This window comes from Lysobacter sp. Root494, from assembly GCF_001427225.1.
GTDB lineage: Bacteria > Pseudomonadota > Gammaproteobacteria > Xanthomonadales > Xanthomonadaceae > Agrilutibacter.
Genome location: NZ_LMFH01000005.1, coordinates 166681 through 280005, shown reverse-complemented (window position 1 = coordinate 280005; position 113325 = coordinate 166681). Strand labels below are relative to the sequence as shown.

The 113325-nt window shown below is 63.4% G+C and carries 110 protein-coding genes and 1 tRNA gene (1 of these 111 only partly in view); 75 read left to right on the top strand and 36 right to left on the bottom strand.

Annotation, left to right across the window (positions count from 1 at the left end; genetic code table 11):
* Positions 1–102: 102 nt before the first annotated feature.
* Both ASD14_RS04625 and ASD14_RS04620 read left to right on the top strand, forming a co-directional pair.
* Entirely contained in the window at positions 103–1410 is a 1308-nt protein-coding gene (locus tag ASD14_RS04625) for an amidohydrolase family protein (protein ID WP_056129730.1), read from the top strand.
* Entirely contained in the window at positions 1407–1658 is a 252-nt protein-coding gene (locus ASD14_RS04620; protein ID WP_056129727.1) for a SemiSWEET transporter, read from the top strand. The genes ASD14_RS04625 and ASD14_RS04620 overlap by 4 nt, the downstream gene beginning before the upstream one ends.
* Here the strand turns inward: ASD14_RS04620 and ASD14_RS04615 are convergent.
* Positions 1649–2275 (bottom strand): DUF998 domain-containing protein, encoded by a 627-nt coding sequence (locus ASD14_RS04615; protein ID WP_056129725.1) that lies wholly within the window; start codon positions 2273–2275, stop codon positions 1649–1651. The two genes, ASD14_RS04620 and ASD14_RS04615, sit on opposite strands and share 10 nt — an antisense overlap.
* Before the next feature lie 90 nt (positions 2276–2365).
* On the opposite strand from ASD14_RS04615, the gene trxA reads away from it, so the two are divergent.
* The 6 genes from trxA to ASD14_RS04585 all read left to right on the top strand — a co-directional run bounded on the left by trxA (position 2366) and on the right by ASD14_RS04585 (position 9877).
* Positions 2366–3241: a thioredoxin gene (gene trxA / locus ASD14_RS04610; RefSeq protein ID WP_056129723.1), complete on the top strand. Its 876-nt coding sequence runs from the start codon at positions 2366–2368 to the stop codon at positions 3239–3241.
* 83 nt (positions 3242–3324) lie between these two features.
* Positions 3325–3846, top strand: a complete 522-nt coding sequence (locus ASD14_RS04605; protein ID WP_082538744.1) for a DUF4442 domain-containing protein — start codon at positions 3325–3327, stop codon at positions 3844–3846.
* A 206-nt stretch (positions 3847–4052) separates the two neighbouring features.
* On the top strand, positions 4053–6059 hold the full coding sequence (locus tag ASD14_RS04600) for a bifunctional serine/threonine-protein kinase/formylglycine-generating enzyme family protein (RefSeq protein WP_056129720.1): 2007 nt from the start codon (positions 4053–4055) through the stop codon (positions 6057–6059).
* Between the two features lie 41 nt (positions 6060–6100).
* A complete protein-coding gene (locus ASD14_RS04595) occupies positions 6101–6778 on the top strand; it encodes a DUF502 domain-containing protein (RefSeq protein WP_056129717.1) in 678 nt (225 codons plus the stop codon).
* 125 nt (positions 6779–6903) lie between these two features.
* Complete coding sequence (locus ASD14_RS04590) at positions 6904–7677, top strand: queuosine precursor transporter (RefSeq protein WP_200947039.1); 774 nt, start codon at positions 6904–6906, stop codon at positions 7675–7677.
* Between the two features lie 385 nt (positions 7678–8062).
* Positions 8063–9877 (top strand): DUF885 family protein, encoded by a 1815-nt coding sequence (locus tag ASD14_RS04585; RefSeq protein WP_056129711.1) that lies wholly within the window; start codon positions 8063–8065, stop codon positions 9875–9877.
* Positions 9878–9960: 83 nt separating this feature from the next.
* On the opposite strand, the gene ASD14_RS04580 is transcribed toward ASD14_RS04585, so the two are convergent.
* Positions 9961–10905 carry an integron integrase gene (locus tag ASD14_RS04580; protein ID WP_056129708.1) on the bottom strand — a complete coding sequence of 315 codons (945 nt, stop codon included), beginning with the start codon at positions 10903–10905 and terminating at the stop codon, positions 9961–9963.
* A gap of 281 nt (positions 10906–11186) precedes the next feature.
* On the opposite strand from ASD14_RS04580, the gene ASD14_RS15955 reads away from it, so the two are divergent.
* The 32 genes from ASD14_RS15955 to ASD14_RS04415 all read left to right on the top strand — a co-directional run bounded on the left by ASD14_RS15955 (position 11187) and on the right by ASD14_RS04415 (position 37497).
* The gene (locus ASD14_RS15955) at positions 11187–11540 is read left to right on the top strand and encodes a hypothetical protein (RefSeq protein ID WP_157475087.1); all 354 of its coding nucleotides are present in this window, start codon (positions 11187–11189) and stop codon (positions 11538–11540) included.
* 1020 nt (positions 11541–12560) lie between these two features.
* Positions 12561–12893 (top strand): hypothetical protein, encoded by a 333-nt coding sequence (locus ASD14_RS04570; protein WP_056129702.1) that lies wholly within the window; start codon positions 12561–12563, stop codon positions 12891–12893.
* Between the two features lie 91 nt (positions 12894–12984).
* Complete coding sequence (locus ASD14_RS04565; protein ID WP_157475085.1) at positions 12985–13431, top strand: DoxX family protein; 447 nt, start codon at positions 12985–12987, stop codon at positions 13429–13431.
* 18 nt (positions 13432–13449) lie between these two features.
* Positions 13450–13791: a hypothetical protein gene (locus ASD14_RS04560; protein ID WP_056129695.1), complete on the top strand. Its 342-nt coding sequence runs from the start codon at positions 13450–13452 to the stop codon at positions 13789–13791.
* Positions 13792–13855: 64 nt separating this feature from the next.
* Positions 13856–14245: a hypothetical protein gene (locus tag ASD14_RS04555; RefSeq protein WP_056129692.1), complete on the top strand. Its 390-nt coding sequence runs from the start codon at positions 13856–13858 to the stop codon at positions 14243–14245.
* A gap of 929 nt (positions 14246–15174) precedes the next feature.
* Positions 15175–15693 (top strand): hypothetical protein (locus ASD14_RS04550; RefSeq protein ID WP_235565310.1); only part of this gene is annotated, 519 nt, incomplete at its 5' end.
* Between the two features lie 475 nt (positions 15694–16168).
* Positions 16169–16597, top strand: coding sequence for a VOC family protein (locus ASD14_RS04540; RefSeq protein ID WP_056129680.1), 429 nt, complete (start codon positions 16169–16171; stop codon positions 16595–16597).
* Positions 16598–17079: 482 nt separating this feature from the next.
* Positions 17080–17334, top strand: coding sequence for a hypothetical protein (locus ASD14_RS04535; RefSeq protein ID WP_056129672.1), 255 nt, complete (start codon positions 17080–17082; stop codon positions 17332–17334).
* 98 nt (positions 17335–17432) lie between these two features.
* Positions 17433–17915, top strand: coding sequence for a hypothetical protein (locus ASD14_RS04530; RefSeq protein ID WP_056129671.1), 483 nt, complete (start codon positions 17433–17435; stop codon positions 17913–17915).
* A 793-nt stretch (positions 17916–18708) separates the two neighbouring features.
* On the top strand, positions 18709–19251 hold the full coding sequence (locus ASD14_RS04520; protein WP_157475083.1) for a hypothetical protein: 543 nt from the start codon (positions 18709–18711) through the stop codon (positions 19249–19251).
* A gap of 60 nt (positions 19252–19311) precedes the next feature.
* Positions 19312–19659, top strand: coding sequence for a hypothetical protein (locus ASD14_RS04515; protein WP_056129665.1), 348 nt, complete (start codon positions 19312–19314; stop codon positions 19657–19659).
* A gap of 61 nt (positions 19660–19720) precedes the next feature.
* Positions 19721–20164 (top strand): hypothetical protein, encoded by a 444-nt coding sequence (locus ASD14_RS15950; protein ID WP_157475081.1) that lies wholly within the window; start codon positions 19721–19723, stop codon positions 20162–20164.
* Between the two features lie 2098 nt (positions 20165–22262).
* On the top strand, positions 22263–22595 hold the full coding sequence (locus ASD14_RS04505; RefSeq protein ID WP_056129662.1) for a low molecular weight protein tyrosine phosphatase family protein: 333 nt from the start codon (positions 22263–22265) through the stop codon (positions 22593–22595).
* Positions 22596–23040: 445 nt separating this feature from the next.
* Positions 23041–23556, top strand: a complete 516-nt coding sequence (locus ASD14_RS15660) for an ankyrin repeat domain-containing protein (protein WP_162247672.1) — start codon at positions 23041–23043, stop codon at positions 23554–23556.
* A 521-nt stretch (positions 23557–24077) separates the two neighbouring features.
* Positions 24078–24536, top strand: coding sequence for a hypothetical protein (locus ASD14_RS04490; protein ID WP_056129655.1), 459 nt, complete (start codon positions 24078–24080; stop codon positions 24534–24536).
* Between the two features lie 820 nt (positions 24537–25356).
* Positions 25357–25761, top strand: coding sequence for a hypothetical protein (locus tag ASD14_RS04480; protein ID WP_056129640.1), 405 nt, complete (start codon positions 25357–25359; stop codon positions 25759–25761).
* A gap of 1209 nt (positions 25762–26970) precedes the next feature.
* The gene (locus ASD14_RS04475) at positions 26971–27381 is read left to right on the top strand and encodes a VOC family protein (RefSeq protein WP_157475077.1); all 411 of its coding nucleotides are present in this window, start codon (positions 26971–26973) and stop codon (positions 27379–27381) included.
* A gap of 553 nt (positions 27382–27934) precedes the next feature.
* Positions 27935–28219 (top strand): hypothetical protein, encoded by a 285-nt coding sequence (locus ASD14_RS04470; RefSeq protein WP_235565309.1) that lies wholly within the window; start codon positions 27935–27937, stop codon positions 28217–28219.
* A 442-nt stretch (positions 28220–28661) separates the two neighbouring features.
* Positions 28662–29105, top strand: a complete 444-nt coding sequence (locus ASD14_RS04465) for a hypothetical protein (protein ID WP_056129631.1) — start codon at positions 28662–28664, stop codon at positions 29103–29105.
* Positions 29106–29162: 57 nt separating this feature from the next.
* A complete protein-coding gene (locus ASD14_RS04460) occupies positions 29163–29618 on the top strand; it encodes a hypothetical protein (RefSeq protein ID WP_056129629.1) in 456 nt (151 codons plus the stop codon).
* A 481-nt stretch (positions 29619–30099) separates the two neighbouring features.
* Positions 30100–30357: a hypothetical protein gene (locus ASD14_RS16450; RefSeq protein WP_056129626.1), complete on the top strand. Its 258-nt coding sequence runs from the start codon at positions 30100–30102 to the stop codon at positions 30355–30357.
* 67 nt (positions 30358–30424) lie between these two features.
* Positions 30425–30781, top strand: a complete 357-nt coding sequence (locus ASD14_RS04450; protein ID WP_056129623.1) for a hypothetical protein — start codon at positions 30425–30427, stop codon at positions 30779–30781.
* A gap of 71 nt (positions 30782–30852) precedes the next feature.
* Positions 30853–31071 (top strand): GDCCVxC domain-containing (seleno)protein, encoded by a 219-nt coding sequence (locus tag ASD14_RS16445; protein WP_082538739.1) that lies wholly within the window; start codon positions 30853–30855, stop codon positions 31069–31071.
* Between the two features lie 149 nt (positions 31072–31220).
* Complete coding sequence (locus tag ASD14_RS04445; RefSeq protein WP_056129619.1) at positions 31221–31547, top strand: nucleotide pyrophosphohydrolase; 327 nt, start codon at positions 31221–31223, stop codon at positions 31545–31547.
* A 70-nt stretch (positions 31548–31617) separates the two neighbouring features.
* Positions 31618–31962: a hypothetical protein gene (locus tag ASD14_RS16440; protein ID WP_157475075.1), complete on the top strand. Its 345-nt coding sequence runs from the start codon at positions 31618–31620 to the stop codon at positions 31960–31962.
* 74 nt (positions 31963–32036) lie between these two features.
* Entirely contained in the window at positions 32037–32510 is a 474-nt protein-coding gene (locus ASD14_RS15940) for a hypothetical protein (protein ID WP_157475073.1), read from the top strand.
* 57 nt (positions 32511–32567) lie between these two features.
* Positions 32568–32825, top strand: a complete 258-nt coding sequence (locus tag ASD14_RS04440; protein ID WP_056129615.1) for a hypothetical protein — start codon at positions 32568–32570, stop codon at positions 32823–32825.
* Positions 32826–32882: 57 nt separating this feature from the next.
* Positions 32883–33068 (top strand): hypothetical protein, encoded by a 186-nt coding sequence (locus ASD14_RS04435; protein ID WP_056129613.1) that lies wholly within the window; start codon positions 32883–32885, stop codon positions 33066–33068.
* Positions 33069–33490: 422 nt separating this feature from the next.
* Entirely contained in the window at positions 33491–33865 is a 375-nt protein-coding gene (locus ASD14_RS04425; protein ID WP_056129606.1) for a hypothetical protein, read from the top strand.
* A gap of 601 nt (positions 33866–34466) precedes the next feature.
* The gene (locus ASD14_RS15935; RefSeq protein ID WP_157475071.1) at positions 34467–34820 is read left to right on the top strand and encodes a hypothetical protein; all 354 of its coding nucleotides are present in this window, start codon (positions 34467–34469) and stop codon (positions 34818–34820) included.
* Between the two features lie 846 nt (positions 34821–35666).
* A complete protein-coding gene (locus ASD14_RS15650) occupies positions 35667–36254 on the top strand; it encodes a mobilome CxxCx(11)CxxC protein (RefSeq protein ID WP_082538737.1) in 588 nt (195 codons plus the stop codon).
* A gap of 715 nt (positions 36255–36969) precedes the next feature.
* Positions 36970–37497, top strand: coding sequence for a GNAT family N-acetyltransferase (locus ASD14_RS04415; RefSeq protein ID WP_056129603.1), 528 nt, complete (start codon positions 36970–36972; stop codon positions 37495–37497).
* Between the two features lie 417 nt (positions 37498–37914).
* On the opposite strand, the gene ASD14_RS04410 is transcribed toward ASD14_RS04415, so the two are convergent.
* Positions 37915–39288: an MBL fold metallo-hydrolase gene (locus ASD14_RS04410; RefSeq protein WP_056129601.1), complete on the bottom strand. Its 1374-nt coding sequence runs from the start codon at positions 39286–39288 to the stop codon at positions 37915–37917.
* A gap of 205 nt (positions 39289–39493) precedes the next feature.
* Between ASD14_RS04410 and ASD14_RS04405 the strand changes: the two genes are divergently transcribed.
* Both ASD14_RS04405 and ASD14_RS04400 read left to right on the top strand, forming a co-directional pair.
* The gene (locus tag ASD14_RS04405) at positions 39494–41596 is read left to right on the top strand and encodes a M13-type metalloendopeptidase (protein WP_157475069.1); all 2103 of its coding nucleotides are present in this window, start codon (positions 39494–39496) and stop codon (positions 41594–41596) included.
* 192 nt (positions 41597–41788) lie between these two features.
* Complete coding sequence (locus ASD14_RS04400; protein WP_056129598.1) at positions 41789–43861, top strand: M13 family metallopeptidase; 2073 nt, start codon at positions 41789–41791, stop codon at positions 43859–43861.
* Between the two features lie 44 nt (positions 43862–43905).
* Here ASD14_RS04400 and ASD14_RS04395 read toward each other — a convergent pair whose 3' ends face one another.
* Together ASD14_RS04395 and ASD14_RS04390 are read right to left on the bottom strand one after the other, a co-directional pair.
* On the bottom strand, positions 43906–44565 hold the full coding sequence (locus ASD14_RS04395) for a rhomboid family intramembrane serine protease (protein WP_056129589.1): 660 nt from the start codon (positions 44563–44565) through the stop codon (positions 43906–43908).
* Between the two features lie 84 nt (positions 44566–44649).
* Entirely contained in the window at positions 44650–45090 is a 441-nt protein-coding gene (locus tag ASD14_RS04390) for an MGMT family protein (protein WP_082538736.1), read from the bottom strand.
* 70 nt (positions 45091–45160) lie between these two features.
* Between ASD14_RS04390 and ASD14_RS04385 the strand changes: the two genes are divergently transcribed.
* A complete protein-coding gene (locus ASD14_RS04385; RefSeq protein ID WP_056129587.1) occupies positions 45161–45571 on the top strand; it encodes a hypothetical protein in 411 nt (136 codons plus the stop codon).
* Between the two features lie 73 nt (positions 45572–45644).
* Here ASD14_RS04385 and ASD14_RS04380 read toward each other — a convergent pair whose 3' ends face one another.
* Together ASD14_RS04380 and ASD14_RS04375 are read right to left on the bottom strand one after the other, a co-directional pair.
* Complete coding sequence (locus ASD14_RS04380; protein WP_056129584.1) at positions 45645–46772, bottom strand: inorganic phosphate transporter; 1128 nt, start codon at positions 46770–46772, stop codon at positions 45645–45647.
* Positions 46773–46798: 26 nt separating this feature from the next.
* Positions 46799–47425: a DUF47 family protein gene (locus ASD14_RS04375; protein ID WP_056129569.1), complete on the bottom strand. Its 627-nt coding sequence runs from the start codon at positions 47423–47425 to the stop codon at positions 46799–46801.
* 236 nt (positions 47426–47661) lie between these two features.
* On the opposite strand from ASD14_RS04375, the gene ASD14_RS04370 reads away from it, so the two are divergent.
* Positions 47662–48996 (top strand): hemolysin family protein, encoded by a 1335-nt coding sequence (locus tag ASD14_RS04370; RefSeq protein WP_056129554.1) that lies wholly within the window; start codon positions 47662–47664, stop codon positions 48994–48996.
* Positions 48980–49618: an exopolysaccharide biosynthesis protein gene (locus ASD14_RS04365; protein ID WP_056129550.1), complete on the top strand. Its 639-nt coding sequence runs from the start codon at positions 48980–48982 to the stop codon at positions 49616–49618. The genes ASD14_RS04370 and ASD14_RS04365 overlap by 17 nt, the downstream gene beginning before the upstream one ends.
* Positions 49619–49711: 93 nt before the next feature.
* Here the strand turns inward: ASD14_RS04365 and ASD14_RS04360 are convergent, their stop codons facing one another.
* The 3 genes from ASD14_RS04360 to ASD14_RS04350 form a co-directional block, all read right to left on the bottom strand.
* Positions 49712–51847 carry a GGDEF domain-containing phosphodiesterase gene (locus ASD14_RS04360; protein WP_056129542.1) on the bottom strand — a complete coding sequence of 712 codons (2136 nt, stop codon included), beginning with the start codon at positions 51845–51847 and terminating at the stop codon, positions 49712–49714.
* Between the two features lie 40 nt (positions 51848–51887).
* A complete protein-coding gene (locus ASD14_RS04355; protein ID WP_235565351.1) occupies positions 51888–52778 on the bottom strand; it encodes a phosphate/phosphite/phosphonate ABC transporter substrate-binding protein in 891 nt (296 codons plus the stop codon).
* 139 nt (positions 52779–52917) lie between these two features.
* Positions 52918–53673, bottom strand: a complete 756-nt coding sequence (locus ASD14_RS04350; RefSeq protein WP_056132079.1) for an RNA methyltransferase — start codon at positions 53671–53673, stop codon at positions 52918–52920.
* Positions 53674–53830: 157 nt separating this feature from the next.
* On the opposite strand from ASD14_RS04350, the gene ASD14_RS04345 reads away from it, so the two are divergent.
* Together ASD14_RS04345 and ASD14_RS15930 are read left to right on the top strand one after the other, a co-directional pair.
* Positions 53831–54649, top strand: coding sequence for an inositol monophosphatase family protein (locus ASD14_RS04345; protein WP_056129539.1), 819 nt, complete (start codon positions 53831–53833; stop codon positions 54647–54649).
* Between the two features lie 19 nt (positions 54650–54668).
* Positions 54669–54863, top strand: coding sequence for a hypothetical protein (locus tag ASD14_RS15930; protein ID WP_157475067.1), 195 nt, complete (start codon positions 54669–54671; stop codon positions 54861–54863).
* 57 nt (positions 54864–54920) lie between these two features.
* On the opposite strand, the gene secF is transcribed toward ASD14_RS15930, so the two are convergent.
* The 6 genes from secF to ASD14_RS04315 all read right to left on the bottom strand — a co-directional run bounded on the left by secF (position 54921) and on the right by ASD14_RS04315 (position 61062).
* A complete protein-coding gene (gene secF, locus ASD14_RS04340) occupies positions 54921–55877 on the bottom strand; it encodes a protein translocase subunit SecF (RefSeq protein WP_056129538.1) in 957 nt (318 codons plus the stop codon).
* 13 nt (positions 55878–55890) lie between these two features.
* Entirely contained in the window at positions 55891–57759 is a 1869-nt protein-coding gene (gene secD / locus ASD14_RS04335) for a protein translocase subunit SecD (protein ID WP_056129536.1), read from the bottom strand.
* A 57-nt stretch (positions 57760–57816) separates the two neighbouring features.
* Positions 57817–58155 carry a preprotein translocase subunit YajC gene (gene yajC / locus ASD14_RS04330; RefSeq protein WP_056129530.1) on the bottom strand — a complete coding sequence of 113 codons (339 nt, stop codon included), beginning with the start codon at positions 58153–58155 and terminating at the stop codon, positions 57817–57819.
* A gap of 62 nt (positions 58156–58217) precedes the next feature.
* Positions 58218–59360, bottom strand: a complete 1143-nt coding sequence (gene tgt, locus ASD14_RS04325) for a tRNA guanosine(34) transglycosylase Tgt (RefSeq protein ID WP_056129527.1) — start codon at positions 59358–59360, stop codon at positions 58218–58220.
* A 147-nt stretch (positions 59361–59507) separates the two neighbouring features.
* A complete protein-coding gene (gene queA, locus ASD14_RS04320) occupies positions 59508–60566 on the bottom strand; it encodes a tRNA preQ1(34) S-adenosylmethionine ribosyltransferase-isomerase QueA (RefSeq protein ID WP_056129525.1) in 1059 nt (352 codons plus the stop codon).
* A 64-nt stretch (positions 60567–60630) separates the two neighbouring features.
* On the bottom strand, positions 60631–61062 hold the full coding sequence (locus tag ASD14_RS04315; protein ID WP_056129522.1) for an Lrp/AsnC family transcriptional regulator: 432 nt from the start codon (positions 61060–61062) through the stop codon (positions 60631–60633).
* Between the two features lie 122 nt (positions 61063–61184).
* Between ASD14_RS04315 and ASD14_RS04310 the strand changes: the two genes are divergently transcribed.
* Positions 61185–62681 (top strand): aminotransferase class III-fold pyridoxal phosphate-dependent enzyme, encoded by a 1497-nt coding sequence (locus tag ASD14_RS04310; RefSeq protein WP_056129519.1) that lies wholly within the window; start codon positions 61185–61187, stop codon positions 62679–62681.
* Positions 62682–62868: 187 nt separating this feature from the next.
* Complete coding sequence (gene upp, locus ASD14_RS04305) at positions 62869–63501, top strand: uracil phosphoribosyltransferase (RefSeq protein WP_056129510.1); 633 nt, start codon at positions 62869–62871, stop codon at positions 63499–63501.
* 20 nt (positions 63502–63521) lie between these two features.
* On the opposite strand, the gene ASD14_RS04300 is transcribed toward upp, so the two are convergent.
* The 7 genes from ASD14_RS04300 to rsmD all read right to left on the bottom strand — a co-directional run bounded on the left by ASD14_RS04300 (position 63522) and on the right by rsmD (position 69069).
* On the bottom strand, positions 63522–64214 hold the full coding sequence (locus ASD14_RS04300) for a TMEM43 family protein (RefSeq protein WP_056129509.1): 693 nt from the start codon (positions 64212–64214) through the stop codon (positions 63522–63524).
* An 86-nt stretch (positions 64215–64300) separates the two neighbouring features.
* Entirely contained in the window at positions 64301–65191 is an 891-nt protein-coding gene (locus ASD14_RS04295; protein WP_056129507.1) for an MBL fold metallo-hydrolase, read from the bottom strand.
* 84 nt (positions 65192–65275) lie between these two features.
* Entirely contained in the window at positions 65276–67003 is a 1728-nt protein-coding gene (gene ggt, locus ASD14_RS04290) for a gamma-glutamyltransferase (protein ID WP_235565308.1), read from the bottom strand.
* Between the two features lie 42 nt (positions 67004–67045).
* Positions 67046–67297 carry a YfhL family 4Fe-4S dicluster ferredoxin gene (locus tag ASD14_RS04285; RefSeq protein WP_056129506.1) on the bottom strand — a complete coding sequence of 84 codons (252 nt, stop codon included), beginning with the start codon at positions 67295–67297 and terminating at the stop codon, positions 67046–67048.
* Between the two features lie 63 nt (positions 67298–67360).
* Complete coding sequence (locus ASD14_RS04280) at positions 67361–67852, bottom strand: hypothetical protein (RefSeq protein WP_056129503.1); 492 nt, start codon at positions 67850–67852, stop codon at positions 67361–67363.
* Between the two features lie 56 nt (positions 67853–67908).
* Positions 67909–68415, bottom strand: a complete 507-nt coding sequence (gene coaD / locus ASD14_RS04275; RefSeq protein WP_056129501.1) for a pantetheine-phosphate adenylyltransferase — start codon at positions 68413–68415, stop codon at positions 67909–67911.
* 27 nt (positions 68416–68442) lie between these two features.
* The gene (gene rsmD / locus ASD14_RS04270; protein WP_056129499.1) at positions 68443–69069 is read right to left on the bottom strand and encodes a 16S rRNA (guanine(966)-N(2))-methyltransferase RsmD; all 627 of its coding nucleotides are present in this window, start codon (positions 69067–69069) and stop codon (positions 68443–68445) included.
* Between the two features lie 65 nt (positions 69070–69134).
* On the opposite strand from rsmD, the gene ftsY reads away from it, so the two are divergent.
* Genes ftsY through ASD14_RS04255 form a run of 3 tightly spaced genes read left to right on the top strand, consistent with a single transcriptional unit; the run spans position 69135 to position 71640 of the window.
* Positions 69135–70310: a signal recognition particle-docking protein FtsY gene (gene ftsY / locus ASD14_RS04265; protein ID WP_056129494.1), complete on the top strand. Its 1176-nt coding sequence runs from the start codon at positions 69135–69137 to the stop codon at positions 70308–70310.
* On the top strand, positions 70307–71365 hold the full coding sequence (gene mutY, locus ASD14_RS04260; RefSeq protein WP_056129492.1) for an A/G-specific adenine glycosylase: 1059 nt from the start codon (positions 70307–70309) through the stop codon (positions 71363–71365). The genes ftsY and mutY overlap by 4 nt, the downstream gene beginning before the upstream one ends.
* A gap of 2 nt (positions 71366–71367) precedes the next feature.
* On the top strand, positions 71368–71640 hold the full coding sequence (locus ASD14_RS04255; protein WP_056129491.1) for an oxidative damage protection protein: 273 nt from the start codon (positions 71368–71370) through the stop codon (positions 71638–71640).
* Positions 71641–71646: 6 nt separating this feature from the next.
* Here ASD14_RS04255 and ASD14_RS04250 read toward each other — a convergent pair whose 3' ends face one another.
* Complete coding sequence (locus ASD14_RS04250) at positions 71647–72096, bottom strand: DUF6491 family protein (protein ID WP_056129488.1); 450 nt, start codon at positions 72094–72096, stop codon at positions 71647–71649.
* A gap of 166 nt (positions 72097–72262) precedes the next feature.
* Here ASD14_RS04250 and ASD14_RS04245 point away from each other — a divergent pair.
* Positions 72263–72338, top strand: a tRNA-Phe gene (locus ASD14_RS04245).
* Between the two features lie 101 nt (positions 72339–72439).
* On the opposite strand, the gene ASD14_RS04240 is transcribed toward ASD14_RS04245, so the two are convergent.
* Positions 72440–74911 carry a S8 family serine peptidase gene (locus tag ASD14_RS04240; RefSeq protein ID WP_235565307.1) on the bottom strand — a complete coding sequence of 824 codons (2472 nt, stop codon included), beginning with the start codon at positions 74909–74911 and terminating at the stop codon, positions 72440–72442.
* 408 nt (positions 74912–75319) lie between these two features.
* On the opposite strand from ASD14_RS04240, the gene ASD14_RS04235 reads away from it, so the two are divergent.
* From ASD14_RS04235 to ASD14_RS04180, 12 genes are all read left to right on the top strand, one after another.
* Positions 75320–76192, top strand: coding sequence for a DUF6689 family protein (locus ASD14_RS04235; RefSeq protein ID WP_056129486.1), 873 nt, complete (start codon positions 75320–75322; stop codon positions 76190–76192).
* A gap of 109 nt (positions 76193–76301) precedes the next feature.
* Positions 76302–77210, top strand: a complete 909-nt coding sequence (locus ASD14_RS04230) for an FHA domain-containing protein (protein ID WP_056129473.1) — start codon at positions 76302–76304, stop codon at positions 77208–77210.
* Complete coding sequence (locus tag ASD14_RS04225; protein ID WP_056129471.1) at positions 77207–80536, top strand: serine/threonine-protein kinase; 3330 nt, start codon at positions 77207–77209, stop codon at positions 80534–80536. The genes ASD14_RS04230 and ASD14_RS04225 overlap by 4 nt, the downstream gene beginning before the upstream one ends.
* The gene (locus ASD14_RS04220; protein ID WP_056129469.1) at positions 80533–81243 is read left to right on the top strand and encodes a sensor histidine kinase; all 711 of its coding nucleotides are present in this window, start codon (positions 80533–80535) and stop codon (positions 81241–81243) included. The genes ASD14_RS04225 and ASD14_RS04220 overlap by 4 nt, the downstream gene beginning before the upstream one ends.
* A gap of 64 nt (positions 81244–81307) precedes the next feature.
* Positions 81308–81961: a response regulator transcription factor gene (locus ASD14_RS04215; RefSeq protein ID WP_056129468.1), complete on the top strand. Its 654-nt coding sequence runs from the start codon at positions 81308–81310 to the stop codon at positions 81959–81961.
* Positions 81962–82334: 373 nt separating this feature from the next.
* Positions 82335–82793 carry an LEA type 2 family protein gene (locus ASD14_RS04210; RefSeq protein ID WP_056129466.1) on the top strand — a complete coding sequence of 153 codons (459 nt, stop codon included), beginning with the start codon at positions 82335–82337 and terminating at the stop codon, positions 82791–82793.
* 206 nt (positions 82794–82999) lie between these two features.
* Positions 83000–84805, top strand: a complete 1806-nt coding sequence (locus ASD14_RS04205; RefSeq protein WP_056129465.1) for an acyl-CoA dehydrogenase C-terminal domain-containing protein — start codon at positions 83000–83002, stop codon at positions 84803–84805.
* 345 nt (positions 84806–85150) lie between these two features.
* Positions 85151–85738, top strand: a complete 588-nt coding sequence (locus ASD14_RS04200; RefSeq protein ID WP_235565306.1) for an HNH endonuclease — start codon at positions 85151–85153, stop codon at positions 85736–85738.
* A gap of 171 nt (positions 85739–85909) precedes the next feature.
* Entirely contained in the window at positions 85910–87037 is a 1128-nt protein-coding gene (locus tag ASD14_RS04195; protein ID WP_056129460.1) for a hypothetical protein, read from the top strand.
* A 158-nt stretch (positions 87038–87195) separates the two neighbouring features.
* A complete protein-coding gene (gene dxs / locus ASD14_RS04190) occupies positions 87196–89100 on the top strand; it encodes a 1-deoxy-D-xylulose-5-phosphate synthase (protein WP_056129456.1) in 1905 nt (634 codons plus the stop codon).
* A 187-nt stretch (positions 89101–89287) separates the two neighbouring features.
* Positions 89288–90469, top strand: coding sequence for a glycosyltransferase family 1 protein (locus ASD14_RS04185; protein ID WP_056129455.1), 1182 nt, complete (start codon positions 89288–89290; stop codon positions 90467–90469).
* Positions 90466–91014 (top strand): phosphatase PAP2 family protein, encoded by a 549-nt coding sequence (locus tag ASD14_RS04180; protein WP_056129452.1) that lies wholly within the window; start codon positions 90466–90468, stop codon positions 91012–91014. Before ASD14_RS04185 ends, ASD14_RS04180 begins: the two co-directional genes overlap by 4 nt.
* Positions 91015–91258: 244 nt before the next feature.
* Here ASD14_RS04180 and creD read toward each other — a convergent pair whose 3' ends face one another.
* From creD to creB, 3 genes are all read right to left on the bottom strand, one after another.
* Positions 91259–92653, bottom strand: a complete 1395-nt coding sequence (creD, locus tag ASD14_RS04175) for a cell envelope integrity protein CreD (protein WP_056132069.1) — start codon at positions 92651–92653, stop codon at positions 91259–91261.
* A 215-nt stretch (positions 92654–92868) separates the two neighbouring features.
* Positions 92869–94323 (bottom strand): two-component system sensor histidine kinase CreC, encoded by a 1455-nt coding sequence (gene creC / locus ASD14_RS04170; protein WP_056129449.1) that lies wholly within the window; start codon positions 94321–94323, stop codon positions 92869–92871.
* Positions 94324–94510: 187 nt separating this feature from the next.
* A complete protein-coding gene (gene creB / locus ASD14_RS04165) occupies positions 94511–95194 on the bottom strand; it encodes a two-component system response regulator CreB (protein ID WP_056129446.1) in 684 nt (227 codons plus the stop codon).
* Positions 95195–95277: 83 nt separating this feature from the next.
* On the opposite strand from creB, the gene rlmJ reads away from it, so the two are divergent.
* The gene (gene rlmJ / locus ASD14_RS04160) at positions 95278–96135 is read left to right on the top strand and encodes a 23S rRNA (adenine(2030)-N(6))-methyltransferase RlmJ (protein WP_056129444.1); all 858 of its coding nucleotides are present in this window, start codon (positions 95278–95280) and stop codon (positions 96133–96135) included.
* Positions 96136–96395: 260 nt separating this feature from the next.
* Here rlmJ and ASD14_RS04155 read toward each other — a convergent pair whose 3' ends face one another.
* The 3 genes from ASD14_RS04155 to ASD14_RS04145 form a co-directional block, all read right to left on the bottom strand.
* Complete coding sequence (locus ASD14_RS04155) at positions 96396–97316, bottom strand: cation diffusion facilitator family transporter (RefSeq protein WP_056129442.1); 921 nt, start codon at positions 97314–97316, stop codon at positions 96396–96398.
* An 80-nt stretch (positions 97317–97396) separates the two neighbouring features.
* A complete protein-coding gene (gene chrA, locus ASD14_RS04150) occupies positions 97397–98707 on the bottom strand; it encodes a chromate efflux transporter (RefSeq protein WP_200947016.1) in 1311 nt (436 codons plus the stop codon).
* Positions 98691–99041 (bottom strand): MmcQ/YjbR family DNA-binding protein, encoded by a 351-nt coding sequence (locus tag ASD14_RS04145; protein WP_056129424.1) that lies wholly within the window; start codon positions 99039–99041, stop codon positions 98691–98693. The genes chrA and ASD14_RS04145 overlap by 17 nt, the downstream gene beginning before the upstream one ends.
* Before the next feature lie 63 nt (positions 99042–99104).
* Between ASD14_RS04145 and ASD14_RS04140 the strand changes: the two genes are divergently transcribed.
* From ASD14_RS04140 to ASD14_RS04110, 7 genes are all read left to right on the top strand, one after another.
* Positions 99105–99728: a GNAT family N-acetyltransferase gene (locus ASD14_RS04140; RefSeq protein ID WP_082538733.1), complete on the top strand. Its 624-nt coding sequence runs from the start codon at positions 99105–99107 to the stop codon at positions 99726–99728.
* A gap of 272 nt (positions 99729–100000) precedes the next feature.
* Entirely contained in the window at positions 100001–103597 is a 3597-nt protein-coding gene (mfd, locus tag ASD14_RS04135; RefSeq protein WP_056129419.1) for a transcription-repair coupling factor, read from the top strand.
* 57 nt (positions 103598–103654) lie between these two features.
* Entirely contained in the window at positions 103655–104176 is a 522-nt protein-coding gene (locus ASD14_RS04130; protein ID WP_162247671.1) for a phosphoglycerate mutase family protein, read from the top strand.
* A complete protein-coding gene (gene nfi, locus ASD14_RS04125; protein WP_056129415.1) occupies positions 104176–104850 on the top strand; it encodes a deoxyribonuclease V in 675 nt (224 codons plus the stop codon). The genes ASD14_RS04130 and nfi overlap by 1 nt, the downstream gene beginning before the upstream one ends.
* A 76-nt stretch (positions 104851–104926) precedes the next feature.
* On the top strand, positions 104927–105310 hold the full coding sequence (locus tag ASD14_RS04120) for a hypothetical protein (protein ID WP_157475065.1): 384 nt from the start codon (positions 104927–104929) through the stop codon (positions 105308–105310).
* Complete coding sequence (locus ASD14_RS04115) at positions 105307–106167, top strand: pirin family protein (protein ID WP_056129410.1); 861 nt, start codon at positions 105307–105309, stop codon at positions 106165–106167. Before ASD14_RS04120 ends, ASD14_RS04115 begins: the two co-directional genes overlap by 4 nt.
* 209 nt (positions 106168–106376) lie before the next feature.
* Positions 106377–106817, top strand: a complete 441-nt coding sequence (locus ASD14_RS04110; protein ID WP_056129408.1) for a hypothetical protein — start codon at positions 106377–106379, stop codon at positions 106815–106817.
* 79 nt (positions 106818–106896) lie between these two features.
* On the opposite strand, the gene ASD14_RS04105 is transcribed toward ASD14_RS04110, so the two are convergent.
* From ASD14_RS04105 to ASD14_RS04085, 5 genes are all read right to left on the bottom strand, one after another.
* Entirely contained in the window at positions 106897–107754 is an 858-nt protein-coding gene (locus ASD14_RS04105; RefSeq protein ID WP_056129405.1) for a pirin family protein, read from the bottom strand.
* A 99-nt stretch (positions 107755–107853) separates the two neighbouring features.
* Complete coding sequence (locus tag ASD14_RS04100; RefSeq protein ID WP_056129402.1) at positions 107854–108468, bottom strand: methyltransferase domain-containing protein; 615 nt, start codon at positions 108466–108468, stop codon at positions 107854–107856.
* 3 nt (positions 108469–108471) lie between these two features.
* On the bottom strand, positions 108472–110769 hold the full coding sequence (gene rlmKL / locus ASD14_RS04095) for a bifunctional 23S rRNA (guanine(2069)-N(7))-methyltransferase RlmK/23S rRNA (guanine(2445)-N(2))-methyltransferase RlmL (RefSeq protein WP_056129401.1): 2298 nt from the start codon (positions 110767–110769) through the stop codon (positions 108472–108474).
* A gap of 74 nt (positions 110770–110843) precedes the next feature.
* Positions 110844–111368, bottom strand: a complete 525-nt coding sequence (locus ASD14_RS04090; RefSeq protein WP_056132065.1) for an alpha/beta family hydrolase — start codon at positions 111366–111368, stop codon at positions 110844–110846.
* A gap of 63 nt (positions 111369–111431) precedes the next feature.
* Positions 111432–111929, bottom strand: a complete 498-nt coding sequence (locus ASD14_RS04085) for an MOSC domain-containing protein (RefSeq protein WP_056129400.1) — start codon at positions 111927–111929, stop codon at positions 111432–111434.
* A gap of 53 nt (positions 111930–111982) precedes the next feature.
* Here ASD14_RS04085 and ASD14_RS04080 point away from each other — a divergent pair, with 53 nt between their 5' ends.
* Together ASD14_RS04080 and ASD14_RS04075 are read left to right on the top strand one after the other, a co-directional pair.
* Positions 111983–112555 (top strand): N-acetylmuramoyl-L-alanine amidase, encoded by a 573-nt coding sequence (locus ASD14_RS04080; RefSeq protein WP_056129398.1) that lies wholly within the window; start codon positions 111983–111985, stop codon positions 112553–112555.
* Between the two features lie 62 nt (positions 112556–112617).
* Positions 112618–113325 carry the 5' portion of an acyl-CoA thioesterase II gene (locus ASD14_RS04075; protein ID WP_056129396.1) on the top strand. 210 nt of this gene lie beyond the right edge of the window, so only the first 708 of its 918 coding nucleotides appear in the window; its start codon is at positions 112618–112620; its stop codon lies beyond the right edge, outside the window.

The window sequence follows — 113325 nt, the reverse complement described above, 5'->3', positions numbered from 1 at the left end:
CTTTGCCGGATTTCGCCCGGACGGCGCTTCCGTGCACCCGCGCGCTACGGGCGGGCGGCGGACCGTGCTAAGAATCGCGCCTTCGCCGCCCGGACCGTACCCATGAACCGTCTCGCCTTCGCTGCGCTGTCCATCCTCTGCTTCCCGCTGCAGGCACATGCAGCCAGCCCCGTGGCGCTGCACTGCGGGAAACTCTTCGATTCGCGCGCCGGCCACGTGATCGACGACCGCACCGTGATCGTGCGCGATGGCAAGGTCGCCGAAGTGCTCGCCGGCCACGCGGCGGTTCCCGGCGCGCAGTCCATCGACCTCGCTGGCCATACCTGCACGCCCGGCTGGACCGACCTGCATGTGCACCTCGCGGGGGAAAGCAGCCCGAAGTCGTACGAAGAGGAATTCCGCCTCGACGCCACCGATTTCGCCTTCCGCTCCGTGGGCTATGCGAAGAAGACACTGCTCGCCGGCTTCACCAGCGTGCGCGACCTCGGCGGCGAAGTAACGCTGCATCTGCGCGACGCGATCAACCAGGGGCTGGTGGACGGACCGCGCATCTGGGCTGCGGGCACCGCGATCGGCACCACCGGCGGCCACGCCGATCCCACCAACGGCTACAACGCCGAACTGTCGCACCTGATCGGCCCGCCCGGCCCCACCGAGGGCGTGGTGAATTCCGTCGACGACGCGCGCCAGGCCGTACGCCAGCGCTACAAGGACGGCAGCGACGTCATCAAGATCACCGCGACCGGCGGCGTGCTGTCGTACGCGAAATCCGCGGACGCGCCGCAATTCACCGTGGACGAGATCAAGGCGGTCGTCGATACCGCGAAGGACTACGGCTACAAGGTCGCCGCGCACGCGCACGGTACCGAAGGCATGAAGCGCGCCGTGCTCGGCGGCGTGACTTCGATCGAACACGGCACCTACATGAGCGACGAAGTGATGTCGCTGATGAAGCAGAAAGGCACCTGGTACGTGCCGACCATCTACGCGGGCCGCTTCGTCGCGGACAAGGCGAAGATCGACGGCTACTTCCCCGACATCATCCGCCCGAAGGCCGCGCGCGTCGGCGCGCAGATCCAGGACACCGCCGGCAAGGCCTACCGCAACGGCGTGAAGATCGCCTTCGGCACCGACATGGGCGTCGGGCCGCACGGCGACAACGCGCGCGAATTCGTCTACATGGTCGAAGCCGGAATGCCGGCGTCCTTCGCCCTGCAGGCCGCGACCATCAACGCCGCGCAGGTGCTCGGCGCCGACGACCAGGGCGTGATCGAACCCGGCAAGCGCGCGGACATCGTCGCCGTGCCGGGCAATCCGCTCGAGGACATCAACGCGGTGCTCAAGGTCGATTTCGTGATGAAGGACGGCACGGTTTACAGGTCGCCCGCGCAGCCGGACGGCGCGCGATGAATGGCGAATGGGCCGGCTTCGTCGCGGCGGCGCTGACCACGTTCTCGTTCATCCCGCAGGCGGTCAGGACCATCCGCACGAAGGAGACGCACAGCATCTCGCTCGGGATGTACGTGATGTTCACCGTGGGCGTCGCGTTCTGGCTCGTCTATGGCCTGGTACTGATGTCGTGGCCGATGATCCTGTCGAACATCGTCACGCTCGCGCTGTCGTCGACGATCCTGGCACTGAAGATCCGCTACGGCTGAAGGACGCGGTTCACGACGCGGGCCGTCTGCAACGCCCAGAGAAACCAGAGGGCGAACGCCAGTCTTTGCGCGCTGCCAGCCGGAACCAGCATCGGCAGCAACAGCGCCAGCACGGGCAACAGGAGCGCCGCCAACAGCGAACTGGCGGCGATCCCGCGCCACCGCAGGACGTGGCCGCGCAGTCCCAGCGCGAGCAACAACCCACCGGCGGCAAAGGCGATCCACCACACCATCCACGCCGCGGCATGGCGTGCGCTGCGGACGCCTTCGAGGTCGCCGGCATCGAGCGGCAACACGCCCTGCGCCGCGAACGCCAACGCGGAAACCAGCATTAGCTGTGCTCCGACCCGGCCGCTCCAGGGCGTCGTTCCATCCGCGCCCGCAGGCAAGGCTTCGCGCAAACGCAAGGCACCCCATGCGAGCAGCAGGCCGGGCACCACGAACGCCAGCAGGTTGAAGATCCACGCGTGGGGCAATGGACTCGCGCCCAGCAGCGCCAACGGATGCTGCGCATGCGAGTAGCCGTCGATACGGCCCGCGAACACGGCCGTTCCGGCGAAGAGCAGCATCGCGGCCAGCGCCGCATGCCGGGAAAGCAGGGAAACCAGGCTTTTCATGCCCACATGCTAGCGTGCCGCCCGTGCCGAGCTTGCGTCCCGCGGCTTCCGCCCCCATCTCGCCGCCATCGTTCACGAGCCGACCTGAAGATGACCACCGACACCGCCAAACCGCACGTCTTCGATGCCACTACGGCCAACTTCGAAGCCGATGTCCTGCAGAAGTCGCTGGAAACGCCGGTGCTCGTGGACTTCTGGGCCGAGTGGTGCGGGCCGTGCAAGACCCTTGGGCCGATCCTCGAAAAACTCGCGGGCGAATACAACGGTGCCTTCGTGCTGGCCAAGGTCGACGTCGACAAGGAGCAGGAGCTCGGCGCCGCGTTCCAGGTGCGCTCGATTCCGACCGTGTTCCTGGTCAAGGGCGGGCAGCTCGTCGATGGATTCCCCGGCGCGCTGCCGGAAGGCCAGCTGCGCGAATTCCTCAAGCACCATGGCATCGAACCGGCCGCCGCCGCTCCGGCACAGGAAGCGCCGGAAACCGAAGCGCCGGTCATCGATCCGCACGCCGAAGTGGTGCGCCTGCGCAGCGAAGTCGCGACTCATCCCGACGACGACAACCTGAAGCTGGATCTCGCGGTCGCGCTGTTGAAGACCGGCGCCGCGCACGAGGCCGAGCAACTGCTCGATGCCCTCCCTGCCAACCTCGCGCACGACGACCGTGCCGTGCGCGCGCGTTCGCGCCTGGGCTTCGCGGCTCTGCTCGACAATGCGCCGCCGGTGGAAGTGCTCGAAGCCGCGATCGCCAGCAATCCCGACGACCTGCGCGCACGCCACCTGCTGGGCGTGCAGCGCATCGTCGCCGGCGAGTCGCAGGCCGGGCTGGAGCAGTTCATCGAGATGCTGCGTCGCGACCGCGGCTTCGAGGACGGGCTGCCGCGCAAGTCGTTGATCGATGCCTTCCGCATCGTCGAGGACGAGGATCTGGTCGGCACCTACCGCCGCAGGATGTCGTCGCTGCTGTTCTGAGTCGTCGCTGCCGGCAACCGCCCAGCGCTTGACTGTACGCAAGCGTATGGGAAGCTGTGCCCGCTTTCCCCACGGCGTACGCGATGAAGAACCAAATCAGTGCCGGCACGCTGCGCCGGATCCTCAATCTATGGCCGCCGTTCCTGTGCAACGGCATCCGCGTCACCGACATCGCATCCGACTGGCGCAGCGCACGGGTCGAATTGCGCTCCCGTCCGTGGAATCGCAACTACGTCGGCGTGCACTTCGGCGGCAGCCTGTTTGCGATGACCGATCCGTTCTGGATGCTGCTGACCCTGCATGCGCTGGGCAGCGATTACATTGTCTGGGACCAGGCGGGCACGATCGAATTCCTGACACCGGGCCGGGGCACCGTCCATGCGGGCTTCAGGCTGGACGACACCATCCTCGATGAACTGCGCGAGGCGACGGCGGGGGGCGCCAAGCACCTGCGCTGGTTCGAAACGGACGTTGTCGATGCCTCCGGCGAGGTTGTCGCGCGCGTCCGCAAGCAGCTCTACGTGCGGCGAAAACGCAGTCGTATCGAGAACGCGAACACACCAACACGCGCGATGCCGGACGCCAGTGCGCCGCTCGACGCCTGAGTGCCCCGCTCGCGGCACTCCACGCTGCCGCAACGACTGCTGCACCACCATTACGCGTCGGCGCCCAAAAGCGCCCCCAGGTGAATTCGTGGACGGTGATCACATTCCGCTCGCCATCGTTCCGGAACGGAATGCGGAAGGCGCGACAACGAACGCAATGATTGCAGGTGCACGGTATGCTTGCTGCGCCACAGGGGGCGCGGAACATGGCTGAAGAGCCGAGACACGACGACGGCATTCCATTGCCGGACATTGCCGGTTATCGATTGCTGCGCATGATCAACCACGGCGGCATGTCGACCGTGTATCTCGCGCGCCAGCACACGCTGGGCCGCGATGTCGCGGTCAAGGTGATGTCGCCGCAGGCGCTCGCCGACGAGGTCAGCCGCCGCCGCTTCGAGAACGAGGTGCGCACGATCGCTCGCCTCGAGCACCCGCACGTCGTGCGCATCTACGAAGTCGGGCGCACGGTCGAAGGCCTGCCCTACTACGCGATGCCGTACATGGCGCGCGGACACCTGGGCCAGCGCGACTACAGCAAGAGCGAACGGCGCGTCGTCGAGATCGCCAACACCTTGCTGTCGGTGCTGGGCTACGCGCATTCGCGCAACATCGTCCATCGCGACGTGAAGGCCGAGAACGTCCTCTTCGACGACGCCGACCGTCCGCTGCTCGCCGACTTCGGCATCGCGCTGCGCAAGGACTGGGGCGGCGCGCGGATGACCGCGACGGGCCTTGCGGTGGGCAGCACGGCGTACATGGCACCGGAACAGGCGCGCGGCGAAGTCGTCGACGGCCGCGCCGACCTGTACGCGCTGGGCGTGCTGATCTGGGAAATGCTGACCGGCCGGTTGCCGTTCGAGGCGCAGGACGCGCTGTCGATGGCGGTCATGCACGCACAGGACCCGATTCCGAAGCTGCCGGCGCACCTCGCGCACTGGCAGCATTTCATGAATCGCGCGCTGGCGAAGCAGCCGTCGCAGCGCTTCGAGGATGCCGCGCAGATGCGAGCGGGCATCGAGTCGGTCATGCAGCGCAGCCTGCTGCCCGCGCTGCGCGATCGCCTGCATCGGCTCGCACCATTGCAGCAGTATGCAAAACCCATCTGGGCGGTTTGCGCCCTGCTCGCCTTCATCGGGATCGGTGTGCTGGGCGCGGAGTACCTTTCCCGCCGCAACACTCCCGATGCCACGCCGGAAAGCGCCGCCGACGCCGCGACGATCTCCGCGCACAACGAAGTCACCACGGCGATGCTCAAGCCGCTAGCGGATTCGCCCGCGCGCGCAGCGATCACTACCGCGCGCAGCCGCATTGCCGCGGGACAGCTCACCGCGCCGATCGGCGCCAACGCCTACACCAGCGTGCTGGAAGCCTGGAATGCCGACGCGACGAACGCGGAAGTGCTCACGGTCGTCGAAGATCTCACCGACGCATTCGCGGGCACGATCGCCACGCAGATCCGCGACGGCAATGACGCGCGTGCCCGCGAGGTGTACGCGATGGCGACTTCGTTGGCGCAGCAGACCGGCACCGCGGCTTCTCCCGCCTGGCTGCGCCTGCGCGGGAAGGTCGAAACCGCGGTGAAATCCCGCTTCGACAGTGCTGCGAAGCGCTACGACCACGATACCGCGCAGCGCACCGTGCAGCTGGTCACCGACTTCGGCCTGGCGCCGCAACTGGGCGCGGACTTCGCCAGCCGTGTGCAGAAGATGCCGCGCATGGGTGCCGTCCTTCCCGAAGGCGGAGTCCTCCGCGCGGGCAGCGAAGGCGCCGTCGCGGTGAATCGCGTGGCGGTATCGCGCTCCGACTACGCGCGCTTCGTCGAAGCAACGCGGCGTACGCCATCGCTGTGCCGCGAACGCGCGTCGTTCCTGCGCGTGATCGCGCCGCGCGACTGGCGTTCGCCAGGCTTCTTCCAGAAGGAAGACGAACCCGTCGTCTGCGTGTCGCTCCAGGACGCCGAGGCCTATGCGAGCTGGTACAGCCGTCGCACCGGCCAGCAATGGCGCCTGCCCACCAGCGCAGAGGCGAGCGGCACGCCCGCGCAATCAGGCAACCGCGCCGTCTCGCTGTGGTCACGCGACTGCGCATCGGGCTGCACGCGCCGGGTAGCGAGTGGCAAGTCGTGGCGGAATTCGACCGCGCAACGCCCACTGCTGGCGAACCGGGGCTATGACGACGTGGGCTTCCGGCTCGTTCGCGATCTGCAATAACGCGTCATTCCCGGCCTGGGTGAGTCGCTGCAACGCCTACAATGCGCCGCATGACCGCCCCTGCCCGCCCCAGCTTCCAGCGCCTCTTCGTTACCGGGCTGCTCACCCTGCTGCCGATCTGGTTGACCTGGGTGGTGATCAAGTTCGTCTTCGTCCTGCTGTCGGACATCAGCCGCCCGCTGATCGGTCCGCTGCTGAGCAATCTCGCCAGGGTGTCGCCGCAGGCGCTCGGCTGGGTTGCGCAGCCGTGGGTGCAGACGGCGCTCGCCCTGCTGGCAACCCTGGCGGTCATCCTGTTTTCCGGCGTCATGGCCCGAATCGTGATCGGGCAACGTGTGCTGCGCTGGTTCGAGTCGCTGATTCGCCGCATTCCGCTGGCGAGCACCATCTACGGCAGCGCACGCCAGTTGCTGGACATCCTGCAGACCAAGCCGGACGGCACCCAGCGCGTGGTACTGATCGACTTCCCGCATACCGAGATGAAAACGCTCGGTTTCGTCACCAAGGTGATGCATGAAAACGGCACCGGTCGCGAACTCGCCGCCGTCTACGTGCCGACCACGCCGAATCCGACATCGGGATATCTCGAAATCGTGCCGGTGGAAAAGATCACTCCGACCGACTGGACGGTGGACCAGGCGATGAGCTTCATCATCTCCGGCGGGGCGGTATCGCCGGATTCGATCCCGTTCTCGCCGCCGCGCCCGCCCGCGAATTGAATCCGTGCGTGGATGCAGATGCCGCGGGGGCGGCCGACGATGACAAACTACCGCCTGAAGGCGACGACGTCCCTGCAGGAAGGAAGCCACGCATGAACGACACCACCCACATTCCGCTCCCTTCCATCCCCACCTCGCGCCTCCTCGACGATCGCGCCCTGCGCCTCTTCGTCATCCTCGCCGCGTTCTTCTGCGTGAACGCGGTGCTGGCCGAATTCATTGGCGTCAAGATCTTCGCGCTCGAAGACACGCTCGGCATCGCCCCGTTGCAATGGAATCTCTTCGGCCAGAGCGGATCATTGTCCTTCACCGCCGGCACGCTGCTGTGGCCGGTGGTGTTCCTGATGACCGACGTCGTCAACGAGTTCTACGGTCGCCGCGGCGTGCGCCTGATCTCCTGGCTCGCAGCCGGACTGATCGTCTACGGATTCCTTTTCGCCTTCGCGGCGATCTCGCTCGCCCCGGCGGGTTGGTGGATCAAGGCCGCCGAGTCGCAGGGCGTCGCCGATTACCAGGCCGCCTTCGCCGCCGTGTTCGGGCAAGGCCTGTGGACCATCGGTGGCTCGCTGGTCGCCTTCATCGTCGGACAGCTGATCGACGTGGCCGTCTTCCATCGCATCCGCGACGTCACTGGCGAAAAGCATGTGTGGTTGCGGGCAACCGGGTCGACCGCCGTGTCGCAGCTCGTCGACAGCTTCGTCGTCCTCTACATCGCATTCGTGCTCGGGCCGCAGCACTGGCCAACATCGCTGTTCCTTGCGGTCAGCACGGTCAACTACGGCTACAAGATGCTGGCCGCCGTGCTGATGATTCCGCTGCTGTACCTGGTACGGCGCTCGATCACGCGGTATCTCGGCGAACGCCGTGCGGAGCAGTTGCGGCTGGAAGCGGCGCAGTAGGATCCGGTACGTGAAAACGCGAAGCCGGGTGCCATCGCACGGCGGCGTGTTCGACAACTTCCGGGACGCAAAAGTCCGAAGCCCGTTGCCCTCGCGCGCGGTGCCGCGTTCGGCGATTCCCGGCACAAGCCTGAAGCCACTGCCCTCGCGCGGCGGCGGCCCGTTCGGCAATTCCCGGCACGCAAAAGTCTGAAGCCCACTGCCCTCGCGCGCGGCGGCCAATTCCCCGCACGCAAAAGCCTGAAGCCCACTGTCCTCGCGCGCGGCGGCGCGTTCGGCTGTGTGGCAAGCGTGTGTTGTCGTGGCGCCCCATGACTTTTGGCCAGCGCCAACCGAGCGCGTGTGGGTATGCTTCGGTTCCCCTCTGTCAGTGATAGGACCCGTCATGACCCTGCGTCCGCTCGTGTTATCCGTCGCCCTCCTCACCGCGCTGGCAGGCTGCACCGGCGCACCCGCTGGCGATACCGCCACCACGCCGGCTTCGCAGCCCGCAACGCAGAACAAGGCCGCCCAGCTCGAGAAGCTCTACGCTCAGTACTGGGAAGAAACCCTCAAGCTCAACCCGATCCAGGCCACGTTCCAGGGCGACCCGCGCTACAACGACCAGCTGCCCGATTTCCTCTCGGCGCAATACCGCCAGCAGACGCACGACTTCAATACGCGCTGGCTCAAGACCGTGAAGGACATCGGTCCCGAAGGACTCGATGGCCAGGCGCTGATCAGCTACGAAATATTCGTCCGTAACGCCGAACAGGCGTTGGAGTCCGAGCAGTTCCCCGGCTGGATGCTGCCGATGGACCAGTTCAACAACATCGCCGGCTTCATCGCACAGCTGGGTTCCGGCACCAGTGCGCAACCGTTCAAGACGGTGAAGGACTACGACAACTGGCTGGCCCGCGGCGCGCGGATCCCGGGCATCTTCGACACCGCTGTCGCGAACATGCGCGAAGGCATGAAGACGGGCGTCGTCCAGCCCAAGGCGCTGATGGTGAAAGTGCTGCCGCAGTTCGACGCGCTCATCAAGGACAAGCCCGAGGACACGCTGTTCTGGGGTCCCATCACCAACATGCCGAAGGATTTCTCCGCGGAGGACAAGGAGCGGCTGACCGCGGCTTACCGCGACATGATCGGCCAGCAGCTCATGCCGGCTTTCCGCAAGATGCGCGGCTTCATCGCCGACGAATACATGGCGAAGACGCGCTCGACTCCAGGCATGGACGCATTGCCCAACGGCAAGGCGTGGTACGCCTTCAACGCGCGCAATTCCACCACGACCGACAAGTCGCCGGAGGAAATCCACCAGATCGGCCTGAACGAAGTCGCGCGTATCCATGGCGAAATCGGCAAGGTCATGCAGGAAGTCGGCTTCAAGGGATCGCTGCAGGACTTCTTCAAGTTCATGCAGACCGACAAGCGCTTCAGCTTCAAGAGCGAGGAAGACCTGCTGAAGTACTACCGTTCGCTCGAGGCGAAGATCAACCAGAAGATTCCCGAGCAGTTCTCGCTTATTCCGAAGTCGCCGTTCGAGATCCGTCCGGTCGAGGCTTTCCGCGCGCAGTCCATGGCCGGTGGGCAATACTACCCGCCCAGCGAAGACGGTTCGCGTCCCGGCATCTTCTACGTCAACACCTACGACCTGCCGACTCGCAAGACGTGGGACGCCGAGGACCTCTACCTGCATGAAGCCATCCCCGGCCATCACTTCCAGATCGCACTGCAACAGGAACTCACCAACCTCCCCGCCTTCCGTCGTTTCGGCGGCGAAACGGCCTTCGCGGAAGGCTGGGGCCTGTACGCGGAATCGCTCGGCAAGGATCTGGGTGTCTACACCGATCCGTACAGCTACTTCGGCTACCTGCAGAACGAACTGTGGCGGGCGATCCGCCTCGTCGTCGACACCGGCTTGCACAGCAAGGGCTGGTCGCGCGAGCAGGTGATCAAGTACATGCTCGACAACTCGGCCGAATCCGAAACCCAGTCGACCGCCGAGGCCGAGCGCTACATGGCCATCCCCGGCCAGGCGCTGGCGTACAAGATCGGCGAACTGAAGATCCAGGAACTGCGCGATCGCGCGCAGAAGGCGCTCGGCGACAAGTTCGACGTGCGCGAATTCCATGCGGAAGTGCTGAAGGACGGTGCGGTGCCGCTGTCGGTGCTGGAAGGCAAGATCGACCGGTGGATTGCGGCGAAGAAGGGCTGAGCCTTGCGACCATGAGGGCCACCGGACGTGGTGGCCATTCCTTCCTCGAAGAGCCGGCTCGCCGCCGGCTCTTCTGCTTTCGCTCAACGATCCAGCGGACTGACCACGCCGCCAGCGCCCCGGTTGAGTACATGCGTGTAGATCTGCGTCGTCGCGACGTCCTTGTGACCCAGCAGTTCCTGCACCGTCCGGATGTCGTACCCCGCCTCGATCATGTGCGTCGCGAAGGAATGACGCAGCGTATGCGCGGACACCGGCTTCACGATGCCGGCGCGCTTGCACGCCGACTTCAATGCGCGCGACAAGGCGCCATCATCGAAGTGATGGCGACGCTCTGCCCCGTCCCGCGGATCGATGGAACGTCGCGACGACGGAAACACGTACTGCCAGCCGAAGTCGCGTTCCGCATTCGGATATTTTCTTGCCAGTGCATGCGGCAGATGCACCGCACCGAAGCCGACCTGCAGATCCGTCACATGCAACGCCCGCGCCCGCTCCACTTCCCGCTGCAGCGGCTCGACCAATGATTTCGGCAGCACCGTGCGCCGATCCTTGCCGCCCTTGCCATCCCGCACCGTGATCTCGTTACGCGAGAAGTCCGTGTCCTTCACGCGCAAGCGCAGGCATTCCATCAACCTCAGTCCCGTGCCATACAAAAGGCTGCACAGCAGCCAGGGACGACCATCCAGATGCGCCAGCAGATCCTGCACCTCGCCCCGCGACAGCACCGTCGGCAAGCGCCGCGGCCGCTTCGCACGCGTCACGTCTTCCATCCAGGGCAATTCAATCCCCAGCACTTCCTTGTAAAGAAAGAGCAGTGCGGAGAGCGCCTGGTTCTGCGTACTCGCCGCGACCTGGCCAGCCACCGCCAGCGACGACAGGAAGCGCTCCACCTCCGCCACCCCCATGAGCCGCGGATGCCGTCGCTCGTTGGCGATGATGAAGCGGCGAATCCATCCCAGGTATACGACCTCGGTGCGCATGCTGTAATGCTTCAATCGAAGCACCCGACGGACTTCCTCGAACAAACGCAGGCCTTCCGGCCTGCCCTGCTCTCGATTAGTGCCCGACGGCTCCCGTATCTGCAACCCGACGCGCATTACCGCGGATCTGGCCGAATAAAACATATGTCCCCATCCTGTCAGATATGCACGGGCACTCTGCGCCGTGCTCCTGAGCACATCCATCGGATAAGTGATTGATTGTGGGTAGGAACTTTCCTTGACACCGGAGTTTGCGGCGCATGAATATCCCGTCCGTATCCCCGCTTTTGGGGTCTACTAAGCGTTAGCCCTCTTATGGAGTTGCGATGAATCTGCAAGATTTCATTACTGAAACTCTCGCTCAGATTGTTCAGGGTGTGAAAGCAGCCCAAGAGCTCGCGCTTCAAGAAGGAGCTGAGGTCAATCCTCGGCTTACCGGCGGACCGTCAATAAATTCCGCGCACGGCTTCATCGCGAGCGCCGGAGGCAACACGGCGCAAGTCGTGAGTTTTGATGTTGCTCTGACCGTCAAAGAAGGTTCCGGCACCAAAGGCGGTATTGGCGTCTTTGCTGGAGCCGTTAGTCTGGGAACGTCTGGCCAATCCAGCGCCGAGAACTCCTCAATCAGTCACGTCAAATTTAGTGTTCCTCTAGCGCTGCCTACCAGGTCAGAGGGCTAACAATTCATTCAAGCCGAAGCCGCTTCGCGGCTCGGCTTAATTCAGGCGTTAGGTGCCATGAAACCTTCATCTCGTATGACGATCTCCCTTGCCATGTTCCTCTTAGCCGGCTGCAGCGATCAGGAGGATTGGCCAGAGTCCGTGCAACTTCTTGTATCGGAGTGCTCCATGTCTTTCCGTGAGGTCTCCGATAGCGGAAAAGTATCTAGTAGGCCGTTTATCCGGCCAGAGCATGTGGTCCGGCTAGACCTTGCCCCGAAGCTCCCGGCTGAAGATTCCCCGTCTGTACTAGTTACCCTCACGCCCCAGGGGGAAAAGCGAATGCTTAGTTACACCCAAGATGACACTGGTCGAGAGCTCTCTGCGTTTTGCGGAGACACAGAAGTGTCTCGATCCACAGTTCTGGAGCCGTTCGGCAACCATTTCATGGTGGTCTTGCACACACCGAGTGGCACCTAACAATTCATTCAAGCCGAAGCCGCTTCGCGGCTCGGCTTAATTCAGGCGTTAGGGCTCACATGGAAGGTTCGTTCATCATCCCAACCAAAACGGATCGAGCAATCGCGCTCCTAAAGCTTGCGGTACCGCTTCTGTGTGTCGGTCTGATCGTGGCCTGGGCTCACGCGTACCGCGCATTTGTGGCGCCGTTGTGTGGTTGCGATACGCTTCCTGGCATTCGCGCGAACGTGCTGACGGCAAGCCTTCTGTTGTTGGCCCTCGCTTTTGGTCCGTACCGGAATGGCATACGCATTTTGCGCTCCGGCCAATACCCTCCCCCCGGCACATCTGTACTCTTCACGCGCCAAGTTCAAACCGGCTGGCGTGCCACTATCCAGGCCATTTCAGCCTTTGCGATCTCACTCGGAGTCCTTGTTTTACTTGGCTTTCTGCTCCGGTACGCAGTCTTCTCGGAGTTCGGCCTGTACCTCGTGGGCATCCGTGGCTGTGAGCCCTAACAATTCATTCAAGCCGAAGCCGCTTCGCGGCTCGGCTTAATTCAGGCGTTAGGCCACTCGCCATATGTCCCGCAACTTGAAAGTTCTCATAAGCGGCGTCGTTCTTGCGCTTCACGTTGAGCCAGCCCTTGCCAGTGGCGACATGACGGTCCTTTTGATTCCGGCCGGCTGGACGCTGCTCAGTTTGGCATTCCTGTCTTTCCTTCATCGATGGCCAACTTGGCGTCAAAAGCTGGGCCTGTCCGCCTGCTTCTTCGGTGTCATGGCCGTTGACTTGCTTGCAACTGCTCAAGTTCCCTACGCAGCCAATCGCTTTTGGGTCGTGCCAGTGTCGCTGGCATTGCCGCTCTTAGCGTGGGCGGCCGGTTCTTTGCTCCTCAAGTCCAGGTTCCGCTAGAGTGGCCTAACAATTCATTCAAGCCGAAGCCGCTTCGCGGCTCGGCTTAATTCAGGCGTTAGGCCGCAGTGAGAGATAAGGGGAAACTGTGATGCCAAAAGTCCAGCTAGTCCGTCGCGGCCACGTTCCCATTGACGTCGTAAAACTCGTCGTTTGCGCAATCATGTTCACCCACGGAATCCATCGCTATCTGTACGGCGAACTCCCTGGGCTCGCCGACGCATTGCAGCACTTCGGGTTTCCGATACCGTTGGTGCTGGCGCACCTCATCAACTTGGCCGAGACTGGCGGCGTTTTGCTCATCGCACTCGGCCTGTTCGTCCGCATCATGTGCGCCGTTATGGTGATCATCTTTGCCACCGGCATTGCGCTCATACACTGGCAGCTCGGCTTTTTTATCCTTGGCCCCGGCGAAGGTGGTTGGGAGTTCAGCGCTCTACTGATCACGTGCTTCACAGCCGTGGCAATGGATTACGGGCTGAGCAGCCTGCGGCCTAACAATTCATTCAAGCCGAAGCCGCTTCGCGGCTCGGCTTAATTCTGGCGTTAGGCTGCTATGCAAGATTCGTTCTTTTTGATGGTTTACGCTTTTGGCTTTGTGGGGCTGGCAGCCATTTCGCTAATCCCTCTTCGCTCCTGGATGCTTCTGCGCCGCTTCCTCGGCCACCGCTCATGGGCACTTTCTTTGCTCATCGGCGTTCTAGTGGGTCTGACGCTTGTCTTTGAGGCAAAGATCGTATTTCGCGTATTCCACTGCCTTATAGGTGAGTATTGCGGCCCAAGCATCGCGCACGGCTGGATTTTGCTGGCCATGCTCGGTGCCGCGTATTTTGCATTTGAGGCTGCAGTTGGCCTTGTATCCATGGCTGTGCGTTTTGCTTCTCGGCGCGCAGCCTAACAATTCATTCAAGCCGAAGCCGCTTCGCGGCTCGGCTTAATTCAGGCGTTAGGTGCCTTACCGAATGTCCGCGCCCATCATCAAGCATGACGTTCCAAAGCATCCGGACGATGATCCGGATCACCCAATTCCGTCCCTCGCGGTTCTGGATGTGGCGGCAATTCTTAAGAGTGGCGGCGCAGACCTCACCATTGTCATCGCCTCCCCGCTGGCTGCAGATGAGCGTTCTCTGACACGGTTGCTAGACAAGATCCAAGGCTACTTGGGTCACATTCAATCGCCGGAGTTTCAACAGGAGGCTGGCGCCCCAAATCCTGGCAACACCACCATCAAGGTTTTGATTCACCCAGATTCATCTTCGGAGGCATTTGACCTCCTTGAGCGCTCCAAAGACTGGGTGCTTGTCAATCAGGCAACTCTCAAGATCGAGCTCCTTGATCTTGCAGTTCACTGACGCGGCACCTAACAATTCATTCAAGCCGAAGCCGCTTCGCGGCTCGGCTTAATTCAGGCGTTATGCGGCACCGGGTTGAGCATCTTCGCGGCGTGTTCCTTCGGCCGCTCCGCGGCAGCGTGCAGCATCGGCTCCGGACAGCGCTCCCGATTGTTTTTTCGATCGGACAGTCCACCACTTCGCCCTCGACGTTGGGCTCCAGGTGCTCTGGCTTGCGGCGGCTTCGGTTACACCACGCACCAAGGCTTCTCGCCAAAAGCCACTGGGACAAGTGATAGTGTTTGGCAATCGGGCGGTTCGCGGTCGCTTCGGCATCAGGTTTGGCAACCTGCTGTCACGGCCGGTCCCGCATAACAAGTCATTCAAGCCGAAGTTGCTTCGCAACTCGGCTTAATTCCGGCGTTAGGCCGCTAAGATCAAAAGCGTCAAAGTGGTTTCCCGCGAGTGCCAGCACTGCGACCTTCGTCCAGGATTCCTTCGTTTGGCTTTCCGGCGACGCGCGTTGAGTTCCTCGCGGCCTGCGTCGTCAACATTGGGTATCACGCGGCAGCGTCGGGCGCGTCCCTGTTATCGCGGAGGCGTTAGGCCGCTAAGATCAAAAGCGTCAAAGTGGTTTCCCGCGAGTGCCAGCACTGCGACCTTCGTCCAGGATTCCTTCGTTTGGCTTTCCGGCGACGCGCGTTGAGTTCCTCGCGGCCTGCGTCGTCAACATTGGGYATCACGCGGCAGCRTCGGGCGCGTCCCTGTTATCGCGGCTTCGGTTCTAAAAGCGGGTCTGTCGGCCGTTGTTTTCCTCAGCTAGAGTGGCGGCCTAACAATTCGTTCAAGCCGAACCCGCTTCGCGGCTTCGTCTTGAACTCCTCGCAAACTGTTGCCGCCTCGCACACCGGTTCTTCCCGCAGCGGGTCGGCTTAACTCAGGCGTTAGGNGAACCCGCTTCGCGGCTTCGTCTTGAACTCCTCGCAAACTGTTGCCGCCTCGCACACCGGTTCTTCCCGCAGCGGGTCGGCTTAACTCAGGCGTTAGGGCTCAATGGGGAGAGCTTCGTGACCGTCCACATCACCTGCAAGACTGATCGCTTTAATCTGTCGGTTGTCGGGCCTGATTTCATCAACGATTGTTGCTTCGGCGAGGACTTTTCAAATTGGCTTGTATCAGCGCTGTCGGACGGCGGCGTCAAAGCGGACGTAATCTGCATGGAGGATTACGGCTGGGCCAATCACGCCGAGTACGCTGGCAACTCGTACCTCATGAGCGTGGCCTCAACCCCCGATGAAGATCCGGCCAGGCCAAACTTTGGTGAGTGGCATGTCTTACTTGAGCGCAATCGCACCTTTATGCAAAAGCTCCTTGGTCAGAACAAGGGCTCCTCCTCCGACCCAATAGTTGGCAAGGTCGTTGGAGCGCTGCAGGGCGCCGGCTTTGCTGACGTCCGGGTTGAGCCCTAACAATTCATTCAAGCCGAAGCCGCTTCGCGGCTCGGCTTAATTCAGGCGTTAGGCCTCATGAGCAGACATTACGAGAAGTCCAAGCCGCTATCGGACACGTTGCTAGTGGCTGGTAGGATTCTTTTTGGCTGCCTTGCCGTTGTGTTCTTCTTGCTTTGCGCGCTCTCGATAACCAGCCAGGTTCTGCGACCAGACGATGATTCATGGTTCTTTCTGGCCATCTCCGCCATCCCACTTCTTGTGCTGGGTCTCATTTGCCTCACTGCTTATAGGTCCGCTGTTCGCGGGTCGCTAAGCTTCTACTGGCTTGCGGCCGGAGCTGTTAGCTTCGCGCTCGCCGCTTGTGGCTTCATTGGGTGGTTGTTCATTGGCTTTACCCCCGGATGAGGCCTAACAATTCATTCAAGCCGAAGCCGCTTCGCGGCTCGGCTTAATTCAGGCGTTAGCTACCACTGGAAAGTCTGCTGGCACTCACATGATCAACGCACACGAGCAATCTGAAGGCCGCCTATTCCTGCAGCTTTACTGCCATGACCAAGAGCAGATGGCTCAGTTCTATGAAAGCGTCCTTCCCTTCGCTCGCGTATCTGATTACATCCATGGCACGGGCGGTGGTGGTGAGGGGTACCGTCACCTAGTCTTGGCTAGAAAAGATAACGGTGGCGCTCAAATTCATCTGATTCATGCCAAGAGCTGGGAGGAAAAGGCCTTGATTGGCAATCTGCACTTCTGCGTCAGCGTCCGCAGGCCTCTGCAAATCAGAGAGTTCATTGAGTGGCGTGGGCTCAACGTGGTCGCCTATCATGAGGCGCCATGGCAGGAGACTCTGGTATTTCAAGACCCTGCGGGCAACACCGTCAGCGCTGTGGCTTTCGCCCCTGAGGTAGTTGGCTGTGGTAGCTAACAATTCATTCAAGCCGAAGCCGCTTCGCGGCTCGACTTAATTCAGGCGTTATGCGCGGTGGGGACAGGCTGGTTTGTGTTCTCGCAAACCCGTTCGCATCGCAAACGGCAAAAGCCCACGTCGGCAACTACTCGCTGCGCCGCCGCATCCACATAGCCTTTCGTCCTCCGGCTGCGGCGCCTCGCCTTCGGCTGGTCGAGCTCGCCCGATCCCTGCCMTGGCTTACGTGGGGTGATTCCCGTGTACCGATTCTTCCGCGCTAAGATCGCTTCAGCGGCAGCGCTTCACCGGCTCTCCGGGCTGCATAACAATTCATTCAAGCCGAAGCCGCTTCGCGGCTCGGCTTAATTCAGGCGTTAGGCCGCNAGATCGCTTCAGCGGCAGCGCTTCACCGGCTCTCCGGGCTGCATAACAATTCATTCAAGCCGAAGCCGCTTCGCGGCTCGGCTTAATTCAGGCGTTAGGCCGCTAAGGGAGTGTGCGTGAGCTACAGAATCGAGCATGACGATTCAAAGCGGGAATCTTTTGCCGAGTACAAGTACCGGATCTACCGGGGTGATCGTCTCATTGCCTGCTATTGGCATGACTACCGCGGCGACGAGCACGGCATCGAGTTTCTCAATGGCCGCAAAGAACCTTGGCCAGTTGGGCGCATGATTGACTTCCTTGAGGGTGACGGCCGGCATCCGTTGCTGAGCCAGAGAGCAGTCGCCTATCTTGAGAGTAACCAGGGTTAGCGCATGCACTTCACTGGCGCGCGGCCTAACAATTCATTCAAGCCGAAGCCGCTTCGCGGCTCGGCTTAACTCAGGCGTTAGGCCGCAATGGAGAGGTCATGATGCTGTCCGACAAGACCATCAAGAACATCGCTGTTTGGTTTCTAGTACTGATTGGCGGCGGCCTGCTGACCGGGTGGGCCTATGCAGTTAAGACGTCCTGGCAAAATGAGGAACGCCTTGCCGAGGTTTCCAGCGATCTCAAGAGCATCAAGCGTTCGCTTATACGCATCTCAATCAAGACAAATCCCAACGACCCAACCGTTGCCACTGACCTTCTGTCCGGCACGGCTGTAGAACAGGGCATCGGCCATTTCAAAGCGGGGGAGTTCCCCGCAGCGTATGCCGCCTGGTCCAGTGCCGCAAAGAGCGGCGATGGAGACGCTGCGTTTGCAATCTTCACCGCGACGGCCGCACTTCAGGAAAAAGCAAGGGATCCTAGCGTCCCGGCGGCAGAGAGAAAAACCGCCGCCGCAGCCATCCTAACGGCGCCTCAGGTTGTAGAGCGGAACGGCAAGTTCGTCCTTAAAGGCGGCAACTAGTGTTGCGGCCTAACAATTCATTCAAGCCGAAGCCGCTTCGCGGCTCGGCTTAATTCTGGCGTTAGGCCCCCTATGAGCGACTCCAACAGGCCGATTGAAAACCTAGACCGCTTTGACGTTGTGGGTGTCCGAAAAGATGGCGGAATTGATGTCGTCCTCTCTTGCTCTGGCCCATTGGACGATTCCGCGGAAACCCTCTGGCTCCTCTGGCAAAAGGTAAGGAACTACCTAGGCGAGATCTCCAGTGAGACTTTTCGCACCACGTATGGTGCAGGGTTAGTTCGCATCCTGATATCGTGCGAGCACGATGTTTCTAGCCCGGCACAGGCGCTGATTGCATCACTAAAGGATGAGGCCGCTAGTCAAGGCGTCGGATTGCAACTGTCTCGGCAGGTGGCCTAACAATTCATTCAAGCCGAAGCCGCTTCGCGGCTCGGCTTAATTCAGGCGTTAGGCTCCAGCCGCCAAGTCTCTAGGTCAAAGAGCAATGCCCTCGCACGTGTTCTTGCTCCGTTTGACACCAATGGCGCGTCTCCAATGATCTCGGGTTGGCCTCGTGTCCCAACGCGGCCCTAACGCGGCTTGCGGTTTCTCGCGTCAGTAAAGAGGGCCTCGCAGGCAATCGCGCCGCGCCCGATTCTCCTGGCACTGGCACCAAAAGCCCGCAGTTGCAGTCACTCGCCCGGTCGGGCATCGTCGCGCCTAACAATTCGTTCAAGCCGAAGCCGCTTCGCGGCTCGGCTTAACTCAAGCGTTAGACCGCCATCATGCTGAGTGGCGACCGAGGGATGCAATGAAACCATCTGAGATTCAAGCGAGCTTTCTTGCCAGCCGAATGCTGATCCTCGCCACTAACCGTGTTAGCGCTTCACTTGACGCATTCTCGGGTTGGCTCGCCGCCGGATTTGCCGCAGCCTTGGCTCTTTTCATAGCCAACCTAGACACTGTTTCAAAGTTTGTCCTGCTCGGAAACATCAAATGTGCCTCAGTCCTGTTTCTTGCTTCCGCGCTTCTCGCCATTGCAGATAAGCTTCTCGCCGCATTCATAGCTGCGGGAACAACGGCAGCGACAGAGGGCGCAGCTCTAGGGAAAGAGATTGCTGCGAGCGGAGTTGAGCTTGATGTCCCCGCATTCTTCTCGCAAGTAGAGCGTGCGCTGTTCTGGCCGCTAAGTGCCTTTGCTCGTCGTTCTTTCGCAAACGCCGAGACAGGTGATTTTGGCGGTCCCGGCCGCATGTACACCAAAGTGGCCCAGGTCCAGGTGCTTATTGTCATCGCCCAAGCTGGGCTGTCATTAGCGGCCGCTATTGTTATTGTCTGCGGCTTGGCGGTCTAACAATTCATTCAAGCCGAAGCCGCTTCGCGGCTCGGCTTAATTCAGGCGTTAGGCCCCGCAATGAACCTTGACGAGTTGGTAGAGAAAATTCGCGCCATATCCGCCGACCCTGAGATACGCGGGGTAGCGAATCAGCTCACTGCCTGGAAAGACAGTTCGGCTACGGCCGACGACCTTGCCATGGCTATGGAGCGTTACATCGGCAACATCTGGATTGGATCCAACCAGGAGCATGACCGGGTCTATGCGCTTTGGTCAGCTTTCCGGCAAGGCTCAATTGAGGTGATTCGCGGCATGACCATGAACGAGAGACTTTATTCGTTTGGCTTGCTAGAGCGGTTCGATGCACTTCAAAGTGATGCTGACAGGCAGGCCTTGTACGCCAAGCTTCACGCGGGCGGGGCCTAACAATTCATTCAAGCCGAAGCCGCTTCGCGGCTCGGCTTAATTCAGGCGTTAGGTGCCATTTGTGACCAAGTCGTTTCTCACAGTAGCAATCTGCCTCGGCGCGCTCGTAGGCTGCACTCAGTCCACCGATCCTGCTCTGCAGAAAGCGCAAGCCGATCTGATTGCTGCATGCCCCTTCTCGATTCACGAAGTGTTCGTCACTGGAAACCCGGCCAAGCGATCCTTCATCGGGCCTGAGCACGTGGCATCGATCACAGCTGCTCCGGAAAACTACCCCGGAGAACAGCGAGCAATTCTAGTCACCCTCACAGCCAAGGGTGAGCAAAAGATGCTTCGCTTTAGCCAGGAGGCCATAGGTGAGTCCGTGGCCTTCTTCTGCGGTGAGACAGAAATGTCTAGGGCAACTATTCTCGCCCCACCGCCAACAACATTAGGGTCGTCATCGCTGTCCCGGATGGCACCTAACAATTCATTCAAGCCGAAGCCGCTTCGCGGCTCGGCTTAATTCAGGCGTTAGGCGCCACGTCATGCATCGAGCCATCTGTGGGATCTTCTGGTTCATTTCAGCCGCGTGGGTTGCGGGATGTGCGTCCGTGACAGGCACCGGACCACACTTGCAAGCCGTCTGGTCGCAGCAATCAACCTGTGTCGGAACATGGGAAAACCTACTGGACGACTGGAAATCCAATGGCGGCGGGATCCGAAGCTCGTTGGACGAGACTCGGCGCCAAATCGCTCAGGACGAGAACTCGCAATTTGCGAAACTCGTACGCGCCACATGGGCCGCCCAAACCACTGTCCACAATAAGCTAGAGCTTGGTCAGTGGCCCCTTCCAGATAACACTTATCGCTCCGTTGTGGTTGCCGTCCATGCAAAGGGACTGGTCCCGCGCGACTGCGAGGTTCCAATGTACCTAGATAACTGGCTATTTCGGGAGATTGGGTTGGGTGGGCGGAGGCTTAGCGACATGCCATCTGACCTAGACGCCATAGATGCCACATCCGCGAATCGCTGGCTCTTTTACTGGCTGTTCGTACGCGTTGACGGTTAGCTGCTAGGTATCTAGGGTGGCGCCTAACAATTCATTCAAGCCGAAGCCGCTTCGCGGCTCGGCTTAATTCAGGCGTTAGGCCGCGGATGATGCTCATGGATGCTCAAAGTACAAAACAGGTCACCCCACCACGGCGTCGCCCGTTTGTTTCTGCCTTGCTTCTAGGGTTCGTTACAACCGCGATCACCTACGGAGCTGCGCTAGCTTGCGCCGCTGCTCAACTGCATTCCGCAGTCGTCATTCTCGCTTGGCCAACCTTTGCACTTACCAGCTTGCTTCCTCCCGGCGCCCCGGTCACATCGGATTCGCCGGAGAATCCTTGGCCTCTCTTAGCTTCAATAGCTCTTGCCTGGCTCGTATATTCGTCCTTGTGGTACTTCTGGCTCGGGCGTCGGCGTTACATGGCCGCGGCCTAACAATTCATTCAAGCCGAACCCGCTTCGCGGGTCGGCTTAATTCAGGCGTTAGGCCGCTGGGAAAGCCGTTGAGTGTTTTAGCCTCACGCTTGAGGCTCTGAGCTTCAACCCTCGACGCTTTTTGCCTCAGCCGTGACCCTTCCAGCCTCACGCTTGAGGCACTAGGCGTTAGGCCGCTGGGAAAGCCGTTGAGTGTTTTAGCCTCACGCTTGAGGCTCTGAGCTTCAACCCTCGACGCTTTTTGCCTCAGCCGTGACCCTTCCAGCCTCACGCTTGAGGCACTGCAACCTCAACGTCGACTCTTTTTGCCTCAGGCGTCAGTTCGTGCGCCTCAACGTCCCGCCTTTTTGCCTCGCACCTTGAGGCTCTGGGACTCATCGCTGATGCTTTCGGCCTCGCGGGCCAGGCTCTGTAGCCTCATCGGTCAGGCTCAGGCACTCAACACCCGCACTGAGGGACGCTATGCTGATTCCAGGCAGGTCGCAGCACTGGGGCTTGGGGTCTTTGGGCACGCGGCCTAACAATTCATTCAAGCCGAAGCCGCTTCGCGGCTCGGCTTAATTCAGGCGTTAGGCNAGGTCGCAGCACTGGGGCTTGGGGTCTTTGGGCACGCGGCCTAACAATTCATTCAAGCCGAAGCCGCTTCGCGGCTCGGCTTAATTCAGGCGTTAGGCCGCTAGAAGCCTCAGCTTTGCCAAGCGGCCTTTTTGCGGACGCCACTCTCCTCGCCCACCGATTTTTTGCGGTTTCGCAGCTACAACTTGTCGTGCTTCAAGTCGTGCCGGCCCTGGCTCGCAATAGCGCACGATTGGCACGTGGCCACGGGCTGACGGCTACATCCTGGTGCTGCAAACTGTTTCTCGCTCCACTCTCGGCCGGCGCTCGCTTCAGTCGGTTTCCGGCACGCAAAGACGGCTTCGGCCAATGGCGTCCGTGCGCTCCCGCGCCCGATCGCCCTGGCAATTTGATACCTTGCGTCCTAACAATTCATTCAAGCCGAAGCCGCTTCGCGGCTCGGCTTAATTNGCTTCAGCGGCAGCGCTTCACCGGCTCTCCGGGCTGCATAACAATTCATTCAAGCCGAAGCCGCTTCGCGGCTCGGCTTAATTCAGGCGTTAGGCCGCAGATAACATTCATGGCACGCAAAGTTCTTTTCATCTGTAGCCAGAACCGGCTCCGGAGTCCCACCGCAGAGCAAATCTTTGCCAACTGGCCCGGCATCGAGACGTCCTCCGCTGGCCTTAACCACGACGCGGAAAATCCGGTCACGCCGGAACTAGTCCAATGGGCAGATATCATCTTTGTCATGGAGCGCGCTCACCGCTCCAAGCTTTCGGCCAAGTTCAAGCCACACCTTGGCAAGGCGCGGGTAATTTGCCTGGAAATTCCAGACGAGTACGAGTTCATGGACCCTGACCTCATTCGCCTTCTCAAGGCCAAGGTCCCGCGCCACTTGCCCTCGCTCTGAGCTGGTCTTAGGCTGCGGCCTAACAATTCATTCAACCCGAAAACCAATCGCTACGCGATTGTTTTCGGGTTAATTCAGGCGTTATGCGGTACTGGGTTCGACACTCTCGCTGCCGTTCCTTCGGTCGGATCTCAGCAGCGTGCAGCGTCGGCTCCGGACAGCGCTCCCGATCTATTCCGCGATCGTCTTGCGTGTCGCTTCGCCCATCGCGCCAATGTTTCCGGCGTCCCAATTGGCGGTCTCTTCGGCCACACCTCGCGCCATGATTTCTCGCCAAAGCCCAGGATCTGCAGCGTGGTACTGTTTTGCCCAACCGCGGGGCAAGGTCGTTGCGGCTTCGGACAAAATCGTCCGGTATCTCGGCCAGTCCCGCATAACAATTCGCTCATGCCGAAGCCGCTTCGCGGCTCGGCAAGCTCTAGCGTTAGACCGCAGAGATAGCTCAATGCACGGCCCCAAAAGCATCCTTGCCCATGCCTTCGACCTGATTGGATCGAACTGCGTTCAAGAAGTGGAAAGCTTGATTGTGTCCAATCCAGACCTAATCAACCAGCCAACCTTCTTTGCAGGCGGCACTTTGCTTCACTATGCGGCAGCTGAGTCAGCTTCAGATATGGTGCACATGCTGCTAGACAATGGCTTCGATGCTAACGCCAGGGGCAAGCACTACGGCGATACGCCGCTCCATGCCGCATGCCGCAACGGGAGACTAGATAACGCCCGTCTGCTGTTGGATCGAGGGGCCATTGTTGATATCCAGCATTCCTATACAAACCCTTTGTTTGGGGCAATTATCGGTAGCTGTCTTCCAATCGTTGCGCTGCTGGTCGATCATGGCATTGACGTAAACGTCCGCTACACGCTTGAAAGCGGCGCTAACGTGGATGCCGTTGAGTTCGCAGAGCTTCGCGGGCAACAGGAATGTGCTGACTTCATCCGGACCGCTTCCAGGCGCAACTAGCTGCGGTCTAACAATTCATTCAAGCCGAAGCCGCTTCGCGGCTCGGCTTAATTCTGGCGTTAGGCCCCATATGCGCAGGCTCGCTCCCGCCGTAACTCTGCTGGCTCTCATAGGTCAGCCTGCTCTCGCCTCACAAACCGTCTGTACGTTTTCGGCCGGCGAGGCATCCCGCTACTACGAGTTAGAGTTTGTCGGCTATGGCGATGCCAGTCCGATAATTGTCTTTAGCTCAACGGAGTTCGGCTCCGGCAAGCGCATTACGCTACATCCAGTGGACTACTCCCTTAAGCAATTCAGCCCCAAGTCCGAGAAGGTCAGCCTGGAATTCCGCAGTCCCAAGAACACAACTCAGCCGCCGTCGTTCAACCTAAATGGCGCTGGCGGTCGCGCTATTCTTTCAATCGGCTCCAGCATCGTTGAGGGAGATCTAAAGTGCGACTGAGTGAATTCCGGCTGGGGCCTAACAATTCATTCAAGCCGAAGCCGCTTCGCGGCTCGGCTTAATTCAGGCGTTAGGCCCCATGAGATACATCTTCTCCACTGCCATTGCTTTCCTGATGGTTGGCGCCGCGTCCGCCGCGGAACCCTCGCTGGTGAGTGACAAGGAGCTTTCGCTCGGTGGCGTCGCTCTCGGCGACACAGAGGCTGCTGTTCTACGCAAGCTCGGACAGCCGCGTCGCATTACGGACACTGGCGACTTCCTCAACATCCGCATGGACTACCCCGGCTTAACCGTATGGCTCGGTGAGGGGCGTCGCGTCGGCGAGGTACTCAGTACTTCCAAACAGCACTGCACCCCGGCCGGTATTTGTCCTGGCATGCCCTTCGTAAAAGCAAAGGCAAAATATGGTCCGCCGCTGGTGGCTGATCGGGAGGATGGCACCTTCATGGAGTATCCGGGTTCTCAGTCGGCCTGCTGGCTGCAGATTGCTGTCAGCAAAGGCAGCATTAAGTCTGTGCGCGCTGAGTGTCAGCCGTGATGGGGCCTAACAATTCATTCAAGCCGAARCCGCTTCGCGGYTCGGCTTAATTCAGGCGTTAGGTGCCATGGGGAAGAAGCCGTTCATTCCGAGAGATAAGCCAAAGTCCTGGGTGATCTTTGTGCTATCGGCTCTCCTTGGCTTGGCGTNTCGGCTTAATTCAGGCGTTAGGTGCCATGGGGAAGAAGCCGTTCATTCCGAGAGATAAGCCAAAGTCCTGGGTGATCTTTGTGCTATCGGCTCTCCTTGGCTTGGCGTTTGGACTGTGCGCATTTGCAGCGGCGTCATATGGCTGGCCCATTGCCAAGTCCATTTTCATCACGGGCTTTGCAGTTTCCTGGGCTCTCGGAGCACTGGCCGGCGTCACTTGCGGCATCGGCATGGCAACCGGGCGATACGGCAATTTGCAAGACAAGCCGTGGCGGAATCAGGTGTGGTAGCAATGGCACCTAACAATTCATTCAAGCCGAAGCCGCTTCGCGGCTCGGCTTAATTCAGGCGTTATGCGCGGTGGGGAAAAGCTGGTTTGTGTTCTCGCAAAACCTGTTCGCATCGCAAACGGCAAAAGCCCGCGTCGGCAACTACTCGCTGCGCCGCCGCATCCACATAGCCTTTCGTCCTCCGGTTGCGGCGCCTTGCCTTCGGTCGGCCGAGCCCGCCCGATCGTTCTCCTGGCTCCATCCGGTGATTCCCGTGCACCGATTCTCCCGCGCTAAGATCGCTTCAGCGGCAGCACTTAACCGGCTCTCCGGGCTGCATAACAATTCATTCAAGCCGAAGCCGCTTCGCGGCTCGGCTTAATTCAGGCGTTAGGCCCGCAATGAAGACTCCGGTAATTGAAATTAGACAGCAAAATCTCTTCGTACTGACGGAGTTCGATGGCGTCTTTGTCGGCACCATCATGCAGACCCGTCACAACATGCTTAACAACAAGACTTGCTATGTCATTGACTCAAACGGAGATCTTTGGTCTTTCGTATTTGCTCACACCAACCATACCGGCATTCGAAGGATTATTAGCGCCCTTTGGAACGTTTCGCGCGACCAATACAGCTACACAAAAGAAGCCAACATTTCCGTTGGACGATTCCGCGAGATCATTGAACCGCACCAAAGGGATCTGGACCCTGATCACAGCGATATGGCTGCAGCCCTGGTTGAGTCCGTTGCTACGTGCGACCCTTCTGATTCGCTACGCAACCATATCCATCTACTCAATCTGTAAAGAGCACATGGCTTGCATGTCCACTGGCGACGGGCCTAACAATTCATTCAAGCCGAAGCCGCTTCGCGGCTCGGCTTAATTCTGGCGTTAGGCCGCTAGAAGCTTCTTGTTTCACCCAGCGGCTTGTTTGCGGACGCCACTCTCCTCGCCTACCGGCTCTTTGCTGTTCTGCAGCCGCCGCCTCTCGTATTTCCAGCGGTGCTGGCCTCGGCTTGCAACGGCGCACGATTGCCAAGTGGGCATCGGCCAACGGCTACCTTTTCGTGCTGCACACCGTTTCTCGCGGCAATTCCGGCCGGCGCTCACCTCACTCGGTTTCCGGCACGCAAAGACGGCTCCGGCCACCAGCGTCCGTGCGCTCCCGCGCCCGATCGCCCTGGCAATTTGATACCTTGCGTCCTAACAATTCATTCAAGCCGAAGCCGCTTCGCGGCTCGGCTTAATTNTCCCGCGCCCGATCGCCCTGGCAATTTGATACCTTGCGTCCTAACAATTCATTCAAGCCGAAGCCGCTTCGCGGCTCGGCTTAATTCAGGCGTTAGGCGTCACTGGAGAGGTCGTCGTGACTTTAAAGACCCCGTTGGACATCGCGAGAGTGACACTGCTTGTCGGCGCACTTCTCGTATTGGCACTCGGACCCCGAACGGCAACCTGGAGCTGGATAGCCTTGCTGGGGATCTGTACCAGCCTCTCCGTAGGATGGGCTCAAGCCAACTTTGGGCCAGCCAGCTCGGCACCGGACAAAGTTGTGCCTTGGACAATGCTAATAGTGGGGTTAGCGTGCATCGTCATACGAGTCTTGGTCGGGTGACGCCTAACAATTCATTCAAGCCGAAGCCGCTTCGCGGCTCGGCTTAATTCAGGCGTTAGGCCGCTCGAGATTCTTCTGCGGTGGCTCTCTCGCGCACTAGCCACTCTCGCCTTCTGGCTTCCGGCTTCTGGCTTCTGTCAGTTTCTCGTGGCGCGTCCTGCGCTTTCCCGGCTTGCGCCCGAAGCTCCAGCAACCAAAGCAAGTCGTTCAACATTCTGTTCCCTGGCAGGCGCACGCGGCTTCCTGCCGCGCGCTCCGGCTGGCCAGGCTCCGGCCACGGGGCGGGCTTGTGGTGCTGCCCATGTCCGGGCAGATTGGCGGCCTAACAATTCATTCAAGCCGAAGCCACTTCGTGGCTCGGCTTAATTCTGGCGTTAGGCCCCGAGAGACAGATCATGATGACCCAAGCCATCTTCCATCTCTCCTTTCCAGTTCGCAGTCTCGTCGCTGCCAAGGATTTCTACTGCCAGCTGCTCGGAGCCACACTCGGCCGGGACAACGGAGAGTGGGCAGACATCCTTTTGTTCGGGCACCAAATTACTTTGCACGAGCGCCCCTCCGAAGTACTTAGTGCCGAGGCACGTGGCGTTCGACACTTTGGGGCCATCTTGCCGTGGGAGCAGTGGCAGGCACTGGGCCTCACACTCGTGGAGCAAGGCTGCTCGTTTGTAATGCAGCCCACGATCGCACATCCCGGAACGGAGAACGAACAAGGCAAGATCCTGCTGTGCGATCCCAGTGATAACCTCATTGAGATCAAGGCCTACCGCAATGCGTCCGCAGCCATCGGTCGCGGGCTCGGGGCCTAACAATTCATTCAAGCCGAAGCCGCTTCGCGGCTCGGCTTAATTCAGGCGTTAGGCCGCTAGAAACTTTAACTTCGTCCAATGGCCTGTTTGCGGTCGCAACTCGCCTACCGATTCTTTGCGGCGTCGCATTCGCGAATTCTCGTGCTCCAAGTCGTACTGGCCTCGGCTCGCGGTGGCGCACCATTGGCACGCGGCAACAGGCTGACGGCAGCGTCATCGTGCTGCCCGCCGTTTCACGCAGCCATCTCGGCCGGCGCTCACCTTGATCGGCTTTCGGAAGGAAAAATCGACTTCGGTCAGGGGCGGGCGGGCGCTCCCGCGCCCGATCGCCCTGGCAATTTGATACCTTGCGTCCTAACAATTCATTCAAGCCGAAGCCGCTTCGCGGCTCGGCTTAATTCAGGCGTTNGCGCTCCCGCGCCCGATCGCCCTGGCAATTTGATACCTTGCGTCCTAACAATTCATTCAAGCCGAAGCCGCTTCGCGGCTCGGCTTAATTCAGGCGTTAGGCCGCGTACTATCAAACTCGCAATCCCATCAAGGGTGTTCACTCATGTCTGATGCAGTCCGATCATCTTCTGCTCGCTCCGGCACTCTGTCGGTCATAGCATTCGCATTCCTCGCCATGGGCATCCTCTTCAATCCACTGCTCATTGCTGTCGCAGTCGGAGTCCTTGGCATGGCTATCGCTTCCCGCCCTGGCCACCGCGTTGTCGGCTACGGCGTCTTAGCGCTTGCTGCGGTCCTGCTGCTGTTCCAAGTGGGCTATGGCATCGGCAAAGACATGGCTCACCGGGACAACGCAGCTCAGGCTTCGGCCAGCATGGGCGCGGCCTAACAATTCATTCAAGCCGAAGCCGCTTCGCGGCTCGGCTTAATTCAGGCGTTAGGCACCACGGTAGTTCTTCGCGAGACCGGCTATGCCCACTTGGCTCCTCTTCACCCTTCCAGCGCTCACCATCGCTTTCGGTTGGCTATCCATCGCCTTCAACTCAAATCCTGCAGTGGTTGCAATTGCTGGTCCGCTCTCTCTTTTTACATTTGCAGTTGAGCTTGTCGTAGTTCCAGTGTCGGCATGGCTTCTGGTCACTAGCCCAGCCTATCGCTCCGTTCTTCGGGTTGTTGGCGTAGTCTTTTGTGCGTTGCCGGCAATGGGCTTTATCGCGGCCATAGCGTTTGGCGGCATATAAGCCAGGCACCCACACCTCACGGGGTGGTGCCTAACAATTCATTCAAGCCGAAACCGCTTCGCGGTTCGGCTTAATTCAGGCGTTAGGCACATGGTAGAAACATCTCTGCTGGCCGAAGAACTTCATCGCCTTGTTGATGATCTGCTGCCCTTTGCAGAGAAGATGCTCCGTCAGCATCGGGAGTTTTTACCTTTCGGCGGCCACGTAAAAGCTGATGGAGAGATTGTCTGGGAGGGCGCCTACAACGGTGAGGAACTACCGCTCTCCCAAGACCTGATTGATTTACTCCACGAGAGCCACCGCAAAATGGCCAGCCGGCACCTCATTAGAGCGTGTGCCGTCATCTACGATATCCGGGCGATCCCTCCCGGCAAATTGAAAGAGCAGGATGCGATCTGTGTGGCCGCAGACTCGAGAGATGGGCATTCGGTTCGGTTCGTCTTTCCGTATCGCTTTGGCCTGTTCAGCAAGCTGGTCGTCGAGGACGGCTACACCATCCCGGAGGGTGCTGGGATTTTTTCGCCCAGTGCCTAACAATTCATTCAAGCCGAAGCCGCTTCGCGGCTCGGCTTAATTCAGGCGTTAGCGGCCATGGGCAAGTTCTCAGCACTCGTACTAACCATCGCGCTGGCCTCGCTGCCCAGTGTTGCGGGCGCCTGCCGTCGCATGGAGCCCAATGCCGGCTCGCTGGAGCAGTACTCGTCAGTCTTTGTGGGCCAGGTTACTGGGCTCCACCTCGAGGGTTACGAGAACCGGCTGCTTGGCAAGCCCGACTTGGTAGAACCCGAGCTAGGCCCTCTCACCATCACAAATGGTGCGAGCCCGGTTAGTGTCAACGCCGCCGTTACGCGAGCCATCCAAGGTCCCGCGTCCGGAGCTGTAGAGCTGCATCTTGCCGGTTGTACATTTGATCTCCCACAGCTCAAGGAGCGCGGGGTTTTCTTCGTCCTTCCGGACGGCAAGTTCACAGTTGTCGCATGGGAGCACGATGCAGTGGCGTACAAGGCGTGGCTTACTCGGCTCGGAGTTCCGCAGGATGGCCGCTAACAATTCATTCAAGCCGAAGCCGCTTCGCGGCTCGGCTTAATTCAGGCGTTAGGGGGCGGGATCAAGTGTTAGGAAAACTGAGGGGATTCTCGCTCGCACTACTCATTGCATCGGCTGCTCTTGGCCTGAAGAGTTGTTCCATGTACCTAGCAGCAGGCCATCTCGGCACGCCGGCATCGCAGATATGTCGCGAGGTCGCGGAAAATTCGAGTGGTAGCCAACTGCCACAGGCTTGCCGCTCACTAGACATGCAGATTTCCCGCCTTAGCCATCAATACAACGCCGGCGCCGCCGCACTACTAATTGCTAGCGTCGCGCTGCTGTTATCTTCCGTTTTCGTTTGGGGACTCAGCCGCCAATTTCGTCGGCCCGCCCCCTAACAATTCATTCAAGCCGAAGCCGCTTCGCGGCTCGGCTTAATTCAGGCGTTAGGCGCCACTCCAGACGCTCCCGCAACCTGTCAAAAAACCAAACTCGACTGATGCTTACACTTTCAGCCACGGATGCAGGCCTGATCACTCGGGCAAAGCGCTTCGCGTTTATTGCATGGCTGGCGGCCTTGTCTCTGGGACTGCTGTCATGGGGAGCCAGGGTCTTGGACTTTCATGGGCTTGCCTCCGCGTTGATGCTGGCCGTCTGGGTGGCTGGCGCCGCCTTTGTTGTCTGCTGGTTATTCCTTGCAGTGTCAGCTCTCATTCTGGTGTTCAATCACCTCTCCGGGCGCAGCGGTGGCGCCTAACAATTCATTCAAGCCGAAGCCGCTTCGCGGCTCGGCTTAATTCAGGCGTTAGGCCCCGTATCAAACAATGACCGCACTCCTGCCAGCGATCTTTCTTTTGGCGTTCATCGCTATCGTGCCGCTGTATGCGATGTACTTCTCATCGCTTCTCAGCTTCGGAAAGGAGTTCCAGCGGCTCCATCCCGACCTCTACGCGCAGCTTGTCGGTGCAGATCCGCCCTCGTTCTTCTCGTCCAGTCGGACCTATCGTTTGTTCCGGGTGGTCCAGGCTGGCAAAGACGTCGGCCAATCATTAGATCCCGCTCTTCTGGCCGCGTACCGCTCTACTCGCAAGTACTTGTTGCTTGGCCTGTCCTGTTTCATGGTTCTGCTGTTCGCTGGCCTCACCGAGAGTGTCATCAGTGACCTGTCGTCCGGGGCCTAACAATTCATTCAAGCCGAAGCCGCTTCGCGGCTCGGCTTAATTCAGGCGTTAGGCGCCATGGTGGGAGATCAATGCAGACCAACAAGGTCATCCTGATTTCCGAGATCACGTGCCCGCACTGTGGCGCTATCGCGACCGAAGAGATGCCGCAAGATGCCTGCACGTTCTTCTATGAGTGTCGGGCCTGTGGCAATGTCTTGCAGCCAAATGCCGGAGATTGCTGTGTGTTCTGCTCGTTTGGCAGCGTCAAGTGTCCACCCATTCAACTCCAGGCGCGTTGCTGTGATTAATCACTGCTGTCGCCCAGCGGCGCCTAACAATTCGTTCAAGCCGAACCCGCTTCGCGGCTTCGTCTTGAACTCCTCGCAATTTGTTGCCGCCTCGCCCACCGGTTCTTCCCGCAGCGGGTCGGCTTAACTCAGGCGTTAGGCGGCATGACATGAATTTCAGCGATCTCGAAGAAGCAGCGCTCAAGCTCAACGACCTCTACGAGCAACTGGAGGTTAAGCGCTGGGGTCGTGTCTGGAGCACACAGGAGCTGGCGCTCGGGTTCATGGGAGATGTCGGTGACTTGGCAAAGCTGATCCAGGCACATGCCGGCGTACGGACGATCGAAGACCATCAAGCAAAGCTTGGGCATGAATTGTCGGATTGCCTGTGGTCAATTATGGTTCTGGCTAACAAATGCGGCGTCGACCTTGAGGCGGAGTTCGTTAGGAACACTCGCGAGATCTCCGCATATGTCTCGGGCGAGCTCTCCAAGTAAGCCGCCTAACAATTCATTCAAGGGGAAGCCACTTCGTGGCTCCCCTTAATTCTGGCGTTAGGCCCCAATCGTGCATCCCGGAAAACTGCCACTACTCATCATCCTGCTCGTCACTGTGACGGCTTTGGTTGCTGCCGTCTTCGGCCGTACCAGCACGCGACTGACCAAGCTATCCATTTTGCTCATGGCCGCTCTTTCCGGTGCCGTGTCAGTTATAAGCGGCTACTTTGGCGTGCTTGCCTCAACAAGAGGCTGGATTTCTCTTTCAAAACACGGTGGGTCGGCAACTGTCTTCTCGGCCTCTGACAACCCGCCGTTATTCCTCGTTGCGGTCGGCGGCTTGTTCCTGGTCTCTTTCGCCACCGGCTATGCGGCAGTATGGTTGGCCAGAGGTAGGCACCGGGTTGGGGCCTAACAATTCATTCAAGCCGAAACCGCTTCGCGGTTCGGCTTAATTCAGGCGTTAGACCCCATGGGAGGGAGTGCTGCATGACACAAAAACCGCAAGGATTCACCAAATTCGTTGCCTTGGCATCTGCCGCAATCGGGCTGTACTTCGTGGCAGCGCCGCTTTTTGGCGTGTTTTATCTCGTGGCCCAAGGCGCCGCGAGCAAAGCATCTGCATACATATTGCCGCTGTGTCTAGGCACGATTATTTCAATAGCGGGAATCGCGTTGCTAAAGGGACTTAGATGGAGCCGGTACCTGTACTTGTTGCTATCCATTCTCTCCGTGATCTCTTTTGCAAGATTTGCTCCAACACTACTGATTCTGTTTGGTGGTGTTAGTGATCCTGCCGCTAAAGCTTCTTTGTTATTCGTAGCGTCGATGGCTGTCTCTTCCGCTAAGTGGGTACTCGTGTCCTTCGTGATTACCTTCGTAGTCTTTCGGCATTTTCATAAGTCGGCCATCAACCCAGCTCCTACATTGGCAGATCTGACAAGGAGCCACGGTGGGGTCTAACAATTCATTCAAGCCGAAGCCGCTTCGCGGCTCGGCTTAATTCAGGCGTTAGGCGGCATGAAAAGAATCCGGCTACTGATTCAAGCGGAGTACGAGTTCCCGGACGACACCTCGATTGAGGAGATCGCCGGTGAAACAGCGCTGCGCCTTGGCGGCACACTCGTTTTGCCGACGCTGGATTTCCTCAAGCTCCGTGAAGCAACGGAGACCTCGTCCACCTGGATTCCGGCTGAGGAGGATCTCTACGATATGATCCTAGAGGGTGAGTGCTCGCTCGTCGTAACACTGTCTTCGGATGCGCCGGCTGCCACCTAACAATTCATTCAAGCCGAAGCCGCTTCGCGGCTCGGCTTAATTCAGGCGTTAGGCCCCATGACCAACAGTTTCGCGGAGGTCATTCTCTGCAAAGACAAGAAGTCGCTCACTCAGCTCTGCAAGACCGCGACGGTCACGTCATCCGACTTTGTTGACTTCATCATTGCCTGCAAAGCAGGCGTGACGCACCTAAATCACACGATGCATTTCGTGGATTACGTTCCTGACCATCTGAGAGACTGAGGAAGATTTCGCAGTCCTTAACGCCGGCAAAGAAGTCCAACAGTCAAAGCAAGGTCAAGCATCACTCCGCAAGCTGTTTAAATCCCACGGTGAGCGCAAGTACAAAGTCGGACATATGTTCATCTCTAAGGAGCTGCAGCATCCGATGTCTGAGTGGCACTTTGTGTTCTTCGAGACAAAAGAGCTCTCTGCTAGGGACAATCACTGGGTAGGCGGGCCGCATGTCCACATCACCAACCATCTTTGGCCAAATCTGTACTGCCAGCCAATCTGGGAGGATTTTGTGCTCCGTCGGAGCTTCCCTAGCTCCAAAATGCACCTCTCGTTCATTGACCCCAGTCATGCTGGGGCCTAACAATTCATTCAAGCCGAAGCCGCTTCGCGGCTCGGCTTAATTCAGGCGTTAGGCGCCGGAGACATTTATGCCCAATCAGCGTTGGTATCACTGGCTCGTCATGGCCCTCATCGTCTTGGTAGCCGCATGCATAGGCGTACTGAACTTGCTCATGGGCGCATCGGAAGATAGTCCGCTATTCCTCGCCGATGACATCTTCATTCGCATTGTAGGTCTCGGCTTTATGGTTTCGACAATCCTCATGATCCTCCGGCGGCAGCTTGGATACCATCTCGCGGGCGCCTGTTTTCTGCTGAGTGGCATTGAGATCGTCGCAACGTGGCTACTCGGTCAGCCAACCACAGCCACAGCCATTGCTGTCGTGTTTCTCGTATTTTTTATCCTTTCGGGCGTTGCATTGTGGGTCGGCCGTGTTTTCGCTCGGCTCCCCGCAGGCGCCTAACAATTCATTCAAGCCGAAGCCGCTTCGCGGCTCGGCTTAATTCAGGCGTTAGGCCGCTCAGGATCGTCAGATGGATGTTGCTGCCGTCAAAGAGCATTGCAGCGGTTACCCCGGCGCTTCCTCGAAGCTGTTCGGTCCGCCAAGCAACATACTTGTCTACTACGTTGGTGGCAGAAAGTTTGCCTACTTCAAGACCAGCGAGCCGGAGAAATGGCGCTTTAGTATTTGCACTTCCCCGGAGCGCTTCCTGGAGTTGACTGACGTACCCGGCATCAAGCCGGCCCGCTACATGGCCAGGTTCCGCTGGGTCACAATCGTGGATGTCGGCACTGTTCCAGCCGACTACCTCCAAGAGCTGATCACGTGGTCTTACACCAAGGCGCTCTCCGGCCTTTCAAAGCGGCAGCAATCCGCCATTGCGGGTGAGCGGCCTAACAATTCATTCAAGCCGAAGCCGCTTCGCGGCTCGGCTNCCAAGGCGCTCTCCGGCCTTTCAAAGCGGCAGCAATCCGCCATTGCGGGTGAGCGGCCTAACAATTCATTCAAGCCGAAGCCGCTTCGCGGCTCGGCTTAATTCAGGCGTTAGAGGTCATTAGGAAGAATGTCGCTCGCCTACAAGATAAGAGCGCTCATCGTTACGTCACGCCTGGATGCGTTTGATCCATTAACTCCCAGTTATCTTTGCATCGACGCATCTGCACCGATCATTGCGCTTGCTGATATCGCTGCCCCGGCTACCCGCACAACCATAGATCGCGAGCGAGCGATGGCCATTTTGGCGGCCATCCGCAAGGGCGATGCGCTTCCGCCGGTCGAGATCGACGAGCCACCGGATGCTACAGGCCGTCGCTACAGACTTCGCAATGGTTTTCACCGTTACCATCTGTCCGCAGCTCTTGGTTTTAGCCACGTACCAGTTGTGTTGCGGCCGTACTTCAGCTGGAATGACCTCTAACAATTCATTCAAGCCGAAGCCGCTTCGCGGCTCGGCTTAATTCAGGCGTTAGCGCTCATGTCTAAACTTCTCGCATTTGCTCTCGTCCTCGTAACTTACGGCGTTGTCTCTGGGCCGGCTAGTGCGGCTGATCGGACGTGCACTCCTGACATCACTTGGTCTGAGGTACCGACGGATATCCGCGCTCATCTCGTCAAAATTGTGGGTGGCCCAGTTTCTCCTGCGGATGGGCCGTTCAACCCTACAGATGAGGGAAACAATTCCGTGCCAAGATCTCGATTCTTCGGCGCTTGTCGTCAGTCAGAACTATGGACAATCGCCCTAGAACGTGGCGGCCCCGTACTTCACCTGCAGATCTTCAGCTTCGCCGGCCACACGTTGACCGACAAGTGGACTGCGTTCATCCCGTACGGCGGCGGCTTTACTCCAGCAATTTTGGATCGCTCGGATGAGCGCTAACAATTCATTCAAGCCGAAGCCGCTTCGCGGCTCGGCTTAATTCAGGCGTTATGCGCGGTGGCGAAAAGGCTGGTTTGTGTTCTCGCAAACTCGGTCGCATCGCAAAGGGCAACGGCCCACGTCGGCCACTAAGCGCCGCCCCGCCACGTCGGCATAGCCTTTCGTGCTCCGGTTGCGGCGCCTCGCCTTCGGCTGCTCGAGCTCGCCCGATCCTTGCCCTGGCTTCCATGGGGTGATTCCCGTGCACCGATTCTTCCGCGCTAAGATCGCTTCAGCGGCAGCACTTCACCAGCTCTCCGGGCTGCATAACAATTCATTCAAGCCGAAGCCGCTTCGCGGCTCGGCTTAATTCAGGCGTAAGAGCCCACGGGGAGGGCACTGCATTCCATGACTACGACAGCACATGATGTCCAACTCAAAGACTGCTGGGATAGAGCGATATTCGCTTATGGCACCGCTGAACTTTTCGCGCTCAGGGCACGCAGCTATCGTAGGCTTTTAAACGCAATTTCAGGCTTGGGCATCGCTGTTCCACTATTGCTGGGTGGTGCTGTCATGACCTATGGCACCACTACCCCATACCTGACGCAGGCGGCGCTGGTCGCGGGTACTATCGGTCTCGCTCAGTTGCTGCTTAGTGGTATGTCGGTCGTCTACGGCTGGCCCGCCTCTTTGGAGTACGCGCTGGACTCGAGCATTGATAACAGGGCGATTTCTGAGAGATTCAAGCAACTAGGGTCGCTAGCCAATAGCGTGCCTGCAGATTTTGATGCGCGGTACCGAGAGTTGGTGGCCACAGACAACGCGCGCCGCAATCAGGATGGAAAGGCTGGAGTTGATGATAAAGAGCTTCGCCGCGGCCACCGTGCCGCACTCAGGCAATTCCAAAAAGAATGCTCGGGATGTGGAATTGTTCCACTCAGCATGCAATCGACAGATTGCGACATTTGTGGGAGGTTTAAATGGACAAGGTAGTGGCGCAGGTACTGCAGGGGTGGATGAGCTTATCTTCTGCGCAGAAGCGTGATTTCGCGAGCTTTATTGAACGGTATGAGAGGAGTGGCACCGTCTCACAGGAGTCTCTGACAGAGAGTGTCCGTTCGGCCACTAAACTCCACACCGGACCGTTAGGTGACACGTGTCGTTGCTGTGGTCGATGAGTGGGCTCTAACAATTCATTCAAGCCGAAGCCGCTTCGCGGCTCAGCTTAATACAGGCGTTAGACACCACTGGAGGCTTCAATGAGGTTCGTTTTCGCGCTGCTGGTAGCTGTCCTCGCCGGATGCGTTTCCACCGAGATGAAGAGTTATGTGGTCAAGACATTCGCGAGGTGATGCTTTTCAGCGGCCAGCCAATCGCCGCATGGATATAGGCAATGGTGTCCGAGCATTTCAGTTCGTGTGGGGCGGGCTCATCAAGACTGCTGTAACTACAGTTCCAATAGCCAAGTTGATTCAACCGGCTGGCTTGGCCGCACTGCTATCACTTCCAATGGAAGCGCAATGATTAGTAATGGCTGCGTGATTTCGTATCTGACAGAGTGGAATGAAAGCAGACAGGATGTGTTGTCGCCGGATATCGCCACCCGAAGCAATTGGTTTGCTAAACGGAGTGGTGAATAGCAATTCATTCAAGCCACTTCGCAGCTCAGCTTAATTCAGGCGACAAAACCGGTAGAAGGGCTCTCGCAATGGAACTTCGTACTGCCGAACGATCCGACATTCCTGAACTTGGCGAGCTCATTGAACTCTCCGGTCGCTCCCTGAGTATTGGCTACTACTCCCTGGAGCAAGCGGAGGCGATTACTCGTCACGTATTCGGCGTCGACACTCAGCTGATTGACGATAGGACCTACTTCGTCATCGAAGATGGAAGGAAAATTGTTGCCTGTGGTGGCTGGAGCAAGCGGCGTACGCTTTTCGGTGGTGATCAAACTAAAACCGGGGCGGATCCGCTGCTCGATCCTGCCACCGAGCAGGCTCGCATTCGTGCATTCTTCGTTCACCCTGCCATGGCGCGTCGTGGCTTGGGAGGACGGCTCATGGCCGCGTGCATAGCTGCGTCAAAACAGAGCGGCTTTTCCTCGCTGGAACTGGTCGCCACCCTGCCAGGCGAACCTCTCTATCTGGCATCGGGATTTGTGGTTCTGGAGCGTTTCGACCTGGATCTGCCTGGAGGCATTCGAGTTCCAGTTTCCCGCATGAGAATGGCGATATGAGGTTCAGCCCCTCTCTCCGACCGCAGCGTGGCTTCGCAACGCGGCGCCAACCTGCTGTAGCCGAGCGCCGTGACAGCGAACGTGAGCTGCACGGCGACAGCAAGGGATGCCGGAGATATCCGCAATTCGGACGCCACGGCTCTCGCATGCATCTCCACCATCAGGAGATGCACGCCATGAATGTTGTGATCAGAGAATCCGCCTTCAGATCGCCCGCCTTGGGAATATTCGCGCTCTAGGGGTCAAACGCTGGGCCGAGAAGCCGCCTTCGTCTCCAGCCTTGCAACCCACGAACATTCGTCCGCATCAACTCAAGGCCAGGTGCTCCCGGTTCAAACACATGCTGGAACAGCCTATCGAGATACCCGTAAATGCGGCCGGATCACTCCACTGCTCAAGCAGGCGGCTACAACGCTCTCAAACTTCCAGCTCCATCGCCGGCCTCGCAAGCTCCGCACTGACGCCGAAGCGATCGCCGATCTCGCCTGCCAGCGCCTCGCGTGCCTTGTCTTCGCCATGCACGAGCACCAGTGGGGGATGTCCGGCGATCTGGCCATACCACTCAATGAGTCCGTGCTGGTCGGTATGCGCGGAGAGTCCACCGATCGTATGGCGTTGTGCGTTGGCGCGGATGTCGCGACCGTGGATACGCACCCATCGCGCTCCGTCCACAAGGCGACGCCCGATGGTTCCTTCTGCCTGGTAACCGACAAAGACGACGTGCGTCTGCGGGCGATCCAATCGGTGGCGAAGATGGTGAAGGATGCGACCTGCGTTGGCCATGCCGTTGCCAGCGATGATGATCGTGCCGCTGGCAATGTGGTTTATCGCCATCGATTCCTGCGCGGTCTCCGTGAAGCGCAGGTTCGGAAGCTGGAACGGCGTCGGTTTCCCTGCCCACACGCGTTTCGCGTCTTCGTCGAACAGATCCTGGTTTCGGTCATAGACCTTCACCACCTTCTGCGCCATGGGACTGTCGAGAAAAATCTGCCACCGCGACAGGTTCCACTCGTTCCAATAACGCGCGAACCAGTAGAGCAGTTCCTGGCTGCGACCGACGGCAAATGCCGGGATGAGCACGTTGCCATTCTGTTTCCACGCGGCGTCGAGTATTCCTCCGAGTTCAGCGATCGTGGCCTCGCGGTCGCGATGCAGGCGATCGCCGTACGTCGATTCCATCAGCACGATATCGGCGCGGCCTATAGGCGACAGGTCACGGAGAATCGGCGTGTTTTTCGGGCCAAGGTCACCGGAAAACACCAGTGTCTTTCCATCGGCAACCAATTCGACGATCGATGATCCGAGGATGTGTCCGGCATCGCGGAAGACGATGTCGACTCCGGGCAATACGCGACTTCGCTGATCGTACGGAAGCGGTTTCACGAGCCGCATTGCGGCTTCGACGTCGTCGCGCGTGTAAAGGGGAGCCGCCTGCGCTTCGCCTTGGCGCCGATGGCGATTGGTCCGTTCGGCGTCGTTCGCTGCGATCGACGCCGCATCGAGCAGCATGATCGGCATCAATTCGGCGGTGGCTTCCTGTGCATAGATCGGCCCGCTGAAGCCGCGCTTCACCAGCAACGGCACGCGACCGATGTGGTCGATGTGCGCATGACTGATGATCAATCCATCGAGCGTGGATACCTCGAAGGGGAAGGGATCGGCATTGCGGCGCTCGGCCTCGACGCTCCCCTGGATCATTCCGCAGTCGAGCAGGATGCGGCGACCCGCAGCTTCTACCTCGTGCAGCGAGCCCGTGACTTCGCCCGCGGCTCCATGAAAACGTACGCGCACGCTCCCTCCTCGCTGAACGCCATGAATCGGTCAAAGGGCACTACACCACCCCACGGCCTCGCAATCCAGACGAATGAACGCCCCGAAGCGGCAAAATCAGTGCCATCCCTGACTTTCGACACCTCTCGGGGCGGATGAAGCTGGCTAATGTCGGCTGTCGCCCCAACCCTGGGGCATCCCGTCGCCTGGCCGGAGCCGTTTGCCCATGAATGTCGTGAAGAAACCGCAAGTCCTGATGTTGTCCATTGCCGTCGCGGCCGCACTGGCCGGCTGCGCGAAGAAGGAAGAAGCCGCCAAGGCGGAAGCCCCCGCCGCGACCACGGAAACCGCGCTCAAACTCGACGAAAGCAAGCTTCCGCCGGTCAACCGCTTCGCCATCGGCGATCTCGACAGCAGCAAGGACGCGTGCGCCGATTTCGGCGGCTACGTGAATGGCAAGTGGCTCGCTGCCAATGCGATCCCGGGTGATCGCACGTCATGGGGCGCTTTCGAGATGCTGAGCGAGCGCTCCAAGGCCGTGCAGCGCCAGCTCGCCGAGCAGGCTGCCGCGAATGCGAATGCCTCGGGTGTCGAAAAGATCGTCGGCGACATCTTCGCCACCGGCATGGATGCGGAAAAGATCAATGCGCAGGGCATCGCGCCGCTGAAGGCGCGCCTGGATGCCATCGCCACGCTCGACAGCAAGGAAAAGATCGCCGACTACCTGCGCACCAGCGCGGCGAAGGGGGAGAACGTGCTGTTCGGTTTTGGTTCGACGCCCGATTTTAAGGACTCGTCGATGAACATCGCAGGCGCGCTCCAGGGCGGCCTGGGACTGCCGGATTCGACCTATTACACGGACGCCAAGAACAAGGACAAGCTCGACGCGTACCAGCAACACGCCGCCAAGGTGCTCGAGCTGTCGGGCGTGCCGGCAGCGGATGCGGCGAAGCAGGCTGCGGACATCGTCGCGTTCGAAACGCGCCTGGCAAAGGCGTCGAAGTCGCGTGCGGAACTGTCGCGTGACGTGTCGCTGTACTACAACCCGATCAGCCCGGCCGATGCCGACAAGCTGGCGCCGAATTTCCCGTGGACGAAGTTCTTCGAGTCGCAGGGCCTGGCCACGCCGAAGATGTTCTCGCTCGCCATTCCCGGCTTCCACCAGGAAGTGAGCAGGATGCTGGACGATGTGCCGGCTACCACGTGGCAGAGCTACCTGCGCTTCCGCACCATCGACACCTCGTCGCCTTATCTCTCCGACGATTTCGTGCAGGAGAACTTCGCGTTCTACAACCAGAAGCTGCGTGGCCAGAAGGAACTGAAGGAGCGCGGCAAGCGCGTGCTCGACCAGATCGAAGGCCAGGTCGGTGAAACGATGGGACAGATGTACGTCAAGGTCGCCTTCCCGGCCGAGTCGAAGGCGCGCATGGAAACGCTGGTGCAGAACCTGCGTGAAGCGCTCAAGGCGCGCATCGAGAAGCTCGACTGGATGAGCGACGAAACCAAGAAGAAGGCACTCGAGAAGTGGGCCGCGTTCACGCCGAAGATCGGCTATCCCGACAAGTGGCGCGACTGGACCGGCCTGGAGACGTCGCGTGAGAGCTACATCGGCAACGTGCTCGCCGCCAACGAGTTCAACTACAAGTGGGACCTCGGCAAGATCGGCAAGCCCGTCGACAAGACCGAATGGGGCATGCCGCCGCAGATGGTGAATGCCTACTACAACCCGTCGTTCAACGAAGTCGTGTTCCCGGCCGCGATCCTGCAGCCTCCGTTCTTCGATCCGAATGCGACGGATGAAATGAATTACGGCGGCATCGGCGCGGTGATCGGCCATGAGATGACGCACGGTTACGACGACCAGGGCAGCCGCTTCGGACCGACCGGCAACTTCGAGAACTGGTGGACCGATGCCGATGCGAAGGGCTTCTCCGGCCGTACCGACAAGCTGGTGGCGCAGTTCAACAGTTACGAAGCGATGCCCGGCAAGCACGTCGACGGCAAGCACACGCTCGGCGAAAACATCGCCGACCTCGGCGGCCTGGCCACGGCGTACGACGCGATGGTGAAGGCCACCACGGGTACGCCGGATCCGAAGACCGACGGCCTGACCCGCGACCAGCGCTTCTTCCTCAACTGGGCCACGGTGTGGCGCCGCAACTTCACCCCGCAGGAGCTCGAAACGCGCCTGACGACGGACGAGCACGCGCCTGCCAACTTCCGCGCCATCGGTGCGCCTTCGAACCTGCCGGCATTCGCCACCGCGTTCTCGTGCAAGCCAGGCCAGCCGATGGTGCGTGAAGGCGACAAGCAGGTAGTCATCTGGTGATCGCCTGATCTCCGGCATGACAGCAGGAAATTGGCCGCCGGTTTCCGGCGGCTGACCCGAAGGCCCGGCACCTCGTCGTCCGGGCCTTCTTTTTTGCGACGCTCCCGCTCGCTGCACTGTCATTCGCGTGCTGCTCATGGCGTTCGCACGGCCCTTGCTACACTCGGCCGCCTCCCGAAACCGGAACCTGCGATGCCCTATCCCAGACCGCTTGCCTGCGCACTGCTTGTTGCCCTGATCGCGAGTGCCGCCGCGCCCACCACCGACGCGGCGAAGAAGAAGGCCACGAAGGCCAAGGCACCCGCTGCCGCGACTGTTACCGCGTGCACGGACTTCTATACCTACGCCAACAATGCGTGGTTGAAGTCGAACACATTGTTGCCTGGCGTGCCTTCGCTCTCGGCGATGGAACAACTGGGCGATCGCGCACGACAGCAGCAGATCGACCTGCTCAACGCCGCGATGACGGCACCGCAGGGCAATGTGCAGAAGCTGCTCGGCGACTTCTGGGCAAGTGGACTCGACGAAAGCGCAGTCGAGCGCGATGGCGCCAATCCGGTCGCCCCGCTGTTGGGCCGTATCGACGCGATCAGGAAAGCGAAGGACATTCCCGCTTCGATCGCGGCGCTGCACCAGGTCGGGATACCCGTCGCCTTCAACTTCGGTGCGGACATCGACCTCAACGATCTGAGCCGACATATCGGCTACTTCAGCCAGGGCGGACTGGGCCTGCCGGATCCGGCGTACTACACGCGCATGGATGCCGAAACGCGCAAGCTGCTTGGCCTGTACAACGGTTACGTGCAGAAGATCCTCGTGCTCACCGGTACGCCGGCGAACAAGGCCGCGGCCGAAGCGCAGCAGGTGATCGATCTCGAAACGCGCATCGCGCAGCTGAGCAAGCCCCTGTTGGACCTCCGCAATCCGCGCGCGAACTACGCACCGGTTTCGGTGGCCACGCTAGCGAAGGCGTATCCGAAGCTGCAGCTTGCCGAATTCCTCAAGGCGCAAGGCGTCAGCGACGATTCGGTGTCGATCGCCAATCCGCAGTTATTCGCGCAGCTCGACAAGCTCGTCGGCTCGCTCAAGCCAGCGCAGTGGAAGACGTACCTGCGCTGGCGCGTGGGCGATGCGATGGCGCCGTACATGGCCAAGCCCTGGCGTGATGCGAGCTTCGATTTCCATGGCCGCGTATTGGCGGGACAGACCGCGCAGCCTTCGCGTCAGCAGGTGGTGCTCGATGCGATCAATCTCGCGGCAGGACCGATGCTCGGCCGTGAATACGTCGGTCGCTACCTGCCGTCGGGCACCCGCACGCGTGCGGAAGAGATCGCCGTCAACGTGCGCAAGGCGCTGGAGAACGCGATCGCCACGGATATACGATTTGGCGCGCAGCCGAAGGCCGAGGCCCAAGCCAAGCTGGCTGCGCTGAAAATCGAAGTCGGCGCGCCGCGTCGCGATCTCGATTACACCGTGCAGCCGATGGGGCGCGGCAGTTTCGGCAGCAACATGCTGATCGCTTCGACATGGCAGCACCGCGAGGAAATGAAACGTATCGGCCGCGGCAACGCCGACCGCCGCTGGGACGTGCTGCCGCAGACGCCCGCCCTCGCCTACGACATCGCGCAGAACCGGCTGATCGTTACGGCCGCCGTGCTGCAGGCTCCCGCGCTCGATCTCGGCACCGACATCGCGGCCCAGTACGGCGCATACGGTTCGCTGGTCGGGCGCGAGCTGAGCCATGCCATCGGCAACCGCGGCCGCCTGGTCGATGCGAAGGGCGAACTGCGCGACTGGTGGACTCCCACCGAAACTGCTGCATGGACTGAGGTCGGCAACCGCATCGCTTCGCAATACAGCGGCTATTCGGTTCCCGTCGCCGAAATCAAGGTCAACGGCAACCAGGTGCGCGACGTGGCGCTCGCCGACCAGGCGGGTGTCGAACTCGCGTGGAGCGCCTTCAACATGACGCAGCCCGCGGCCAGCAAGGAGGCGCACCAGGCATTCTTCACCGGCTGGGCACGGTTGTGGCCGCAGCAGCTGACCCGCGAAGCCGCCGTCCAGCGCGCGTCCACGAGCGTGTATGCACCAGGGCAGTGGCGGGTGAATGGTCCCGTGTACAACCTGCCTGCGTTCGGCGATGCGTTCGGATGCAAGGCGGGTACCGCGATGCAGGCGAAAGCGGACCAGCGCGTCCTGCTATGGCCCGCAGCGCTGCCGGCGCCACCGCCGGCACCTGTGAAGAGCACGAAAAAGAAAAAGTGAGAACAAAAACGGCGCGGAATCCCGCGCCGTTTTTCATCGCCGCGTCAGCGTACGACGCGCATTCGCGGATTGCGTGGGCGATTGCGGCCGAATGGCGGCTTTCCGCTCCAGTAACGGATCAGCAGCCAGCCGAACAGCATGCCGCCCAGGTGCGCGAAGTGCGCCACGCCCGGCTGCCAGCCGTTGAGTCCGAACAGCAGTTCGGCGACGGCGTAAAGAATCACCAGCGTGCGCGCCTTCATCGGAATCGGCGGGAACAGCAGCATCACGCGCTGGTTGGGGAACAGCAGCCCATAAGCCAGCAGCAGACCGAAGATGCCACCGGACGCACCCAGTGTCGGATACGCCTCGCCACCTTGCGAAAGTGTCCACCAGCCCACGGCCAGCTGGCACAACGCGGCCCCGGCGACACACACGAGATAGAAGATAAGGAAGCGGCGCGGCCCCCAGACGTATTCGACCTGCGAGCCGAACATCGCCAGCGTGAGCATGTTGAACGCCAGGTGCATGAAGCTGCCATGCAGGAACCCATACGTCAGGATCTGCCACGGCAGGAAGCCCTGCGAAAACAGGTTGCCGTCGATACCGGGAGGCCACAGCACGAACGCAGCGAACCGGTCGTTGCCCAGAAGCCATTGCAGCAGGAACATCAACCCGTTGGCTATCAACAGGGCCTTCGTGACAGGGGGAAGTCGGGAGAACATCGGAGCACCTCGGGGGATGCCACATGGTAGCGGCATTGCCGGACGGTTCGATGGGGACGGCTCGAGCGGCCCACGTGGCCGGATTCAGCGCGCGCGCGCAGTCTTCTTTTTTGGCGATTTGACAGCACGCGTGGCGGCGACGCGTTTGGCCGAAGGCGGCGCACCCCATAACTCGGCATCCAGAGCCTCCTCCGGCGTTGCCGCGGCACGCTGACCCCGCACGCGCCCGTTTTCGACAATGACACCCTCGCCCCGAAGGCGCGCGCTCTGCTCGCGCCAGCCTTCTGATCCCTCAGGGAACGCGATGCGTCCATCCGATCGCAGCACGCGATGCCACGGCAGCTTGCGATCCTCGTTCTGGCTGAGCAGCCGCGCGACCAGACGTGCACGTCCAGGCAAGCCTGCGCGGCGGGCTACTTCCCCATAACCCGCTACCTGTCCCTTCGGGATGGCACGGATGGCGTCCAGGATGCGCTGGTCGGGATCCGGCCGGTTCGGATCGGGCTTGGTCGCGTCCTTCGTCATCGCGGTAGCATAGCTGGAGCCATTCCGTCGCCGGGAACATCCGGCCGCAGTCATTGCAAGGAGCTAGCCGGTGCGCAACTTCGAATCCATCCGCCGCCACATCAAGACCGCTGGTTACAGCACGACCGTGCACGAAGAGGACGTGATCTGCATCGAGTTGTCGCTTGAGAAGGGCATGCGCCACCAGTCGATCTTCCTTGCCGAACTGGATGATGACGACGGCCGTCCCTACCTGCGTGTGAGCACGGCGATCGCCCCGACCACGGGCATGGATCCAAAGCGCGCGCTCGCCTTCAACTGGCAGAGCGTGGTCGGCTACCTGGCCATTGGCGACCTCGATGGCGTGCCCTATCTGCAACTGATCGAGAACCGCCCCTACGAAGGCCTCGAGGCGGCCGAGATCGACCGCCTGGTGCTTGAAATCGGCGGCCTGGGCGACCGGATGGAGAAGATGATGTCCGCCGGTGGCGACCTGCTCTGAGCGCCCGCACATCGCTGCAAAGAAAAGGCCCGCATCTGCGGGCCTTTTTTTTCGTGCCTGGCGGGCAAACCGGTCACGCCCAGCCCATCGCATGGAACAGCTTGAAGAAGGCATAGGCAAACACGCCGGCCGCGGGGATCGTCAGGATCCACGCCCAGATCATCTTCTCGACGACGGTCCACTTGATCGAATTGAAGCGCTTGGCGGTGCCCACGCCCATGATCGCCGCGGAGATGTTGTGCGTGGTCGACACCGGAATGCCGAGCGACGATGCCAGCAGGATCACGGATGCCGCGCTGGTTTCCGCCGCGAAACCGTGGATGGGATGCAGCTTCACCAGCTTGTGCCCCAGCGTCTTGATGATGCGCCAGCCGCCGGCTGCGGTGCCCGCCGCCATCACCAGTGCGCACGACACCTTGATCCATGTGTCGATGTCACTGCTGGTGATCGCGCCCGGCGACGGATGCAGGAACGCCAACCACGACGGAAGCTGGTTGAGCGAACCATCGGCCTGCGCGGCCACCAGCGTCAGCGCGATGATGCCCATGGTCTTCTGCGCATCGTTGGAGCCATGCGCGAAGCCCATCGCACCGGCGCTGACGATCTGTGCCTTGCCGAAGAAACCGTTGACCCAACGCGGGCGCGCGGCACGGCGCAACGCGCCGCCACTGGCGGCCATGCCCGAGATGATCGCGAAGATGATGCCCATCACCAGGAAGCCGGTAACGAAGCCCAGTAGTGGCGAGGTGATCATCGGCACGACCACCTTCCACAGCACGCCGGCGCTTTTCCACACCGGTTCCTTCGCCTGCGCCCAGATGATCGCGTGGAAATTGTTTGCCGCCGCCGCGAGCGCCGCGCCGCACAGGCCCCCGATCAGCGCGTGCGAGGAGGACGACGGCAGGCCGAGCGCCCAGGTAATCAGGTTCCAGACGATCGCGCCGAGCAGCGCGCACAGGATCAGCTGCGAACTGACGTCGACCACGCCCGCATCGATGATGCCCGAGGCCACGGTCTTGGCGACTGCCGTGCCCCACAGCGCGCCGAACAGGTTCATGCCGGCCGCGAGGCCCACCGCCTGCATCGGCGAAAGCACCTTGGTGGCCACGACCGTGGCGATGGAATTGGCGGTGTCGTGGAAGCCGTTGATGTATTCGAACACCAACGCCGCGATCACCACGACGAGAACCAGGGTCAGCATGACCGCATCTCCTTCGGTGGCGTCGCTTACGAGTTCTTCAGCACGATTTCGTAAGCGACCACGCCGGCCTCGCGGCAACGGTCGATGGCCTTTTCGAGGATTTCGAAGAATTCCTTGAGCAGGAACATCTGCAGGTGGTCGAGCTTGCCCGAGTAGATGTCGCGGTACAGCTCGAGCATGAGGCGGTCGGCTTCCATCTCGATCGAACGAAGACGGTCGTTGAGCGTCTTCATGTTCTCGATCTTCATGTGGCGCAGTTCGTGCACCATCTCGACCACGACTGCGGCCGCCTGCTCCAGCATCGCCGCTCGCGGCGCGAAGTCGATCCCTTCCAGGTGCTGCAATGCCAGCGAGTAGCGATCGGCAAACTTCTCGACCTGCTTGGGAATCTTGTACAAAGCCGAACTCAGCGCTTCGATGTCTTCGCGTTCGATCGGCGTGATGAAGCTGTTGACCAGCTCCTGGCTGATCTTTTCCGAGGCTTCGCGCTCCCGCTGGCGCGCCAGCTTGAAGGCATCCAGCGACGGCGAGCGCTGCGGCTCCCTGAGCATCCCGTGCAGCGCCTTCGTGCTGTCGTGCGCCGCATTCGCCGCTGCTTCGAGCAGCGTATAGAACTGCATGCCTTGGCCGAAAATGGTTTGCAGGGAGAACATGCGGTGCCTCGTCGGTCTGGCAACAGGGGAAAGGGGCCGTCTGGCGGCGGCGCGAATTATGACGGCTTCGTGACCTTTCGCCCAATCCTGCGGATCGACAGGCCCATTTTCGCCGCCTGCTAAGATGCCCCGGCACCCCCACTCGCCCCCCGCATGGACGACGACCCAAAACCCTCGCCGGTACTTCGTAACGTCCGCGAAACGCGCCATCCAGCCTCTGCAGGGAACCGTCCGGCATGCTGGAACTAGCGATCGTCCTGCTCCTGATCGTCCTCAACGGCTTCTTCGCCCTGTCGGAGATGGCCCTGATGACGTCGCGCAAGCTGCGGCTCCGACAGATGGCCGAGACCAGCCGCGGCGCGCGCAAGGCGCTGGTGCTGGCCGAGCACCCGGACCGGCTGCTCTCCACCGTCCAGGTCGGCATCACGCTGATCAGCGTGCTGACCGGCGTGTTCGGCGGCGAATCGATAGGCCAGCTGATCGCCGCCGGGCTGCAGGATCTGGTGCCGGCCGCTCGCGAATACGCCCGGCCGATTGGTGTCGGCACGGCCGTGGGCCTGATCACCGCGGCATCGGTGATATTCGGCGAACTCATTCCCAAGCGGCTGGCGCTGACCAATCCCGAGCGGCTGGCCTGCTTCGTCGCGATTCCGCTCGACGCGCTGTCGCGTGCGGCGCGGCCCATCGTTGCCGTGCTCGGCATCATCAACCGCAACGTGCTGCGCCTGCTCGGCATCAAGGACGACGCCCGCAACGCCATCAGCGAAGAAGAGATCCGACTGCTCGTCACCGAAAGCCACGAGCAGGGCGTCATCGATGCCGACGAACGCAAGATGATGAACCGCGTGCTCAGCCTTGGCGATCGCACCGCGGAAAGCCTGATGACGCCTCGCATGCGCATCGCCTGGCTCGATGCCGCCGGCAGCGTCGAGGAAAATCTGGCCACCATGCGCGAGCACGCGTATTCGCGCTACCCGGTCTATCGCGGCAGCGACAACGACGTGCTCGGCATCCTCGAAGTGAAGACACTGCTGGACAACCTCGGCCAGCCCGACCCGGAACTCTTTGGCGAGCTGCGCGAGCCCCTGTTCGTTTCCGAATCCACCCACGCGCTAAAGCTGCTCGAGATCTTCCGCGAAGAACAGCAGTCGATCGCGCTGGTGGTCGACGAATACGGCGACGTCAGCGGCCTGGTGACGGTGAACGACCTGATGGGCGCGGTGATCGGCCGCATCCACGGTGCGAGCCCATCCGGTGAAGACGATTCGCACGAGCCACCGGTGGTCGAGCGTGGTGATGGTTCGTGGTTCCTCGACGGCGCCTTGCCGCTGGAAGACCTGCGCGAGCTCATCGGTGGTGGCAGCCTGCCGGGCGAGGAAGAGCATGACTTCCACACCGCGGCCGGCATGGTCATCGCCCATTTCGGCCGCATTCCGCACGTTGGCGAGAACTTCGCCTGGGATCGCTGGCGGATAGAAGTAGTCGATCTCGATGGACCGCGCATCGACAAGCTGCTGTTGCAGCGGGAAACACGCGACGAGGACGGCGAAGACGATGACACCACCGGCTGAGCGCGACAGTTCGCAGGCGACGCACGAGGCCGGTACGCGCGCGCTGCTCGACCGTTTCGCGACCGGGGACCCGGCCGAAGTCATCCGGCTCGACGACGTGCTGGCCGGGCTGGAAGAACGCGCGTTCGGGATGTTGCTGCTGCTTTCAATCCCCACCGCCTTCATTCCGGGCATCGCCGGCGTGATCAGCGGGCCGCTGGTGATCCTCGTCGGCGTGCAGCTCACGTTCGGCCGTAACGAACCCTGGCTGCCTGGTTTCCTCGGCCGGCGCGGCCCGCACCGGCAGGCGATGGCCAAGTTCCGCGATCGGCTCGGCCCATGGCTGACGAAGCTGGAGCGCCTCGTGAAGCCACGCGCGCACGTGCTGCTCGACCATCCCGTGGCGAGCGCTTTCACGGGCGTGAATCTGGTGTTGCTGGGACTGCTGCTGTCGCTGCCGATTCCCTTCACCAACATCCTGTTCGCCGTGTTGCTGCTGGTATTCGCGCTGGCGCTGCTGGAACGCGATGGCCGCCTGCTGACGGTGGCATGGACCTCGAGCGTCGTGGCGATCGCGGTGTTCGGCGTGCTCTCCGGAAGTCTCGCGAGCGCAGCGACGCGCTGGCTCGACGTGCTCTTCTAGCAGCCGCTCCGCGGCATGCGCCACGCGTGCGTGGCAAGGCACGCCGGTGATCGGGTTTCGCGCCCGCACGCTATGCGAAGCGCGGACACCGGCTCAGCGCAACAGCTTGTCGAACTCGGAAACCGGCATCGGGTGACCCAGCAGATAACCCTGCGCAAGATCGCAATCGCGATCGCGCAATAGCTGGTATTGGCCTTCGCGCTCGACGCCTTCGGCGACCACGATGATCCCCAGCGAATGCGCCATCGCGATGATCGCTGTGGTCAGGGCGAGATCGTCGGGATCGCGCAGGATGTCGGCGACGAAGCTGCGATCGATCTTCACGCCGTCGACAGGCACGCGGCGGAGGTGGCTCAGTCCCGAGAAGCCGGTGCCGAAATCATCCAGCCAGACCTGCACACCTGTCGTGCGCAGTTGCGAGAGCATCGCGCTGGCGAGCGCCTCGTCGCCGAGCACGGCCGTTTCGGTGAGTTCGAGATGCAGCTGGCGTGGATGGAGGCCGGTATCGCGCAACACGCTCGCGACCAGCTGCGGGAGATCGCCGCTACGCAACTGGCGCGGCGACAGGTTCACCGACACGAACAGCGGGTCGCGACCGCCACGATGTTTTTCCCAGCCGACCGCGTCCTCGCAGGCCGCGCGCAACACCTGCGGTCCCAGCACTTCGATCAGCCCGCTCTGCTCGGCCACGTCGATGAAGACCGAAGGCGCGATCGTGCCGTGTTCCGGATGCCGCCAGCGCAACAGCGCCTCGGCGCCAACCAGTGCGTTGTCGGAAACACGGAACACCGGCTGGTAAGCCAGGCTGAGTTCGCCACGGTCCCACGCGCCGCGCAGTTCGTGTTCGAGGTGCACGCGGCGTTCGACCGCCTGGTCCATTGCGCGACTGTAGAAGCGGTAGCAGTTCTTGCCCGCGACCTTCGCCTGGTACATCGCGATGTCGCCGTTCTTCATCAGCGAGTTCGCGCCGGAAGCATCTTCCGGGAACAGCGTGATGCCGATCGACGTTCCGAGAAATACCTGCCGGTCGTGCACGGTGATCGGCTGGCCAAGTTCGGCGACGAGCGCCTCGGCCAGCCGGCTTGCGACGTGGCGTGCATCGTGTCCGGCCTGCGTATCCGGTTCGACCAGGATGACGAACTCGTCGCCGCCAAAACGCGCCAGCGCCGCATCCGGGCCGCCAATGCGCTTGACCGCGTCGCGGATGCGCTGCGCGAACTGCAGCAGCACTTCATCACCGGCGTCGTGCCCCAGCGTGTCGTTGACGCGCTTGAAGTCGTCGATATCGGCGAACAGCAGCGCGAGCTGCCGGCCGGCGCCATGCATCTGCAGCAGGCGCTGGTCGAGCGTTTCGCGGAACGCCAGGCGATTGGCGAGGCTGGTGAGCGCATCGGTGTAGGCCATGCGCCGGATTTCGCGATCGTGCCGCGCGACCGAAGTGTTCATGCGGTTGAACGCGCGCAGCAGGTCGCCGACTTCGTCGTTGCGCGTGCTGACCGGCGCACGAGCGGTTTCGAAGTGACCCATTTCGATGGAGTGCGCAGCATCCGCCAGTTGCCGGATGGGGCGCACGAGGAAGCGCTGGATCAGCCACAGCATCAGCACGCCCAGGCCGAGCAGTCCGGCGCTCAACAGCGCGACCCAAAGCAACTGCCGGCGGCCGAGTTCATCCAGGCGCGTGCGCAGGTCGCTGACCGCGGCGTCCTGGTCATTGCGCAACCCGCGCAGGTCGAAACCAACGCGCACGCCGCCTATGCGTTCGTTGCCGATCATGATCGGGGCGGCGACATCCATCAGGTCTTCGCCGAACTGCGTGAGCAGCTGCGGGGTGGCGATCGCCTGCCCGGCCATCGCGTCATCCATGCGCTTGCCGTAACTCGGGATCTCCTCGCTGCCGTCATGGACGATATTGCCCTCCGTGTCGTAGACCAGCACGTAGCGGATGCCCGGCTGGTTGAGGGTGGCGCGACCGAGCACGCCGATCGCATCGAGGTCGAAGTAGTAGAGCGGATTGGCCAGCGACTCCGAGAGCTGCGTGACCATGCCCTCGCCCTGCCGCCGCAAGGTGGCGTTGGCGATGCGCTCGATGCCTTCGCGGGTGACATTCTCCACTTCGGACTGCATGCGGCCCTGCCGGCTCCACAGCAGCAGCATCAGCGCCAGCACTACCAGCAGCGCCACGGCCATCAATGCGACGAAGCGGGCCTGCAGCCCGTAACGAAAATTCATCCGCGACACACCATCTTCGCCTCAGCCATCGACGCCGGCCTCACTCCACTTCGCCGCGTACGCGCGCGACGCCCGCGGCGAAATCGTCGAGTGCGCGTTGCGAGGCGGCGTCCATCGGAAGGAACTGCGTCGTCTGGAAGAAGCCACGCAGGGCATCGCGGGCCTCGGGATCCTTGGCGGCATCGCAGAGGACCTGGCGCAGGCGCGCCTGCACCTTCGGGTCCATGTCGCTGCGCACCAGTTCCAGCGCGCGCGGCACGCTGGGAGTTTCGCCGATCACGCGCAGGTCCTTGCGGAACGCTGCCGGCACGCGGCGAGGGTTTTCCATGTCAAGGTTGCTCATCACGCCGACATCGACCAGGCGCTTGTGCACCCATGTGGCAATGTTGAGTTCCGAACGGGCGAAGACATACCCGACGACACTCGAATCGAGTTTGTCGGTCGGCGACAGCAGCAGTTCGAGTGAATTGCCGCGACGCAGGAGTTCGCCGGCCGGCAGGAAGTACGCGCTGGTGGACGTCGGGCGCTGGAACGCAACGCTGTGCCCGCGCAGGTCGGCCAGCGACCGGATCGCACTGTCCGCGCGCACGAAGAACACGGTGTGGTACTGGCTGGTGCCGTCGCGTTCGGTGAGCAGCAGCGGCTTCGCATTGGCACGCTGCTTCAGCATCATCCCGGTGCCCGCGGTTTCGGTGACCCAGTCGACGCGCCCCCGGCGCAGATAACTGGCCATCTGCTGTGCATCCTTTGCCATCAGGATGCGTCCTTCGCGGATGCCGACATCCTTCATCCGCGGCACGACGTAATCGAGCAGCGACTTCAGCTGTTCATAGTGCGCCTTGGGATCGTCGCTGATGCGTCCGAGCACCAGTACGCCCGGATCGCCGGCCTGGGCCGCGAACGGGAGAAGCAGCGCGAGCGCCAACGCCAAGGAGGCAATACGTCGCAGGTAGGCGGACAGGCAGGCGCGCAAGCAATGCAACCGGGAGCGAGACGACGGGGCAGCCTAAAGCAAAAAGACGGCACGCGGGGAGTCGGCGAATCCCCCGGATCGGCCTTCGGTCCGGGGGCTATGCGTCGCGCTCTCCGGCCAGCCGGGCCATGCGCTGCGCATCGGCGAGAACGCCACGGAGGATGCGTACTTCACGCGTGTCCGGCTGGGCACGCAGGAACAGGCGCCGGAGCTTGCGCATCGCGGATTCGGGCGCGCGCCCCTTGTGGAAATCGATTACGTCCAGCGTATCGGCGAGTTGCGAGAAAAAGCCTTCCATCTCGGCATGGGACGCCGGGGGTTCGCGCCTTTCGTCCTCGCCGGCGGAAGCAGGGCCAACGGCCAGCGCCGCCATCCGGAGCTCGTAACTCAAGACCTGCACGGCCATCGCCAGGTTGAGCGAGCTGTAGTCGGGATTGGCCTGGATATGCACCGCGACATGGCACAGCTCGTATTCGTCGTTGGTGAGACCGGTGCGCTCGCGGCCGAAGACCAGCGCGATTTCACTACCACCCGCGGCTTCGGAGACGGCCCGGACACCGGCGGCGCGCGGCTCCAGTTCCTCCAGGGCGATGCGGCGGCTGCGGGCGGTGCAGCCCAGGACCAGGCGGCAGTCCGCGATGGCTTCGGCCAATGTTTCGTGGATGGAAGCGGCAGCCAGTACGTCGTCGGCTCCGGCGGCGAGCGCGTAGGACTCCGCATTCGGCGCCTTCTCGGGCGCCACCAGTACCAGCCGGGACAGTCCCATGGTTTTCATGGCCCTGGCCGCGGAGCCGATATTGCCGGGGTGCTGGGTACCCACCAGGACGATGCGGATGCGTTCCGCGGCGGCGATCGTGGTGGAATTGGCCTGCGCGGGGCCGCTGGATTGCTCGTTGATTCGGTCGGTACTCATGCGCGGCAATGGTAAACTCCGCGGCCCGGTCACCGAACCGGTCTGCTCTTTCGCACCCGCCAGCCCGTCCCCAGCCCGATCCGAGGCCCGTACCGCCATGCAGAAACCCGCCGTCACCCTCATGGTCAAGGCCGCCCGCGCCGCCGGCAACGTCCTGTTGCGCAACATGCACAAGCTCGACGCCCTGAACGTGGTGGAGAAGGACCGGCTGGATTACGCCAGCGAAGTCGACGAGCAGGCGGAAAAGGTCGTGATCAAGGAACTGCGCCGGGCCACGCCCGATTACGCGATCCTGGGCGAGGAAGGTGGCGCGCAGGGTTCGGGCCGCTTCACCTGGGTCATCGATCCGCTCGACGGGACCAGCAACTTCCTGCACGGCCTGCCGCACTTCTGCGTTTCCATCGCGCTGGTCGAGAACGGCGAGCCGATCCATGGCGTGATTTTCGATCCGCTTCGCAATGAACTGTTCACCGCCAGCCGCGGCAGCGGTGCCACGCTCAACGACAAGAAGATCCGCGTTTCCGAGCGCAAGGATCTCAATGGCGCGATGCTGGTCACCGGTTTTCCGCCGCGCGAGCGCAAGAACGTCAGCGCCCAGCTCAAGTGCATCGATGCGCTGCTGCAGGAAGCCGAGGACATCCGCCGCACGGGTTCGGCCGCGCTGGACCTGGCCTACGTTGCCAGCGGCCGCGCCGATGCGTACTTCGAATCCGGCGTGAAGCCGTGGGACATCGCCGCCGGCGTGCTGATGGTGCGCGAGGCCGGCGGCAAGGTCGTCGACTACCGTGGCCGCTCCACCGGGCCGATGGATACCCGCGGCCTGATGGGCCGGCCGCTGGTGGCCGGCAACCTGAAGATCTGCGACGCGCTGCAGAACAAGATCGTGGCGACGGGCTACGCGAACGCGCTGGATTAACGCACGGTCCTGTTCCTTCGTGCTGCTGCTTGTCCGCGCTGTTGCCTTGCTCGTCATTCCCGAGAAGGGCGGGCGTCTTCACGGAGGCACGTCGGTTCATCCAGCGGCTTTGCTCAGCGTGTTCCACGCTTCGAAGCAGGATAACCAGCAACAACGAAGTCACCGGATGACCGGCCTTCGGCTGGTGAAGCACCTCACGCTTTCGCGGGAATGACGGGCAAAAGTAAAGGCCGCGCAATGCGCGGCCTTTTTCGTTGCCTTGACGCTGACCTTACGGACGACGCGCCAGAGCCGCTTCGTCCCGTGCCTTCGGCATCAGGTCCTGCTTCGACACGCCCAGCCACATCAGCAGCGGGCAGGCGACGAAGATCGAGGACAACGTACCGATCACGATACCGATGATCTGCGACTCCGCCATGCCGCGCAGCGACGCGCCGCCGTACAGGTACAGCGCCAGCACCGTCAGGAAGGCCACGAACGAGGTGATCACCGTACGCGACAGCGTCTGGTTGATCGATGCACTTAGCACTTCCGACGGCGATGCGCGCATCGAGCGGAAGTTCTCGCGCACGCGGTCGAACACCACGATGGTGTCGTTGACCGAATAGCCCATCACCGATAGCGCGCCCGCCAGCACGGTTAGGTCGAACTCGTGCCCACTCAGCGCGAACCAGCCCACCACGATCACCACGTCGTGCAGCGTGGTGACGATCGCGGCAACCGCGAATTTCCACTCGAAGCGGAACGAGATGTAGATCAGGAAGCCGAGGACCACGAACACCAGGGCGAGGATGCCCTTGTCGCGCAGCTCCTTGCCCACCTGCGCACTGATTTCCGCGCTGCTGCGCACTTCCGCCGGGTTGTCGGCGGTGGACGCAGCAGCCTGCACGTCGTGCGCCACGCTCGTCGCCTGGCTGGCTCCGGCATTGGCGCCTTCCTTCTTCTGCAGGCGCACCAGCAGGTCGGTGCCGGTGCCGAAGCTCTGCACCTGCGCGTTTTCGTAACCGGCGGTTGCCAGACGCGAACGCACTGCCTCTACGTCGACAGGCTTGGTGAAGCGCAGCTCGACGCCGACGCCGCCGGTGAAGTCGAGCGCGAAGTTGAAGCCGTTGATGGCCATCGCGCCGATCGCCGCGAACATCAGGAGCGTCGCGATGACGAGCGACACCATGCGCACTCGCATGAAGTCGATCTTGCTGTCGTACGGGAACACATTGAAAGGTTTCATGGAAGCGGGTTCCTCAAATCCAGATCGACTTCAGCCTGCGGCGACCACCGTAGATCAGCGTGGCGATAGCGCGCGAGACCGACACGGCCGTATAGGCCGACGTGGCGATACCCAGCATCGTGGTGATGCCGAAACCGCGCAGCGGGCCCGACCCGAACGCCGCCATCGCCAGGCCGACCAGGAACGCGGTGATGTTCGCGTCGAGAATGGTGCCCGACGCACGGTCGTAACCGGTGGCGATCGCCGTCTGCGGCGGCAGCCCCAGGCGCAGCTCCTCGCGGATGCGCTCGTTGATCAGCACGTTCGCGTCGACGGACATGCCTACGGTCAATGCGATACCTGCCAGGCCGGGCAACGACATCGTTGCGCCGAAGAACGACATCAGCGCGAACACCATCACCAGGTTGAGCAGCAGCGCGATGCAGGTGACGACGCCGAACATGCGGTAATAGATGAGGAAGAACACCAGTGCGAAGCCGAACGAGTACATCACCGCGGTCAGGCCGCGCTCGACGTTCTCCTTGCCCAGGCTCGGGCCGATGATGCGTTCCTCGACGAAGTCCATCGGCGCGGCGAGCGAGCCCGACTTCAGCAGCTTCGACAGCTCTGCCGCTTCCTGGCTGCTGAGGCCAGTGGTCTGGAACTGGTTGCTGAAGACGCCAGAGATGTTCGCGACCGAAACCACTTCTTCATTGACGCGGGTGCTGCGCACTTCCTGTCCGTTGACGATCTTCACTTCCGGCAGGCGCTCGATGTACACCACGGCCATCGGCTTGCCGACGTTTTCGCTGGTGAACTCGAACATGCGCTGGCCGCCGGCGCTGTTGAGGCGCACCGACACGACCGGCGAACCGCTCTGCTGATCGAAGCCGGTGGTTGCGCCGATGAGCTGGTCGCCCGAGGCGATCACGCGCTTGTTGAGCAGGATCGGGATGGGTTTCCCATCCGGACCGCGCTCGCGCCGGTAATAGACGCGGGCTTCCGGCGGGATGTTGCCGGTTTCCACGGCTTCGATCGGATTGCCGTCGACGACGGCGCGGTATTCCAGCGTCGCGGTCGCGCCGATCATGCGCTTGGCCTGCGCGGTGTCCTGCACGCCCGGCAGCTCGACGACGATGCGGTCGTTGCCCTGGCGCTGGATCACCGGTTCGGCGACGCCCAGCGCGTTGACGCGATTGCGCAGCGTGGAGACGTTCTGCTCGATCGCGTCCGCCGCGTACTGCTGCAACTCGTTCGGCTGCACCCGCAGCACGATCTGGTTGCCCTGCGGCTGCTGCACCAGCGTCGGCTGGTTCTTGGTGATCAGGCCCGCGGCGGCGGAAGCCGCATTGGGGTCACGCAGCGTGGCGACGATGGTGTTGTCGGGACGGCGATCCACCGAGACATACGCAATGCGGTTGTCGCGCAACAGCACGCGCAGGTCTTCGGTCGTGGCTTCGAGCCGTTTTTCGAGCGCGGCCTTCTGGTCCACCTGCATCAGGAAGTGCACGCCGCCCTGCAGGTCGAGACCCAGCGACATCGGGCGCGCGCCCAGCTTCTCCAGCCAGTCCGGAACCGTGGAGGCGATGTTGAGCGCGACGATGTAGTCGCTGCCCAGCTGCGGACGCAACGCGTCGGCGGCCTTCACCTGCAGGTCCGCGCTGGCGAGGCGGACGAGCAGGTTGTTCTTCTTGGTGTCGAGTTCGATTTCCTTGGTCGCGACCCCGGCCGTCTTCAGGCCATCGGCCACGCGCTTGCGCAGCGCTTCGTCGACGGGAGCACCGCGGTTGGCGGTGACCTGCACCGACGGGTCCTGCGGAAACATGTTCGGCACCGCGTACACGGCGCTGAGCAGCAGGACGATCAGGAAAACAACGTATTTCCAGCGTGCGTAAGTCAGCATCGAAGAGATCCCGTGGCAGCTCCCCGGCCGCCATCATGTAAAGCGTGTGGCGGCGGCTTAGGCCGACTTCAAGGTGCCCTTGGGCAGGACATTGGCGATCGCGCCCTTCTGGATGCGCAGGCGCACGCCGTCGGCCACTTCGACCGTGATGAAGTTCTCGCCCATGTCGGTGACCACGCCCGCGATGCCGCCGTTGGTCAGCACTTCATCGCCCTTCGCCAGCTTCTCGAGCATGGAGCGGTGTTCCTTCTGCCGCTTCATCTGCGGGCGGATCATCAGGAAGTACATGATCGCGATCAGCGCGATCGGCATCAGCAGGCCGAAGCCGCCCATGCCTTGCGGCTGGGCCGCGGCCTGCGCGTAGGCGGGAGCGATCAGGAAGTCGAGCAGGTTCATTCTGGGTGTGTCCGGAAGCGAAATAACGGCGGATTATGCCACGCCCTGCCCCGCAACCCGGATTAGCCGAGCGGAGGAATGGGCAGGGAACGGGCGGCATAGAAGGACTCCCGGAACGCCGCGAAGGTTCCCGCCGTGATGGCCTCGCGCATTCCGGCCATCAGCCGCTGGTAGTGCCTCAGGTTGTGCAAAGTCCCCAGCACCGGCCCGAGCATCTCGTTGCAGCGGTCGAGGTGGCGCAGGTAACTGCGGCTGAAGCCGTTTCGGCACGTATAGCAGTCGCAGCCTTCCTCGATTACGCCGGTGTCGCGCTCGTACATCGCGTTGCGGATGCGGACCGCGCCGGTCGAAGTGAAGAAGTGGCCATTGCGAGCGTTGCGGGTCGGCATCACGCAATCGAACATGTCGACGCCGCGCGCCACCGCTTCGACGAGGTCCTCGGGCCGGCCGACGCCCATCAGGTAGCGCGGCTTATCGTCGGGAAGCTGCGGCGCGGTGTGATCGAGCATGTGGTTGCGCTCGGCTTCGGTCTCGCCCACTGCCAGTCCACCGATCGCGTAGCCGTCAAAACCAATCTCCTTCAGCCCGGTCGCCGAGCGCGTGCGCAGTTCATGGTGCACGCCGCCCTGGACGATGCCGAACAGGGCCGCGTCATTACCTTCGTGTGCGCGCTTGCTGCGCTCGGCCCAGCGCAGCGACAGCTCCATCGAACGGCGCACGAGTTCCTCGCGCACCGGTACGCCGTCGACGTGCACTGGAGGGCATTCGTCGAAGATCATCACGACGTCGGAGTCGAGCACCTTCTGGATGCGCATGCTCTCCTCCGGACTGAGGAAGACCTGCGAGCCATCGGTCGGCGCGGCGAATTTCACCCCCTCCTCGGTGATCTTGCGGCGATGCGCCAGCGAGAACACCTGGAAGCCGCCCGAGTCGGTGAGGATCGGCCCGTTCCAGCGCGCGAAGCCATGCAGCCCGCCATGGTCGGCGATCACGTCGAGACCCGGTCGCAGGAAGAGATGGAAGGTGTTGCCGAGGATGATCTCGGCACCGAGTTCGCGGACCTGTTCCGGCAACACGCCCTTCACCGAGCCATAGGTGCCGACGGGCATGAAGGCTGGGGTTTCAACCGTTCCGCGCGGAAAGGTGAGCCGGCCGCGACGAGCGGCGCCGTCGGTTTTCAGGAGTTGGAAGGACATCCGGCTCATTTGCAAAAAACGCCTTTGTTGTTGCTGCTGTTTCTGTTGTCGCTTTTGTTCGTCATTCCCGCGAAAGCGGGAATCCAGTGACTTTGCTGTTGTGCTTACCGTGCCAAGCGGTAGCGCAAGCAAAAACAAAGATGCGAGGTACCCACATCACGACTGCACCTCGGGAAACAACAACATCGCATCCCCATACGAAAAGAACCGATACCGCTCGCGGATCGCATGCTCATAGGCCGCAAACACCCGCTCCTTCCCCGCGAACGCCGATACCAGCATCAACAGCGTGCTTTCCGGCAAATGGAAGTTGGTGATCAGCGCATCCACCGAGCGGATGCGATAGCCCGGAAGAATGAACAATCGCGTCTCGCCCGAAAATGGCTGCAGCTCGCTTTCACCATCTTCATCCGTGCGCATGGCGCTTTCCAGCGCACGCACCACCGTCGTGCCGACCGCAATCACCCGACCGCCCGCGGCGCGAGTACGGCGGATCTGTTCGATCAGCCCGGCGCCGACATTGAGCCACTCGCTGTGCATCACATGCTGGCCGAGATCATCGACGCGCACCGGCTGGAACGTACCCGCACCCACGTGCAGCGTGACATGGCCGAACTGCACGCCCTTCGCCCGCAGGGTCTCCAGCAACGCGTCGTCGAAATGCAATCCCGCGGTCGGTGCAGCCACCGCGCCGACTTCGCGCGCGAACACGGTCTGGTAACGCTCGTCGTCATCCGTGCCGGGTTCGCGCTGGATGTACGGCGGCAACGGCAGGCGCCCCGCATGCAGCAGGAACTGTTCCAGCGATTCGGCCACGTGGAAACGCACCAGGTAGAACTCGCCTTCGCGGCCCAGCACTTCCGCCTCGCCGCCGGCGTCCAGGGCGATGCGCGCGCCTTCCTTCGGCGACTTGCTCACGCCGAGCTGCACGCGCGCATCGAAGCCGCCGAGCAGGCGCTCGATCAGGATTTCCACGCGGCCACCGGTCGCCTTGTGCCCGAACAGCCGCGCCGGAATCACCCGTGTGTCGTTGAACACGAGCAGGTCACCGGATCGCAGCAGCCCGGGCAGGTCGCGGAATACGCGATCCTCGAAATGCCCGTCGCCCGACACGCCGGGCGGCACCACCAGCAGACGGCTGGCCGAGCGCTCCGGCAATGGCGCCTGCGCAATGAGTTCGGGCGGCAGGTCGTAGTGGAAATCGGACTTCTTCAAGGCAGTGCTGGCGAAAAAAGAATCGGCAATTGTAAGAGTTTGCGGTTGCCCGCCCGACCACGACTCAGCGTTCGAACTTCGCCGACAGGATGATCGAGGAGGTCGTCCGTTCGACGCCGTCGATGGCGCCGATGCGATCGGTGAGCTCGTCCATCTCCGCGGCGGTCGGCACCACGCCCATCGCAACGAGGTCGAAGGGGCCACTGACCGAATGCAGCGCGCGCACCTCGGGCATTCCGCGCAGCGCGTCGACCACCGAGGCCATCTGCTTGGGCAGCACCGTGATCATGATGTGGGCGCGGATGTGGCCGCGCTCGGCCGCATCGTTGACGCGCACGGTGTAGCCACCGATCACGCCTTCGCGCTCGAGCCGCTCGATCCGGCTCTGCACGGTGGTGCGCGACAGCTTCAGCCGGCGCGCGATTTCCGCGGTCGAAGCGCGCGCGTTCTCGCGCAACACGGTCAGCAGTTGCTGGTCGGAGGCGGTGATCTTCATGAAGCGGCAACCCTGTGTCGGCAATTCGACGAAATTAAGCCATATTTCGTCCAAATCCGCACTACCGATCGACGAAATTATCGCGATAATAGTTCGCTCGGACCTTTGCCCAGGAGAAAACGATGGCCGCGACCGACAAGCTCATGCCCCTGCGCGCCCATGGCGGCAAGCGCCGCACCATCGGCCTGGACGACGCCGTCATCGCGAAGTTCGCCGCTTCGCACCCGGAGCTGGCTGAAGCCATCGATGTCGCCGCGGCCGAGTACGAAGCCGTGAAGAGCGAGTTCGCCGACCTGCTCGAGCTGGACGAAGACGCGCAGCTGCGCGCCGTGCAGGCGGGCTATGTCAACTTCTATGCCGACGACGGCGTGAACCCCTACGTCGCCCTCGCCGCCCGCGGCCCGTGGGTGGTCACGCTGAAGGGCGCCGTGCTGCACGACTCTGGCGGCTACGGGATGCTCGGCTTCGGCCACACGCCCAAGGCGGTGATCGAGGCGATGGCCAAGCCGCAGGCGATGGCCAACATCATGACGCCTTCGCTGTCGCAGCTCCGTTTCGAGAAGGCGATCCGCTCCGCCATCGGCGTCACGCGCGGTGGCTGTCCTTACGACAAGTTCCTGTGCCTGAACTCTGGTTCCGAATCCGTCTCGCTCGCTTCGCGCATCGCCGATGCGAACGCGAAGACGATGACCGATCCGGGCGCGCCTCACGCAGGACGCACGATCAAGCGCCTCGTCGTGAAGGGCAGCTTCCACGGCCGCACCGAACGTCCCGCGCTGTATTCGGATTCCTCGCGCAAGACGTACGTGCAGTACCTCGCCAGCTTCCGCGGCGAAGACACCGTGCTGACCGTCGAGCCCTACGACATCGAAGCACTGAAGAAGGCCTTCGCCGACGCTGATGCGAACGGCTGGTTCATCGAAGCGATGTTCCTCGAGCCAGTGATGGGTGAAGGCGACCCGGGCCGCAGCGTGCCGGTCGCGTTCTACAACGCCGCGCGCGAACTGACGAAGACGCACGGCTCACTGCTGCTCGTCGATTCGATCCAGGCCGGCCTGCGCGCGAATGGCGTGCTATCGATCATCGATTACCCCGGCTTCGAAGCCGTCGAGCCGCCGGACATGGAAACCTATTCCAAGGCGCTCAACGCAGGCCAGTACCCGCTCTCCGTGCTCGCCGTGAGCGGGCGCGCCGGCGAGATCTACCGGAAGGGCCTGTACGGCAACACCATGACCAGCAACCCGCGCGCGCTCGATGTCGCCGTTGCGGTGCTCAGCCAGGTCACGCCGGCGCTGCGCGAGAACATCCGCGCCAAGGGCAAGGAAGCCACGGAAAAGCTCGAAAAGCTGAAGTCGGAACTCGGCGGCATGATCACCAGGGTCCAGGGCACGGGCCTGCTGTTTTCGTGCGAACTGTCCAACGAGTTCAAGTGCTACGGCGCGAACTCGACCGAAGAGTGGCTGCGCGAGCACGGCATCGGCGTGATCCACGGCGGCGTCAATTCGTTGCGCTTCACCCCGACCTTCACCATCACCAGCGAGGAGATCGACCTGCTGGTCGGCATGGTCGCCCGCGCCCTGAAGGAAGGACCGCGCGCGCAGCAGGCAGCCGCTGCGTAACGAGACCATCGATCAAGAGCACGTCATTTCCCCCGATGACGCTCCAGAAGGCCGGTCCATCCGGCCTTTTGTTTGTCTGGACATCCGCAACCCGAAGCAGAGGCAGCTCAGCGAACTTCGCTCCATAAGGCGAAACAGCCAAGTCGACAGCGGTAAGCTCTGCGCACGTTTCCATCGGCATGCACGCATGAAAATCGTCGAAGTCCACCACCCGCTGGTGAAGCACAAGCTCGGCCTGATGCGCGTCGCCGGCATCAGCACCAAGGAATTCCGCGAGCTCGCTTCCGAAGTCGCCACCCTGCTGACCTACGAAGCCACCTCCGACCTGGAAACCGAGGAAGTGGTCATCGAAGGCTGGGCCGGCCCCGTTTCGACACAGCGGATCAAGGGGGCGAAGGTGACCTTGGTACCGATCCTGCGCGCCGGCCTCGGCATGCTGCCCGGCGTGCTCGAACTGATCCCCGCCGCGAAGGTCGGCGTCGTCGGCCTGCAGCGCGACGAACGCACGCTGCAGCCGACCGGCTACTACGAAAAGCTCACCGGCCGCATGGACGAACGCACCGCGCTCATCCTCGATCCGATGCTCGCCACGGGCGGCACGCTGATCGCGACGATCGACATGCTCAAGGCGGCAGGCTGCAAGCGCATCAAGGGACTCTTTCTCGTCGCCGCGCCCGAAGGCCTGCGTGCGCTCGAAACCAGGCATCCGGATGTCGAGGTGTATACCGCCGCGATCGACGCGCGCCTCAACGAAGTTGGTTACATCCTGCCGGGACTCGGCGACGCGGGCGACAAGATCTTCGGCACGCGGCACGAATAACCGCGACGGGGAATCGCACTTCAGTGCGAATGCCGCCTCCGGCGACGCTGCACGGCAACCACTAGCGCCGCAATCACCAGCAATCCCCCCGCGAAGAAAGGCCACACGCGCTGTGCGTGCTCGGGTTTCGCATTCGCCGGTGTTTCTGTCGTATCGGCGTTACTGGCGTCTTCGGGATCCTTCGCCAGCACCCACGTACCGCTGCGCTGGATCACCTTTCCCGTGAGTGGCGGCAGCACCAGCTCGCGCCAGCTCACGCGCACGTCGCCGACCTCCGGGTCGAGCGGGTTCTCCGCACTACCCAGCCCCTCGCCTTCCGGCTGGAACGAAGCCGCGAGATTCGCGGGAAGACGCGAAAAATTCGGCTGAAGCACGCGCCATTCGCCAAGACTGCGCAACACCGCCTGGTCGAGCGGAGCACCATCCAGCGTCGGGTTTTCCGCCCACCAGCGGCGATTTTCGATCGGCAGCTTCGATGGATTGGCGTGCTCGGAATCGAAGCCAGCGGAATCGATCGACGCCCCGTGCCACGCGCGCTCGTAACCGTTTTCGCCCAGGCGCCATTGGTACATCTCCACGCGGCGGTCGAGGCCGAACTGGCGCGTGCGTACCTTGAAGTCTGGATCGACGAGCGGCGCGCCGGGATCGGGAAAACCTTCCGGTTCCGTCTGCGCGATAGCGGCAGTTGAGGCCAGCAGCAGAACGAGTGTCATCCCAGGCGCAGCGAAGGATCTGCTTCCTGCTTGCTTGAAAAGCAAGAGCAGGTCCTTCGCTGTGCTCGGAATGACAGTGGAAGCGTTCACGCGGCCAAAGCCCTCGCATGCAGCTCGGCGACTTCGTGCGCTGTGGCGAACTTGCCCTTTTCATCGCGTACGACCTGGGCAAGCGCGCAGCCCGGATCGTGGGTGAAGAACAGATGCACGTTGCGTGCGAGCTTGTCTTCGAGGAACTGCTTCTTCTCGTCGATCAGTAGCTCGGCATTGCGGTCGTAACCCATCGTGATCGGCACGTGCACCCACGGGCGCCCGGGTATCAGGTCCGCGCAGAACACGACGCCACCATGCGGCTCCCCATCCACCATTTCAGGACCGACGATTTCCGACAGCATCAGGCCTGGCGTATGGCCATCGCTGTAATGGAATCGCACGGCGTTGCCGAGCGTCTTCGAATGTGCGCCTTCGACGAGTTCGAGGCGACCGGTGCCCTCCAGCAATGCCGGAAGTTCCGGAATGAAGCTCGCCCGGTCGCGCGGATGCGGATGCAGCGCGCGCTCCCAGTGTTCGCGGCCGACGATGTAGCTTGCGTTGGGGAATACGAGGCTGGGCGAGGTTCCTTCTTCCCACTTCGCGAGCACGCCACCGGCATGATCGAAGTGCAGGTGCGACAGGACCACGACGTCGATGTCCTCCGGCCTGAAGCCGGCGGCCGCCAGCGAATCCAGGAGCACGTGGCGATCCTCGTTGACGCCGTAGCGCTCACGCAGCTTCGGTTCGAAGAAAGCGCCGATCCCCGACTCGAACAGCACGGTCTTGCCGGCGACGGGCGTCGCCAGCAATGCGCGGCAGGCGAGATCGATGCGGTTCTGCGCATCCGGCGGCGACCACTTCTCCCACATCGCGCGTGGGGCATTGCCGAACATCGCGCCGCCGTCGAGCTTCTGGCTGTTGCCGAGCAGGGACCACAGTTTCATTGCCGCTGTTCCAATAAGGACACGATGCGATTATCGCGCCGATGGCTGTACGGCGGAATGTACGCCGTATTGCGGTAGTGCGAATCAGGGAATGCGGGAGTCGACGACCTCGGCGCTGCCGACCGGATTGCGCGGATCGGTGCCGCCTTCGAGCGTGTTGGTGCGCTTGTTCCAGGACACCGTCTGGAGGTTGCCCCATGGCGATTCCGCCGCGTTCACGGTGTGGCCCATCGCCTCCAACGCGGACACGGCTGCAGGACCGATCGCACCCTTCTCCGCGGAAATTGCATCGGGCATCCACTGATGGTGGAACCGCGGCAATGCCGCGACCTGCTGCGCGTTGAGGCCTTCGTCATAACCGAGGATCCCCACCAGCACTTCGGTGATGATGCGGCTTCCGCCCGGTGCACCGAGCACCGCAATCCTGTCCTTCGACTCGATGAAGCTCGGCGTCATCGAACTGAGCATTCGCTTGCCCGCTTCGGGTGCATTGGCGGCAAAGCCCATCACGCCGAAGGCGTTGGGAGTGCCGGGCCGCAAGGCGAAATCGTCCATCTCGTTGTTGAGCAGGACGCCGGTGCCGGGCGCGACCAAGCCCGAGCCGTACAGCAGGTTCACCGTCTGCGTCGCGGACACGCGGTTGCCGTCCGCATCGATGATCGAGTAGTGCGTGGTTTCGTCGTCTTCCAGCGGTGCCGGCACGCCCGGCAACAACTCGCTGGGCGTGGCTTTCTCCGGATGGATGGTCGCGCGCAGGCCGGCGGCATAGTCGAGGCTCATCAGGCGCCGCATCGGCACCTTCACGAAATCTGGATCGCCGAGATAGATGGTGCGATCGCGATACGCGCGGCGCATCGCCTCGACGATCACGTGATGGCGATGGGCTTCGTCGAGTTTCGACAGGTCCCAGCCTTCGAGGATCTGCAGCATTTCCGCCAGGGCCACGCCGCCCGAAGACGGCGGCGGTGCAGTCGTGATGTCCCAGTCGCGATAGCGGAAGCGCAGCGGCTCGCGTTCCTTGACCTGGTAACCGGTGAGCTCATCGATGCGCCACTTGCCGCCTTCTTCTTTCACCGCGGCAAGAAGCTTCTTCGCCGTTTCACCGCGATAGAAGCCGTCGAAGCCCTTTTCCGCGATGAGTTCGATCGTGCGCGCGAGTTCCGGCTGCCTGAGGATCTCGCCGGTCATTGGCGGTGTTCCGTCGGCGAGGAAAACGGCACGCGTGCCGCGATAGCGCTCCATCACCGCGCGCCGGCTTGCATAGCCCCTTTCGAGACGCGGATAGATCTCGAAGCCTTCGCGCGCGAGGCGAATCGCCGGTGCGAGCGTGGTCTTCAGCGGCAGCCGGCCGTAGTTCTGCGCGAGATGCACCAGTGCTGCCGGCAATCCGGGAATGCCCGCCGACCACGGCCCGTTGGTGGCGCGGTCGCGATTGAGTTCGCCCTTCTCGTCCAGGTAGGCGGCCGGTGTCGCGGAAGCGGGTGCGGTTTCGCGCGCGTCGACGAAGATGTCCTTGCCGGTCTTCGCATCGTGCAACAGGAAGAAGCCGCCACCGCCAATGCCGGAACTGATCGGCTCAACCACCGACAACGTGGCCGAGACTGCAACCGCGGCGTCGAACGCGTTGCCACCCGCGCGGATGATGTCCATGCCTGCCTTTGTTGCCAGTGCATGTCCGCTCGCGATGGCAGTGCCAGGCGGATGCGTGCGTATCTGCGCGGAGGATGTATCGCTCGCCTGGGCGGCGGATGCGCCTGCCGCTGCAAACGGCAACACCAGGGCCAACAGCAACGCACGCAACGGCTTGCTCACGATCGGGCTACTCCTTCGCGGGATGGACGCGAGACAGCTGCATCAGCCCTGCGCCTGCAGGCGCGCGAGCTTGGCCAGCAGCTGCTCGTTGGATTCGGGGAAATCGGCGTCCGGGTCGATGCATTCGACCGGACAGACGACGACGCACTGCGGCTCGTCGAAATGGCCCACGCATTCGGTGCAGCGCGCGGGATCGATCACGTAGATGGTTTCGCCCTGCGAAATCGCCTGGTTCGGGCACGCGGGCTCGCAGACATCGCAGTTGACGCAGAGTTCGTTGATCTTCAGCGCCATTGGGTTACCACATCACTCACATCAATTGGTTCGCGCCCGCATGGCGGGCGCGAACCCGGAACATCATTTCACTTCGACGAACTTGTAGCTTGCACCCGTCGGCTCGACCGCCGCCTTCACGCGATCGCTGTCGGCCTGGTCGCCGATGAAGAGCACCTTGACGCCCTTCATGGTGCCCGGCGCCGTCTTCGCGAAGGCCGCAACGGCGAGATCCGCGCTCTTGGCCGAATTCGGGCCGCCGAACGCGAGCAGCGTGCCTTCCACGCCGCCACGCGACATGTCCATTTCCGCCTTCTCGAGCTGGCGGTCGTAGGCACCCTGGAAGTCGGCGGCGGTTTCCGCCGGCAGCGTGTAGACGTAGGTGCTCGTCGCGTTGTCGAGGTTGCGGGTGACGACGTCGGTCAGGTAGGCATTCCAGGCGTTTTCGTCGGTGGCGACAGCCGGCACGGCGACCGGGGCCTTGGCGGTTTCCTGGGCGGCTTCCTCCTTCTTGCATGCGCCCAGCAGGGGCAGCATGAGGCAGGCGGCGAGCAGCAGTCGGGTCGAAATCTTCATCGGGTGTTCCCCCAGTCCTGTAGTACGTGGTTTATCTGCGTGGTACGGCTATCGGATCAAGCGTCGTTGTTGCGTTGCCACTGCGCCTGCAACGCGGAGGCCACCGCTGGCGGCACGAAGCCGGAGACATCACCGCCGAGGCGGGCGATCTCGCGGACCAGCGATGAGGAAATGAAGCCGTACTGTTCGGCCGGCGTGAGGAAGATCGTTTCCACCTCGGGAATCAGATGGCGGTTCATGCTCGCCAGCTGGAACTCGTATTCGAAGTCGGATACCGCGCGCAGGCCGCGCATCAGCACGCCGCCGCCGACTTCGGCGACGAAATGCGCGAGCAGGCCGGAGAAGCCGCGCACTTCGACGTTGGCGTGGTGGGCGACGGCATCGCTCGCCAATTTCACGCGAAGATCGAGCGGCAGGGCCGGACCCTTGCCGGGACTGGCCGCCACGCCGATGATCATCCGCTCGAACAGCGGCGCGGCGCGATCGACGAGGTCGACATGGCCGTTGGTGATCGGATCGAAGGTGCCGGGATAGACGGCAATGCGGTTACGGGCGGCGGTCATTCGCAGTTCGTTCGCTCGTGGATGGCGTCAGGCATCGCCGGCCGGGTCGGGCGGCAGTGTATCAGTCGTGTCCCGCGGACGGCGCCGGTAGAGGGCGTAACGGACCTCGCGGGTGTGGCCTTCGCGATGCAGCGCCCATTCCGGCGGTGGCGTGGCTTCGGCTTCCGGCGACGATTCGACGTACAACCACGCATCGGCCGCCAGCTTTCGCGTCAGGACGGGCAGTACGCCGCCCCAGAAATTCGCATCGAACGGCGGATCCACGAACGCCAGGTCGAAGCCGTTGTCCGGCTGCTGGTGCAGCCATGCCATCGCATCCGCCTGCACCACCGCTGCGGCGTCGCCACCCTGCAGCCGCGCGGTGGTCGCGCGCAATGCAGCCGCCGGTTTCGCGTCACGTTCGACCAGCACGGCCGCACGGGCGCCGCGCGAGAGCGCCTCGAGCCCCAGCGCACCCGATCCGGCAAACAGATCGAGGACGCGCGCGCCTGGCAGCATCGGCTGCAGCCAGTTGAACAGGGTTTCGCGCACGCGGTCGCTGGTCGGGCGCAACCCGGGCGCGTCGGGCACATCCAGCCGCGTGCCGCGCCAGCGCCCACCGATGATGCGGACCTTGCCCGGTACTGCATGTGCGGGCGGACGCGGGCGATTCATCGGGCTACACCAGGCGGGGCGGCTATCATGTGTGCATTCTCGCGCACTCCGACCTCCCCTTCGCGATGCTCAATTTTTTCCGACGCAAGAAGCCCGAGGCCTCGCCCGCGACGCCCAACGATCCGCGCGTGCCCGAAGGCGCTCCACCGCCTGTCGAAGCGGGTGCGCAGGAAGTGCCGGCTCCGGCTCAGGAGATGCCGCGCGAACCGGAGCCGGTTCCTGCCGAAATCATCGCGGCTGCCATGGAAGTGGAACCTTCGGCTCCGCCCGCCGAAGAAGCAATCACGGCACCAGCGGCGGCACCCGGCAAGAAGGGCTGGCGCGACCGCCTGCGCAGCAGCACGTTCGCGCGCACGATCGGCGGGCTGTTCTCGCGCAATCCGCGCCTCGACGACGACCTGCTCGACGAAATCGAAACCGCGTTGCTGATGGCCGACGTCGGCGTCACCGCAACTACACAGTTGGTGGAAGACCTGCGCAGTCGCATGAAGGCGCGCGAGTTCGCCGATGCCAATGCCCTGCTCGCGGCGCTGCGCGGCGACCTGATCGAAATGCTGCACGCGGTCGCGCAACCATTGCAGATCGATCGCAACGCAAAACCCTTCGTGCTGCTCACCGTGGGCGTCAACGGCGTTGGCAAGACCACCACGATCGGCAAGCTCGCGCGCCGTTTCAAGGACGAAGGCCGTCCGTTGATGCTCGCTGCGGGCGACACCTTTCGCGCCGCCGCCGTCGCGCAATTGCAGGCATGGGGCGAGCGCAACGGTGTGCCCGTGGTTGCGCAGGGGCAGAACGCGGATGCGGCTTCGGTCGCCTTCGACGCGCTGCAGGCCGCGAAAGCACGCGGCATCGAAGTCCTGATCGCCGACACCGCGGGCCGCCTGCATACGCAGCAGGGCCTGATGGCCGAGCTCGGCAAGATCAAGCGCGTGATCCAGAAGCTGGATCCGGACGCGCCACACGAGGTGCTGATGGTGATCGACGGCACGACCGGCCAGAACGCGCTGTCGCAACTGCGCCAGTTCCATGCCGCGGTCGGCGTAACAGGCCTGGTCGTCACCAAGCTCGATGGCACGGCGAAGGGCGGCGTGGTGTTCGCGCTCGCCCGCGAGTTCGGCATCCCGATCCGCTACGCCGGCATCGGCGAACGCCCGGAAGACCTGCGCGTGTTCGATGCCGAGGCCTTCGTCGACGCGCTGTTGCCGGACGCTCTTGGCAGCGGCTCCGCCGGCAACGGATGACGGCTGCGACGCAATCTGGCGCGGAGACCTTCGCGCCGCGCCTGCTGAGCTGGTTCGACGTCAGCGGGCGCCACGACCTGCCCTGGCAGCATCCGCGCACGCCGTACCGGGTGTGGCTGTCGGAAATCATGCTGCAGCAGACGCAGGTCAAAACCGTCATTCCCTACTTCGAGCGCTTCGTCGCGGCGTTGCCCGCGCTTACCGCACTGGCATCCGCTTCGCGCGACGACGTGATGGCACTGTGGTCGGGCCTCGGCTACTACGCCCGCGCCCGCAACCTGCAGGCAGCCGCGCAGCGTTGCGTAGAAATGCATGATGGCGAGCTGCCGCGCGATATCGATGAACTGACTGCATTGCCCGGCATCGGCCGGAGCACTGCCGCGGCGATCCTGTCGCAGGCATGGGGCGATCGCCACGCGATCCTCGACGGCAACGTGAAGCGCTTGCTTACCCGTTACCACGGCATCGCGGGCTATCCCGGATTGCCCGCGGTGGAGAAGCGCTTGTGGTCGCTCGCCGAAGCGCACCTGCCCGCCACGCGCATGGCCGACTACACGCAGGCGCAGATGGATCTCGGTGCAACGCTGTGCACGCGCAGCGATCCCGCGTGCGTGCTGTGCCCTCTGCAGGACGATTGCGTGGCTCGCCGCGAAGGCTGCATCGCCGATTTGCCGACACCAAAGCCAGGCAAGGTCGCGCCGCAGAAGCATGCCTGCGTACTGTGGCTGGCCAATGCGGACGGTGAAGTCCTGATGCAGCGCCGCCCTGCGACAGGCATCTGGGCATCCCTCTGGACATTGCCGCAGGCGGACGACGCGGATTCCTCGCGCGCGTGGTTCGAGCAGCAACTACACGGCGACTTCAATGAAGCCGAGTCACTGCCCGCCATCGATCACGCTTTCAGTCACTACAAGCTGCGCCTGCAGCCGCTGCGCCTGCGCGGCGTCGCATTGCGCGATCGCGTCGGCGACAATGACGACCTGCGCTGGGTCGCGCGGGGCGAATTCGCTTCGCTCGGCATTCCCGCCCCGATCCGCAAGCTCCTGGAATCCTGACGATGGCCCGAACCGTTTTCTGCGAATACGAACAACGCGAAACCGAAGGCCTCGACTTCGTGCCGTGGCCCGGTGAGCTGGGCAAGCGCGTGTTCGCGAACATCGGCAGGACCGCGTGGGCGAAGTGGCTCGCGCACCAGACCATGCTGATCAACGAGAACCGCCTCTCGCCGATGAACCCGGAACACCGCGCCTTCCTCGAAGGCGAGATGCAGAAATTCCTCTTCGGCCGCAATGCAGAGAAGCCCGCCGGCTACGTGCCGCCGGCGGATTAGCGCAGCTCAGCCACTGGCTTCCTCGCGCTGACGGCGAATGTCCTTCTCGGCCGACTTGAGCGCCTTCACGTCGAGCGGCCGGATCTGCCGGATGTGGCACGGCATCGGTTCGGGACCACCCGTACCCGTGCGCGGGATCACCTTGTCGAATCGCGAATACACGATGCCGAACTGGCTGGTCAGACCTATGGCCTGCGCGAAGTCGAGGTCGGGACAGGGGCTGTCGACTTCGAGCAGATAGGCCTCGTTGGGGCGGGTCCAGATCGCAACCGCCGAATCGCCGAGTGGCGTCCAGCCGTCGATGCGGTTGAGGTAACGGAAGCTCTGCACTGGTGCTGCCGCATGGGCGCGATAGAGGGCGAGCTTCTCGTTGTCGGTCATGCGGTCGGTAGCGCAGGCGGTCAACGAGAGCGCGCCAGTCACAAGCGCGCCGAACGTGATTTGCAGGAATTTCATTACGGGCTCCTGCCTGACGGCATGTGGGTTTTCGCCATCATGCGCCGCGCGGAAATGCCCGGAAGGCCCGCGGGATTTCACGTTCAGCGCCGATCCGGCTTGCCAGAGGCGCGGCCGGCCCGTATCATTTCGCTTCTTTCACGGCCGCACCACCGGCTTGTGATCCGGCCGGGTAGCTCAGTTGGTAGAGCAGGGGATTGAAAATCCCCGTGTCGGGGGTTCGATTCCCTCCCCGGCCACCATTGTTCAAGAAAAAAAGCCCGCAGAATTTGCGGGCTTTTGTTTTTCCAGGCCTGGAAGAACATGGCCCGGCATTTACCGGACCATGTCGGGCACGATTCCCTCAGTCTTCCGCCGCGCGGTACGCGGAGAGATAACGCCCTGCGGCGACCGCGTAGGCGGCACGCGTCACCGTCCTGGCCGGATCGAAGTACGCGTGCAGCGTGGGCTGCAGGTCGTATCGCCCCTGGGTCACGGTGAAACGGGCATTGATCAGGCCCTGGTCGAGTGCGAACTGGACATAGCCGCGCAGGCTGGCCGGGATCGCGCCTGCATCTTCGAGCGGAATGCGCCGGCCTTCGTAGAACGCGGTGAGGTCGCCGCTGAAGGAACGCGCCTCGTTCTGCAGCCCCATCGCCTGCACCAGCGAGTACGCGAGGCTCACGCGGGTCACGTAGTCGCCCGGCCGGAACTGGCCATTGAGCAGGCCCATCACACCGTCGTGCGAATTGCTCAGGTCGCGCAGCGGTGCGCCCTTGCCAATCGCAGCTTCGGCGAACGGATACGCCGGATCGCTCGCCGACAGATCGGTGAAGCTGGGCTTGCCGTTGAACGGAAGCGACTGGCGCACGTTCGCCCCCATCACCACGTAACGCGCCATCTCGCTGCGGCGCAGGATCTGGTCGGGACGGAACTGCTTGTCGCTGTAACCGTCCACCAGGCGGTTCGCGACGGCAAACTCGATCGCCTGGCGCGCCGGATGATTACCGACATCGCCCATGCCGGTGTAGCCGCCGCTCTTGAGGAAACTGATGTCACCGGTGACGGTGCCCGGCAGTCCGTAGCCGTTGCTGACTTTCAGCGGATCCAGCGCAACGCCGGAAACACTGCCAACGCCGCGCACCTGCAGCCTCCATGTGCCTGGCTTGCCGGGGGCGCCGGTGGTGACGGTGTCGCCGAGCACGGGCAGTGCAATCGCGGACCCGTAACGGTTGCCGTCCGGATCGACCAGCGCGATCGCGAGCGTGTTCTCGCCGATCACCGCGCGCGCCGCGACCCAGGCGATATCGCTGCCGACTTCGAAAGTGAAGTCCTGCAACGTGCCGACGGGCATGAAGTCGACCGAGAAAGGCAGGTTCGGAGGACCGGCGACGAGCAACGCATTGCTGTTGAACGTCAGCAACGAATTGACCGTCGCGCCCCAACCGCTACGCGTGCCCGAAGCTTCAGCGAGCGCGGCGTATGCGTTGACGTGGCCCGCGCCGGCTTCCCATGCCAGGCGGCCGGTCATGTTGGTCGAGGTGCGCTTGAGGATGTCGCTTACCTGCGCGGGCGTGAGGTTCGGATTGGCTTCGAGCATCAGGGCCACGATGCCGGCGACGTGCGGCGTCGCCATCGAGGTGCCGCTCATGTGCGTGTAGAACGGCAGGTATTGGGCGGGCAGCGTTTCTGCGTCGTGTTGCGCTTCCAGCGGCGGCAATGCGCCCAGCGGATCGCGCGTGGACACGATGTCGACGCCGGGTCCGACCACGGTGGGTTCGTTGACGTAGGTCCAGGTGCGTCCGTCGGACATCGTGAAGCTGCCGGATTCACCGCGCTTGCCGCGCGAAGAGAAGCTGGTGAGCACACCGTCCTTCTCGCCCGCGCCGACCGAGATCACCCACGGCGCCTGCGCGTACGGGTTGTGCGTGTCTTCGCCCGGACCGTCGTTGCCGGCGGCGAAGACGCTGACGATGCCGCGCTTGTACAGCTCATAAGTCGCGATGTTGACCGGATTGCTCGGATCGAACGGACCGGAACTGCCCCACGAGTTGCTGGTGACGCGGATGGTATTGCGATAGCTGAACTGGTTGGTCGCGGCGTAATCGAGACCACCGACGGCGTCGAGCACGAGCAGCACCGCGCCCGAGCCATAACCCACGATGTCGGCGCCGGGAGCGACGCCACGATACAGGCCGTTGGAACGCTCGCCGGTGCCGCCGACGATGCCGGCGCAATGCGTGCCGTGTCCGGAACCCAGATCGGTATTGGGAACACCTTCCAGATAGGTGACCGGCACGATACCCGGCGCGAATTCGGTCGCAAGTTCGGCGAGGATGTTCTGCGCACCGAGCACGTTCTGCACGACGTGCTCGCCGAACTTCAGGTCTTCGTGCGTGGCATCAACGCCGGAGTCGTTGACCAGCACCGTGACGCCCTTGCCACTGAACGGCAGCGCGCGGTTGTAGTCGCCGGGATTGGCCTGGGCGCGCGCGACGCTGGTGATCTCGCGTGCTTCCTGGTTGTAGTAGCGCAGCGGTGCGTTGAAGTAGATCGAAGCCACGTCGTCGCGTTGCGCCAGCGCGCGGATCTCCGTGGGGGTGGCGAGCGCACCGGCGATCGGCAAGCTGCGCATGGTGACGCCCTTGTCGATGCCGAGCGACTTCAGCGCCGCGACCTGGCCCGGCGTCACCGGAACCGATTGCTGGTAGCTGATGACGATCTGCAGTTCGTCTGCGGACCCGGCCGCCTGCAGCTTCGACAACAGCGCAGGATCGAGATGGGCGTCGGCCAGAGCAATGCCGCTGGCAAGAAGGCCGGCGGCCAGGGCACTCATCCTGAGGCTGCGGTGATGATGGAAAGCGCGATGCGGCATGGCGGAATTTCTCCGGAACGCTCCCGGGATGGGAGCCCTCCCGTATCGTTTGCTCATTACCCGGCTTCGCACATCGGGATAAGCCACCATGAAGCGAGAGGGAAAAACCCCATCCTGTCTCGCCATCACAGGGCATTGACGGCCCTGTCACGCTCTCCACACGATGCCTTGCGCCGTCGTGGCCCGCACCGATGAGGCGGGATCCAACCGCTGAACGGCTGCTCAAGCTAAGTGAAAACCCCTACAGACCATGGGCGGCGGCCCACGTAAGCTGCGCCGTGTTGGCTATCCAGAAACGTGCGGCATCGTGCCGCGAACGAGACGAAAGGAGTCGGATCGTTGGGATGATCGTAGACGGAGTTGTTTCCCATGAATGCTGGCTCGAATCGTTTTCCCCGGATCGTCCGCTCACTCTCCGCCCTGGTCCTGCTTGCCTGCGCACCGTTCGCGATCGCACAAGTCGCCCCGTCTTCTTCCGCTACCCTGCCCGTTTCGGTCACGGCGGCCGGCAACCACGCGGACATCTCCATCGGTGCCTCGTCGAGTCCGATCGCCGAGGTCAGCCTCGATTTCCAGGATGCGACCGGATTGAGTCCGGCCAGCCTCGGTGCTTCCGCACGGATCGTCGACGTATCCGATCCCGCGCTGCTCGCACGCCTGCCCGGCTCGACGCTCACCACGCTGACGTCCGCGCTGCCCATGATGCTTACCATCGAGCCACCGGCGACCGGTGGCCTGAGCTTCCGCGGTACCGGTCGCATGGAAATCCACACGCATGCACTGCCGTACTCTGTCGGCAGTTCCTTCCGCGTGTTCAAGGCGCCGCTCGGTGGCGCGTTCCACGATGTGACGGATGAAATCGCCCAGGGCAGCGTGCGCGCTCGCACTACTTATGGCGGGTTCTCGCAGTTCCTGATCCTGGTCGACCTGCGCAGTACCAGCTCGGTAATCGACGAGAAGATTGCCTTGCTGCGCACGCAGATCGATGCGTTGCCGATCAACGAACGCGGGCCGCTCAATGCCGCGCTGAACCAGGCCGAAGCCGCAATCGACGACGCCGACCATGCCGGCGCCATCGAAGCCATCGACGACTTCCGCAGCCGCGTGCAGGATCGGGCTGGCCAGTTCATCGCCAACGAGTGGCGCGCGACCCGCGATGTCGAAAACCAGGCTGGCCAGCTGGTCGCGGGTATCAACTCGCTGGGCTTCAGCGTCGCCTACCTGCGCGACTTCGGTCAGTAGGCGCTCCGGACAACACGTCTGGAGCGAATGGCACGGCCCGGCCGATTTGCGGTCCGGCCCGGCTTCCCTGGGGCCTGGGGAAATCATTCACGCACGCTAAGATGCGGCCATGCAGGCCCGTCTGATTGCGTATCCACCCGACGCCGCTGCCGTAAGCCGATGGTTGCAACCCGGCGAACGGCTGCGCGTAGGCCGTGATGCGGACTGCGATCTCGTCATCGACCATCCTTCCGTTTCCCGCCAGCACGCCGAGCTGTATCGCGAGGGCGAGCGCTGGCACCTGCGCGACCTCGGAAGCAAGAACGGCAGTTTCGTCGACGGCATCGCCATCAGCGACCACCCGCTTCCAGACCACTGCTGGCTGCGCCTGGGCGACAGCTTCTGCGACTTCAGTTGCTTCAATGCGCAGCAGGCCGCCGCGATGCGGGAGCGCCTTTCGCAACGACGGGAACTCTCGCAACTGCTCACGAGGCGGGTGCACGGCGAGACCCAGCGCGAATCCCTGCCGGCGCGCGTGCTCAATGGCGTGGTCGAACTGGCCGGGTGCAGCCGGGGTTTCCTGTTACTGACCGATCCGGGGATCGGCGACTTCACCGTACAGGCCAGTCTCGACATGGATGCCGACGAAATCGGCTCGCGTGCTTTTTCGGGCAGCGTAAGTGCCGTACAGCGGGCATTGACGAGCGGCAGGCCGCTGGTAGTCAACGATATCGGCAGCGAAGCCTGGCTGGCGTCGCGCGGCTCGGTGATCGCGGGTGGCATCACGACGCTGGTGTGCCTGCCGCTATCGGACGGACGAGAGGTCTTCGGCGCCGTGTACGCGGACCGGCGCAACGCTCCCGGGGATCAGGGTGAACCGATCACCAGCTTCGATCTCGAACTGCTCGCGGCGTTCGCCGAGAGCGCGACGCTTTACCTGCTCGCCCAACGCGCGATGCGCTCGATCGATGATGCGCCGCGCTGGCAGACGATCGTGGGCAGCCAGGCCGATGCCGCTGCCTCGGGGGCTTCGCCGTGACAGCACCGACCGCCACCGGCCTCTACGCCCAGCAACAACTCGCGCCCGGCACCGTTGTAGCCGGGCGTTTCCGTATCGAGGCCGTGCTCGGCATCGGTGGCATGGGCGTGGTGTATCGCGCTACGGACCTTGCGCTGGATGTTCCGGTCGCTCTGAAGCTCTTGCGTCCTGAACTCGCCGCGCGCGCCGACGCTTTCGAGCGTTTCCGCCAGGAACTGCTGATGGCGCGGCAGGTATCGAGTCCGCGCGTAGTCCGGATCCACGACCTTGCCCAGCACGACGGGCAATGGCTGATCAGCATGGATTACATCGACGGCGAAGGCCTCGATCGCCGTCTCGACCGCGAAGGTGCGATGGCGCCCGACGTGGCCGCGCGCATCACCCGACAACTCGCCGAAGGGCTCGCGGCCGCGCATGCACGCGGCGTGATCCACCGCGACCTGAAGCCGGCCAACGTGCTGATCGATCGCGAGGGCAGCGCGTACATCAGCGATTTCGGCGTCGCGCGCTCCCTCGCAAGCCATGGACTCACGCAATCGGGCGCGGTCGTCGGCACGCCCGACTATCTTTCGCCGGAACAGGCACGAGGCGAGCCGGTCGACGCGCGCAGCGATCTTTATGCGCTTGGCCTGATCCTCTACGAAATGCTGACCGGCGCGATGCCGTTCCAGGGCGGCACGCTCAGCGAAATCCTCGCGCAACGCATGCTGCGCTCGCCTGCGCCGGTGACGCAGGTGAAGCCGCAGACGCCCGCGTGGCTCGCTCGCCTTACCGATCGCCTCTTGCGCGTGCAACCTTCGCATCGGCTGCAGAGTGCCGACGCCGTGGTCCGCGCGATCGACACGCATGAGGTGCCGCGGGATTTCAGGCCTGGCCGCATGCAGGTCCTGGCGGCCGCTGTTGCGGTCGCGATCCTGGCGGCTGGCGGCTTTGCGGCATGGCGTTATACGCACCCGACGCCGCCGCCCGCAGGCGTTGCCAACATCGCGCCGCTGCATCGGCTGCTGGTCATGCCAGTGGCTGCGCCCGCGGATTCAGTGAGCGAAGCACGCGCGGCGGCACTCGCATCGTTGCTGCGGAGGACCCTCTACGACGTGCCCGGCGTCGCCGTCGTCGACGGCGAACGCACGCTGCAGGCCCTGGCACAACTCGATCCATCCGGCACCGTCATGCCCGATGCCGCTTCCGTGCAGCGGGTCGTGGGCGCCGATCGTGTATTGCAGGTCCATCTGCAGCCATTGGCGAAGGGCTGGCAGGCAAAGGCTTCCCTGCGCGCCAATGGCAACGCGCAACCCGAACTGACGGTCGAAGCAAAAGACCCGTTGTCGGCCTTCGCCGCGCTGATGAAGGCACCTGCCTTCGCCACTTCGATCGGAGCAAGGCAGGCCATTCCCTTCGAATTTCCGCAATGTGGCAACACGGACGCCGATCACATGCCGGCCTGCATGCAGTCGCTGCTGGACGGATTCGGCAACGCCCTGCTCGCACGCCAGCACAGCGCTCCGGTACAGGCGGTCGAACAATTGCGGAAGGTGACGGACGACGCACCCGATTTCGCCCTGGCATGGCTGCTGCTGGCCGATACCGCGCAGGCGATCGGCGAAATGGACAACGCCTACGATGCGATCGAACACGGATTGCGTGCAGCGCGTTCCTCTCCATATCTGCAGCGCCGCTTCCGTGCCGATCGCGCGCTGCTGGATGGCGATCCGCCCGCAGCGGCCGCCGAATGGCGTGCGCGCCTCGCGGAAACGCCGGACGACACCTTCGCCGAACTCGGTTACGCACGCTCGCTCGGCGCAGGCGGCGGCTTCAAGGGCGCCATCGATGCATTGCAGAAACTCGTCGCACGCGACCCGAACGATGCACGCGCATGGTTCGAACTGGGCAAGTTCTCGATTCTTGCCGGACAGGCGCAGCGGGCCGTCGACGATTACCTCGTGCGCGCCCTGGTGCTCTACAAGCGCAGCGGCAATCGCTATGGCCAGGCTGAAACTACGAATGCCCTCGGCATCGGCTATGCGCGCCTGGGCCAGACCACCGAAGCGGAAAAGCAGTATCGCGAAGCGGTGGAATTGCGACGCGTCGTCGGCAATCAGCGCGGGCTGGCCACGAGCCTGCGCAACCTCGGCAATATCCTCAGCCAGCGCGGGCGTTTCGATGAAGCCGCAAGCACGCTGAAGCAGGCCGGCGAGTTGCACGCAGCGCTTGGCGACCAGGCGGGCCTTGCCGCGGTCGAGAACGAACAGGGCATCCTTGCGGAAGAGCGCGGCGACTATCCTGCCGCCCTCGCCCACTTCCGCCGCGCGTTGCAGACCTGGCAGCAGCTCGGTGAAAAATCCGGCACGGCGCAGGCACTCAACGACATTGGTTTCGCCCAATACCAGCTCGGCGCGTATGACGATGCACAGGCTTACCTGGTGCAGGCCGCCGCGGCGTTCGTCGGGCTTGGCGACGAAACCGGAAAGATCCGCACGCAGCAGAACCTCGGCCTGCTTGCGATCGCGCGTGGACAATGGAACGAAGCGCGCCGGCAGCTGGAGGCCTCGCTCAGATCCGCCGAACAGCAGCAGATGCTCGAGGAAGCCGCGGTGAGTCGCCGCAACCTCGCCGAACTCGACCTGCAGCAGGGCCATATCGACAACGCCATCGCACAGGCGGCAAAGGCCGAGGCGCTGTTCCACGAACGCGACGATCAGCGCGGCCGCGCCGACGCCGGCCTGCTGCGTGTGCAGGCATTGATGGCCGTACATGCCGACACCGATGCGCGCAAGGCGCTGACGGGTCTCGCCGGCGCCGTCGCGCAATCGTCGAGCGAACAGCGCGGGATCGCGGCATTGCTGGAATCCATGCTTGCAGCGCGCGGGGGGGACACCGCTGCTGCGAGCAGGTCCCATGCACAGGCGCGGCAGTTCGCCTCCGCTTCAGGCATCCGCCAGCTGCAACTTCGCGTCGCGATCCACGGCACGGGCGATCCTTCCGTACTGGATGCGCCGACAGCCGCGCTCGGACACGTTCCGCTGCGCCTGGAATGGGTGGAGGCGATGCTGGAGGCGAATGGCACCTCGCGCGGAAAGACGTCCGCTTCGGACCTCTATCGAAGCACTGCACCCCTGCTGCGCCGCGGTGATTACGGCCGTGCGTTCCGCATCCATGCCCTCGCCGCCATGGAGCTTGCAGGCCACGACACGTCCCGAAGCGCCGCCGATCGCGCCTGCGAATCGCTTTCCGCGCTGCGCTCACACGTTCCGCCTGCACTCGAGGCAGGCTTCGATGCTGCGAACGAAGTCAAAAACCTGTCCTCACTGCACTGCGCCGCGCAATGAACGACCTCGACTCACTGCGGCAGCAATACCAGGACCTGCTCGATCGCCTGCAACGCAACGAGAGCGAATTCCGCCGGCTGGGCCGCGCGGTGTGGCGCGTGCAGGAAGACGAACGCCGCCGCCTCGCGCGCGACCTGCATGACGGCGTCGGCCAGAACCTCACTGCGATCAAGCATCGCCTTGCGACGATCGCATCGATGCTGCCGGCGGATTCGCGCGATGCACGCAATGCACTCGAAGCCACGATCGCGCTGTGCGGCGATACGCTTGAAGACACGCGCCAGCTGTCGCGCCTGTTGCGCCCCGCCATTCTGGACGACCTCGGCCTGGAAGCGGCCCTGCGCTGGCTGGCACGGACCCAGGGCGAAGCCAGTGGCCTGGAGATCAGCGTCGACATCGGCACGCTGCCGGCGCTCGACAGCGACCTGCAGACGCTGCTCTTCCGCGTGGCACAGGAGGCGTTGAACAACATCGCCAGACATGCCCATGCCCGCAGCGCACTGATCCGCCTGGTCGCGCGCGGTGCGCTGCTGCAACTGCAGATCGCCGACGACGGGCAAGGGTTCGAACCCGAACAGGCGCAGCGCGCCGGCGGGGGCGGTCTGGGCGGAATGCGCGAGCGTCTTCGTCTCTACGACGGCCAACTGGAACTGCATTCGGCCCCCGGGGAGGGTTCACGACTGCGCGCAGTCGTACCCCTGACCTGACACCGGCGCGGCCGGAGCGCTGCGGCTTGACGGCAACAGCCTGCGGCGCGCACGTTAGCTGCATATGGGGAATCTCAATACCGTCCGCGTCCTGATTGCCGACGACCACACGCTGGTCCGGGAATCGCTGGTCAGTCTGTTGCAGACGGCAGCCGGCGTCCACGTGGTCGCACAGGCATCCGACGGCCTGGAAACCATTGAGAAGGCACTCGCCACGCGACCGGACATCGTCATCACCGATATCTCGATGCCCCACCTCAACGGCATCGAGGTCGTGCGCCGCCTGCGCGAAGCGCTGCCGGAGACGCGCGTGCTGGTACTGACCATGCACAGCGAAGACGAGTACGTATTGCAGCTCGTACGCGCCGGCGCCTCCGGCTACCTCGTGAAGGACAGCGCGAGCTCCGAACTCATTGCCGCGATCCAGAGCCTGCGCGACGGACGCGGCTACTTCGGTCCTCAGGCATCGCGCATCCTCGCCGAACAACTGCGCAACCCCGAGCGGCAGGTCGACGATCCCTACGGGCGCCTGACCAAGCGCGAGCGTGAGGTTTTCCACCTCATCGCCGAAGGCAGGACGACCAAGGAAATCGCCCGGATCCTGGACATCAGCGCCAAGACCGCGGAGAACCATCGCGCCCGCGTGCTGGACAAGGTCGGCGTGCGCAATACCGCCGAACTCGTCCGCTTCGCCCTGCGCAAGGGCCTGCTGGACTGAACCCCGCGTCCGCATGCCGCGGACCGCGCCACATGTGCCGGGGGTTTTCCCCCGCCTCCGATAGGGGGCTTTCCGGATGTGCATCCGCATCCCGGGCGTCCAAGCTGCGAACACGGGTCGACGCGCATGCCGAGCGCGATCGACCACCGCAACGCCTGCGCTGCGGAATCCGCACGCTGGTGGTCTCCGGCCCAGAGACACCGGCTGCAACCGTGAGTACCGGTCCATCCCCCCGGGCTCACCGGAAGCCCGTTACAGGAGTAACGGGCTTTCTTTTTTTCGTGCGTTGTATGCTCGCCTCCCACCACGTTGGAGCAGCGGCATGAAGGCTGAAGGTCGGATCCGGGGCACGGCAGGCTCGTTTCTCCTGCGCATGCTGGGCGCTGCGGCACTCGTCTCACTGCTCGCCTCGTGTTCCAGTGGCCCCGTCCGCCGCGTGTCCGAACCTTCCGCGCTCATCCAGCAGCTCACCGTTCGCGCCGACGGGCGCTGGTCCGTCGACCTGCGCATCGAAAACTTCAGCAGCATTCCGATGCAGTTCGATTCGGTCGATCTCGCGCTCACCTTCGGCGATAGCGAAGCCGGACGCGTCACCGCGCAGCCCGCCATATCGATCGGCCCCGAATCGGCGGACGTCGTGACCGCCGTCTTCACCCCGCAGGCCGCCGGGAAGCTGGCCGTCGCCGACGCGCTCGCGGGCGGCCGCAGCATCGGCTACACGTTGAGCGGCACGATCATGGCGACGCCCGATGCAGCGCGGCAGCGCAGCTTCGAGATCAAGCGCGGCAGCCAGCTCAATCCCGCGCCGGGGCTGCCGGGCGTGATGCGCTGAGGGCTGTTCGTCATCCCCTGAAGGCGGGATCCAGGGACGTTGCTTTTCATGGTGACTCCATGGATCGCCTTCGCGACGAATGACACTGCGGGCTCTTCGGATTTGTCGCCCTGCAGCGCTTGAAGTCCAGGCTCTAGCCAGCCGCAGCAGACTCCGGTGGGCCTCCGTCCTCCGCAACTTCCTCGCTCCAGCACCCGGCAGCCGAAATGAGCACCTACAAAGCCCCCCTCAGCGACATGCGTTTCGTTTTGTACGACGTGCTCGGCGCCGAACAGGAATTCGCGCGGCTCGGCCATGCCGATGCCAGCCGCGACGTGCTCGATGCCGTGCTCGATGAAGCCGCGCGTTTCACCGAAACCGTGCTTGCACCTCTCAACGAAACCGGCGACCGCGTCGGCTGCAGCTTCGACAAGGACACGGGCGCAGTCACCACGCCCCCGGGCTTCCGGCAGGCCTACGCGCAGTTCGTGGAAGGCGGGTGGACCGGCCTGGTGTCGCCCGTGGAATTCGGTGGACAAGGACTGCCCTACTCCGCCGGCGTGCCGCTCAAGGAAATGATCGATGCCGCGAATCTCGCGTGGGGCAACTTCCCGCTGCTGTCGCACGGCGCGACCGATGCGCTGCTGCATCACGGCGAGGACTGGCAGCGCGAAGTCTTCCTCAAGCCGCTCATCGACGGTCGCTGGACCGGCACGATGTGCCTCACCGAACCGCACTGCGGCACCGATCTCGGCCTGCTGAAGACGAAAGCGGTTCCGAACGAGGACGGCAGCTACGCGATCAGCGGCACCAAGATCTTCATCACCGCCGGCGAGCACGACATGACGGACAACATCGTCCATCTCGTACTGGCGAAACTCCCGGATGCGCCTGCAGGCAGCAAGGGCATCTCGCTGTTCGTCGTGCCGAAGTTCAAGGTCGCGCGCGACGGCAGCATCGGTGAACGCAATGCGGTGCGCTGCGGCAGCATCGAGCACAAGATGGGCATCCACGGGTCGGCGACGTGTGTGCTCAACTTTGATGGCGCGCAGGGTTATCTCATCGGCCAGGCGAACAAGGGCCTGATGGCGATGTTCACCATGATGAATACCGCGCGCCTCGGCGTTGGCGTGCAGGGGCTTGGCCTGTCGGATCGCGCATGGCAGAACGCGCTGCGTTACTCGCGCGAGCGCCTGCAGAGCCGTTCCCTCTCGGGCCCGAAATTTCCCGACAGGCCTGCCGATCCGATCATCGTGCAACCCGATGTGCGCCGCATGCTGCTCACCTGCAAGGCGCTGATTGAAGGCGGGCGCGCGCTCAGCTATCACGCGGGTCTGCAGGTCGATATCGCCGAACGCGCGCCGACGGAAGAAGAACGCCAGCATGCCGACGCGCTGGTTGGCTTCCTAACGCCGATCGTGAAGGCCTGTCTCACCGAATGGGGCGTGGAGTGCACCTACCATGCACTGCAGTGCTTCGGCGGCCACGGCTACATCACCGAACACGGCATGGAGCAGCTCGCGCGCGATGCACGCATCACCACGCTGTACGAAGGCACCACCGGCATCCAGGCGCTCGACCTGCTCGGGCGCAAGATCATGCAGCTGCAAGGCGTGGGACTGAAGATCTTCCTCGGCATGGTTACTCAGTTCTGCGATGCGTGCTCCGGCGGCACTCTTCCCGGCGGCGAAAGCGCCGCTGAATTCATCGGCCCGTTGCGCGAGAAGGTCGCGCAATGGCAGCAGCTCACGCTGCAGGTCGGCCAGCGCGCGGCCGCGAATCCGGAGGAAATCGGCGCGGCTTCGTACGACTACCTGATGTACTCGGGTTATGTCGCCCTCGCCTACTGGTGGGCGCGCAGCGCGGCGGCGGCGCAGGCGTCGAATCATCCGGAGGCGTTCAAGCAGGCGAAGCTGGAAACGGCGCGCTTCTATTTCGCCCGCATCCTGCCGCGCACGCTGACGCATGCGGCGGCGATGGGGAGTCCGGCGGATACGTTGACGGCGTTGGATGAAGCTGCGTTCGATGCCTGAATTGCGTCGTGGCGCGCGCGTAACGGCTGGCAATGAATGCTGCGGGGCCGGGGATGATGAACGCGAGGAGCGAGCGCACGGCGCACGCTGCACGCCTCCTCTACACAGCGCAACGCCGTTCACTTTTACGGGCCGCCCGCGCGGCATGGATATTCTCGCGCTTTGCGTTTCTCGCGGGCGGGTACACAAAACGTAGACATTGGCGTATAAGCTGGTTCCCCGATGGAGACCGATAGAGCCAAACTGAGGCTGGTCCGAACCGGAACGCACGCCGAGATGTGGCTGCGTGACCCGGCTCTCCACTCGATGCCTGAAATCTCGCCTCACGGAACCATTTCGCGACCCATGACGGACCGCCTCAATGCGGTCCGTTTGCTTTCTCTGGATGCGCACGGCCGCGTGCTGGACTGGATGAGCTGGCAGGATGCGGCCTGTCTGTACGCGCGCGGCGCGGTTGCCTGGACGCTCGGCGATCCCTGCCTCCAGGTGCACGGCGGCACATGCCGCCAGACCGGCACGCAGAGCCTGCTTGAACTGCATCCCATCGTTGCCGCGCGAGGCCATGCGCGCGCGCATGCGCTTGATCCGACGCCCGCATTGACCAACGCCGCGCTGTTCGCGCGGGATGCGTATCTGTGCATGTACTGCGGCCGGGATTACCCGCGGCCACACCTCACCCGCGACCACGTGCTGCCGGTGTCGAAGGGTGGACGCGATGTCTGGGAAAATGTCGTTGCCGCCTGCTTCCACTGCAATTCGCGCAAGGGCAACCGCACGCCGCAGCAGGCGAGCATGCCGCTGCTCGCGGTGCCCTATCGGCCGAGCTGGGTCGAGCACCTGATCCTGTCGAACCGCAACATCCTCGCCGACCAGATGGCCTTCCTGAAGGCGCAGTTGCCCAAGCGGGCACGAGTGGAACTGGCGGTTCAATAAGCCTCCGGCGCATCAGGGTGAATGCAGCACCGGAAACGTCCTCGCGTCCATCGTGCCCAGCCGGGCCATCCGCCATGGCACGTCACAAGCTGACCTTGACGGCTCGTTGACGGCCTGTCCCGGCCGGGCAACACTCGCCGCCCTGTCACATTCGCAACGGACCGGAACAACATGCTCCCGACTTTCGGCCTCACCGGCATGGATGCCGCCACGGAAACCGCCCTGAAATCCGCCTTCGCCGAGGCGAGCATGCGCATCGGAGGTCGCTGGCCACTGGTGTCGGAGCAGGACGCTACCCACGTCGTGGTCGACATGGACAGCATGTACGGGCCGATGAGCTGGCTACGGTTGCACGGCGCGGGCAAGGTCGTCATCGGCCTGACCTCCGCACCGCGCGCGCAGACCGACTTCCGTCTCGGCAAGCCGTTCAATGCCGAATCCGTAGCCGAACTGCTGCAGCAGATCGCCCCGCCGAGCGATGCCGCCGCGCCGCACGGAATCACGCCGTCGCCGGCACCCGAGCATCAGTTGCCCGAAGAACTTCCCAAGTTGATCAGCGAAGAAGCCGCGGCGCCCGACCAGCGCCCCTCCGCTGCCGTCGCCGCCGTACTGGAAACGCCCGCGGCGCCGCCGCCGCCGCCGCGCGAAGCGCCCAGCGCCGCGCCACCCGCGCCGAGCGCGACGGCTCCAGCCCCCGAAACACCTCCCGCCCCCGCTCCCCAGGCTCCGGCACCGCTGCGTGACCTCACCCTGATCGACTGGCTCGCGCCGGGCCAGCTGCACGGCCGCGTTCGCCTGCAGCGGGGTGGCACGAGCGTGCTGCTCGACCTCGACCAGCACCAGTACTTCGGCCCGCCCACGCTCAAGCCGCTGGTGGCGCACGTGGAATCGGTGCTCAAGGCGGGCGACTTCGCCCCGGTCGACGCCAATACCTGGAACGCCGAAACCGGCGTACTCGGGGAAGTCCAGCCGCTATCGCGCCTGCTGTGGTTCTGCGCGCTGCAGGCCGGCAAGGGCAAGCTGATGCCCGGCTTCGATGCCGGCGCGCGCTACCGCCTGCTGAAGTGGCCGCAGACCGAACGCGAATTCCCCAAGCACTTCCGCATTGCCACCGCGATGATGAAAGGCCCCGCGACGCCGGACGAAGTCAGCGCTGCTTCCGGCGTCCCGGTCGGGGAAGTCGCCGACTTCGTCAACGCCAACCTGGCCACGGGCTACGCCGAGCCCTACCGCGAGCCTGAACCGGAACCGGAGCCGCAGAAGTCCGGCGGTCTTTTCGGGCGCCTTCGCGGACGTTGAAGAAACGAAGGAAAAAGGCAGCGAAAGCCGCCTTTTCGTTGCGGAACATGGCTTCCGGGCCGCGCAACCTGCGTCAGCTTGCCCCCATACCCACCCGGCGGGACAATGATGGACTTGCTTCGCGCCCCATGGCCGGCTTTCCAGGCACGTCTCCCGAAATGATCGATCCGCAACGCTATCCGCGCCTGTCCCGCATCCAGGTCCCCGCCGACCTGCGCCAGTTCCCCGAAGAAGAACTGCGCGACATCGCCGACGAACTGCGTGCCTACCTGATCGAACAGGTGGCGATGGTCGGCGGCCATTTCGGCGCCGGACTGGGCGTGATCGAACTCACCGTCGCCCTGCACTACCTGTACGACACGCCGGTCGATCGCCTGGTCTGGGACGTCGGCCACCAGTGCTACCCGCACAAGATCCTCACCGGCCGCCGCGACACCATCCACACGGTCAAGCAGAAGGACGGCGTCGCGCCGTTCCCCAAGCGCGAGGAATCCGAATACGACACCTTCGGCGTCGGCCACTCCTCCACGTCGATCTCCGCGGCGCTCGGCATGGCGACGGCACTGCAGCGCGCGGGTGACGAACGCAAGGTCGTGGCGGTGATCGGCGACGGCGCGATGACCGCGGGCATGGCTTTCGAGGCACTGATGCATGCCGGCGGCATGGAGCCGGAGCCGAACCTGCTGGTGATCCTCAACGATAACCAGATGTCGATTTCGGAGAACGTCGGCGGCCTCACCAAGATGCTCGGCCGCCTCACCGGCAGCCGCACGCTCAACGCGATACGCGAAGGCGGCAAGAAGCTGCTCGGCGACAAGCACGGCAAGCCCGCGCGCTTCGTCAAGCGCTGGGAAGAACACTGGAAGGGCATGTTCGTGCCGTCCACGCTGTTCGAGGAAATGGGCTTCCACTACACCGGCCCCATCGACGGCCACGACATCGGCGCGCTGCTCGCGGCGATGAAGACTTTGAAGGGCCTGCATGGTCCACAGCTGCTGCACATCATCACGACCAAGGGCAAGGGATACGAACTCGCCGAAGGCGACCAGATCGGCTACCACGCGGTCGGTCCGTTCGATCCGAGCAAGGGCCTGGTCGCGAAGCCCGGCGCGAAGAAGCCCACCTACACCGACGTATTCGGCGACTGGCTGTGCGACATGGCAGCGGTCGATCCGAAACTCATGGGCATTACGCCGGCAATGCGCGAAGGCTCGGGCCTGGTGCGTTTCAGCAGGGAATTCCCCGATCGCTACTTCGACGTGGCGATTGCCGAACAGCACGCCGTGACGCTCGCCGCCGGCATGGCCTGCGAAGGCGCGAAGCCGGTCGTTGCGATCTACTCGACCTTCCTGCAGCGCGGCTACGACCAGCTCGTGCACGACGTCGCGATCCAGAAGCTCGACGTGCTGTTCGCGATCGATCGCGGCGGCGTGGTCGGCCCGGATGGCGCGACGCACGCCGGCAACCTCGATCTCTCCTATCTGCGCTGCGTGCCGAACATGGTGGTGATGGCACCGGCCGACGAGAACGAATGCCGGCAAATGCTCTCGACCGGCCATCGTTACCAAGGCCCGGCCGCCGTACGTTATCCGCGCGGTACCGGCCCCGGCGTCGCGATCCAGCCCACGCTCGACACGCTGCCGATCGGCAAGGCGGAAGTGCGCCGCCGTGGTGCGCGCATCGCGCTGCTGGCGTTCGGCGCGATCGTTCCGGCGGCGGAAAAGGTGGGCGAGGAACTCGGGCTCACCGTCGTCAACATGCGCTTCGTGAAGCCGCTGGATCGCGAACTTGTGTTTGAACTGGCGAAGACGCACGACGGCTTCGTCACGCTCGAAGACAACGTGGTCGCAGGTGGTGCAGGTTCCGGTGTAGCCGAACTGCTCGCAGCCGAAGGCATCGTCGTGCCGGTGGTGCACCTCGGCCTGCCCGACGAATTCCAGCACCACGCCAGCCGCGAACAATTGCTGGCCGAAGCCGGCCTCGACGCCGGCGGGATCCGCGCCTCGGTGCTGCAACGCTGGCCGCAACTGGGAACTGCCCCGCCGCGCAGCGCGGCACTCTGAGCGATCCGCTGTTGGGGCGGTGGGCCCGCGGGCGACGCTGCCAGTTCGGCACCGCACACGCGCGGCACTACCACTGCAATGGCGAAGAGCAGCGGAGCGAACTCCGCTCTGCGTAATGATCCGGTCATCCCGCTGAAACAGCCGGGACACGCCTCGCACGCAACCTCCCCAAAACCGGGAGTCGCGCATGCGCTACGCCATCGTCACCGAGACCTACCCGCCGGAAGTGAACGGCGTGGCACTCACTGTCCAGGGCCTTGAACACGGTCTGCGGGCGCGTGGTCACGATGTCTCGCTGGTGCGTCCGCGGCAGGCCAATGAAGACGCCGATAGCTGCGGCAAACCGCATGAGTTGCTGGTTCGCGGCGCACCGTTGCCGCGCTATCCGGGGCTGCGTCTCGGCCTTCCGGCGACGCGCAAGCTCACCGTGGCATGGCAGAAGACACGGCCGGACGCCATCTACGTGGCCACGGAAGGCCCGCTGGGATGGTCGGCACTGCGCGTGGCGCGCAAGCTCGGCATTCCGGCATCGACCGGCTTCCACACCCGTTTCGACGAATACATGCGCGATTACGGCGCGGCTTTCCTCGCGCAGACCGCGCTGCGCTGGATGCGTCGCTTCCACAACGGCGCAAACGCGACGCTGGTGCCGACCCGCGAACTGCAACTGTTCCTGGCGGAAAACGGTTTCAACGATGTCGTGCTCCTGCCGCGTGCGGTGGACACGAAGCTGTTCGATCCCGCGCGCCGCGACTACGCACTGCGCGCTCGATGGGGTGTCGGCGACGACGGCCTCGCCGCGATCTATGTCGGCCGCATTGCGCCCGAGAAGAACCTCGATCTCGCCGTGCGCGCCTTCCGTGAGTTGCAGAAGTCGCGCGCCGATGCGCGCTTCATCTGGGTCGGCGATGGTCCGGCGCGCATGAAGCTGCAGCAGGAAAATCCGGACTTCATCTTCTGCGGCATCCAGCGTGACGAGGTGCTCGCCCGGTACTTCGCAAGCGGCGACGTCTTCGTGTTTCCCAGTCACAGCGAAACCTTCGGCAACGTGACGCTGGAAGCGATGGCGAGCGGCGTTCCGACCGTTGCGTTCGATTATGGAGCCGCGCGCGAGCACCTTCACAACGACGTGCATGGCGCGGCGATTGCGGACGGCGATGACGATGGCTTCGTTAGCGCCGTGGTTCGCATCGGCACCGACGCGGCTTTGCGCGCCGCGATGAGCATGGCCGGGCGCGAAGCGATCAGCGGCCTGCGGCCGGAACAGGTCGCCGCGGACTTCGACGCGCTTCTGCAGAACCTGGTGGCCCGGCGGTCTCCCTCCGCTTCCCCGGATGCCGGTCCGCAGGCCGAACGTGAGGTCGCATGAAATCGACATTGCCGCGGCGCATCCTCGCCAACGAATCGGGCTGGTGCCTGCGCGCGAATCGCCTGGGTGAAGCCGGCGGCTCCCGCGCCTGCTTCGCGGCAATCAGCAGGTTGGGCGACGGCGTGTTCTGGTACGTGCTGATGGCGGCGCTGATCGTCGCTGACGGTTTCGATGGATTGGCAGCATCCGCGCATCTCGCCCTCACCGGCCTGGTTGCGCTGACGCTGTACAAGCTGCTCAAGCGCTGGACGCGGCGCCCGCGTCCGTTTGCCAGCGATGCGCGCATCCGCGCGTGGGTGGCACCGCTCGACGAGTTCTCTTTTCCTTCCGGCCACACCTTGCACGCGGTGGCGTTCACTGTCGTCGCCCTCGCCCATTACCCGGTGCTGGCGTGGTTGCTGATTCCGTTTACTGCGAGCGTCGCGGTGTCACGCGTGGTGCTCGGACTGCATTACCCAAGCGATGTGCTCGCGGCTACAGGTATCGGTGTGGGGCTTGCCAGTGTTTCGTTGTGGCTGGTGCCGGGCGTGTCGTTGTTCGTTTAACCCGTCATTTGCTTCTGTAGCGCAGGGCCTGCCCGGTGCTTCGCGCATCCGCACCGGGCAAGTCCGGCACTGCAAGAGTTCGTTTCGTAGCAGCCGGTTCCTGGCGCGTTGCACGGCCTTGCAAGCGAAATTTTGCTCCGCTGCCTTCCTATGCCGCTTACCGCCTAAATACGTGCCGGGCAAGCCCGGCACCTACAGACGAACGGCGTGGCGTGTGCACGCCGTGTCACTTCCCCTCTTCGTTTCAGGCAGAAGCTGCCACTGGCTTGCGACTGCCCAACGCATACCAGTCCACCTTGCGCGTAATCACCATGATCGCCGCAAGGATCACGAACAGCAGTCCCGAGCCCAGCACCAGCGCGTTGTCCTCGGACACGAGCAAGCCATACAGGGCCGCATATAGGGTAGCCAGCATCGCGGCGAAGCCGAGGCCGCGCGCGATACTGCGTAGCACCGCGCTCAGATAGAACCCGAGCAACCCGATACACGCGGCGCTCGCGATGAGATACGCCCACGGGAACTCGATGTGTTCGCTCAGGCTCACCAGCAGCAGGAAGAAGATCGCCAGCGCGAGACCGACCAGTCCGTACTGCACCGGGTGGATCGGGAGCTGCTTGATCAGCTCGAACATGAAGAAGCCGACAAAGGTCAGCACCACGAACAACAACCCGTATTTGCTCGCCCGATCGGCCTGCGAATAGATGTTGACCGGGTCGACCAGCGATACGCCGACCGCATCGATGCCACTTGTGTCGAAGGCTGCGGTACTGGCGCTATCCCCGCGCGCGTAACCACGATCGGTCTGCATCATCGGGAGCGTCTTGCCGGAAAGGAACTGCGCCTGCGCATTCGATGCCAGCGATGAGACTTCCCACTGCGCGTTGAAGCCCCTGTCACTTACGCTGGGCTGACGAGGCAGGAAATCGCCGCCAAAGCGCGGATGCGGCCAGGCCGAGTCGATCCGGAACACATTGCTGCGCGCAAGCGGGACCATCGCCAACGATTCGGTGCCGGCGAGCTTGAAGTCGAGCCGCGTATCGAGTTTCAGCTGTGCACCGGCGGAAGGCACGGCGAGTTGCACGTGCAGGCCACCGCCATCGCGGCTGCCGAAACCTTCTTCCAGCGCGACGTCGCGGCCGTCGATGCGCAGCTGCGGCGTACCCGCCAAGCCGCGGACGTCGGCGATGCCGTAACTCAGCCAGGGCCGGCCGATCCTGCGCGGCAGTTCCGGGTTTTCATCGGCGGGAATATGTGCGTCGAAGCCGGCTCGCGCGAGCGCCTGCAGCTCGTACACGCGCACTTCGTGCAGGCCGAGGCGGCGCGTGTTCGGAATCAGCTTGCCCTGCACGTCGAGGCGTTCGGGGAAGAACGTCCAGCGGCCGGAGGCGCCGTCGCGCTTGACCTTGCGGATGACTTCGCCCTTGTCGTTCTTTTCCTCGACCTCGACGGTTTCGGTGTAAGGCACTACCAGCACTGGGCCGGAGAAGGCCTGCGCTCCCGCCGAGCTGCGTGCGATGTTTTCGATGGCTTGCGCGCGATACGCCTGCCGCTCGCTGATGGTGCCGCGAATCAGCAACAACGGAATCATGATCGCGACGGTCATGCCGAACACGAACAGCAACTTGAGCAACAGACGCATGGCTTCCTCCTGCGGGGTGACGGCAGCAGGATCGAAGGCGACGGTGCGCGCACGATGGTGCAACGGTGAAGCGAGGGTGAAGTCGCGCCGGGAAGCAGAACGGAAGTCCTTCTTGTAGCGCCGCGCCTGCGGCGGTGCCGCCTTGCGGAAAGAGGGCACCGCGCAGGCGCGGCGCTACAGGGCGCGGCTTCTTCCGGTAGAACGCAGGCTCCGACCTACAACGGAACGACCAGGCTTGCCTGCGCACCGCCTTCATCGCGATTCACCAGCGTAGCCTCGCCATCGTGCAATGCGGCGACTTCCGCGACGAAGCACAGGCCCAGCCCGCTGCTGCGACTGCCACCCTGCGGCCGCGGCAGCGAGTAGAAACGCTCGAACACGCGTGGCAGGGCGTACTCGGGCACGCCGGGGCCTTCATCGGCGATATCGAAGCGGACCGCTTCGGCCTCCACCGCGACACGCAGAACGATCCGTCCACCATCAGGCGAAAAGTCGGCGGCGTTTTCGATCAGATTGACGAGCGCCTGCCTCAGCAGGAAGGCATCGCCGCTTAGTGCCGGCAATGTGCCGGGCACATCGGTTTCCAGCCGAACATTGCTTCGCGCCAGTCGCAACGCGCACTGTTCGGCTGCAGTATCGACGAGGCTGGCTATATCGATCACTTCACGGTTCTCGAGCCGCTGTCGATGCTCCACGCCTGCGAGCGCGAGCAGCTTGTCGATCATCTGCGCCAGGCGCTCGCTCTGCAGGCGGATGCTGGTGGCGAAGCGGATGCGGTCGACCTCCGGCATCGGCTGCCCCTCATCGCCTTCACGCATCGACTCTTCGAGCAGCTCGGCGCTGCCGCGGATCGCCGCGAGCGGACTCTTCATTTCGTGGGTCAGTGTATGCACGTACTGCTCGACGTATTGCTTGCCTTCGAGCCGCGTGCGCATGGTTTCCAGCGCCCGGCCCAGTTCGTTGAATTCGCCCACCGTATTCGGCAGGCTCGTGCGTTCGCCGGCGGTGACCGCGTGCGCATAACGACGCAGGCCGCCGAGCTGGCGCGAAAGCCACCATGCCGCGACCAACCCGATCAGCAGCGCAACGCCGAGCAGGAGCGCGCCCCATCGCATCACCACTGCCTGGCTGTGGGCGATCACCGGTGCGATCGTGCGATTCGGCTTCGCCACCGTGAGTACGCCGACGATGCGGCCCTGCGCATCGTGCAGCGGCGCCGCGACGTGCATCACCGACGAGGCATCGTCGTTGGGGTCGGATCGCGTGGAGCGCGCCCCGTAACGGCCGCGCAATGTCAGGTACACGTCATTCCAGCGCGAATAGTCCTTGCCGACGTCGCGACCCGCGCTGTCGAAGACGACGATGCCGCTCGCGCCGGTCACGTACACGCGATAGCTCATGCCGTGCTTGCGCCGTCCCCAGATCTCGGCGTCCACCTCGCGGTCGCGCATCGTCCGGATGCGTTGCGCGAACTGGCCATCGTTGATGTGGCCTGCCATGAAATCGGCCGTTGCAAGTTCGGCCAGCACGTTGGCGGTGTCGACCAGCGTGTCTTCCATGGCCTGGCGCACGCCGGGCTTCACTTCGGCGACGAACACGCGCATCAGCAGGAAGGCCGCGAGCGCGACGATGAGGAAGTAGCCGAGGAAGATGCGCAGGCCGATTTTCATGATGTTTCGCTCTTGTTCCGCTTTTGCTCTTGCACGTCATTCCCGCGAAGGCGGGAATCCAGTGACTTTTGCTCTGGCTTTCAACTGATAGACAACAGCAAAGTCGCTGGATTCCCGCCTTCGCGGGAATGACGGGCAAAAACAACGGCAGGAGAAAAACACCCTTGCATCACCCTTCTTTTTTGCTTCAACCTTCAAGCGAATACCCCAATCCCCGATGCGTACGGATCGGATCCTCATCGGGCACGACGACCCGCAGCTTCGCCCGCAGTGTCTTGATGTGCGTATCGATCGTGCGGTCCCCGCTTTCCAGCGCGTCGCCCCACACGCGATCCATCAGCTGCGCGCGAGAGAGCACCGCACCCGGCCGTTGCAGCAGCGCGGCTAGCAGGCCGTATTCGTAACGGGTGAGGTCGAGGAACTGGCCGCGGTAACGGATCCGGTGGCCTTCGGCATCGTGCTCGAAACCGTTCGTGTTCGCTGCGAAGCCGCTGCCCTGCCCGCGCCGCAGCACCGCGCGCACGCGGGCGACGAGTTCGCGCGGGGAGAATGGCTTGGTGACGTAATCGTCCGCACCGATTTCCAGGCCGAGGATGCGTTCGGCTTCCGCATCGTGCGCGGTGAGAAAAATCACCGGCAGCTCGCGACCATCGGCGGATCGGTTGCGACGCAGCTCGCGGCACAACGCGAAACCGCCGATGTCCGGAAGGCCGACATCGAGCAGGGCCAGGTCGAAGGATTCCCCGCGCGCGGAGCGCAATGCGTCGCCGCCGGTCAGGCAATGACGCGCCTCGAAACCTTCCGTGCGCAGCGCATAGAGCACGGTTTCGGCGATCGCGGCTTCGTCTTCGACAAGAAGGATGCGCGGCATGCAGGCGGTCGAAAGCGGTGGTACCGCAAGGATAGTGCACGCCGCACCGGCCATCGCGGCAGCCGCCGGGGTACCCTAGCCGCATGAATTACCGCCACGCCTTCCATGCCGGCAACCATGCCGACGTGCTCAAGCACCTCGCCCTGCTGGCGATCTGCGATGCCCTGACGGCCAAGCCGACACCACTGTTCGCCCTCGATACGCACGCCGGACGCGGCCTATACGCGCTCGACAGCAATTCCGCGCAACGCACGGGCGAGGCCGAGGACGGCATCGGCCGGCTGACGGCCGAGGCGCCTGCCGACCCGCTCATCAACCGCTACCTGCAGGCCGTTCGCGCCTGCCGCAACGAACATGGCCGGATGGCGTATCCGGGCTCGCCGTGGCTGCTCGCGCATGCCTTGCGCGCGGACGACCGCATCGCCGCCTGCGAACTGCATCCGGAGGAAGCCGCACAACTGGAGCAGACCTTCGCCCGCGAACAACGCATGGCGGTGCACCAACGCGACGGTTACGCCGCGATGAAGGCGCTGCTGCCGCCTCGCATCGGCGAGACAAAGTTTGGCCGCGGACTGGTGCTGATCGATCCGCCCTACGAATCGCAGCTGGAAGAATTCGATACCGCGCTGCATGCCTTGCGCGACGCCCTCGCCCGCTGGCCGCAGGGCTGTTACATGCTGTGGTATCCGATCAAGCTGCGCCGTGCACTGCAACAGTTCTACCGTCGCGCCGCGACGCTGCCTTCGAAGTCGGTGCTGGTTGCCGAGTTGCTGGTCCGCCCGGACGACTCGCCGCTGCACATGAACGGCAGCGGCCTGCTGATATTGAATGCGCCGTTCCAGCTGGATGCGAGATTGTTGCCGACCCTGCGTGCGCTCGCGAAGGCGATCGGCGAACGTGATCCATCGTGGCGTCTGGAGTGGCTCAAGGCTGCTCCGTAAAGCGTGTCATGTAGCGGAGCTTGCTCCGCTGCGTCGGCCATTTTTGTAGAGTGGAGCTTGCGCTGCCTTTTGCCTTGAAGAGCAGCCGAGCTCGACTTTAACGTAGCGCCGCGCCTGCGCGGTGCGGCTTTTGACCGTCGCTGTGGACGACGCCTGGGCTTTCGCCGAAGAGCGCATCGGGCAGGCCCACGGCGCCACAAGAGCACCGGCGTGGGCCGGGCTACTCAAGGCCGCTCCGTAAATCGTGCCGAAGCGCCTGATCAACCCGAAAGCTGCGGCTTCAGGTCCGGCTCGAAGAAGCTCCAGCGCACTTCCGGGAACTGCGCCTTGAACGCGCGTTCCACGCGATTGATCTCTTCGGCCAGGTGATGCGTGCTCTGGCGATCGCTCATTTCGGCCTGGATCGCCACCATCACCTCGTTGCCCAGCTGCAGGGTGATCAGGCTGATCACGCGACCGACTTCCTCGCGCGCCTCGATGAAGCGGCGCATTTCCCGTTCGCGCTCGGGATCGACGCTCTGGCCGATCAGCATGGCCTTGACTTCGATCGCGACGAACACGGCGACGACGACGAGCAACGCACCGATCGCGATCGTGCCGGCCGCATCCCATAGCGGATTACCGGTGACCACCGACAGCACCACCGCGACCAGCGCGAATACCAGGCCCAGCAGCGCGGCCAGGTCCTCGCCGAAGATCACCACCAGCTCCGCCTGGCGGCTCTGGCGGAACCACTGCCACAGCGTGCGCGAACCGCGCGCCTTGTTCACTTCCTGCAGGCAGGCACGCATCGACATGGCCTCGGCGATGATGCCGAACACCAGCACGCCGACAGCCCACCACCACTGCCTCAGCGGCTCGGGGTGCTGCAGCTTGTGGATGCCCTCGTACAGCGAAAACATGCCACCCACGCTGAAAAGCATCAGCGCGACCAGGAACGACCAGAAGTAGATCGCCTTGCCGTAGCCGAGCGGATAGTCGGGGGAAGCCGGCCGCTTGGCCTGGCGCATGCCGAGCAGGAGCAGTAACTGGTTGCCGCAGTCGGCCAACGAATGCACGGTCTCGGCCAGCATCGCACTGGAACCGGTGAAGAACGCCGCGACGCCCTTCGACACCGCGATCGCGAAATTGGCGCCGAGCGCGAAGAAGATCGCGCGGGTCGAATCACCACCACCGGCCATGCATCGTTCCTTTGTGTGCTGTTGGTATTCGGGTCGAAAAAGCGCGGAAAGTCTAGCATCGGGGCGATCACGCCCCGGCTTCATGCCGCGATCGGAATCAGGGCCTGCGCCACTGCTCCGGCCAGCCCGGCAGCAGGCACGATCGCCGCAACCGACCAGCGCCAGCGGGTAAGTCCCGCGTACACGAATGCTGCGATCAGCACCGCGAGCACGGCCGCGCGCCACTCCTGCGCGGCCAGCAGGCGCCAGCCGAACCAGAACGCCAGGTGCGCGATCACGCCGACCACCGCGGAGGTCACCGCGGCCAGCACTGCGTTCGCGCGCGGCCATCGACCGATGTGCTCGATCCAGGGCGCAGCAGTCAGCACGAACAGGAAGCTCGGCAGGAAGGTCGCCCACACGCTCACCGCCGCGCCGAGCACGCCGGAGGCGAGCGGCAACGACAGGTCCGGATGTTGCCAACTACCCGCGAAGCCGACGAATTCCAGCACCAGGATCAGCGGTCCCGGCGTGGTTTCGGCAAGCCCCAGACCCGTCATCATCTGCGCCGGCGTCAGCCAACCCTGCACTTCCACGGCCTGTGTCGCCACGTACGGCAGCACCGCATAGGCGCCGCCCAGCGTAAACAGCGCCGTCTTGCTGAAAAACACGCTCATCGCGAAAGCCGTGCTGTCGCGTCCCAGCCACGCACCCAGGGCAAGCAACGGCAGCCACCACGCAAGCAGGCAGGCGAGCGCCATGCGAATCGCGTGCCACGCGCGCGCCTGCGGCAAGGTTGCATGAGACGTGGCCGGGGCTTCGGCTCGTGGCAGCCATTGCGGCCGGTGTTTCCACGCCATCCAGCCGGCAACCGCTGCCCCGGCGAGCAGCAACGGGAACGGCACGCGCAGCGAAATCGCCACCAGCGCGACCACCGCGAGCGCGACGGCAAACGTCGTGCTCAACACGCGTCCGCCGATGCGCTGTGCGGCATGCACGATGATGCCCAGCACCGCCGCCTGCAGTCCGAATACGACACCGTTCATCAGCGGCAACGATTGCCAGGTGAGATACGCCCAGCTCAACACGCCCATCAGTAGCGCGGCAGGCAGGACGAACAACACGCCTGCGGCGATCCCACCGCGCACGCCATGCAATCGCCAGCCGAGCCACGTCGCCAGCTGCATCGCTTCCGGACCTGGCAACAGCATGCAGAAGTTCAGCGCGCGCAGGAACGGTTCCCCTTCGATCCAGCGACGCTTGTCGACCAGCTCGTTGTGCATGATCGCGATCTGCCCCGCGGGCCCGCCGAAACTGATGCAGCCCAGCAGCAGCCAGAAGCGCAGCGCCTGGCCGAACGACGGCGGCGCGGCTTCGATGCGCGCAGTGCCTGCGTCAATCCGCAAGTTCACGCTGCGCCTTCTTCGTCAGCCTTGAGCGCACGAGTTCGTAGCTGCGACGGATGAGTTCGCGTAGCTCGGCAGCAGGCAGCGACTTCGCCGAGGCGATCTGCACCCAGTGCGCCCGTGCCATGTAGGGCGCGGGAATGAAGCCCGGGCGGCCGGTGAATTCGAGGAAGCGTTCGTCCTCGACCTTGAAGCTGATCGAGCCCTTGTGCGGCCCGCGGACGCAGGTCACGCAGAACATCTTTCCCGCGACCGTGAAGACCAGGTCGTCTTCCCATTTGATGCCCGCCTCGACGCCCGGCCACGCCGCCGTGAATTTCCGTAAAGCCGCTTCATTCATGTCTACGCGCCGCCGATGAAGTGTGATGAAGTCCTAAACGGGCAGTGTGCCAATATCGGGCGCATGACAGGAGCTTCCCCCACACGCGAACGTCTTCCGCCGTGGCACGAGCGGGTGACGCTTTCCAACGGGCGGCAGGTGCTGATCCGCCCCATACGTCCCGAAGATGGGGAGCCGTTGCGCGCCGGCTTCGGCCTGCTCGAACCTGATGAGATCCGCCAGCGCTTCCTGCATGCGGTGAAGGAGCTGTCGCCGGAAACGGCCGAGCGCCTCACCCATGTCAATCCACGCAACGAATTCGCGCTCGTGGTCGCCGAGCCGCTGCCACCCGGCGAAGCGCTGATCGGCGCCGTCGCGCGCGTGGCAGTCGATGAAAACGGCCGCGACGCCGAATTCGCGATCCTTGTCAGCCGCTACATCAAGCACATGGGCCTGGGCCGCTACCTCATGACCCGCCTGGTGAAGTGGGCGAAGGGCAAGAAGCTCAATCGCCTGTATGGCGACGTGCTGGAAAACAACGGGCCGATGTTGTCGCTGGCGCAATCGCTGGGATTCCAGCGCGAATTCCGCCAGGAGTCGCCCGGGCTGGTCCGTGTGACGCTGGAGTTGAAGCCGCGAAGCAACAACCGCACGCCCTCCGACCAGCAACGGTCGAGCGCGCAGCCGCAGCAAAACCAGAACCGCTGAGGAAGATCTGAACAACTCGCGGTGATCGTCAGACCCGAAGCGCCCTTGATCGTCATTCCTGCGAAAGCAGGCGACGCTTCACCACGGCCGAAGGCTGGTCATCCAGTGCCTTTGGTTTCAACGACTTGAAGCCACTGGATCCCTGCTTTCGCAGGGATGACGGCGTTATTCGCCATGAATGCCCGGCGGAACCCCGGGGTAAACTGCGCGTCCTTGCCGCGCTGGACGCATCGACTGCGTCCGGCGCTGTCGTCGTTTTGCGCAGCGCCCTCATGACCGACTCCGACACCTTCCGATTCCCTGTTCCGCCGCTGCCCAAGTCCGGCCAGCAACGCGCCTGGTGGCGCGCGCCTGCGTCGCCTTCGGCTCTGGCGTTCCATATCGCCGCGGCGGCTTCGGCGCATTCCGGCCCGCTGCTCGCGATCGCGCGCGACAACCACGGCGCGAACCAGCTCGAATCCGACCTGCGCACGTTGTTGGGTACTGATGGCTCGCTGCCGGTGGTGGCGTTCCCGGATTGGGAAACCCTGCCCTACGACCATTTCAGCCCGCATCCGGACATCGTGTCGCAGCGCCTCGCCGCGCTGCACCGGTTGCCGGCGCTCAAGCGCGGGATCGTGGTGGTGCCCGTACAGACGCTGCTGCAGCGACTCGCGCCGCTGAAACATGTCGTCGGCGGCAGCTTCGACGTGCGGGTCGGGCAGCGACTCGATCTCGACGCAGAGAAGCGCCGGCTCGAAGGCGCCGGCTACCGGCACGTGCCGCAAGTGCTCGATCCGGGCGACTTCGCGGTGCGCGGCGGCCTGCTCGACGTCTATCCGATGGGCGCGGATTCGCCGTTCCGCGTCGAACTGCTCGACGACGAGATCGACACCATCCGCGTGTTCGATCCGGAGTCGCAGCGCTCGCTGGACAAGATCGATGCGGTGCACCTGCTTCCCGGGCGCGAGTTGCCGCTCGACGAAGTCTCGCTGAAGCGCGCACTGGATGCACTGCGTGACCGCTTCGACGTCGACACGCGCCGCAGCACGCTTTATCAGGACCTCAAGGCAGGCCTCGCACCAGCCGGCATCGAGTACTACCTGCCGCTGTTCTTCGCGCAAACGTCCACGCTGTTCGATTACCTGGGTACGACTGCACTGCCGGTGATCGCCGACGGCGCGATGGAAGCCGTCGAGCAGTTCTGGAAACAGACCACCGAGCGCTATGAGCAGCGCCGCCACGACCTGGAACGCCCGGTCCTGCCGCCGGCCGAGCTGTACCTGTCACCCGATGCCCTGCGCGAACAGCTCAACAGGGCCGATCGCGTCGAAGTCTGCGGCGAGGCGCATCCGCAACGCGATCGAGCGGTCGCGCTTGGCGACCAGCCCGCGCCTTCGCTGCCGGTGGCGGCAAAGGATGCGCAGCCTGCCGAAGCACTGAAGTCGTTCCTGCGCACGTATCCGGGGCGTGTGCTGGTTGCGGCGGATTCGCCGGGCCGCCGGGAAGCGCTGCTTGAAGTTCTTCAGGCGGCCGAGTTGCGACCCGATGTCCTGCCCGATTGGGCGGCTTTCGCCTTTGCCCGTCATCCCCGCGAAGGCGGGGATCCAGCGACTTTGGTTTCCGCTGGTGATGTCGAAGCAAAAGCAAAGTCACTGGATTCCCGCCTTCGCGGGAATGACGAACAAAGACAACAGCGCGAGCTTTCCCGCTTCGCCATCGCCGTCGCCCCACTCGAAGACGGCTTCGCCCTCACCGAGCCCGCGTTCGTCATCCTCACCGAGCGCCAGCTCTTCCCTGAGCGCGCCTTGCAGCCGCGCCGCCGCAAGCGCGCGGGCCGCGAGCCCGAGGCGATCATCCGCGACCTCGGCGAACTCACCGAAGGCGCGCCAATCGTCCACGAGGATCACGGCGTTGGCCGTTACCGCGGCCTGGTCACCCTCGAAGCCGGCGGCATGCCCGGCGAATACCTGGAGATCGAATACGCCAAGGGCGATCGCCTGTATGTGCCCGTCGCGCAACTGCACCTGATCAGCCGCTATTCCGGGGCCTCGCCGGAAACCGCGCCGCTGCACTCGCTCGGCGGCGAGCAATGGACGAAGGCCAAGCGCAAGGCGCAGGAAAAGGTCCGCGACGTCGCCGCCGAACTGCTTGAAATCCAGGCGAAGCGGCAGGCGCGCGCGGGCCTTGCGTTGGATGTCGACCGCGCGATGTACGAGCCGTTCGCCGCGGCCTTCCCGTTCGAGGAAACACCTGACCAGCACTCTGCGATCGAAGCGGTGATCCGCGACATGGCCAGCTCGCAGCCGATGGACCGCGTGGTGTGCGGCGACGTCGGCTTCGGCAAGACCGAAGTCGCGGTGCGCGCGGCCTTCGTCGCCGCGACCACGGGCAAGCAGGTTGCGGTCCTTGTGCCTACCACGCTGCTGGCGGAGCAGCACTACCGCACCATGGCCGACCGCTTCGCCGACTGGCCGATCCGCGTGGAAGTGCTGTCGCGCTTCAAGAGCAGGAAGGAAATCGAGGAAGAGCTGAAGAAGGTCGCCGATGGCCAGATCGACGTGATCGTCGGCACCCATCGCCTGTTGCAGGGCGACGTGAAATTCAAGGACCTCGGCCTCGTCATCGTCGACGAGGAACAGCGCTTCGGCGTGCGCCAGAAGGAAGCACTGAAGGCACTGCGCGCCAACGTCCACCTCGTCACGCTCACTGCAACGCCGATCCCGCGTACGCTCAACATGGCGATGGCCGGGCTGCGCGACCTGTCGATCATCGCCACGCCGCCGGCGCATCGCCTGGCCGTGCAGACCTTCGTCGTACCGTGGGACGACGCGCAGCTGCGCGAGGCCTTCCAGCGCGAACTGGCCCGCGGCGGACAGGTGTACTTCCTCAACAACGACGTCGAGCAGATGGGGCGGATGCAGAAGCAGCTGCAGGAACTCGTTCCCGAAGCGCGCATCGGCATCGCCCACGGCCAGATGCCCGAGCGCGAACTCGAACGGGTGATGCTCGACTTCCACAAGCAGCGCTTCAACGTACTGCTGGCCTCGACGATCATCGAGTCGGGCATCGACATTCCCAACGCCAACACGATCATCATCCATCGCGCCGACCGCTTCGGCCTGGCGCAGTTGCACCAGCTGCGCGGCCGCGTCGGCCGTTCGCACCATCGCGCCTACGCCTACCTGGTGGTTCCACCGGACCAGCGCTCGATGACAGCCGACGCACGCAAGCGTCTCGATGCGATTGCGGCGATGGATGAACTCGGCGCAGGCTTCACCCTCGCCACGCACGACCTCGAAATCCGCGGCGCCGGCGAACTCCTCGGCGAGGACCAGAGCGGGCAGATGGCGGAAGTCGGCTTCAGTCTCTACACCGAGCTGCTGGAACGCGCGGTGCGTTCGATCAAGCGCGGCGAGCTGCCCGATGTCGATGGCGCGCATGCACGGGGCGCCGAAGTGGAGCTCCACGTGCCCGCGTTGATCCCCGAGGACTATCTCCCCGACGTGCACACGCGCCTGACCTTGTACAAGCGCATCAGCGGCGCACGGGACGTCGAAGAGCTGCGCGAATTGCAGGTGGAAATGATCGACCGCTTCGGGCTCCTGCCGGATGCCGCGAAGCACCTGTTCACCATCGCCGAACTGAAGCTGCATTCGACCGCGCTGGGCATCCGCAAGCTCGACCTCGGCGACAAGGGTGGACGCCTGCAGTTCATCGAGCGGCCGAGCGTTGACCCGATGGCGGTGATCCGCCTGATCCAGGGACAGCCGAAGCATTACCAGATGGACGGGCCGGACAAGCTGCGGGTGAAACTGGAGCTCCCTGATGCCGCTTCGCGCATTGCCGCCGCACGCGGGCTGCTGACGATGCTGGATCGCGCGGCGTGACGCTGCGTTCCCGCGGCACCAATGCGTCTATGCTCAGCCGAAGCTGAAGGAATGAAAATGCGATATTCGAGGCAGTTCGCGGCATTGGCTTCATTGCTGCTCGTCTTCGTGCTGAGTGCCTGCGCAACGCGTGCGCAGCAGCCCGCGGGAGTCACCTTCATCGTGGTGCGCCATGCCGAAAAGGTCGACGACGGCAGCAAGGACCCGCCGCTGAGCGAAGCCGGACTGGCGCGCGCGCAAGCCGTGGCCGCCGCGTTGCGTGACGCGCCGCTGCGCGGTGTCTACGCAACGGCCTACCGGCGAACGCAGCAGACCGCCGCGCCTGCCGCCCACGCGCATTCGCTGCCGGTGGTGACCTACGACGCCAAGCTCGCCGCGACCAACTTCGCCGCGCAGCTCCGCCGCGAGCATGCGACCGGCACGGTGCTGGTGGTCGGCCACAGCAACACCGTGCCCGGCATTGCCGCCGCGCTGTGCGACTGCACGGTGTCGCCGATGGAAGACACCGAGTACGACCGCTGGATCCGCATCCAGTTCGACGCCAGCGGCGACGCCACGCTGCAGGAAACGCGCTACTGATGGACGCCACGAATGTTCCCGAATGGAACGGTGATCCCGATGCGTTGCGCGCGGCGCAAGGAGAACTTGCCGGTCGCGTACGCCTGAAGGACGAGTTCGCGAAGCCATTGCGCACGGTCGCCGGCTTCGATGTCGCTTTCGAGGACGATGGCGCTACTACGCGCGCCGCGGCGGTGCTGCTCGACGCGGAGACGTTGCAGGCACTCGAAACGCATGTCGTGCGCCTGCCAACGCGCATGCCCTATCTGCGCGGCCTGCTGAGCTTCCGCGAGCTTCCAGCTCTGCTCGAAGCCCTCGCCCTGCTCTCCGCAAAACCCGATCTGTGCCTGATCGACGGCCAAGGCTTCGCGCATCCGCGACGGTTCGGCATCGCGTGCCATTTCGGCGTCGCAGCCGACCTGCCGACGATAGGTGTCGCGGAGAAGGTGCTGGTCGGCACCTCTTCGACCGCGCTGCATGAAATGCGCGGCGCGTTCACCACATTGCGTGAAGGCAGCGAGCAGATCGGCTGGATGCTGCGCAGCAAGCCCGGCTGCCTGCCGCTGATCGTGTCGCCGGGTCATCGCGTGGCGATGGCCACGGCGCCGGAAATGGTGATGCGTTTCGTCACGACCTACCGCATGCCCGAACCCACGCGTCTTGCCGAACGCATCGCGTCGCGCCGCGACGAATAGATCGTTGCGGATCCGTGGCGTATCGCTCGCCGCCGCGGTGCTAGCCTTGGCGGCAGTCTTCATTCCCGGAATCGCGATGCTCCGATTCACTGCACTGGCCGTCCTTGCACTGTTGTCCGGATGCTCCACCACGGGCGCGGTGATCGCGAACAGCGATTTCACGATGTCGGCGGGCGACAAGGTTTCGCTCCCCGACGCATCCACGCTGCGCTACATCGGCATCGCCAACGATTCGCGCTGTCCGCCCGATGTGATGTGCATCCGCGCGGGCGATGCCGACGTTCTCTTCGACCACACCGGCAACGGCAGTGCAGCTTCACGTGTCACGTTGAACACCGAACGCCAGCGCTCGACCAGTCTCGGCAAGTGGCATCTGGAACTGGTGGATCTCGCCACCCGCGGCGCGGCGCCCGTCGTCACCCTCCGCATCAGCGCCGGCAACGGCACGGTGAACCCATGACCCTGATCATCGCTCCCCGCGTGCACGACCTTGGTGGCTTCCAGGTGCGTCGCGCCGTTCCCACGTTGCAGGCGCGCTCGGTGGGCCCGTTCGTGTTCGTCGATCACATGGGGCCCGCAGTGTTCGAAGCCGGGCGCGGCGTCGACGTGCGTCCGCATCCGCATATCGGGCTGGCGACGGTGACGTTCCTCTGGTCCGGGAGCATGACCCACCGTGACACGCTCGGGAGCGTGCAGGACATCGAACCGGGCGACGTGAACTGGATGACCGCAGGCCGGGGCATCGCGCACTCCGAACGCACGCCGCTTGCGTTGCGCGAACACGATCATCCGTTGCACGGCATGCAGACTTGGGTCGCGCTGCCGCGTTCGCAGGAGGAAGTCGAGCCGGCGTTCTTCCATCATTCGGCCGCCGCCCTTCCCCAACAGCGTCGCGACGGATCGTGGCTGCGCGTGGTCGCCGGGCGCGGCTACGGCGAGGAATCGCCGGTGCAGGTGTTCGCCGACACGTTGTACGTCGCGATCGACCTGGACGCCGGCACGGAGCTCGCGCTGGACGACAGCCACGAACAGCGCGCGCTCTATGTGCTCGAAGGCGACGCACAACTCGACGGCGCGGATCTTCCCGCCATGAACCTGATCGTGCTCGATCCGCAAACGCGTCCACGCCTGCGGGCGAAGACGCCGCTCAAGGCGATGCTGCTCGGCGGTGAACCGCTGGATGCGCCGCGGCACATGTGGTGGAACTTCGTTTCCAGCTCGAAGGAGCGCATCGAGCAGGCCAAGCAGGACTGGGTGGATGGCCGGTTCGGCGCAATTGCAGGCGAAACCGAATTCATTCCCCTGCCCGATCACTGATGCCGTGCTGCGCTTCAAGCGGCAAGTGATTGATTTTCAATCATATCGTTCCAGATGAAACGGTTTCGATGGGCCCCGGCGTCCCGATTCACCGATGTGAAACGCCGGAATTTGTCAAGCCCCCGAAAGGGCGTTATGTTCGACCGCGACCAGCACAGCTTCACTGGTCGTTAACGAAACGCCGCACAAAGCAATCAGGGGGTGTATCTATGAACAAGCCTGTATGGCTCTTGCCGCTGCTGTTGCCGCTTGTCGGCACCGCTGCGGCCCAGGACTCGGGCGCGTGCCCGTACCTCGCCGCCGATACCGGGCTGACCTGGGAACACCGCGGCACTGGCGATTCCGACTTCTGCCGCGCGCTGCGCGAAGACGGCAGCGAAGCATTCGGCCTGACCATCGCGAAGGATGCGCCGTTCAAGCCCAAGGGGGGCAACCGTGCCGAACGCGTGAACATCGATGGCCGGGAAGTCACCTGGTATCGAACGGAAATCGCCGGCACGCAGATCCAGGCCCGAGAAACGGTAGTGCAGTTGCCCGACGGCCGCGTCGCCTACATCTGGGTGCAGGCGAAGACGCCGGACCAGTTGAGCCAGGCGTTGCAGCAGACGCAGTCGATGAAGTTCGGTGCGACACGGCTGAGCAGCAACTGATATTCGAATTGGAGCAACAGGCGGCGCCGGCGGTCACGCTGGCGCCGTTTTAGTTTTCCGCGAGCGACGCGGTGTCGCGCTAGAAGCGCCCTTCCTGGAAATCCACGAGCGCCTGCATGATTTCCTGCTTGGTATTCATCACGAACGGACCGTAACGCGCGACCGGTTCGCGCAGCGGGCGTCCGGCGACGAGGATCAGCCGCGCATCGCCCGACGCGCTCGCCTTGAAGACATCGCCGCCGCCGAGCACGGCCATCTCATGCGTACCGAGCTCGCGGGTGTCCTCGCCATCGCCGATGGCCGCGTCGCCTTCGAAGACATACGCGAAAGCGCTGTGTCCTTCCGGCAGCGCGTATTCCCAGCTGCTGCCCGCATCCAGCGCAATGTCGAGATACAACGGATCGGTAGCGGGCTGCGAAATCGGACCGCGCGCATCGCCGACCATGCCGGCAATGACCTTCACGCTCACGCCTTCCGCCGGCTGCACGACCGGAATGTTTTCGGAGGGGAATTCCTGGTAACGCGGCTCCGCCATCTTTTCCTTCGAAGGCAGGTTCACCCACAGCTGGAAACCGCGCATGCGTCCTTCCTCCTGCTCCGGCATCTCCGAATGCACCAGGCCACGGCCCGCGGTCATCCACTGCACGGCGCCCGGCGTCAGCAGGCCTTCGTTGCCGTGGTTGTCGCGGTGGCGCATGCGGCCGTCGAGCATGTAGGTGACCGTTTCGAAGCCGCGGTGCGGATGCTCGGGAAAGCCGGCGAGGTAATCCTCGGGCCGGTCGGTGCCGAATTCGTCGAGCAGCAGGAATGGATCGAGATCGGGCAGCGCGGGCCCGCCGATCACGCGGGTGAGGCGCACGCCCGCACCGTCGGAAGTCGCCTGTCCGCGCAGCGTGCGCAACGCGCGGGCGTAACGGGTGGAAGCGGGCTGGCTCATGGATGGTTCCCGGATTCGTTCCTGTGCATGCGTCCAAGATGGCGCCCGTCGCAGAAAACCGTAGTGATGCCGGGACGAAGCATCGTTCCGGCAGCAAGTTCAATCGGGCGCGCGGTGATCCCCCTGCGGTGGTTTGCGCGAATACACGTATACCGTCGCGGGAGGCATGTTGCGCAACACGAAATCACCGCGATGCACGTCCAAAACCAGCTGCTTCACGACGGATTCGGCCACCGGCGCGGACGGGCCATAGGTGAACTGCACCAACACGCCATCGGGGCGCAGGCAGTCGAACGCGGCGGTCAATATCTCCCGCTGGAGCACCGGTGGCATGGTCAACAGGCCCAGACCGGAAACGATTGCATCCGCGGGACCTTCATCGAGGAAGCCGCATTCGCTCGCGAGCTCGGGCAGCGAGCGCGCATCGCCCAGCACGACATGCACGCCGGGAAAACGTGCGTGCAGGTGCGCGTGTAACTCCTCGTTGAGTTCCAGCACCAGCAACTGCTTTGCCTGGATGCCAGCGGCCAGCAGCTCACGCGTGATGGCGCCGGTGCCGCCGCCCAGTTCGATGACGCGCCGCGTGCCTTCGGGCAGCTCGGCAATCATCGCGTACGCCAGTTCGGAACTGGACGGCATCACGGCGGCGGTGCGCAGCGGATTCTTCAGCCATTGCCAGAAGAAGGTGAAGACCCCGTGGCGCGCGCGTTTCATGGCTTACAGGCGCTGCAATCGCCAGCAACGGTGGATGCGTGGATTGCGTTCGAAATCGGGCGGAATCGTTTCACGGGAGATCTCGACGCAACGCGCGAACTGCGCCACCGCCGCGTCATCAAGGCGGAAGCGGCGATAGTTATTGGAGAAATACAGCACGCCCTCATCCGATAACCGTGCGACCGCCGCCCGCAGCAGCTCCACATGCGATGCCTGCACGTCGAAGTCGTCGGCACGCTTGGAATTGGAGAAGGTCGGCGGATCGCAGAAGATCAGATCGTATTCGCCCTGGTCGTGCTCCAGCCACTCCATCGCGTCCGCCTGCACCAGCCGGTGCTTCGCGCCGCCGACGCCGTTCTCGCGCAGGTTGTCCGAGCACCACTGCAGGTAGGTCGCGGACAGGTCCACGGTCGTGGTTGCACGCGCCTTGCCCAGTGCCGCATGCACGGTCGCAGCGCCGGTGTAGGCGAAGAGATTGAGGAAGCGCGCGTCGTGCGCTTCGTCCCCGATCCGCAGGCGCATCGGACGATGGTCGAGGAACAGCCCGGTGTCGAGGTAGTCGAACAGGTTCACGCGCAGCCGCGCGGCGCCTTCGCGCACCACGACGAATTCACCGCGCGTATCGAACTGTCCGTACTTGCTGCCGCCCTTGCCACGGGCACGCGTCTTCAATGCGATCTGCTCGCGCGGCACGCCAAAGACTTCGCGCGCGCCGGCCAGGGCTTCGTTGAGCCGCTTGCGCTGTACGTCCTGCGGAATTTCCGCCGGCGCCGCGTATTCCTGCACGTGCAGGAAGGTACGCGGTGTTGGTTCGTCGGTTTCGTAGACATCGATCGCTGCGGCGTATTCCGGGATGTCCGCATCGTAGGCGCGGAAACAATGCACGCCTTCGCGCTCGCGCCAGGTCTTCAACTTGCGCAGGTTCTTGCGCACGCGATTGGCGACCATCTGTGCGCCTTCGGACAAGGCCTGCACCTGATCGCTGCGCTCGCGCTGAGGAGGCGCGATGGGATCGACCACGATCAGCGTGCATTCGATCGCGCCGTTGAATACCTGGTACTTCTTCGCGGCGCGCAATCCGGTCGCGTAGGCGAGTTCGGCATCGCCGCACAACAGGCTGGCGCGCCATTGCGGCACGGTGCGCTTCAGCGCATCGCCGAGTGCGCGGTACAGCGCGGGGTCGGCAGCGAGGCGGGCATCGTAGGGTGGATTGCAGGCGACGAGGCCGCGGGGCGTGGGTGACTGTTCCGGTGGCTGTTCTTGCTGTTGCCGTTGCTGTTGCGTGTCATCCCCGCGGAGGCGGGGATCCAGCGACTTTGCTTCCGGACTTTCCGACAGCGGAGCGAAAGACACTGGGTTCCCGCCTTCGCGGGAATGACGACTGGAAGCGAACGGGAGTTCGGAAAGCTGCCGCACATCCTCGACCTTCCACTCGATCGCATCCACAACGCCAGCCGCTTCCGCGTTCTCCCGCGCCGCGCGCACCGCATGCGGATCGATATCGTTGCCGCGGAATACCGGACGCAACGCCGCGCGCCCCTTCGCCTCGCGTTCGATCGCCTCCACCCGAAGCTGCTTCCACGCATCCACGTCGAAACCGCGCCACCCTGTCGGCATCGAACCGCCATGCCGCAGCAATCCGGGTGCGACGTCCGCCGCCGTCAATGCCGCTTCGATCACCAGCGTGCCGCTGCCACACATCGGATCGAGGAGTGCACCGCCATCGGCATATACGCGCGGCCAGCTGCCACGCATAAGCACGGCCGCGGCGAGGTTTTCCTTCAGCGGCGCGTCGCCCTGGATACGGCGCCAGCCGCGGCGATGCAATGGTCCGCCACCGAGATCGACCGACAGGATCGCCTTGCCCTTGCGCACCACGAGGTTCAGCCGCAGGTCCGGCGCTTCGACATCGACATCCGGGCGCGCACCGGTGCGCGCGCGCATCACGTCGACGACCGCATCCTTCACGCGTTGCGCGGCGTAGCGCGCATGCGTGATGGCGTCGCCTGATACGTGCGCATCGACTGCCAGCGTGTGGCCGGAGGCGAGGTGCCGCGGCCAGTCGACCTGGGTCGCGCCTTCGTACAAGGCATGTTCGTCGGGACAGTCGAATTCGGCCAGCGGCCACAGCACGCGACTGGCCAGTCGCGACCACAGGACGGCGCGTTGCGCATCGGCGAGCGAGCCTTCCGCATTCGCGCCCGCCATGGTCGCGGTCGCACGCGTGCATCCCAAGGCGACGAGCTCGTCAGCGAGCAGATATTCCAGGCCCTTGCCGCAGCTGGCAAAAAAGCGGCTCACGCAACCTTTCCTGTAGGAGCGCCCTTGGGCGCGATGCTTTTCATGGTGGTGATGGTCGCGCCCAAGGTGCGCTCCTACAACGATTCCAGGAGTTGGCCGAAGGCAGCGGCGCTGGCTTCGACATGCGATGAGAGGCGATGGCTGTCGTCGACCAGCAACAGGCGGGCGCGACGCTCGCGCGCCCATGCGACGACTTCCGCATGCGGGATCAGCTCGTCGTCCCAGCCGTGGACGATGCTGGTCGGCACGCGCGCGGCTTCGAGCGGATGCCCGGGATCGAGCGTGATCGGCGGCGCCATCAGGAACAATGCCTTCACCGGCACCCGCATCGATACCTTGCCGGCGATCCACGCACCGAGGCTCGACCCGGCAAGCACCAGCGGACCACGTGCTGCCGCTTCGCGTGCGATCGCCAGCAGGCGCTGCACGCGCGCGGGAACGTCGCCGAGTTCGCTGACTTCACGCTTCGCATCGAGGTCGCTGAAATCGGGCCGCTCGTGCGTCCAGCCCAGTTGCTGCGCGACGTCGGCCAATGCGGTGACCTTGGTGGCGTCGGGCCCGCTTTCGAAGCCGTGGCAAAGGATGCAGTGTCCAGGCATGTCGTTCCGTTGATGTGAAGCGAAGCACGCGCCATCGCGCATGCGGTTATAGGACGCGCGGGCTCAGGCGAGCGCGATGACGCTGTCGCCGATGCGGAGCACACCGCCTTCGACTATCCGCGCGCACAGGCCGCCGTGGCTGCGCATCGCGTTGAAGCCGCCGGGCCCGAGCGCCTTCTCCATGTTCGAACACGGATCGCATTCGCCCGTGCCTTCCAGCACCACGTCGCCGATGCGGAAGCGCCGCTCCTTCAATGCGATCAGCGGCAGGCCGGATACCACGACGTTCCGTCGCAGCAGCGCGGGCGCGACGCTCGCGTGGCCCGACAACGTCGCGATCACCGGGAGATGTTCGGCCTGGATCAGGGTTACGCCGCGCTTTCCGCTTCCGCCGCTGTAGCGGTCGCCGACCAGGCCCTTGCCGATAACGGCTTCGATCTGTTCGACGGCTTCCATCGACTGACCGCGCGCAGGGCGCAGGCCGATCCATTCGACGCGGCCCGGACGCGGCAGGGTCGCCATCAGCTTGCCCAGCTCGGAGTCGGCGGGTGGCAGGGTCATGGCGAACTCCGGTGCAACCAAAGCGAACGGGGACGAATGCTAGCATCCGGCGCATGTTGCCCGACCTTTCGCCCCTGCCGATCACCGTCGATCTCCTGCCTTACGAAGCCCGCCTGGACGAGCGTCCGCTGGCACAGATCGACCTCGTGGTGATCCATTGCACCGAGTTGCCCAACATGGCGATGGCGCGAGAATTCGGCGAGCGCGAGCTCTACGAATCGGGCACCGGCAACAGTGGCCACTACTACATCGATCGGGACGGCACGGTGTTCCAGTACGTGCCTTTGCAGCGCATCGCCCACCACGTACGCGGTTACAACCCGCGCGCGATCGGCATCGAGCTCGTGAATACCGGGCGCTACCCCGACTGGCTCGATTCGCGGAACCAGGCGATGGACGAGCCATATACGGAAGCGCAGGTCGCGTCGCTGATCGCGCTGTTGCGGAAACTGCACAACGAACTGCCTTCGCTGAAGCAGGTCGCGGGGCACGAGGATCTCGATGCCACCACGGCCGCCGCTTCCGACGACCCGCGGGTGCAGGTACGACGAAAACGCGATCCCGGGCCGCTGTTTCCGTGGCCACGCGTGCTGGAATCGGTACCGTTTCAGCGCCTGGTCCCGTAGGCGCGCCCGAGGGCGCTCCTACGGGCCGATATAATTCGAGCTTCTTCCTTTCGGGTTCTGCCATGACCTCCCCCGTTTCCGAGCTCATCGAACTGCTCTCGCTCGAACGCCTGGAGGACAACCTGTTCCGCGGCCAGAGCCGCGACATCGGCACGAAGTACGTGTTCGGTGGCCAGGTGCTGGGGCAGGCACTGTCCGCGGCGCAGGCGACGATGGATTCGGCGAGCGAGCCGCGCAATGCGCATTCGCTGCATGGTTACTTCCTGCGCGCGGGCAACATCGAGGCGCCGATCGTGTACGTCGTCGATCGCACGCGCGACGGCGGCAGTTTCTCCGTGCGCCGTGTAACCGCGATCCAGCATGGGCAGCCGATCCTGTTCCTGGCAGCCTCATTCCAGAAGGACGAGGACAGCGGGGAGCACCAGCTGTCGATGCCGGAAGTGCCCAAGCCCGAAGACATCGAAGCTGCGCCCGCCCTCGCTCCGGAAATCCTCGCCACGCTGCCGACCAAGGTGCAGCGCTGGGTCTCGCGGCAGGGGCCGTTCGAATTCCGCCACGTGTATCCGCGCGACGAACTCAATCCGCCCAAGCGTCCGCCCTACCAGCACGTGTGGTTCCGTCTTTCGGAAAAAGTCGGCGATGCACCCGAACTGCACCGCGCGCTGCTCGCGTATTCGTCCGACTTCCACCTGCTCGGCACGGCGACGTTCCCGCACGGCATCAGCTACTACCAGCCGGACGTGCAGATGGCTTCGCTCGACCACGCGATG

Coding starts and splice junctions, on each gene's coding strand:
- ASD14_RS04210 (WP_056129466.1), top strand. CDS start 82,335: ATGCTGGGCGCTGCGGCACTCGTCTCACTGCTCGCCTCGTGTTCCAGT.
- ASD14_RS04220 (WP_056129469.1), top strand. CDS start 80,533: ATGAACGACCTCGACTCACTGCGGCAGCAATACCAGGACCTGCTCGAT.
- tgt (WP_056129527.1), bottom strand. CDS start 59,360: ATGAGCCGGATGTCCTTCCAACTCCTGAAAACCGACGGCGCCGCTCGT.
- ASD14_RS04315 (WP_056129522.1), bottom strand. CDS start 61,062: ATGAAGATCACCGCCTCCGACCAGCAACTGCTGACCGTGTTGCGCGAG.
- ASD14_RS15660 (WP_162247672.1), top strand. CDS start 23,041: ATGCACGGCCCCAAAAGCATCCTTGCCCATGCCTTCGACCTGATTGGA.
- ASD14_RS04405 (WP_157475069.1), top strand. CDS start 39,494: ATGAATGTCGTGAAGAAACCGCAAGTCCTGATGTTGTCCATTGCCGTC.
- ASD14_RS04530 (WP_056129671.1), top strand. CDS start 17,433: ATGATGCTGTCCGACAAGACCATCAAGAACATCGCTGTTTGGTTTCTA.
- creC (WP_056129449.1), bottom strand. CDS start 94,323: ATGAAAATCGGCCTGCGCATCTTCCTCGGCTACTTCCTCATCGTCGCG.
- ASD14_RS04085 (WP_056129400.1), bottom strand. CDS start 111,929: ATGACCCTGCCACCCGCCGACTCCGAGCTGGGCAAGCTGATGGCGACC.
- ASD14_RS04615 (WP_056129725.1), bottom strand. CDS start 2,275: ATGAAAAGCCTGGTTTCCCTGCTTTCCCGGCATGCGGCGCTGGCCGCG.
- ASD14_RS04115 (WP_056129410.1), top strand. CDS start 105,307: ATGACCCTGATCATCGCTCCCCGCGTGCACGACCTTGGTGGCTTCCAG.
- ASD14_RS04365 (WP_056129550.1), top strand. CDS start 48,980: ATGACACCACCGGCTGAGCGCGACAGTTCGCAGGCGACGCACGAGGCC.
- ASD14_RS04345 (WP_056129539.1), top strand. CDS start 53,831: ATGCAGAAACCCGCCGTCACCCTCATGGTCAAGGCCGCCCGCGCCGCC.
- ASD14_RS04425 (WP_056129606.1), top strand. CDS start 33,491: ATGCCCAATCAGCGTTGGTATCACTGGCTCGTCATGGCCCTCATCGTC.
- ASD14_RS04280 (WP_056129503.1), bottom strand. CDS start 67,852: ATGAAGATTTCGACCCGACTGCTGCTCGCCGCCTGCCTCATGCTGCCC.
- ASD14_RS15935 (WP_157475071.1), top strand. CDS start 34,467: ATGTCGCTCGCCTACAAGATAAGAGCGCTCATCGTTACGTCACGCCTG.
- ASD14_RS04380 (WP_056129584.1), bottom strand. CDS start 46,772: ATGCTGACCCTGGTTCTCGTCGTGGTGATCGCGGCGTTGGTGTTCGAA.
- ASD14_RS04540 (WP_056129680.1), top strand. CDS start 16,169: ATGATCAACGCACACGAGCAATCTGAAGGCCGCCTATTCCTGCAGCTT.
- ASD14_RS04255 (WP_056129491.1), top strand. CDS start 71,368: ATGGCCCGAACCGTTTTCTGCGAATACGAACAACGCGAAACCGAAGGC.
- ASD14_RS04560 (WP_056129695.1), top strand. CDS start 13,450: ATGCAAGATTCGTTCTTTTTGATGGTTTACGCTTTTGGCTTTGTGGGG.
- ASD14_RS04195 (WP_056129460.1), top strand. CDS start 85,910: ATGCTCCCGACTTTCGGCCTCACCGGCATGGATGCCGCCACGGAAACC.
- ASD14_RS04515 (WP_056129665.1), top strand. CDS start 19,312: ATGAACCTTGACGAGTTGGTAGAGAAAATTCGCGCCATATCCGCCGAC.
- ASD14_RS04595 (WP_056129717.1), top strand. CDS start 6,101: ATGCGCCGCATGACCGCCCCTGCCCGCCCCAGCTTCCAGCGCCTCTTC.
- dxs (WP_056129456.1), top strand. CDS start 87,196: ATGATCGATCCGCAACGCTATCCGCGCCTGTCCCGCATCCAGGTCCCC.
- secD (WP_056129536.1), bottom strand. CDS start 57,759: ATGCTGACTTACGCACGCTGGAAATACGTTGTTTTCCTGATCGTCCTG.
- ASD14_RS04110 (WP_056129408.1), top strand. CDS start 106,377: ATGAACAAGCCTGTATGGCTCTTGCCGCTGCTGTTGCCGCTTGTCGGC.
- ASD14_RS04295 (WP_056129507.1), bottom strand. CDS start 65,191: ATGAAACTGTGGTCCCTGCTCGGCAACAGCCAGAAGCTCGACGGCGGC.
- ASD14_RS04395 (WP_056129589.1), bottom strand. CDS start 44,565: ATGTTCTCCCGACTTCCCCCTGTCACGAAGGCCCTGTTGATAGCCAAC.
- ASD14_RS04400 (WP_056129598.1), top strand. CDS start 41,789: ATGCCCTATCCCAGACCGCTTGCCTGCGCACTGCTTGTTGCCCTGATC.
- ASD14_RS04240 (WP_235565307.1), bottom strand. CDS start 74,911: ATGAGTGCCCTGGCCGCCGGCCTTCTTGCCAGCGGCATTGCTCTGGCC.
- ASD14_RS04520 (WP_157475083.1), top strand. CDS start 18,709: ATGAAACCATCTGAGATTCAAGCGAGCTTTCTTGCCAGCCGAATGCTG.
- ASD14_RS04600 (WP_056129720.1), top strand. CDS start 4,053: ATGGCTGAAGAGCCGAGACACGACGACGGCATTCCATTGCCGGACATT.
- ASD14_RS04475 (WP_157475077.1), top strand. CDS start 26,971: ATGACCCAAGCCATCTTCCATCTCTCCTTTCCAGTTCGCAGTCTCGTC.
- ASD14_RS04185 (WP_056129455.1), top strand. CDS start 89,288: ATGCGCTACGCCATCGTCACCGAGACCTACCCGCCGGAAGTGAACGGC.
- ASD14_RS04480 (WP_056129640.1), top strand. CDS start 25,357: ATGAAGACTCCGGTAATTGAAATTAGACAGCAAAATCTCTTCGTACTG.
- ASD14_RS15650 (WP_082538737.1), top strand. CDS start 35,667: ATGACTACGACAGCACATGATGTCCAACTCAAAGACTGCTGGGATAGA.
- ASD14_RS04105 (WP_056129405.1), bottom strand. CDS start 107,754: ATGAGCCAGCCCGCTTCCACCCGTTACGCCCGCGCGTTGCGCACGCTG.
- ASD14_RS04100 (WP_056129402.1), bottom strand. CDS start 108,468: ATGAAACGCGCGCGCCACGGGGTCTTCACCTTCTTCTGGCAATGGCTG.
- ASD14_RS04565 (WP_157475085.1), top strand. CDS start 12,985: ATGCCAAAAGTCCAGCTAGTCCGTCGCGGCCACGTTCCCATTGACGTC.
- ASD14_RS04505 (WP_056129662.1), top strand. CDS start 22,263: ATGGCACGCAAAGTTCTTTTCATCTGTAGCCAGAACCGGCTCCGGAGT.
- ASD14_RS04090 (WP_056132065.1), bottom strand. CDS start 111,368: ATGCCTGGACACTGCATCCTTTGCCACGGCTTCGAAAGCGGGCCCGAC.
- ASD14_RS04230 (WP_056129473.1), top strand. CDS start 76,302: ATGCAGGCCCGTCTGATTGCGTATCCACCCGACGCCGCTGCCGTAAGC.
- ASD14_RS04375 (WP_056129569.1), bottom strand. CDS start 47,425: ATGTTCTCCCTGCAAACCATTTTCGGCCAAGGCATGCAGTTCTATACG.
- ASD14_RS15940 (WP_157475073.1), top strand. CDS start 32,037: ATGACACAAAAACCGCAAGGATTCACCAAATTCGTTGCCTTGGCATCT.
- nfi (WP_056129415.1), top strand. CDS start 104,176: ATGGACGCCACGAATGTTCCCGAATGGAACGGTGATCCCGATGCGTTG.
- upp (WP_056129510.1), top strand. CDS start 62,869: ATGAAAATCGTCGAAGTCCACCACCCGCTGGTGAAGCACAAGCTCGGC.
- rlmJ (WP_056129444.1), top strand. CDS start 95,278: ATGAATTACCGCCACGCCTTCCATGCCGGCAACCATGCCGACGTGCTC.
- ASD14_RS04080 (WP_056129398.1), top strand. CDS start 111,983: ATGTTGCCCGACCTTTCGCCCCTGCCGATCACCGTCGATCTCCTGCCT.
- mfd (WP_056129419.1), top strand. CDS start 100,001: ATGACCGACTCCGACACCTTCCGATTCCCTGTTCCGCCGCTGCCCAAG.
- ASD14_RS04445 (WP_056129619.1), top strand. CDS start 31,221: ATGAATTTCAGCGATCTCGAAGAAGCAGCGCTCAAGCTCAACGACCTC.
- ASD14_RS04310 (WP_056129519.1), top strand. CDS start 61,185: ATGGCCGCGACCGACAAGCTCATGCCCCTGCGCGCCCATGGCGGCAAG.
- ASD14_RS04555 (WP_056129692.1), top strand. CDS start 13,856: ATGTCCGCGCCCATCATCAAGCATGACGTTCCAAAGCATCCGGACGAT.
- ASD14_RS04390 (WP_082538736.1), bottom strand. CDS start 45,090: ATGACGAAGGACGCGACCAAGCCCGATCCGAACCGGCCGGATCCCGAC.
- ASD14_RS04625 (WP_056129730.1), top strand. CDS start 103: ATGAACCGTCTCGCCTTCGCTGCGCTGTCCATCCTCTGCTTCCCGCTG.
- ASD14_RS04585 (WP_056129711.1), top strand. CDS start 8,063: ATGACCCTGCGTCCGCTCGTGTTATCCGTCGCCCTCCTCACCGCGCTG.
- ASD14_RS16445 (WP_082538739.1), top strand. CDS start 30,853: ATGCAGACCAACAAGGTCATCCTGATTTCCGAGATCACGTGCCCGCAC.
- ASD14_RS04155 (WP_056129442.1), bottom strand. CDS start 97,316: ATGGCCGGTGGTGGTGATTCGACCCGCGCGATCTTCTTCGCGCTCGGC.
- ASD14_RS04620 (WP_056129727.1), top strand. CDS start 1,407: ATGAATGGCGAATGGGCCGGCTTCGTCGCGGCGGCGCTGACCACGTTC.
- ASD14_RS04200 (WP_235565306.1), top strand. CDS start 85,151: ATGACGGACCGCCTCAATGCGGTCCGTTTGCTTTCTCTGGATGCGCAC.
- creB (WP_056129446.1), bottom strand. CDS start 95,194: ATGCCGCGCATCCTTCTTGTCGAAGACGAAGCCGCGATCGCCGAAACC.
- ASD14_RS04205 (WP_056129465.1), top strand. CDS start 83,000: ATGAGCACCTACAAAGCCCCCCTCAGCGACATGCGTTTCGTTTTGTAC.
- ftsY (WP_056129494.1), top strand. CDS start 69,135: ATGCTCAATTTTTTCCGACGCAAGAAGCCCGAGGCCTCGCCCGCGACG.
- ASD14_RS04300 (WP_056129509.1), bottom strand. CDS start 64,214: ATGACACTCGTTCTGCTGCTGGCCTCAACTGCCGCTATCGCGCAGACG.
- ASD14_RS04605 (WP_082538744.1), top strand. CDS start 3,325: ATGAAGAACCAAATCAGTGCCGGCACGCTGCGCCGGATCCTCAATCTA.
- ASD14_RS04470 (WP_235565309.1), top strand. CDS start 27,935: ATGTCTGATGCAGTCCGATCATCTTCTGCTCGCTCCGGCACTCTGTCG.
- secF (WP_056129538.1), bottom strand. CDS start 55,877: ATGAAACCTTTCAATGTGTTCCCGTACGACAGCAAGATCGACTTCATG.
- coaD (WP_056129501.1), bottom strand. CDS start 68,415: ATGACCGCCGCCCGTAACCGCATTGCCGTCTATCCCGGCACCTTCGAT.
- ASD14_RS04285 (WP_056129506.1), bottom strand. CDS start 67,297: ATGGCGCTGAAGATCAACGAACTCTGCGTCAACTGCGATGTCTGCGAG.
- ASD14_RS04250 (WP_056129488.1), bottom strand. CDS start 72,096: ATGAAATTCCTGCAAATCACGTTCGGCGCGCTTGTGACTGGCGCGCTC.
- ASD14_RS04415 (WP_056129603.1), top strand. CDS start 36,970: ATGGAACTTCGTACTGCCGAACGATCCGACATTCCTGAACTTGGCGAG.
- ASD14_RS04465 (WP_056129631.1), top strand. CDS start 28,662: ATGGTAGAAACATCTCTGCTGGCCGAAGAACTTCATCGCCTTGTTGAT.
- ASD14_RS04180 (WP_056129452.1), top strand. CDS start 90,466: ATGAAATCGACATTGCCGCGGCGCATCCTCGCCAACGAATCGGGCTGG.
- ASD14_RS04140 (WP_082538733.1), top strand. CDS start 99,105: ATGACAGGAGCTTCCCCCACACGCGAACGTCTTCCGCCGTGGCACGAG.
- ASD14_RS04460 (WP_056129629.1), top strand. CDS start 29,163: ATGGGCAAGTTCTCAGCACTCGTACTAACCATCGCGCTGGCCTCGCTG.
- ASD14_RS04235 (WP_056129486.1), top strand. CDS start 75,320: ATGAATGCTGGCTCGAATCGTTTTCCCCGGATCGTCCGCTCACTCTCC.
- ASD14_RS04360 (WP_056129542.1), bottom strand. CDS start 51,847: ATGAATTTTCGTTACGGGCTGCAGGCCCGCTTCGTCGCATTGATGGCC.
- ASD14_RS04435 (WP_056129613.1), top strand. CDS start 32,883: ATGACCAACAGTTTCGCGGAGGTCATTCTCTGCAAAGACAAGAAGTCG.
- ASD14_RS15955 (WP_157475087.1), top strand. CDS start 11,187: ATGAATCTGCAAGATTTCATTACTGAAACTCTCGCTCAGATTGTTCAG.
- ASD14_RS04145 (WP_056129424.1), bottom strand. CDS start 99,041: ATGAATGAAGCGGCTTTACGGAAATTCACGGCGGCGTGGCCGGGCGTC.
- ASD14_RS04370 (WP_056129554.1), top strand. CDS start 47,662: ATGCTGGAACTAGCGATCGTCCTGCTCCTGATCGTCCTCAACGGCTTC.
- ASD14_RS04440 (WP_056129615.1), top strand. CDS start 32,568: ATGAAAAGAATCCGGCTACTGATTCAAGCGGAGTACGAGTTCCCGGAC.
- ASD14_RS04570 (WP_056129702.1), top strand. CDS start 12,561: ATGTCCCGCAACTTGAAAGTTCTCATAAGCGGCGTCGTTCTTGCGCTT.
- ASD14_RS16450 (WP_056129626.1), top strand. CDS start 30,100: ATGCTTACACTTTCAGCCACGGATGCAGGCCTGATCACTCGGGCAAAG.
- ASD14_RS04130 (WP_162247671.1), top strand. CDS start 103,655: ATGCGATATTCGAGGCAGTTCGCGGCATTGGCTTCATTGCTGCTCGTC.
- ASD14_RS04215 (WP_056129468.1), top strand. CDS start 81,308: ATGGGGAATCTCAATACCGTCCGCGTCCTGATTGCCGACGACCACACG.
- ASD14_RS04490 (WP_056129655.1), top strand. CDS start 24,078: ATGAGATACATCTTCTCCACTGCCATTGCTTTCCTGATGGTTGGCGCC.
- ASD14_RS04120 (WP_157475065.1), top strand. CDS start 104,927: ATGCTCCGATTCACTGCACTGGCCGTCCTTGCACTGTTGTCCGGATGC.
- trxA (WP_056129723.1), top strand. CDS start 2,366: ATGACCACCGACACCGCCAAACCGCACGTCTTCGATGCCACTACGGCC.
- yajC (WP_056129530.1), bottom strand. CDS start 58,155: ATGAACCTGCTCGACTTCCTGATCGCTCCCGCCTACGCGCAGGCCGCG.
- rsmD (WP_056129499.1), bottom strand. CDS start 69,069: ATGAATCGCCCGCGTCCGCCCGCACATGCAGTACCGGGCAAGGTCCGC.
- ASD14_RS04450 (WP_056129623.1), top strand. CDS start 30,425: ATGACCGCACTCCTGCCAGCGATCTTTCTTTTGGCGTTCATCGCTATC.
- creD (WP_056132069.1), bottom strand. CDS start 92,653: ATGCGTCTGTTGCTCAAGTTGCTGTTCGTGTTCGGCATGACCGTCGCG.
- mutY (WP_056129492.1), top strand. CDS start 70,307: ATGACGGCTGCGACGCAATCTGGCGCGGAGACCTTCGCGCCGCGCCTG.